This is a genomic window from Segniliparus rugosus ATCC BAA-974 (assembly GCF_000185725.2).
Lineage (GTDB): Bacteria > Actinomycetota > Actinomycetes > Mycobacteriales > Mycobacteriaceae > Segniliparus > Segniliparus rugosus.
In genome coordinates this window covers 503,487-613,084 of sequence record NZ_KI391953.1, presented here as the reverse complement: position 1 = coordinate 613,084, position 109,598 = coordinate 503,487, and the positions used below count along the sequence as shown (strand labels likewise).

Annotated in this window: 110 protein-coding genes and 5 pseudogenes (1 of these 115 only partly in view); 51 read left to right on the top strand and 64 right to left on the bottom strand. The window is 68.5% G+C overall.

The features are described from left to right. Window positions 1-659 carry the 5' portion of a TadA family conjugal transfer-associated ATPase gene (locus HMPREF9336_RS02995; protein ID WP_007471544.1) on the bottom strand. It extends 454 nt beyond the left edge of the window, so the window shows 659 of its 1,113 coding nt (coding positions 1-659); its start codon is at window positions 657-659; its stop codon lies off the left edge, out of view. Next, a complete protein-coding gene (ssd, locus tag HMPREF9336_RS02990; protein WP_051357119.1) occupies window positions 656-1,768 on the bottom strand; it encodes a septum site-determining protein Ssd in 1,113 nt (370 codons plus the stop codon). Before ssd ends, HMPREF9336_RS02995 begins: the two co-directional genes overlap by 4 nt. 364 nt (window positions 1,769-2,132) lie before the next feature. Between ssd and HMPREF9336_RS02985 the strand changes: the two genes are divergently transcribed. From HMPREF9336_RS02985 to HMPREF9336_RS02960, 6 genes are all read left to right on the top strand, one after another. Continuing rightward, complete coding sequence (locus HMPREF9336_RS02985) at window positions 2,133-3,077, top strand: ABC transporter substrate-binding protein (RefSeq protein WP_007471550.1); 945 nt, start codon at window positions 2,133-2,135, stop codon at window positions 3,075-3,077. 37 nt (window positions 3,078-3,114) lie between these two features. Beyond that, window positions 3,115-4,287, top strand: a complete 1,173-nt coding sequence (locus HMPREF9336_RS02980; protein ID WP_007471552.1) for an ABC transporter ATP-binding protein — start codon at window positions 3,115-3,117, stop codon at window positions 4,285-4,287. A gap of 8 nt (window positions 4,288-4,295) precedes the next feature. Next, window positions 4,296-4,937, top strand: coding sequence for an ABC transporter permease (locus HMPREF9336_RS02975; RefSeq protein WP_007471553.1), 642 nt, complete (start codon window positions 4,296-4,298; stop codon window positions 4,935-4,937). 4 nt (window positions 4,938-4,941) lie between these two features. Continuing rightward, window positions 4,942-5,619 (top strand): ABC transporter permease, encoded by a 678-nt coding sequence (locus HMPREF9336_RS02970; RefSeq protein ID WP_007471554.1) that lies wholly within the window; start codon window positions 4,942-4,944, stop codon window positions 5,617-5,619. Between the two features lie 20 nt (window positions 5,620-5,639). After that, window positions 5,640-6,233, top strand: coding sequence for a putative glycolipid-binding domain-containing protein (locus HMPREF9336_RS02965; protein ID WP_007471555.1), 594 nt, complete (start codon window positions 5,640-5,642; stop codon window positions 6,231-6,233). 91 nt (window positions 6,234-6,324) lie between these two features. Further along, window positions 6,325-6,672 (top strand): CD225/dispanin family protein, encoded by a 348-nt coding sequence (locus tag HMPREF9336_RS02960; protein ID WP_007471556.1) that lies wholly within the window; start codon window positions 6,325-6,327, stop codon window positions 6,670-6,672. 171 nt (window positions 6,673-6,843) lie between these two features. Here HMPREF9336_RS02960 and HMPREF9336_RS02955 read toward each other — a convergent pair whose 3' ends face one another. Further along, on the bottom strand, window positions 6,844-8,037 hold the full coding sequence (locus HMPREF9336_RS02955) for a hypothetical protein (protein ID WP_021029999.1): 1,194 nt from the start codon (window positions 8,035-8,037) through the stop codon (window positions 6,844-6,846). 60 nt (window positions 8,038-8,097) lie between these two features. Here HMPREF9336_RS02955 and HMPREF9336_RS02950 point away from each other — a divergent pair, with 60 nt between their 5' ends. The 4 genes from HMPREF9336_RS02950 to HMPREF9336_RS02935 all read left to right on the top strand — a co-directional run bounded on the left by HMPREF9336_RS02950 (window position 8,098) and on the right by HMPREF9336_RS02935 (window position 12,536). Then, window positions 8,098-9,363: an aspartate kinase gene (locus HMPREF9336_RS02950; RefSeq protein ID WP_007471558.1), complete on the top strand. Its 1,266-nt coding sequence runs from the start codon at window positions 8,098-8,100 to the stop codon at window positions 9,361-9,363. 190 nt (window positions 9,364-9,553) lie between these two features. After that, on the top strand, window positions 9,554-10,585 hold the full coding sequence (locus HMPREF9336_RS02945) for a calpain family cysteine peptidase (RefSeq protein WP_007471559.1): 1,032 nt from the start codon (window positions 9,554-9,556) through the stop codon (window positions 10,583-10,585). A 79-nt stretch (window positions 10,586-10,664) separates the two neighbouring features. Next, the gene (locus HMPREF9336_RS02940; RefSeq protein ID WP_007471560.1) at window positions 10,665-12,011 is read left to right on the top strand and encodes a C2 family cysteine protease; all 1,347 of its coding nucleotides are present in this window, start codon (window positions 10,665-10,667) and stop codon (window positions 12,009-12,011) included. A gap of 39 nt (window positions 12,012-12,050) precedes the next feature. Then, window positions 12,051-12,536, top strand: coding sequence for a hypothetical protein (locus tag HMPREF9336_RS02935; protein WP_007471561.1), 486 nt, complete (start codon window positions 12,051-12,053; stop codon window positions 12,534-12,536). 21 nt (window positions 12,537-12,557) lie between these two features. Here HMPREF9336_RS02935 and HMPREF9336_RS02930 read toward each other — a convergent pair whose 3' ends face one another. Together HMPREF9336_RS02930 and HMPREF9336_RS02925 are read right to left on the bottom strand one after the other, a co-directional pair. Further along, window positions 12,558-13,019: a limonene-1,2-epoxide hydrolase family protein gene (locus HMPREF9336_RS02930; RefSeq protein WP_007471562.1), complete on the bottom strand. Its 462-nt coding sequence runs from the start codon at window positions 13,017-13,019 to the stop codon at window positions 12,558-12,560. Window positions 13,020-13,098: 79 nt separating this feature from the next. Further along, on the bottom strand, window positions 13,099-13,578 hold the full coding sequence (locus tag HMPREF9336_RS02925; RefSeq protein ID WP_007471564.1) for a limonene-1,2-epoxide hydrolase family protein: 480 nt from the start codon (window positions 13,576-13,578) through the stop codon (window positions 13,099-13,101). Window positions 13,579-13,659: 81 nt separating this feature from the next. On the opposite strand from HMPREF9336_RS02925, the gene HMPREF9336_RS02920 reads away from it, so the two are divergent. Continuing rightward, window positions 13,660-14,694 (top strand): aspartate-semialdehyde dehydrogenase, encoded by a 1,035-nt coding sequence (locus tag HMPREF9336_RS02920; protein ID WP_007471566.1) that lies wholly within the window; start codon window positions 13,660-13,662, stop codon window positions 14,692-14,694. 8 nt (window positions 14,695-14,702) lie between these two features. On the opposite strand, the gene HMPREF9336_RS02915 is transcribed toward HMPREF9336_RS02920, so the two are convergent. Together HMPREF9336_RS02915 and HMPREF9336_RS02910 are read right to left on the bottom strand one after the other, a co-directional pair. Next, window positions 14,703-15,041, bottom strand: a complete 339-nt coding sequence (locus HMPREF9336_RS02915; RefSeq protein ID WP_021029997.1) for a DUF5313 family protein — start codon at window positions 15,039-15,041, stop codon at window positions 14,703-14,705. 42 nt (window positions 15,042-15,083) lie between these two features. After that, window positions 15,084-15,848 carry a DUF2127 domain-containing protein gene (locus HMPREF9336_RS02910; RefSeq protein WP_007471569.1) on the bottom strand — a complete coding sequence of 255 codons (765 nt, stop codon included), beginning with the start codon at window positions 15,846-15,848 and terminating at the stop codon, window positions 15,084-15,086. Between the two features lie 111 nt (window positions 15,849-15,959). Between HMPREF9336_RS02910 and HMPREF9336_RS02905 the strand changes: the two genes are divergently transcribed. Beyond that, complete coding sequence (locus tag HMPREF9336_RS02905; RefSeq protein WP_007471570.1) at window positions 15,960-16,409, top strand: Fur family transcriptional regulator; 450 nt, start codon at window positions 15,960-15,962, stop codon at window positions 16,407-16,409. A gap of 32 nt (window positions 16,410-16,441) precedes the next feature. Beyond that, a complete protein-coding gene (locus HMPREF9336_RS02900) occupies window positions 16,442-17,932 on the top strand; it encodes a catalase (protein WP_007471571.1) in 1,491 nt (496 codons plus the stop codon). A 51-nt stretch (window positions 17,933-17,983) separates the two neighbouring features. On the opposite strand, the gene HMPREF9336_RS02895 is transcribed toward HMPREF9336_RS02900, so the two are convergent. From HMPREF9336_RS02895 to HMPREF9336_RS02880, 4 genes are all read right to left on the bottom strand, one after another. Then, window positions 17,984-18,322, bottom strand: coding sequence for a hypothetical protein (locus HMPREF9336_RS02895; protein WP_007471572.1), 339 nt, complete (start codon window positions 18,320-18,322; stop codon window positions 17,984-17,986). A gap of 18 nt (window positions 18,323-18,340) precedes the next feature. Beyond that, complete coding sequence (locus HMPREF9336_RS17345; RefSeq protein ID WP_007471573.1) at window positions 18,341-19,321, bottom strand: WXG100 family type VII secretion target; 981 nt, start codon at window positions 19,319-19,321, stop codon at window positions 18,341-18,343. A 43-nt stretch (window positions 19,322-19,364) separates the two neighbouring features. After that, window positions 19,365-20,204, bottom strand: a complete 840-nt coding sequence (locus tag HMPREF9336_RS17340) for a transglycosylase SLT domain-containing protein (RefSeq protein WP_021029996.1) — start codon at window positions 20,202-20,204, stop codon at window positions 19,365-19,367. A gap of 104 nt (window positions 20,205-20,308) precedes the next feature. Beyond that, window positions 20,309-21,298 (bottom strand): hypothetical protein, encoded by a 990-nt coding sequence (locus HMPREF9336_RS02880; protein ID WP_007471576.1) that lies wholly within the window; start codon window positions 21,296-21,298, stop codon window positions 20,309-20,311. Between the two features lie 285 nt (window positions 21,299-21,583). Between HMPREF9336_RS02880 and HMPREF9336_RS02875 the strand changes: the two genes are divergently transcribed. The 4 genes from HMPREF9336_RS02875 to HMPREF9336_RS02860 all read left to right on the top strand — a co-directional run bounded on the left by HMPREF9336_RS02875 (window position 21,584) and on the right by HMPREF9336_RS02860 (window position 23,840). Next, window positions 21,584-22,060 carry an SRPBCC family protein gene (locus tag HMPREF9336_RS02875; RefSeq protein ID WP_007471577.1) on the top strand — a complete coding sequence of 159 codons (477 nt, stop codon included), beginning with the start codon at window positions 21,584-21,586 and terminating at the stop codon, window positions 22,058-22,060. A gap of 54 nt (window positions 22,061-22,114) precedes the next feature. Further along, on the top strand, window positions 22,115-22,864 hold the full coding sequence (locus HMPREF9336_RS02870) for an SDR family oxidoreductase (RefSeq protein WP_007471578.1): 750 nt from the start codon (window positions 22,115-22,117) through the stop codon (window positions 22,862-22,864). 39 nt (window positions 22,865-22,903) lie between these two features. Then, window positions 22,904-23,200, top strand: a complete 297-nt coding sequence (locus HMPREF9336_RS02865) for a hypothetical protein (RefSeq protein WP_007471579.1) — start codon at window positions 22,904-22,906, stop codon at window positions 23,198-23,200. Between the two features lie 157 nt (window positions 23,201-23,357). Further along, window positions 23,358-23,840, top strand: a complete 483-nt coding sequence (locus tag HMPREF9336_RS02860; protein WP_007471580.1) for an Hsp20/alpha crystallin family protein — start codon at window positions 23,358-23,360, stop codon at window positions 23,838-23,840. 73 nt (window positions 23,841-23,913) lie between these two features. Here HMPREF9336_RS02860 and HMPREF9336_RS02855 read toward each other — a convergent pair whose 3' ends face one another. The 4 genes from HMPREF9336_RS02855 to HMPREF9336_RS02840 all read right to left on the bottom strand — a co-directional run bounded on the left by HMPREF9336_RS02855 (window position 23,914) and on the right by HMPREF9336_RS02840 (window position 29,246). Beyond that, on the bottom strand, window positions 23,914-24,801 hold the full coding sequence (locus tag HMPREF9336_RS02855; protein WP_007471581.1) for an SGNH/GDSL hydrolase family protein: 888 nt from the start codon (window positions 24,799-24,801) through the stop codon (window positions 23,914-23,916). A gap of 101 nt (window positions 24,802-24,902) precedes the next feature. Continuing rightward, window positions 24,903-26,603: a purine-cytosine permease family protein gene (locus HMPREF9336_RS02850; RefSeq protein ID WP_007471582.1), complete on the bottom strand. Its 1,701-nt coding sequence runs from the start codon at window positions 26,601-26,603 to the stop codon at window positions 24,903-24,905. A 223-nt stretch (window positions 26,604-26,826) separates the two neighbouring features. Next, window positions 26,827-28,293 (bottom strand): DHA2 family efflux MFS transporter permease subunit, encoded by a 1,467-nt coding sequence (locus tag HMPREF9336_RS02845; RefSeq protein ID WP_007471584.1) that lies wholly within the window; start codon window positions 28,291-28,293, stop codon window positions 26,827-26,829. Continuing rightward, window positions 28,293-29,246 (bottom strand): 2-hydroxyacid dehydrogenase, encoded by a 954-nt coding sequence (locus HMPREF9336_RS02840; protein ID WP_007471586.1) that lies wholly within the window; start codon window positions 29,244-29,246, stop codon window positions 28,293-28,295. The genes HMPREF9336_RS02845 and HMPREF9336_RS02840 overlap by 1 nt, the downstream gene beginning before the upstream one ends. Before the next feature lie 36 nt (window positions 29,247-29,282). Between HMPREF9336_RS02840 and HMPREF9336_RS02835 the strand changes: the two genes are divergently transcribed. Beyond that, a complete protein-coding gene (locus HMPREF9336_RS02835; protein WP_156920275.1) occupies window positions 29,283-30,038 on the top strand; it encodes a hypothetical protein in 756 nt (251 codons plus the stop codon). Between the two features lie 9 nt (window positions 30,039-30,047). On the opposite strand, the gene HMPREF9336_RS02830 is transcribed toward HMPREF9336_RS02835, so the two are convergent. Further along, window positions 30,048-31,928 carry an ABC transporter ATP-binding protein/permease gene (locus HMPREF9336_RS02830; RefSeq protein WP_007471588.1) on the bottom strand — a complete coding sequence of 627 codons (1,881 nt, stop codon included), beginning with the start codon at window positions 31,926-31,928 and terminating at the stop codon, window positions 30,048-30,050. A gap of 57 nt (window positions 31,929-31,985) precedes the next feature. On the opposite strand from HMPREF9336_RS02830, the gene HMPREF9336_RS02825 reads away from it, so the two are divergent. Further along, a complete protein-coding gene (locus HMPREF9336_RS02825) occupies window positions 31,986-32,267 on the top strand; it encodes a chorismate mutase (RefSeq protein ID WP_007471589.1) in 282 nt (93 codons plus the stop codon). A gap of 13 nt (window positions 32,268-32,280) precedes the next feature. Further along, window positions 32,281-35,634 (top strand): glucose-6-phosphate isomerase, encoded by a 3,354-nt coding sequence (gene pgi / locus HMPREF9336_RS19280; protein ID WP_021029995.1) that lies wholly within the window; start codon window positions 32,281-32,283, stop codon window positions 35,632-35,634. Here the strand turns inward: pgi and HMPREF9336_RS02815 are convergent. Then, window positions 35,627-36,475, bottom strand: coding sequence for a DNA-formamidopyrimidine glycosylase family protein (locus tag HMPREF9336_RS02815; RefSeq protein WP_007471592.1), 849 nt, complete (start codon window positions 36,473-36,475; stop codon window positions 35,627-35,629). The genes pgi and HMPREF9336_RS02815 overlap by 8 nt on opposite strands. A gap of 32 nt (window positions 36,476-36,507) precedes the next feature. On the opposite strand from HMPREF9336_RS02815, the gene HMPREF9336_RS02810 reads away from it, so the two are divergent. Beyond that, window positions 36,508-37,245, top strand: coding sequence for a 3'(2'),5'-bisphosphate nucleotidase CysQ (locus tag HMPREF9336_RS02810; protein ID WP_007471593.1), 738 nt, complete (start codon window positions 36,508-36,510; stop codon window positions 37,243-37,245). 12 nt (window positions 37,246-37,257) lie between these two features. Here HMPREF9336_RS02810 and HMPREF9336_RS02805 read toward each other — a convergent pair whose 3' ends face one another. Beyond that, a complete protein-coding gene (locus tag HMPREF9336_RS02805) occupies window positions 37,258-37,896 on the bottom strand; it encodes a class I SAM-dependent methyltransferase (RefSeq protein ID WP_007471594.1) in 639 nt (212 codons plus the stop codon). Between the two features lie 37 nt (window positions 37,897-37,933). Between HMPREF9336_RS02805 and HMPREF9336_RS02800 the strand changes: the two genes are divergently transcribed. Then, the gene (locus tag HMPREF9336_RS02800; RefSeq protein WP_007471595.1) at window positions 37,934-38,866 is read left to right on the top strand and encodes a cytochrome c oxidase assembly protein; all 933 of its coding nucleotides are present in this window, start codon (window positions 37,934-37,936) and stop codon (window positions 38,864-38,866) included. Here the strand turns inward: HMPREF9336_RS02800 and HMPREF9336_RS02795 are convergent. Then, on the bottom strand, window positions 38,863-39,765 hold the full coding sequence (locus tag HMPREF9336_RS02795; RefSeq protein WP_021029993.1) for a universal stress protein: 903 nt from the start codon (window positions 39,763-39,765) through the stop codon (window positions 38,863-38,865). The two genes, HMPREF9336_RS02800 and HMPREF9336_RS02795, sit on opposite strands and share 4 nt — an antisense overlap. A 170-nt stretch (window positions 39,766-39,935) precedes the next feature. Here HMPREF9336_RS02795 and HMPREF9336_RS02790 point away from each other — a divergent pair, with 170 nt between their 5' ends. Continuing rightward, window positions 39,936-40,523, top strand: a complete 588-nt coding sequence (locus HMPREF9336_RS02790) for a DUF937 domain-containing protein (protein ID WP_007471598.1) — start codon at window positions 39,936-39,938, stop codon at window positions 40,521-40,523. 98 nt (window positions 40,524-40,621) lie between these two features. Further along, window positions 40,622-41,656 carry a DUF8017 domain-containing protein gene (locus HMPREF9336_RS02785; RefSeq protein ID WP_007471599.1) on the top strand — a complete coding sequence of 345 codons (1,035 nt, stop codon included), beginning with the start codon at window positions 40,622-40,624 and terminating at the stop codon, window positions 41,654-41,656. Window positions 41,657-41,880: 224 nt separating this feature from the next. On the opposite strand, the gene HMPREF9336_RS02780 is transcribed toward HMPREF9336_RS02785, so the two are convergent. From HMPREF9336_RS02780 to HMPREF9336_RS02760, 5 genes are all read right to left on the bottom strand, one after another. After that, window positions 41,881-42,621, bottom strand: a complete 741-nt coding sequence (locus tag HMPREF9336_RS02780; protein WP_021029992.1) for a type 1 glutamine amidotransferase — start codon at window positions 42,619-42,621, stop codon at window positions 41,881-41,883. Next, entirely contained in the window at window positions 42,614-43,897 is a 1,284-nt protein-coding gene (locus HMPREF9336_RS02775; protein ID WP_021029991.1) for a MurT ligase domain-containing protein, read from the bottom strand. Before HMPREF9336_RS02775 ends, HMPREF9336_RS02780 begins: the two co-directional genes overlap by 8 nt. 78 nt (window positions 43,898-43,975) lie before the next feature. Continuing rightward, complete coding sequence (locus tag HMPREF9336_RS02770; RefSeq protein ID WP_007471603.1) at window positions 43,976-44,374, bottom strand: PLD nuclease N-terminal domain-containing protein; 399 nt, start codon at window positions 44,372-44,374, stop codon at window positions 43,976-43,978. Between the two features lie 60 nt (window positions 44,375-44,434). Further along, window positions 44,435-45,367 carry a TauD/TfdA dioxygenase family protein gene (locus HMPREF9336_RS02765; protein ID WP_007471604.1) on the bottom strand — a complete coding sequence of 311 codons (933 nt, stop codon included), beginning with the start codon at window positions 45,365-45,367 and terminating at the stop codon, window positions 44,435-44,437. Further along, window positions 45,364-45,975, bottom strand: coding sequence for a TetR/AcrR family transcriptional regulator (locus HMPREF9336_RS02760; RefSeq protein WP_007471605.1), 612 nt, complete (start codon window positions 45,973-45,975; stop codon window positions 45,364-45,366). The genes HMPREF9336_RS02765 and HMPREF9336_RS02760 overlap by 4 nt, the downstream gene beginning before the upstream one ends. 82 nt (window positions 45,976-46,057) lie before the next feature. Between HMPREF9336_RS02760 and HMPREF9336_RS18775 the strand changes: the two genes are divergently transcribed. Further along, a complete protein-coding gene (locus HMPREF9336_RS18775) occupies window positions 46,058-46,222 on the top strand; it encodes a ribbon-helix-helix protein, CopG family (RefSeq protein ID WP_007471606.1) in 165 nt (54 codons plus the stop codon). Here the strand turns inward: HMPREF9336_RS18775 and leuA are convergent. Then, window positions 46,219-48,027 carry a 2-isopropylmalate synthase gene (leuA, locus tag HMPREF9336_RS02755; protein ID WP_007471607.1) on the bottom strand — a complete coding sequence of 603 codons (1,809 nt, stop codon included), beginning with the start codon at window positions 48,025-48,027 and terminating at the stop codon, window positions 46,219-46,221. The genes HMPREF9336_RS18775 and leuA overlap by 4 nt on opposite strands. A gap of 373 nt (window positions 48,028-48,400) precedes the next feature. On the opposite strand from leuA, the gene HMPREF9336_RS02750 reads away from it, so the two are divergent. The 4 genes from HMPREF9336_RS02750 (at window position 48,401) to HMPREF9336_RS02735 (ending at window position 51,849) form a co-directional block, all read left to right on the top strand. Continuing rightward, the gene (locus HMPREF9336_RS02750) at window positions 48,401-49,543 is read left to right on the top strand and encodes an alpha/beta hydrolase (protein WP_021029989.1); all 1,143 of its coding nucleotides are present in this window, start codon (window positions 48,401-48,403) and stop codon (window positions 49,541-49,543) included. Between the two features lie 63 nt (window positions 49,544-49,606). Beyond that, window positions 49,607-50,617: an alpha/beta hydrolase gene (locus tag HMPREF9336_RS02745; RefSeq protein ID WP_007471609.1), complete on the top strand. Its 1,011-nt coding sequence runs from the start codon at window positions 49,607-49,609 to the stop codon at window positions 50,615-50,617. Next, entirely contained in the window at window positions 50,610-51,590 is a 981-nt protein-coding gene (locus HMPREF9336_RS02740; protein WP_007471610.1) for an alpha/beta hydrolase, read from the top strand. Before HMPREF9336_RS02745 ends, HMPREF9336_RS02740 begins: the two co-directional genes overlap by 8 nt. A 109-nt stretch (window positions 51,591-51,699) precedes the next feature. After that, window positions 51,700-51,849: a hypothetical protein gene (locus HMPREF9336_RS02735; protein ID WP_021029988.1), complete on the top strand. Its 150-nt coding sequence runs from the start codon at window positions 51,700-51,702 to the stop codon at window positions 51,847-51,849. A 19-nt stretch (window positions 51,850-51,868) separates the two neighbouring features. Here the strand turns inward: HMPREF9336_RS02735 and HMPREF9336_RS02730 are convergent, their stop codons facing one another. From HMPREF9336_RS02730 to HMPREF9336_RS18235, 7 genes and pseudogenes are all read right to left on the bottom strand, one after another. Beyond that, window positions 51,869-52,462: a nitroreductase family protein gene (locus tag HMPREF9336_RS02730; protein ID WP_007471612.1), complete on the bottom strand. Its 594-nt coding sequence runs from the start codon at window positions 52,460-52,462 to the stop codon at window positions 51,869-51,871. A gap of 10 nt (window positions 52,463-52,472) precedes the next feature. After that, window positions 52,473-52,925, bottom strand: a complete 453-nt coding sequence (locus HMPREF9336_RS02725) for a PH domain-containing protein (protein WP_007471613.1) — start codon at window positions 52,923-52,925, stop codon at window positions 52,473-52,475. Beyond that, on the bottom strand, window positions 52,922-53,401 hold the full coding sequence (gene ribH, locus HMPREF9336_RS02720) for a 6,7-dimethyl-8-ribityllumazine synthase (protein WP_007471614.1): 480 nt from the start codon (window positions 53,399-53,401) through the stop codon (window positions 52,922-52,924). The genes HMPREF9336_RS02725 and ribH overlap by 4 nt, the downstream gene beginning before the upstream one ends. Then, window positions 53,398-54,642, bottom strand: coding sequence for a bifunctional 3,4-dihydroxy-2-butanone-4-phosphate synthase/GTP cyclohydrolase II (locus HMPREF9336_RS02715; RefSeq protein ID WP_007471616.1), 1,245 nt, complete (start codon window positions 54,640-54,642; stop codon window positions 53,398-53,400). Before HMPREF9336_RS02715 ends, ribH begins: the two co-directional genes overlap by 4 nt. Further along, complete coding sequence (locus HMPREF9336_RS02710; protein WP_021029987.1) at window positions 54,639-55,283, bottom strand: riboflavin synthase; 645 nt, start codon at window positions 55,281-55,283, stop codon at window positions 54,639-54,641. Before HMPREF9336_RS02710 ends, HMPREF9336_RS02715 begins: the two co-directional genes overlap by 4 nt. A gap of 192 nt (window positions 55,284-55,475) precedes the next feature. Further along, window positions 55,476-56,527 (bottom strand): annotated as a pseudogene (gene ribD, locus HMPREF9336_RS02705) (bifunctional diaminohydroxyphosphoribosylaminopyrimidine deaminase/5-amino-6-(5-phosphoribosylamino)uracil reductase RibD). 147 nt (window positions 56,528-56,674) lie between these two features. Then, window positions 56,675-56,848, bottom strand: coding sequence for a hypothetical protein (locus HMPREF9336_RS18235; protein WP_021029985.1), 174 nt, complete (start codon window positions 56,846-56,848; stop codon window positions 56,675-56,677). 260 nt (window positions 56,849-57,108) lie between these two features. Here HMPREF9336_RS18235 and HMPREF9336_RS02700 point away from each other — a divergent pair, with 260 nt between their 5' ends. Next, window positions 57,109-57,471, top strand: coding sequence for a DUF952 domain-containing protein (locus HMPREF9336_RS02700; protein ID WP_007471619.1), 363 nt, complete (start codon window positions 57,109-57,111; stop codon window positions 57,469-57,471). Here HMPREF9336_RS02700 and rpe read toward each other — a convergent pair. After that, entirely contained in the window at window positions 57,461-58,108 is a 648-nt protein-coding gene (gene rpe, locus HMPREF9336_RS02695; protein ID WP_021029983.1) for a ribulose-phosphate 3-epimerase, read from the bottom strand. The two genes, HMPREF9336_RS02700 and rpe, sit on opposite strands and share 11 nt — an antisense overlap. 259 nt (window positions 58,109-58,367) lie before the next feature. Here rpe and HMPREF9336_RS02690 point away from each other — a divergent pair, with 259 nt between their 5' ends. The 5 genes from HMPREF9336_RS02690 (at window position 58,368) to HMPREF9336_RS02670 (ending at window position 62,111) form a co-directional block, all read left to right on the top strand. Next, entirely contained in the window at window positions 58,368-58,829 is a 462-nt protein-coding gene (locus HMPREF9336_RS02690) for a hypothetical protein (protein WP_007471622.1), read from the top strand. A 102-nt stretch (window positions 58,830-58,931) separates the two neighbouring features. Continuing rightward, entirely contained in the window at window positions 58,932-59,381 is a 450-nt protein-coding gene (locus HMPREF9336_RS02685; protein ID WP_007471623.1) for a hypothetical protein, read from the top strand. A gap of 61 nt (window positions 59,382-59,442) precedes the next feature. Then, complete coding sequence (locus tag HMPREF9336_RS17335; RefSeq protein ID WP_007471625.1) at window positions 59,443-60,039, top strand: DUF6891 domain-containing protein; 597 nt, start codon at window positions 59,443-59,445, stop codon at window positions 60,037-60,039. Between the two features lie 72 nt (window positions 60,040-60,111). Then, a complete protein-coding gene (locus HMPREF9336_RS02675; RefSeq protein WP_007471627.1) occupies window positions 60,112-61,599 on the top strand; it encodes a cytochrome P450 in 1,488 nt (495 codons plus the stop codon). A gap of 47 nt (window positions 61,600-61,646) precedes the next feature. Beyond that, the gene (locus HMPREF9336_RS02670) at window positions 61,647-62,111 is read left to right on the top strand and encodes a hypothetical protein (RefSeq protein WP_021029982.1); all 465 of its coding nucleotides are present in this window, start codon (window positions 61,647-61,649) and stop codon (window positions 62,109-62,111) included. Here HMPREF9336_RS02670 and HMPREF9336_RS02665 read toward each other — a convergent pair. Further along, window positions 62,108-62,731, bottom strand: coding sequence for a rhomboid family intramembrane serine protease (locus HMPREF9336_RS02665; RefSeq protein WP_007471630.1), 624 nt, complete (start codon window positions 62,729-62,731; stop codon window positions 62,108-62,110). The two genes, HMPREF9336_RS02670 and HMPREF9336_RS02665, sit on opposite strands and share 4 nt — an antisense overlap. Before the next feature lie 162 nt (window positions 62,732-62,893). Here HMPREF9336_RS02665 and HMPREF9336_RS02660 point away from each other — a divergent pair, with 162 nt between their 5' ends. From HMPREF9336_RS02660 to HMPREF9336_RS02645, 4 genes are all read left to right on the top strand, one after another. Next, a complete protein-coding gene (locus HMPREF9336_RS02660) occupies window positions 62,894-63,349 on the top strand; it encodes a hypothetical protein (RefSeq protein ID WP_021029980.1) in 456 nt (151 codons plus the stop codon). 87 nt (window positions 63,350-63,436) lie between these two features. Next, window positions 63,437-63,958, top strand: coding sequence for a hypothetical protein (locus HMPREF9336_RS02655; RefSeq protein ID WP_021029979.1), 522 nt, complete (start codon window positions 63,437-63,439; stop codon window positions 63,956-63,958). Between the two features lie 158 nt (window positions 63,959-64,116). Then, window positions 64,117-64,566, top strand: coding sequence for a hypothetical protein (locus HMPREF9336_RS02650; RefSeq protein ID WP_021029978.1), 450 nt, complete (start codon window positions 64,117-64,119; stop codon window positions 64,564-64,566). Then, window positions 64,563-65,081: a hypothetical protein gene (locus HMPREF9336_RS02645; protein WP_156920272.1), complete on the top strand. Its 519-nt coding sequence runs from the start codon at window positions 64,563-64,565 to the stop codon at window positions 65,079-65,081. The genes HMPREF9336_RS02650 and HMPREF9336_RS02645 overlap by 4 nt, the downstream gene beginning before the upstream one ends. A gap of 5 nt (window positions 65,082-65,086) precedes the next feature. Here HMPREF9336_RS02645 and HMPREF9336_RS02640 read toward each other — a convergent pair whose 3' ends face one another. From HMPREF9336_RS02640 to rpsB, 5 genes are all read right to left on the bottom strand, one after another. Then, window positions 65,087-65,959 (bottom strand): phosphatidate cytidylyltransferase, encoded by an 873-nt coding sequence (locus tag HMPREF9336_RS02640; RefSeq protein WP_007471635.1) that lies wholly within the window; start codon window positions 65,957-65,959, stop codon window positions 65,087-65,089. 38 nt (window positions 65,960-65,997) lie between these two features. Beyond that, complete coding sequence (gene frr, locus HMPREF9336_RS02635; RefSeq protein WP_007471636.1) at window positions 65,998-66,555, bottom strand: ribosome recycling factor; 558 nt, start codon at window positions 66,553-66,555, stop codon at window positions 65,998-66,000. 4 nt (window positions 66,556-66,559) lie between these two features. Then, window positions 66,560-67,306, bottom strand: coding sequence for a UMP kinase (pyrH, locus tag HMPREF9336_RS02630; protein WP_007471637.1), 747 nt, complete (start codon window positions 67,304-67,306; stop codon window positions 66,560-66,562). A gap of 9 nt (window positions 67,307-67,315) precedes the next feature. Further along, a complete protein-coding gene (tsf, locus tag HMPREF9336_RS02625) occupies window positions 67,316-68,140 on the bottom strand; it encodes a translation elongation factor Ts (RefSeq protein WP_007471639.1) in 825 nt (274 codons plus the stop codon). 64 nt (window positions 68,141-68,204) lie between these two features. Beyond that, window positions 68,205-69,044, bottom strand: coding sequence for a 30S ribosomal protein S2 (gene rpsB / locus HMPREF9336_RS02620; protein WP_007471640.1), 840 nt, complete (start codon window positions 69,042-69,044; stop codon window positions 68,205-68,207). Window positions 69,045-69,394: 350 nt separating this feature from the next. Between rpsB and HMPREF9336_RS02615 the strand changes: the two genes are divergently transcribed. After that, window positions 69,395-69,631 carry a hypothetical protein gene (locus HMPREF9336_RS02615; protein ID WP_007471641.1) on the top strand — a complete coding sequence of 79 codons (237 nt, stop codon included), beginning with the start codon at window positions 69,395-69,397 and terminating at the stop codon, window positions 69,629-69,631. Window positions 69,632-69,685: 54 nt separating this feature from the next. Here the strand turns inward: HMPREF9336_RS02615 and HMPREF9336_RS02610 are convergent, their stop codons facing one another. From HMPREF9336_RS02610 to HMPREF9336_RS02585, 6 genes are all read right to left on the bottom strand, one after another. Beyond that, complete coding sequence (locus tag HMPREF9336_RS02610) at window positions 69,686-70,507, bottom strand: hypothetical protein (RefSeq protein WP_007471642.1); 822 nt, start codon at window positions 70,505-70,507, stop codon at window positions 69,686-69,688. Window positions 70,508-70,605: 98 nt separating this feature from the next. Beyond that, window positions 70,606-71,238 (bottom strand): hypothetical protein, encoded by a 633-nt coding sequence (locus tag HMPREF9336_RS02605; RefSeq protein ID WP_021029974.1) that lies wholly within the window; start codon window positions 71,236-71,238, stop codon window positions 70,606-70,608. A 179-nt stretch (window positions 71,239-71,417) separates the two neighbouring features. Next, window positions 71,418-73,208: a WXG100 family type VII secretion target gene (locus tag HMPREF9336_RS02600; protein ID WP_007471644.1), complete on the bottom strand. Its 1,791-nt coding sequence runs from the start codon at window positions 73,206-73,208 to the stop codon at window positions 71,418-71,420. A 4-nt stretch (window positions 73,209-73,212) separates the two neighbouring features. After that, a complete protein-coding gene (locus HMPREF9336_RS02595; protein ID WP_007471645.1) occupies window positions 73,213-73,494 on the bottom strand; it encodes a WXG100 family type VII secretion target in 282 nt (93 codons plus the stop codon). Window positions 73,495-73,598: 104 nt separating this feature from the next. After that, window positions 73,599-75,284 (bottom strand): phospho-sugar mutase, encoded by a 1,686-nt coding sequence (locus HMPREF9336_RS02590; RefSeq protein ID WP_007471646.1) that lies wholly within the window; start codon window positions 75,282-75,284, stop codon window positions 73,599-73,601. Beyond that, complete coding sequence (locus HMPREF9336_RS02585; protein WP_007471647.1) at window positions 75,281-76,099, bottom strand: purine-nucleoside phosphorylase; 819 nt, start codon at window positions 76,097-76,099, stop codon at window positions 75,281-75,283. Before HMPREF9336_RS02585 ends, HMPREF9336_RS02590 begins: the two co-directional genes overlap by 4 nt. 150 nt (window positions 76,100-76,249) lie before the next feature. Here HMPREF9336_RS02585 and HMPREF9336_RS02580 point away from each other — a divergent pair, with 150 nt between their 5' ends. From HMPREF9336_RS02580 to HMPREF9336_RS17330, 4 genes are read left to right on the top strand one after another with little or no spacing between them, the layout of a single operon-like run. After that, the gene (locus HMPREF9336_RS02580; RefSeq protein WP_007471648.1) at window positions 76,250-77,452 is read left to right on the top strand and encodes a M20 family metallopeptidase; all 1,203 of its coding nucleotides are present in this window, start codon (window positions 76,250-76,252) and stop codon (window positions 77,450-77,452) included. Continuing rightward, entirely contained in the window at window positions 77,449-78,423 is a 975-nt protein-coding gene (gene cofD, locus HMPREF9336_RS02575) for a 2-phospho-L-lactate transferase (protein ID WP_007471650.1), read from the top strand. Before HMPREF9336_RS02580 ends, cofD begins: the two co-directional genes overlap by 4 nt. Further along, a complete protein-coding gene (locus HMPREF9336_RS02570; RefSeq protein WP_007471652.1) occupies window positions 78,420-79,772 on the top strand; it encodes a coenzyme F420-0:L-glutamate ligase in 1,353 nt (450 codons plus the stop codon). The genes cofD and HMPREF9336_RS02570 overlap by 4 nt, the downstream gene beginning before the upstream one ends. Beyond that, on the top strand, window positions 79,769-81,046 hold the full coding sequence (locus HMPREF9336_RS17330) for a DUF3885 domain-containing protein (protein WP_007471653.1): 1,278 nt from the start codon (window positions 79,769-79,771) through the stop codon (window positions 81,044-81,046). Before HMPREF9336_RS02570 ends, HMPREF9336_RS17330 begins: the two co-directional genes overlap by 4 nt. A 45-nt stretch (window positions 81,047-81,091) precedes the next feature. On the opposite strand, the gene HMPREF9336_RS19160 is transcribed toward HMPREF9336_RS17330, so the two are convergent. The 5 genes and pseudogenes from HMPREF9336_RS19160 to rfbD all read right to left on the bottom strand — a co-directional run bounded on the left by HMPREF9336_RS19160 (window position 81,092) and on the right by rfbD (window position 84,739). Beyond that, complete coding sequence (locus HMPREF9336_RS19160) at window positions 81,092-81,226, bottom strand: hypothetical protein (protein WP_021029973.1); 135 nt, start codon at window positions 81,224-81,226, stop codon at window positions 81,092-81,094. Between the two features lie 173 nt (window positions 81,227-81,399). Then, on the bottom strand, window positions 81,400-81,579 hold the full coding sequence (locus HMPREF9336_RS02560; protein WP_007471654.1) for a hypothetical protein: 180 nt from the start codon (window positions 81,577-81,579) through the stop codon (window positions 81,400-81,402). A 292-nt stretch (window positions 81,580-81,871) separates the two neighbouring features. Further along, a pseudogene (gene manB / locus HMPREF9336_RS02555) lies at window positions 81,872-82,956 on the bottom strand (mannose-1-phosphate guanylyltransferase). Between the two features lie 32 nt (window positions 82,957-82,988). After that, on the bottom strand, window positions 82,989-83,858 hold the full coding sequence (locus HMPREF9336_RS02550; RefSeq protein ID WP_021029972.1) for a glycosyltransferase family 2 protein: 870 nt from the start codon (window positions 83,856-83,858) through the stop codon (window positions 82,989-82,991). Beyond that, the gene (rfbD, locus tag HMPREF9336_RS02545) at window positions 83,855-84,739 is read right to left on the bottom strand and encodes a dTDP-4-dehydrorhamnose reductase (protein WP_040584573.1); all 885 of its coding nucleotides are present in this window, start codon (window positions 84,737-84,739) and stop codon (window positions 83,855-83,857) included. The genes HMPREF9336_RS02550 and rfbD overlap by 4 nt, the downstream gene beginning before the upstream one ends. 185 nt (window positions 84,740-84,924) lie before the next feature. Here rfbD and HMPREF9336_RS02540 point away from each other — a divergent pair, with 185 nt between their 5' ends. From HMPREF9336_RS02540 to HMPREF9336_RS02530, 3 genes are all read left to right on the top strand, one after another. Further along, window positions 84,925-86,346, top strand: a complete 1,422-nt coding sequence (locus HMPREF9336_RS02540) for an LCP family protein (RefSeq protein ID WP_021029971.1) — start codon at window positions 84,925-84,927, stop codon at window positions 86,344-86,346. 96 nt (window positions 86,347-86,442) lie between these two features. Further along, the gene (locus HMPREF9336_RS02535; protein ID WP_007471660.1) at window positions 86,443-87,234 is read left to right on the top strand and encodes a hypothetical protein; all 792 of its coding nucleotides are present in this window, start codon (window positions 86,443-86,445) and stop codon (window positions 87,232-87,234) included. 377 nt (window positions 87,235-87,611) lie between these two features. Beyond that, window positions 87,612-88,343, top strand: a complete 732-nt coding sequence (locus HMPREF9336_RS02530; protein WP_007471661.1) for a 3-oxoacyl-ACP reductase family protein — start codon at window positions 87,612-87,614, stop codon at window positions 88,341-88,343. Between the two features lie 65 nt (window positions 88,344-88,408). Here the strand turns inward: HMPREF9336_RS02530 and HMPREF9336_RS02525 are convergent, their stop codons facing one another. The 3 genes from HMPREF9336_RS02525 to HMPREF9336_RS02515 all read right to left on the bottom strand — a co-directional run bounded on the left by HMPREF9336_RS02525 (window position 88,409) and on the right by HMPREF9336_RS02515 (window position 91,346). Continuing rightward, window positions 88,409-89,488, bottom strand: a complete 1,080-nt coding sequence (locus HMPREF9336_RS02525; RefSeq protein ID WP_007471662.1) for an alkene reductase — start codon at window positions 89,486-89,488, stop codon at window positions 88,409-88,411. Window positions 89,489-89,520: 32 nt separating this feature from the next. Continuing rightward, window positions 89,521-90,057 carry a hypothetical protein gene (locus HMPREF9336_RS02520; RefSeq protein WP_007471663.1) on the bottom strand — a complete coding sequence of 179 codons (537 nt, stop codon included), beginning with the start codon at window positions 90,055-90,057 and terminating at the stop codon, window positions 89,521-89,523. Between the two features lie 392 nt (window positions 90,058-90,449). Next, window positions 90,450-91,346, bottom strand: coding sequence for a TIGR01777 family oxidoreductase (locus tag HMPREF9336_RS02515; RefSeq protein ID WP_007471664.1), 897 nt, complete (start codon window positions 91,344-91,346; stop codon window positions 90,450-90,452). A 78-nt stretch (window positions 91,347-91,424) separates the two neighbouring features. Here HMPREF9336_RS02515 and HMPREF9336_RS17780 point away from each other — a divergent pair. Next, a pseudogene (locus tag HMPREF9336_RS17780) lies at window positions 91,425-92,217 on the top strand (glutamate synthase central domain-containing protein); the annotation flags it as partial. Window positions 92,218-92,323: 106 nt separating this feature from the next. Here the strand turns inward: HMPREF9336_RS17780 and HMPREF9336_RS02505 are convergent. The 9 genes from HMPREF9336_RS02505 to HMPREF9336_RS02465 form a co-directional block, all read right to left on the bottom strand. Beyond that, window positions 92,324-93,322 carry an arsenic resistance protein gene (locus tag HMPREF9336_RS02505; protein WP_007471666.1) on the bottom strand — a complete coding sequence of 333 codons (999 nt, stop codon included), beginning with the start codon at window positions 93,320-93,322 and terminating at the stop codon, window positions 92,324-92,326. Next, a complete protein-coding gene (locus HMPREF9336_RS02500) occupies window positions 93,310-94,461 on the bottom strand; it encodes an NAD(P)/FAD-dependent oxidoreductase (RefSeq protein WP_007471667.1) in 1,152 nt (383 codons plus the stop codon). Before HMPREF9336_RS02500 ends, HMPREF9336_RS02505 begins: the two co-directional genes overlap by 13 nt. Window positions 94,462-94,523: 62 nt before the next feature. Further along, complete coding sequence (locus HMPREF9336_RS02495) at window positions 94,524-96,137, bottom strand: sulfate adenylyltransferase subunit 1 (protein WP_040584570.1); 1,614 nt, start codon at window positions 96,135-96,137, stop codon at window positions 94,524-94,526. 356 nt (window positions 96,138-96,493) lie between these two features. Continuing rightward, window positions 96,494-97,429, bottom strand: a complete 936-nt coding sequence (cysD, locus tag HMPREF9336_RS02490) for a sulfate adenylyltransferase subunit CysD (RefSeq protein ID WP_021029967.1) — start codon at window positions 97,427-97,429, stop codon at window positions 96,494-96,496. After that, a complete protein-coding gene (locus tag HMPREF9336_RS02485) occupies window positions 97,392-98,336 on the bottom strand; it encodes a ribose-phosphate diphosphokinase (RefSeq protein ID WP_051357236.1) in 945 nt (314 codons plus the stop codon). The genes cysD and HMPREF9336_RS02485 overlap by 38 nt, the downstream gene beginning before the upstream one ends. A 32-nt stretch (window positions 98,337-98,368) precedes the next feature. Beyond that, a complete protein-coding gene (gene glmU / locus HMPREF9336_RS02480; protein ID WP_007471671.1) occupies window positions 98,369-99,850 on the bottom strand; it encodes a bifunctional UDP-N-acetylglucosamine diphosphorylase/glucosamine-1-phosphate N-acetyltransferase GlmU in 1,482 nt (493 codons plus the stop codon). Between the two features lie 78 nt (window positions 99,851-99,928). Continuing rightward, window positions 99,929-101,287 carry a phthiocerol/phthiodiolone dimycocerosyl transferase family protein gene (locus HMPREF9336_RS02475; RefSeq protein ID WP_244431582.1) on the bottom strand — a complete coding sequence of 453 codons (1,359 nt, stop codon included), beginning with the start codon at window positions 101,285-101,287 and terminating at the stop codon, window positions 99,929-99,931. 148 nt (window positions 101,288-101,435) lie between these two features. Next, entirely contained in the window at window positions 101,436-101,909 is a 474-nt protein-coding gene (locus HMPREF9336_RS02470) for a hypothetical protein (RefSeq protein WP_007471673.1), read from the bottom strand. Between the two features lie 188 nt (window positions 101,910-102,097). Beyond that, the gene (locus tag HMPREF9336_RS02465) at window positions 102,098-103,048 is read right to left on the bottom strand and encodes an SDR family oxidoreductase (RefSeq protein WP_007471674.1); all 951 of its coding nucleotides are present in this window, start codon (window positions 103,046-103,048) and stop codon (window positions 102,098-102,100) included. Window positions 103,049-103,168: 120 nt separating this feature from the next. Between HMPREF9336_RS02465 and HMPREF9336_RS17775 the strand changes: the two are divergent. Further along, a pseudogene (locus tag HMPREF9336_RS17775) lies at window positions 103,169-103,783 on the top strand (TetR/AcrR family transcriptional regulator); the annotation flags it as partial. A 114-nt stretch (window positions 103,784-103,897) separates the two neighbouring features. Here HMPREF9336_RS17775 and HMPREF9336_RS02455 read toward each other — a convergent pair. After that, the gene (locus HMPREF9336_RS02455; protein WP_021029963.1) at window positions 103,898-105,775 is read right to left on the bottom strand and encodes a YhgE/Pip domain-containing protein; all 1,878 of its coding nucleotides are present in this window, start codon (window positions 105,773-105,775) and stop codon (window positions 103,898-103,900) included. Between the two features lie 10 nt (window positions 105,776-105,785). Then, a complete protein-coding gene (locus HMPREF9336_RS02450) occupies window positions 105,786-106,532 on the bottom strand; it encodes a hypothetical protein (protein WP_021029962.1) in 747 nt (248 codons plus the stop codon). A gap of 79 nt (window positions 106,533-106,611) precedes the next feature. Between HMPREF9336_RS02450 and HMPREF9336_RS02445 the strand changes: the two genes are divergently transcribed. Further along, a complete protein-coding gene (locus HMPREF9336_RS02445; protein WP_007471678.1) occupies window positions 106,612-107,625 on the top strand; it encodes an enoyl-CoA hydratase/isomerase family protein in 1,014 nt (337 codons plus the stop codon). Between the two features lie 108 nt (window positions 107,626-107,733). Next, window positions 107,734-109,370: pseudogene (locus tag HMPREF9336_RS02440) on the top strand (fatty acyl-AMP ligase). Window positions 109,371-109,598 lie beyond the last annotated feature (228 nt).

The following is a 109,598-nucleotide window of genomic DNA, read 5'->3' as shown; positions in this document are numbered from 1 at the left end:
CGCTCCTGCGGGCTCACCTCGGCCAAGAGCGCGGAGAGCAGCGTGGTCTTGCCCGACCCGGTGCTTCCGGTCACCAAGAACGAATGCCGCTCGGCGACCGCGCGACGCGCGAGCTCCGCCGCCTCCGCTCGCACAGAGCCCCGCGCGACAAGCTCGTCGAGGCGCTGCGTGGCGGGGCGGAGCACCCGCAGCGCGATTGCCGTGCCACGAACCGCGAGCGGCGGCAGCACCGCGTGCAATCGCACGTCGCAACCCCGATGCCCGAAACCGGGCAGCCTGCCGTCGACGAACGGCTGCGCCTCGTCGAGGCGTCTGCCCGCGGAAAGCGCCAATCGGCAGGCCAACCGGCGCACCGCCGCCTCGTCGGCGAAGGAGAGCGAGGAGCGGACCAGGCCTTGGCCTCGGTCGGCCCAGACTTGGTCCGGCCCGTTGACCAGGATGTCGCACAGATCCGGCTCCGCGAGCAGCTCCTCAAGCGGCCCCGCGCCGAGGAACTCGACCCGCAACGCCCGCAAGGCTTCGAGGACGTCGGTGTCGCCGAGCAAACCGCCCGCTTCCGCCCGGACCGCCTGGGCGAGCACTTCGTGGGTGACCACGCCGCCGCGCCTGGCGAGGCGCTCGCGCACCCGCTCGATCACCGGGGCGGTCATCGTCCTCATCGCCTCGCCGCCTTCGCGCGGCGGCAACCGAGCACCGCCTCCGCGGCCCGCAGCACGCTCGACCGGCTCCGCAGGACCAGCCCGCCCCGTTCCACGCCGACCGCGATCGAATGCTCGTGATGCATCGACGCGAGCAGCGGGACCCCGGCTTCCGCCGCGACCCGCGCGGCTCGCAGCCCCCCAGGAGACGGGCCGCGCACCACTGCGCCCAGCGTCGCGCAAAGCTCGGCTGCCATCGCTGCGAGCGAGCGCCCCGCCGTGATCGCCCGCAGCTCGGCGGGTATGACCAGAACCGCCGAATCCGCCGTCTCCAGCACCGCTTGCTGCAGCTCCCCCCAGTGCCGGGGGAGGTCGACGACGACCGTGTCGCCCGCCGAGCGCGCGCTGTCGAGCACCGCGAGCGTCGCCTCCGCCCCCACCCGGCACGGGTTGTCTCCCCCCGCGCCGAGCACGGAGAGCCTGCCCGCGCGGCTCGGCAACGCCTCGTGCAGGGCCGCCGCCGACACCCTCCCCCCAGAGAGGGAAAGATCTCCCCAGCGCAAGCCCGGTTCTCGCTCCATGCCGAGGACCACGTCGAGCCCGCCGCCGAGCGGATCGAGGTCGACGGCGAGCGAGCGGTTCCCCGCGCGGGCCGCGACCAGGGCGACCGAGGCGACCAAGGTGGAAACCCCCGCGCCGCCCCTCGCCCCGATGATCGCGACGATCCGTCCCGCGCCGACCCGGCGCTCGACCGCCTCGCCGACCACCCGCACCAACTCGCGCTCCTGCTCGGGCAGGGCGAGGACATGGCCCGCCCGCGCGTGGACGGCCAACTGCCAGCCCGATTGCGGCGCGACTCCCGCGAAAACGAGCGCGGTGGCCCCGTCCCGCGCGAGATGCTCCGCCGCGCACCACCGCGCCGCGTGCTCGTCCATCACCACCAAGCCCGCCGTGCGCCAAAGCCGCCGGTCGAACGGGGGCGAGTCCTCCACGAGGCCGCGGCCGGACGCGGCGACCACCTGCCGCACATGTTCGGCGAGCACAGGGTCGGCGACCGCGACGAGGACTTCTGGAGCCGAGGCGCGCTGACCGCGCCTGTCTCGGACGCCTGCTTCTCGGAACAATCTCATGGGTTCCATGCTTGCGCCCGCGCAGGAGCGCCGAGGTCCGTTTCGGGGATTTGTGGATAAGTGTTCTCGTTCTCCACAGGAGGATGGCTCGCGCGCCGCTCGGTCGGAAAAGCGCGCGCCGCGCGCGAAACCGCCCAAGGGGACGAGCGGAGATGGGCCAACCGGGAGAAGACATAGGACGGCCCCAGCGTGTTCGTGGGGGAGGGATACTAGGGCCGTCGCGCTCAGCCCCGGGGGGTCAGGCTGAGCGCCCCCGGAATCGAGTCCGGGGTGCTTATATACTACACATTCACTCGCGAATCCCGCAAACTGTTGAGGTGTATCGTTCATGCAGCCTCGGCGGCAGACCAGGAAGGACACCGCCATGCGATCGTGGATCCGCCTGACGGCGCTCTCCGCCGCGCTGGGAATCCTCAGCGCCTCATGCGGCTCGTCCGATCCGTTCTCGACCGACACCGGCGCGGATCCGGACCCGAACACCGTCGTCGTCGGGTCGGCGGCCATCCCGGAGTCGGAGGCCGTCGCCGACATCTACATCTTGGCGTTGCGCGCCAACGGCTTCCACGCGGGCGGCAAACAAGGCGTCGGGCAGCGCGAGGGCTACATCCCCGCCTTGAGCGCGGGCCAGATCAGCGTGGTCCCCGAGTACACCGGCAACCTCCTGCACTATTTGAGCCAGAACACCAAGGCCGCCACGGCGGAGCAAATCAAAGCCGAGCTGGACCAGGCGCTCGCCGCCGTCAAGCTCGTCGCGTACGCCCCGGCCCCCGCGTCCAACACGGACAGCATCACCGTCACGAAAAAACTCGCGCAGAGCTGGGGCCTGGCCTCCATCGCGGACCTGGCTCCGCACGCCTCGGAGTTCAAAGTGGCGGGCAACGCGGAATTCCGCCAGCGCTCGCAGGGCCTCGCGGGCCTGCAGGAGATCTACGGCATCAGCGTCCCTGCGGATCATTTCGTCCCGATCAACGACTCCAGCGGGCCTGCCACGATCAAAGCCCTGCGCGAAGGCCAGGTCCAAGGGGCCGACGTCTACACCACCACTCCGGCGCTCGCCGAGGGCGACCTCGTGGCGCTCGCCGACCCCAAGGGGCTCTTCCCGCCGAACAATGTCGTGCCGATCGTGAGCGCGCGCAAGGACACGCCCAAGCTGCGCCGCGTGCTCGACGCGGTGTCCGCTCAGCTCACCACCGAGGATTTGGCCCAGATCAACCGGGCGATCTCCGGGGACGGGGGGCAAGAGCCCGAGGAGGCCGCCGCAGGATGGCTCAAAGCGCACGGACTGGACCGCCCGCTCGTCGGCAACTGAAAGCCCGGAAAAACGCACAGTGAGGAACAGCACGGATATGCCCGAGGCGGACACGCCGAAACAAAGCGCCATCGAGTTCGAGTCCGTTTCCGTCCGCTTCCCCGACGGCACGCAAGCCGTGCAGGACCTCGACCTCGCCATCCCCGAAGGCTCCTTCACCGTGTTCGTCGGCCCGTCCGGGTGCGGGAAGACCACGTCGATGCGGATGATCAACCGCCTGGTGGAGCCCACCGACGGCAACGTGCAGGTCGGCGGGAAGGACGTGCGCGAGCTGGACCCGGTGAAGCTGCGCCGAGGCATCGGCTACGTGCTCCAGCACGCGGGCCTTTTGCCGCACCGGACCGTGGCGGACAACATCGCGACCGTCCCCATCCTCAACGGAACCCCGAAACGCGACGCGCGCTCTGCCGCACTGGAGCTGTTGGACCGGGTCGGGCTCGACCAGAGCCTCGCGACCCGCTATCCCGGCCAGCTCTCGGGCGGCCAGGCGCAACGGGTCGGCGTGGCCCGCGCGCTCGCGGCGGACCCGCCGGTCATGCTGATGGACGAGCCGTTCTCCGCCGTGGACCCCATGGTCCGGGACAGCTTGCAGGCGCAGATGAAGACGCTGCAGGCGGAGTTGAAGAAGACCATCGTCTTCGTCACCCACGACATCGACGAGGCGCTGCTGCTCGGCGACCGGATCGCGGTGTTCGGGCCCGGCGGCAAGCTCCGCCAGTACGCCGCCCCCGACCTGCTGCTGACCTCGCCCGCGGACGAGTTCGTCGAGTCGTTCATCGGACGCGACCGAGGCTACCGCGCGTTGGGCTTCGACCCGGCGCGCGGCGTGGAGCTGATCCCGCTCGACACCGTGGCGGAGGAGGATCTCGCCCGGCTGCGCCTTGAGCCCGAAGCGTGGCGGTTGGTGGTGCGCCAGTCCGGGGAGCCGCTCGGCTGGATCAACGACCACGGTCTGCGCGCGTTCGCCAACGGCGCGAGCCTGGAGGAGAGCCTCACCGCCGGCGGATCGCTGTTCCGCCCGCAGGACAGTCTGCGCCAAGCGCTCGACGCCGCGCTGTCCTCCCCCTCCGGCCTCGGCGTGGCCGTGGACGAGGCGGGCTCGTTCATCGGCGGCGTGGACCCGCGCCAAGTGCTCGACCTCGCTGGGGCCGGACGGCAGGAGTACGAGGACCACCGCTGGGCGGAGAGCCCGGGCGGCTCTAAGGCGTAGGGGCTGCGATGAACTGGCTCGTGCACCATTGGGGGAAGGCGTGGCCGATGGCGTGGGAGCACGCATGGCTCTCCCTGCTGCCGCTGGTCATCGGCGTCGTGGTCGCGCTGCCGGTCGGCGTCGCGGTCGCCCGCAGGCCGTGGCTCAGACGGACGTCGGACGCGCTCAGCAACATCGTCTACACCATCCCGTCGCTCGCGCTCTTCGCGGTCTTGCCCGGCGTGCTCGGCTTCGGCTTCCTCAGCCCGCTCAACGTCGTCGTCGCGCTCACCCTCTACACGGTCGCCATGCAGGTCAAGGCGATCCCCGAAGCCTTGGCCGCGGTGGACAGGCACGTGCTCGAAGCCGCGGACGCGATCGGCTGGGCCCCGGCGGCGAGACTGGTGAGAGTCGACCTTCCGCTCGCGGCCCCGGTGCTCGTCGCGAACCTCAGAGTGGTCGCCGCCGCGAACATCTCCATGGTGGCGGTCGGCTCGGTCATCGGGGTCGGCGGGCTCGGGCAGCTCTTCCTCAGCGGCTACCAGCGCAACTACCCCGATGTGATCGTGGCGGGGATCGTCCTGGTCCTCGTCCTCGCGCTGGCCGTGGACCTCGCCCTCGTCCTGATCGGCAGAGCGCTCACCCCCTGGGCCCGTCCGGGACGGAGGTAAGCACGTGGCGCATTGGATCCTCCTCGCCTGGCGTTATCTCGCCGAGCCGAAACGCTGGCAAATCCCGCAGGATTGGTGGAGCGGGGCCAGCATTCCCGCGCTGCTCTTCCAGCACCTCGCGTACACCGTGCTCGCCGTGGGGCTCGCCGCACTGGTCGCGGTGCCGCTGGGCTTGGTGGTGGGGCACACAGGGAAGGGCGGAGCGCTGGTGGTCGGAGCCGTGAACACCCTGCGCTCCATCCCGACGCTCGGGGTGCTGCTTCTCGCGCTGCTCGTCCTCGGCATCGGCTACACGCCGCCGATCCTGGCGCTGACCCTCCTCGCCGCCGCCCCGGTGCTGGCCGGGACGTACGCGGGAATCTCGAACGTCGAAGCCAAGGTCGTGGACGCGGCCCACGCCATCGGCATGCCCCGGCGGGACGTGCTTTTGCGCGTGCAGCTCCCGTTGGCGCTCCCGCTCGTCCTCGACGGGCTGCGCGGCGCGACCATGCAGGTCGTGGCGACTGCCACCGTGGCGGCGTACGCCGGACTTGGCGGCTTGGGCACCATCCTCATCGAAGGCGTGCAGTTGCGCCGATACGACCAGGTCTTAGCCGGAGCGGCCCTCGTGACAGCGCTCACGCTCCTGTTGGACGCGGCGCTCTCGTGGGCGGTGCGGGCCAGCGCTGCTCGGAGACGGTAGCCACGCTAAAGTCAGGGGATATGAGCGTCCCCGACCCGACCTCCGGCCCGAAATCGTGGCCGACGATGCTGACCTGGAACGGCCACACGGCCACGCAGCTGGAGTCCGCCCGCGTGAATCTCGCGGGCAACCGCATCCGCGCGTACGGGCGGATCATCTCCGCGGCGACCGCCGACCACGAAGCCTTCTCCGCTTCGTACGACCTGGTCACCGACGAGGAAGGGGGAGCCCAGCGCCTCTCCGTGAGCGTGCTGCGCGCGGGCGGCGACCGGCAGGTGTCGGTCACCAGGGACACGGAGGGCAATTGGCTCGTGCACACGCTCGGCAGCGTGGTCAAGTCCGGGTTCAACGGCGCGCTGGACGTGGACATGGAGCGCTCGTCCTTCTTCAACACCCTGCTGCTGCGCCGCCTCGGACTGCACCTGCAGGCGCGGGACATCGACGTGCCGGTGATGTACCTGCGGCTCCCCGAGCTCGAGGTCTCCGAGGTCACGCTGCAATACCGCGCAGACCCCGTCGGCATCCGCGTCGTCTCGCCGGTCTCCGAGAGCGTGATCACCATCGACTCGGACGGCTTCATCCTCGACTACCCAGGGCTCGCCCGCCGGGTTTGATCATCGCGCGGCGTTTGATCATCGCGCGGCGGCGCGGTGATCACGCGGTAAGCTGGGCCGAAACAGCAGGACGAAAGGCAAAACACCCACGATGACGTACCCATCGAGCGAACAGTTCCCGACCATCGACCCGAACCGGCCCGCCACGCCGTCGCACGCGTCCGCCTCCCCTCCGAACACCCCGCCGCCGAACAACCTCGGCTGGGCGATCGCAGGCGCGTTCTTCCTGCTCCCGCTCGCGCTCGCCGCGTTCTTCTCCTCCTCCAAGGTCGAAGTCCTCTGGCGCTTGGGCGACTACGCCGGAGCGGAGAAAGCCTCCGCCGACGCGAAGAAGTACGGCAGCCTGGCGCTGTGGATCGGACTGGGGCTGCTCGTGCTCGGCTGCGTCAGCTACGTCGGCGTGATCGCGGCGGCGGTCTCCTCCATCCCCTCCCACTAAAGCGCGCAGCCCCGTATTCGATCGGCCCGCTCTCGTCCTCTGGCGCGGCTCGGTCGAATGCGGGACAGGAGCGCAGGCCGAGGCACGAGGCCGGAGCGACCAAAACAACACAGCTCGCCAGCCTCTGCCCGTATTCGATCACTCCCGCCGCTGAGCGCGGGCCTGGCGCGGCTAGATCGAATGCGGGTAGATCGCGACCATATACGCGCCGAACCAGGCGGACAGCAGGACCGCCGCCGCGCCGACCAGCCATTGCGTCCGAGGACGCGTCTGCGTCAGCGCTTTGGCGAGCGGCAAGGCAAGCACGAAGACCGGAAGCAGCAGTCTCGGCCTGCAATGCATCAGCCCCGCCGAGGTCGCGGTGGAGGCGAACATGAGCACGCCGTAGAGCTTGAGTTCCCACGGCCAGCGCTGCGCCACGAGCACGACCAGCAGCACGAAGGCCGCGATCAAGATCAAAGCCGTGCCCGCGTCCACGATCTCCCTGCCTTCGACCAGCACCGCGTTGAGGTAGACCAGCGTGGCTTTTCCGAAGTCGGTCGTGGTCCCCCAGCCTCTGCGCTGCACTTCGAACCACCCGGCCACATCGTGAGTGCGCACGCTCACCCACGCGATGTAGCCGGCCATGCCCAACGGGGCCACGACGGCTGCGAACCAGGCGCGCGCCCCATCGCGCCGCCCGTTGACGAGCACCGCGACGATCAGCACGGCGGACACCGCAAGGGCGGTCGGGCGCACCAGGCCGGCCCCGAACGCGCAGACGCCTGCGAGCAGCCACCGCCGCTCGAGCACCCCGACCAACGTCCAGGCCGCCAACGCGCAGAACAACGCTTCGGAGTACGCCATCCAGAGCACCACGCCCATCGGCGCGGCGGCGAAAAGCACGACGAGCAAAAGTCCCGTCCGCCGCCCGCCGCACGCCTCGCCGAGACGCGCGACCGCGACCGCCGCGAACAGGCTCGCCACCACGCTGATCCCCACCGCAGCCGCAGCCGGAGTCACCCACGGGAGCTGGGAGAACAGGCTGATGAGCGCGGGATAGCCGGGGAAGAACGCGTACCCGGTGAACGCGTCCCGATGGTAGTGCGCGTCATACAGGCCCGCGGGCAGGTTCTCATAGCCGTACTGCGCGAGCGAGACGAACCAACGCCCGTCCCACTCCGTCAGCCTGCTCACAAGCGTCCACCCCCGCAGCGAGGCGATCCGCGCCATGAGCAACATGCCGACCGCCCTGGCCACGAGGAACAGCAGCACCGGCACGACCCAGCCAGGAAGCCTGCGCCTGCGCACGGCCTTCGCGCCCGGTTCGGCGACGACCTCGTCGACGGGAGCCGGAGCATCCAGTGTTAGTGTCACGCACTGCATGGTAAACAACGACAACCAACGGGCAGGACCAGCGCGCGCCCGGACAAGCGGAAACGGAACATGGCACTCGTAGTCCAGAAATACGGCGGCTCCTCGGTGGCGACCGCCGAACATATCCGCCGTGTCGCCGAGCGGATCGTTGCGACCAAACGAGCGGGCAACGACGTGGTGGTCGTCGTCTCCGCCATGGGCGACACGACCGACGAGCTCCTCGACCTCGCCAAGCAGGTCTGCCCCGCGCCGCCCCCGCGCGAGCTTGACATGCTCCTCACCGCGGGCGAGCGGATCTCCAACTCGCTCGTCGCCATGGCGATCCACTCCCTCGGAGCCGACGCGCGTTCCTTCTCCGGCTCGCAGGCCGGGGTGATCACGACCAGCTCCCACGGCAACGCCAAGATCATCGACGTCACCCCCGGCAGGGTGCAGGCGGCGCTCGCCGAGGGCAGCATCGTCATCGTCGCGGGGTTCCAGGGCGTGAGCCAGGACAGCAAAGACGTCACCACGCTCGGCCGGGGCGGCTCGGACACCACGGCGGTGGCGCTCGCCGCCGCGCTCGGAGCGGACGTCTGCGAGATCTACACCGACGTGGAAGGCGTGTTCACGGCGGACCCGCGCATCGTGCGCGACGCGAAGCGCCTCGAGTCGCTTTCCTTCGAGGAAATGCTCGAACTCGCCGCGTGCGGCGCGAAAGTGCTCATGCTGCGGTGCGTGGAATACGCCCGCCGTTACAACGTGCCCATCCGGGTCCGTTCCTCGTTCTCCCATCACGAGGGCACCATCATTCAAGGATCGATGGAGGACATTCCTGTGGAAGAAGCCCTGCTCACCGGCGTCGCCCATGACCGAAGCGAAGCGAAAGTGACCGTGGTCGGCCTGTCCGACGAGCCCGGCTACGCCGCTCGGGTCTTCCGGGCCGTCGCGGACGCCGAGATCAACATCGACATGGTGTTGCAGAACGTCTCGAAAGTCGAGACCGGCAAAACCGACATCACGTTCACGCTGCCGCGCGAGCTCGGACCGACCGCTGTGGAGAAGCTTTCCAGCCTGCAGCAGGAGATCGGCTTCAGCCAGCTGCTCTACGACGACCACATCGGCAAAGTCTCGCTCGTCGGCGCGGGGATGCGCAGCCATCCCGGCGTGACCGCGACGTTCTGCGAGGCGCTCGCCCAGGCCGGGGTCAACATCGAGCTGATCTCCACGTCCGAGATCAGGATCTCGGTCCTGTGCCGGGATTGGGAGCTCGACACCGCGGTCCGCGCGCTGCACGAGGCGTTCGACCTCGGCGGCGACGAGGAGGCCATCGTCTACGGCGGCACCGGCCGCTAGGAGCCTGCTCGTCTGCGCCTCTCTCGGCGAGGGGCGCAGACGCGGCCCGGGTTTGGGCTGCGGTGAGCGAAATAACCTCCCCTCGCGTCCCCGACCAGGTCTCCGATCATCCCGCCGCGAGTTCGGTAATGAAAAATTAACGTTGCTCGACGCGCGCTGCAAACGATTTGCGTCTAGGCTCACATCCACCATGATTGCGCTTAGAAAATCGACGCTCGCCTGCGTCGTAGCGACAGGCCTCGCCACCGCCTTCCTCGTCGCAGCCGACAAGCTGCCGGCGGACGCGGCGATCAGAAACGTGCCCGCGCCGCACGACGCCCTCGTGGTGAGCGTGCCCGCCACCGCCGGCCAGGACCATTTCAGCGAGGCCAACCTCTGGTCCAGCTCCGGCCCCGGAGCCGAGGACGTCCGCCAGAGCAGCGTCGGCGACTGCTATTTCGACGCCGCGATGGCCGCCGTGGCCCATACGCAGCCCGAGCGGATCATGAACGCCATCAACTTCGACCAAGCCACCGGCAATTTCATCGTCCGCCTCTATAACTACGCCGAGGGCCGCGATTATATTCCCGGCACGCACGGCGACGGGAACCCCTGGCCCGCCGGGGTCGCGGCAGTCCCCGTCTCGGTCACCGTCACCCAGAACGACATCAAGGACGACATCCGGGCGGGCGGCGCGAGCAGCCTCGACGACGGCATCCCCGGCTACATCTGGCCCGCCGTCATGGAGGCCGCGTACGCGAAGATCCTCTTCGGGAACTACCCGACCCATCCGAACGCCCAAGGAGCCTCGGGCGCGGTCGAAGCGGGCTTGAAAGTCGCCGAGGCGGCGAGCCCGGTGAATCCGCTCTGGTCCGGAGGCGACGTCGATCAGGGCATGGCCACCATCACCGGGCAGACCGGCACCTACACGCCCGCCGCGCTGTCGAGCTACGACGTGCTCGCCTCGGCGCTGGCCGAGCGTCGTCCGGTCACGATGGGGACGACGCCCTCGCGGCGGCTGTCTCAGGACCGGCTTGTGCTCAACCATCAGTACACGGTCATGGCCATCTCGAAAGACGCAAGCGGCGCGATCCAGCTCACCGTGCGCAATCCGTGGGGGGTGAACGACGGCGTCCCAGGCGTGCAGGACCCTTCGTCCGGCATCGTCGTGGTGGACTTCCAGCAGGCGCTCGCGGACAAAGTCATCGGCAGTTTCGACATCGGCCCCGCGCCGGGGGCGTAAGCCAGCCCGTCAAGCACAGGCCCGAGGCTCGCGCAACAGCAGCCCCGGTTTGTATTCGTTCATATGGAGGAGGAGAACGATGACCGCACCCCAGCTGCAGGTCGACTTGGAGCAACTCGCGGTCGGCGCGCAGAAGCTCGAGCAAGCCCAGGCGGAGGCGCAGTCCCTCCTCGACGGCACGTCCCAAACCGCAGCGGCGGTGGCCTCCTCGCTCCGAGGCGAGGCGGCGGCCGCCTGGGCAGACCTGCTCCAGCAGTGGCAGGACCAAGCGGCCAAGCATCGGACGCGAGGCGAACGCCTCGTGAACGGTATCGATAGCGCGGCCCGGACCTACGCCGCCACCGACAACTTGCAGGCCGACCAGCTCGCCGAGGCGAAGCCGCCGCAGGTCTTGCCCCAGCCAAGCCTCCCGTCCGACGAGGACGTCCGCGCGACCGAAACCTCGCGGAACCCCGACATCCGGGTCGGGACCGCCACCACGACCGGCTCGGACATCCTGGGCGGCGCAGTGGCCACAGCGGGCCAAGACGTCTTCACCGGCGACAACCTCTGGGCCACCACCGGCCCGAACGCCAACGACGTGCATCAGTCCGGCATCGGGGACTGCTACTTCGACGCGTCGATGGCCGCCGTCGCCTACGCGCAACCCGACCTGATCAAGAAGAACATCAGCTACGACCCGAAGACCGGGAACTTCACCGTCCAGGTCTACGACTACCCCGACGGGCGGAACTGGACCGGCGCGCAGCACGGGGACGACAACCCGTGGCCGACGACCAACCAGCACATCACCCCGAAAGTCGTCACCGTCACCCAGGACGACATCAGGCAGAACCTCGCCACCACCGGCGCGAGCGGCCTCGACGACAGCAACACCGGCCGCAAGGGGTACATCTGGCCCGCCGTGCTGGAGAGCGCGGTCGCCAAGATGAACGAGGACGACTACGGCTCCCGCGCCGACCCGCATCACCCCGGCCACACCTACGACTCGTGGTACCGCGCCACGAACCCCGTGGACGCGGGCATGCACATCATGCAGGACGGCTCGTCGGACCAGGGCATGGCGGTCGTCACCGGGCACACCGGCACGTACACGGCCCCATCGCTGAGCAGCTACGACGCGATCGCAGCCGCCCTCGCCAACCACCAACCGGTCACTATGGGAACCACGGCGGCTCCGGGCGGGGACCGGGAGTTCCAGGACAAGCTGGCGCACGACCACGAGTACACCGTCGAGGGCATCGCGAAGGACGCGAACGGCAATGTCGCGCTCACCGTCCGCAACCCGTGGGGCACCAACTCCGGCATCCCCGGCACGCAGGGCACCACGAACGGCGTCGTCACCATCGACATGGCGACGGTGTTGGCCGACGGCGTCATCGGCAATTTCGACATCGGCCCCGCCGGAGACCAGACCCAGGCATAGCCGCATTCGAGACAGGACGAAGGGAGGACCGGAGCCACCATGAGCTTCACGGACATCTTGCATTGGGACCTCGGGCCAGCGGAGGCGGGAGCTGAGGCGTTGAGCAGACGGGCGGACGGGCTCGCCCAGTACGCCGACGCGGTGTTGAGGGCTCCCGGCCTCGCGGACTGGACCGGTTCCGCCTCGGGCCAAGCCCGCGCGCTCGCGAGCGCGCACGCCCACGACTCCGAACAGATCGCCGAGCAGGCGAGGCGCCTCGTCGCGCCGCTGAGCGCCTATGTCGCCTCGGGCCAGGCGCTCAAGGCCGAAGCGCACAGCCTCGTCGCCGAGGCCGCCGCGCATGGCTTCGAGGTCCAGCCGGACGGCTCAGTCCGAGAGACCCGCCAGCAGCATGGCCTGTACGCCAAGGCTGTGGCGCGGCAGCTCGCGGGCAAAGCCGCGCAGATCCTCGCGAAGGACGACCAGCTCCAACGCTCTTTCGCAGCCGCCGTGCGGTCTGCGTGCGACGAGGGAGCCTCAGCCTAGGCCCCCGCGTAGCGCACAGGCTCAGCGTCCTAGCTGGTGCGTCTGCTTCGGGCGCAGGGCGGGGATCAACGCGCCGAGGAAGGCCCGCGCCGTGCCGACTGCGACGTTGAAAAGGTCGAAGGAGTCTCGCCAGACCGTGATCCTGCCGTTTTTGACCTCGAACCTGCCGAACACCCAGAATTTCGTCCACAACGGGCCGAGCTTGAGCGTGTCGAAGCGCTCGATCAACACGATGTCGCCGTTCTGCGCGATATTGACCAGGAGCACGTCGAATCCCCCCAGCACGCGGGAGCTGGCTTCGAGCCCTTTCGCCAGCCGCCGCTTGCCCCGCGTCCGCGAGACGGAGACATTGACGTACTCGATCTGCTCGTCGACCAAATCGAGAGCGGTTTGGAGGTCGTCGTTGTGCAAAGCCTCGAGGAAGTCCAACACGACATCCTTGAGCTGGGCGCGGGTTTCAGCCCGTCCGGAAGAGAGAGCCATAGCACATGATATGGCAAAATCGGAGCCACGTCACGTTTTCTCGGGATTCGGATCCCCCCGAGCGGAAGAACCGCTCCGCCTAATGCGACAGTTGAGGGATCTGGTGCGTCTGTTTGGGCCGCAAAGCCGGGACCGCCACGCCGAGGACGCCTCGCAGCAGGCCGACGAAGCCGTTCAGGTAGTCGAAGTAATCGCGCCAGACCGTGATCCTCCCGTTTTTGACCTCGAACCTGCCGATCACCCAGAACTGCGCTACGAACGGCCCGATCCGCAGCGCGTCCAAACGCTCGGTCAACACCACGTCGCCGTCCTGCGCGACGTTGATCAGCGCGATGTCGAACCCGAGCCATCGCCGCCGCGCGCCGAACGCGAGGAACGCCGACACCCCTCGCTTCGCGAGCGCGCCGCGCACCTTCGAGGCGGAGACGTTGACGTACTCGATCTGATCGTCGAGCAGATCGACCGCGGCCTGGTCGAAGTCGTGGAGGGCTTGGAGCAGATCGAGCACGACGTCTTTCGGCTCGGCGCGCGATTCGGTCGGAACAGAGGAGAGAGTCATATCACAATGCTATACCGAGATCTATAATCCGTATAGCGTTCACGCGGCCTTCACGCCGAATCCATCGCGTAAACTGGAACGATGAGCGCACGAGTCGGAGTTGTCGGAGCCACTGGCCAGGTTGGCGAATTGATGCGGGCGATCCTCGCCGAGCGCGCTTTTCCGATCAAGGAGCTGCGCTTCTTCGCCTCGGCCCGCTCCGCAGGGAAGAAGCTCGACTTCGACGGCCAGTCGATCGTCGTGGAGGATGTGGCCGACGCGGACGTGAGCGGTTTGGACATCGCGCTCTTCTCCGCCGGGGCGAGCACGTCGCGCGCCCAAGCGCCGCGCTTCGCCGAGGCTGGGGCCGTCGTGGTCGACAACTCCTCCGCGTGGCGCTCGCACCCCCAGGTGCCGCTCGTGGTGAGCGAGGTGAACCCGGGGGCCATCGCGGCGCGTCCGCTCGGGATCATCGCGAACCCGAACTGCACCACCATGGCGGCGATGCCGGTGCTGGGGCCGCTGCACGACGCGGCAGGGCTCACGAAGCTCACGATCTCCACGTATCAAGCGGTCTCCGGAGCCGGGGTCGCCGGGGTCGCGGAGCTGGCCGCGCAGCTGCGGGCGGCGGCGGACAATCTCGAGGCGCTCGTGCGCGACGGGGACGCGGTCGACTTCCCGCCGCACTCGGTCTTCCCCGCCACCATCGCGCTCAACGTCGTCCCCGAGGCGGGATCCTACCTGGACGACGGATCGGGAGACACGGTCGAGGACCGCAAGCTGCGCGACGAGAGCCGCAAGATCCTCGGCATCCCCGAACTCAAAGTCGCGGGCACCTGCGTGCGAGTGCCCGTCTTCACCGGGCACTCCCTGTCGATCAACGCCCAGTTCGAGCGGCCCATCGCGCCCGACCGGGCCCGCGAGATCCTCGCCGCCGCGCCCGGCGTCGCCCTCTCGGACCTGCCGACCCCCCTCGCGGCGGCGGGCTCTGACCCGTCGCTCGTCGGCCGTCTCCGCCAAGATCCGACCGTGGCGGACGGACGGGGCCTCTCGCTCTTCGTCGTCGGCGACAACCTGCGCAAGGGCGCAGCCCTCAACACGGTGCAGATCGCCGAGCTCATCGCGGCCGAGCGCTAGGCCGACCGCTACCAGAAACCCTGGTCCATAGCCTCGTCATACGGCAAGCCGTGCTGCGCCAGCTTGCCCCGGCGGCTCATCGGCATCAGGTAGAACGCGAACTGCAACGCCAGACCGAAGATGAGCGCGCTCACGGCGGCTCCGATCCACCACTCCCCCGGCAAGAACCAAGCCCCGACGATGAACGGCAGCCACGGCACCAACGACCGGAGGACATGCCGGGGCACCGCGCCTTTGCCAGTCAGATCGCCCTGCACCCACAGGCGCATGGAGTCAGGGAGCCGAAGCCCGAAGCAGTAGCCGAGCCATTGCCACGGGGTAGGCCGCCGCCGCGCAGACTTCACCATCGACACGCTCCTCGGGCTCCGGTCACACAATGCCCCTGCTGTTCACGATACCTCTGCCCCGACTGCGGCGCGCTCCACCGTCAACAGGCTCTCCGCGCTGTGCTCGGCGTGGTAGGCGGCCCCGCCGCCGCGCACGCCGAAGAGCCGTTTGCTCCAGATCAGCCACACCACCGCGACGACGTTGACGAGCAAGGCGGTGATTTTCAGCGGGGTGACATGTTCGGTGAGCTCGTATATCTCAAGCGGCAGGAACATACTGGTCGCGACCACCGCGAAATACTCGCCCCAGCGTTTGACCAGCCACAGCCCGACAGCCTCGATGATCTGCAGCGTCGCGTAGACGACCACCGCGAGGCCGATCCAGCGCATGGTGGCGCTCGAAAGGCCGAGCACTGTGCCGATGCCGTGCAAAATTTTCGACTTGTCCATATTCCAGCCGAGCTGGTCGGCGAGCGGGCGCAGGAGCGGGAGGTCGCTCTCGAACTCGTGCTGGGCGCGCTCTCTTGCGAAGCTCAAGCGGAAGACGGCGTAGGCGACGCCGAGGAGCACGAGCGCGCGGAGCGCGCGCTCGACGGCGAGCGCGCGCATGATCCACCGGTCCCGCAGCAATCGGCCGTGCGGAATCTCGGGGGCGTGGTCGGCGGGGCCCGACCGGCGCGGCTCGCCGGGGACGAAGTCGCCGCACCGCAGACAGCGCCACGCCTCGCCCACCGCCGTTGCCGTCACAAGACGCTCGCGCAGCCCGGTCTCGTCCGGGGCATACGTCGCATGGCCATGCCAACTGCAGTACCGCAACGCCCAATCCATGCCGGAAGAATACGCGAGGGCGCAAGCCCGCGCCCCTCGTCTCGGACACCCGACTAAAATTGATCTATCCATTTTCTTGACTTATTCCAGAATTGGCTGCATACTCGAAGCATGAGCACGACCCACCCACCGGCCCGGCAGCTCCTCGTGGACGCCGGCCTGCGGGTGACCGCGCCGCGCGTGGCCGTGCTCGAAACCCTCGCCGCAGCCCCCCACGCCACCGCCGACCAAGTCGCCTCAGAAGTCCGCGTCCGCCTCGGGACGGTTTCCACCCAAGCCATCTACGACGCGCTGCGCACCTTCGAGGAGAACGGGCTCGTCCGGCGGATCGAGCCCGCAGGCTCCCCCGCCAGGTACGAGACCAGGGCCGGGGACAACCACCACCACCTCGTGTGCCGCTCCTGCGGGAAAGTCACCGATGTGGACTGCGTCGTGGGACACGCGCCCTGCCTCGAGCCCGCGCACAACGCGGGCTACACGCTCGACGAGGCCGAGGTAGTCTTCTGGGGCTTGTGCCCGGACTGCCAGAAGAGCACGGCGCGACAGACCTCTCTCATCTAACCCCAACCCACCGAGAGATCAAGGATCAAATCATGGCAGAACAGCCCTCAGCCGCCAACAACAAGGCCACGACGAACGACTTCGGCATTCCCATTGCCAGCGATAACGAGTCGCTCAGCGCGGGCGTGCAAGGACCGCTCTTGCTGCACGACCACTACTTGCTCGAAAAGCTCGCGCACTTCAACCGCGAGCGCGTCCCCGAGCGCGTGGTGCACGCCAAGGGCGGCGGCGCGTTCGGCGAGCTGGTGGTCACCAACCCCGACATCGCGAACTACACCAAGGCGGCGCTCTTCCAGCCGGGCAAGCGCACCGAATCCCTTGCGCGGTTCTCCACCGTCGCGGGCGAGCAGGGCAGCCCCGACACCTGGCGCGACCCGCGCGGCTTCGCGGTGAAGTTCTACACCGAAGAGGGCAACTACGACCTTGTCGGCAATAACACCCCGATCTTCTTCATCCGCGACACCATCAAGTTCCCCGACTTCATCCACTCCCAAAAGCGCCTGCCCGGATCGGGCCTTCGCGACCACAACATGCAGTGGGACTTCTGGACGCTGCGTCCGGAGACTGCGCACCAAGTCGCCTGGCTCATGGGCGACCGGGGCATCCCGAAGACCTGGCGGCACATGGACGGCTTCGGCTCGCACACTTTCCAGTGGATCAACAAAGCGGGCGAGCGGTTCTGGGTGAAGTACCACTTCAAGACCAACCAGGGCATCGAGTTCCTCACCCAGGCCGAAGCCGACCACCTCGCCGGGGCAGCTCCGGACTTTCACCGCGCCGACCTGTACGCGGCCATCGAGCGCGGCGAATACCCGAGCTGGACGCTCAAGGTGCAGATCATGCCGTACGACGACGCGGAGAGCTACCGCTTCAACCCGTTCGACCTCACCAAGACGTGGTCCCAGAAGGACTACCCGCTCGTCGAGGTCGGCACATGGACGCTGAACCGCAACCCGGACAACTTCTTCGCCCAGATCGAGCAGGCTTCCTTCGACGTCTCCAACGTCGTCCCCGGCATCGGCTTCTCTCCGGACAAGATGCTGCTCGGCAGGGTGTTCGCCTACGCGGACGCGCACCGTTACCGGATCGGGGCCAACTACGCCCAGTTGCCGGTGAACGCGCCGAAGTGCCCGGTGCACAGCTACTCCCAAGACGGCGCGGCGACCTACACGTTCAAAGACCCGCAGGCCGCGGTGTACGCGCCGAACTCGTTCGGCGGGCCGCACGCGGACACCGAGAAATACGGCCAGGAAGGCGGGACGTGGGAAGGGTTCGAGGACCGCTTCGTGCGGGCCGGGTACGTCCAACACGCCGAGGACGACGACTTCGGCCAGGCCGGGACGTTGGTCCGCGAAGTCCTCGACGACGCCGCGCGCGAGCGCTTGGCGAGCAACATCGTCGGCCACGTCCTCGACGGCGTGAAGGAGCCGGTGCTCTCCCGCGTCTTCGAGTACTGGCGCAACGTGGACCCCGACCTCGGCAAGAAGGTCGAAGAAGGCGTGCGCGCGGGCCTGGGAGCCTGAGCGCTCGTGGTCCCCGCCGAGCCTGTTCGGCTCGGCGGGGACCACGAAGCCTCACAGCTGGAAGATCTCCGAGGGGGCTCCGTAGCGGCTGCTCCAGTCCTGCCAGGCGAGGCCGGTCGGGCCGATGGCGCTGTCGACCAGGGTCCAGCTGTTCCCGACTTTCTGCAGCAGCACGGCGTATCGCTGGGATTTCCCCCCGTTCGCGGCAGCCTCGGCGAACCTGGTCCCCGCGTAGTCGATCGGGCGGCCGTCCGGCTCTTTGATGTCGCCGTAGACGAACGCCCAGTCGTCCGACACGTGCAGGCCTTTCAGGGCGAGCTTCGCCAGCTTGCCGAGTCCTTCGACCAGAACGCTCGAGCCGACCGCCAGCGGGTTCGTTGTTTCAGGCATGGTTTTCCTCCTGACGAGTTATGCGGGCGGCTGCAAGTAGACGATGTTGCCGTACGGGTTGCCGTAGCTGATCTTCTGCGAGCCGTCCGCGTTGACGTTGTTCGAGCCGATCAGGCCGATCTTGCCGCCCGAGTTGCTGGCGACGAGCTCGGTGTGCTCGCTCCCGTTGATGATCGCCACCGCGCCGGGCGACGGGTTGCTCGTCACCGTCCAGCCCTTCGCCACCAGCCTGTCGTGCAGGTCGGCGACCGAGTTGGTGTGGAAGTCGATCAGACCGGCCTTCTGCAACGAGGCGGACACGAAGTTCGCGCAGCAGATGTCGCTGGGAATGCTCGAATCCATCGGCAGCTTGCCGCTTCGTTTGAGGTCCTCGGCGTTCTCCCCGAGGAACTGCTTGGCCACGTCGGCCCCATTGCCCTTGCCGTCCGTGCTCGTCTTGCCGTCGGTCGGGTTCTCCGAGCCGGCCCCCTGGTCCTTGCCGTCCTTGTCTTTGCCCTCGTCCTTGCTCTTGGGCGCTTCGCCGCCGTTCACTTGTTTGAGCTTGTTGGCCGACTCTTCGTCTTTTTCGCTGTAGTCCGAGACCGCCTTGGTCAGCTGCTCCTGGATTTGCTGCTGCGAGGAGGCGCGGGACATCGTGGGGCGCCCGGTGCTCTGCAGCTGCCAGTTGTCGTTCACCGTGTAGCCGTTTTGCACTGCTTGTTGCAGCTGCGTGTTCACCGCGTTCTTGGCCTGGCTCATCGTGTCGGCCACCGAGGCGAGGGTCGTCTGCAGCTTGGTCGCGGCTTCGAGCGATTTGTCGAATTGGGCGAGCCCGGTTTTCATCGCCGCAAGCTCCGCCTCAGCCGCCTTGCCTTGGAACTGGTTCGTCACGGTGTTCTGCGCGGAGACGATATTGTCGCGGTCTTTCTGCATCGTCCCGACGATGCTGGTGAACGCCTCCGCCTGTTGGAGGAGCACACCGGTGTTCTGCGCCTCGAATTGAGATTTCGTCAGTGTCATGAGCCTGTCGCCGCCCTTCCGTCTCGTTCTTGTTCCGTCATGCTCAGTAGCCTTGTGGGCCGTTGCTCGGGTTGGCCTGCGCGACCTGCGTCGCGAGGTTGCTGCCGTCCGCCGAGACCCCGTACTGGCTCTGGACGTAGTTCATCGAGGCGGCGATGTTCGCGACCGGGTCGTAGATGTTGCTGGACGTGCCCGCTTGGTGGTAGGCCGCGAACGTGGACGGGATGCACTGGGCGAGGCCCCGCGAGCAGTTCGCGGGATTGCCGTCGCCGACCGTGGCCCCGTGCGCGTTGCTGTCGGAGGTGTTGACGGCGTTCGCGTTGTAGGAGGACTCGCGTTGCATCAGCGTCAGATAGCCGTCCGTCCACCGCTTCCGTGCGGCGGGGTCGGTGATCCCCTTCTTGTCGAGCGCTTGGCTGATGTAATTGCGCATGTCCGCTTCGGAGGTTCCCGCGTTGGCCTTGTCGTAGGTGACCTTGCCGACGTCGATCTTGCCCTCGGCGGTCTCGCCGGAGGTCGTCGTCTTGCCGGGGTCTTTCTCCCCGCTCTGGTCCGTCGTGCTCTCGTCCTGCTTGAGCCCCGCCGCGGCGCGCTCGTCCTGGCCCGTGACTTTCGAGACCGCGTCGAGCAGCTTCCCGCCCACGTCGGTCGGCCATTTCGAGGTCGCGTCGAGGGTCGCTTTGAACGCGTCCGCCGCTGTGGGCGAGGCGGTGGCGATGGCGGAGTTCGGCATGCCCTGCGCCACATCCTCGCCCAGCTTCACCTGCTGCTTGATGTTCGAGACGTCCGTCCCGATCGAGACGAGCTGCTTCCCCGCAGTCCGCAACCCCTCGATGTCGTTGATCTGCAGGCCCGTGTCGCCCTGCGTCGTCGTGCTGCCCACAACGCTCCCTTCCTAAATGCGAGTGATGATTTTGTTGCGCCGTCCATGAATACGATCGTCTTGGCCATGTGCGGAAGAATTCGCCGCCGAGGGCCAGGATCTCCTCATGGGTCCCCCGCGTCGAAGAATCCCCGCAACAGTCCGCCGGTCGCCTCGGGGTCTTCGGCGACGCAGAAATGCTCGTAGGCGATCTCGCCGACCTGCTCTTTCGACAGGTACGCGTCGTCGGCCCGGACCCTGAGCAAGATCGCGAGCATGGTCGCGATCCGCGCGCGCCAGAACGGACCCGCGTAGGCGAACGGCTCGCCGACGGTGGCGACGTCGGCCCACGTGCCCAGCCCCGCCGATGGGTCCACCGGGTCGAGCCGTTGGTCCGGAACCCGCTTGGCTTGCGCGCGCGCGGCGAATTCGTCCCTCGCCGCCTCGACGCGCTCCAGGATCGCGGCGATCTCCCTGCCCGTCCGCAGCGCCGCGAAGCCCGCGTCGAGCTCGGGCTCGGACCGGGAAGCCTCGGGGTCGTGCCGAAGGGCGAGCCGCAGCGCGTCTTCGGCGAGCGCGAGCGCGACCGGCCACCGGCGCTGCACCGGGAGCTGCGAGACGACCTGCTGGTACAGGGCCTGGTCCACCGTCTCCAGCCGGGCCAGCGAAGGCTCCGAAGGCCCGACTGGCGCGAAGTCCGCGTCCTCCGACGGCCGCACCGCCCCGAACTGCGCCGCGGCCCGGTCGACCGCCTCGCCCCGAGGCGCGGTGCTCACCAACGAGACCAGGCGCAGCTCCGGGAGGCTCTTGCGCAGGAGCAGGAAGTGGTCGAGGACGATCCGCGCCGGGTTCGCGAGCCCGCGCCACGGCAGCCACCCCGCCTCGGGGGCGGCGGGGTCGAAGACGAGCAGCACCTGCGGGTCCCAACGCACTCCGAGCGGCAGAAAGCTCATGCCCTCGTTGCTCGTCGCGTAGAACCATTTCTGGCCGCCCGAGTCATAGGCCCCCACGGCCCAGGCCACGCCGGGGCACGAACGGCTCTGGCCCGCCAAATCGCGCAAGACCGCAGTCGCGCGCCGTGCCGCCTCGGCGTCGGTCAGCGCAGCGCCGCTCATAGCCCGAGCACCGCCCATGCGCCCCGATCATGGCGCTGACATGCTCGGATCCTCGTGTGCCGTGTTCGCATGAGCGCCTCCTCAGCGGATTGCCGTCCGTCGTCGTCAAAGGTATCACATATTGGATTACTCGTAGGTATCTAAATACATGCAGGCGCCCGGAAGGACCGAGGCGCCGTTTTGGCGTTGGCCCCGAAGCCGAGCGCGGACCACGGCGGGAAGCCGCCCGGCGCAATAGCGAAGTCACGCCCGCCGCCTGCGTGTGACGGCTGCTATATTCGCGGCATGCCAAAAGGGAAAGAAGTCGACGAGAGTTTTCTGCGCAGCGGAGTCGAGCTCGTCCGTTTGAACGTGCGGCTCGGCTCCTCCGCCGACGAGGTCTGGTCGGATCTGACCTCGCCGGAGGGCTTCGACTATGTGCCAGGGCTGAAGATCCGGTGGACTTCGCCCCAGCCGTTCGGCGTCGGCGCGACCCGGACGGCCACCATTGGCGGCAGCGCGAAAGCCGACGAGCGCTACTTCATCTGGGACAACCAAGCGCGCCGCAAGGCGTTCTACGTCGAGCGTTTCAACGCCCCTGGGCTCAACGCGCTCGCCGAGGACTACCGAGTCGCCCCGGACGGCTCCGGATCGGTGTTCAGCTGGACGATCGTCGTCGAGCCGAAGCTGCATTTCAAGCTGCTCGGCCTGATCTCCCGCCCGCTCGCAGGGGCCGCGCTCAAGCGGGTCTTCGTCAAGCGCTTCGGAGCCCCCGCGCGCTGAGCCGAAGGCGGAGCGCCGGCGCGGGCCACGCCAGCGCCAGGGTAGCCTGAGGCCATGACCGCTCCGAAAGTCGCCGTTGCCGGAGCAACCGGCCTGATTGGAAAACTGCTGCTCGCCGAACTCGGGGCCCGGCAGGTTCCCGCCGTCCCCATCGCCCGCTCGCTCGGGGTGGACCTGCTGACCGGAGCCGGGCTGGCCAAAGCCCTCGAAGGCGTGAGCGCGGTCATCGACGCGAGCAATATTCTCACCCGGAAGAAAACCGAAGCCGAGGCTTTCTTCTCCACCACGACCGCCAACCTCGTGGCCGCCGAGCAGCACGCGGGAGTCCAGCACCACGTGCTGCTCTCGATCGGCGGGATCCACGACCCCAAACTCGGCTGGCTCGGCTACTACGCGGGCAAGCGCGCGCAGGAAGAACTGGTCTGCGCGAACGACGTGCCGTATTCGATCCTGCCCTCCGCGCAGTGGTTCGAGTTCGCCGACAACGTCCTCTCCGGATTCTCCCGAGGCCCCTTCGTCCTCGTCCCGACCTGGCAAGTGCGCCCCGTCGCGGCCAAGACCGTCGCGCAGCGCCTCGTGGCGCTCGCGCTCGGCGAGCCGCGCGGACTCGTGCCGCACCTCGTCGGCCCCGAGGCGATGCCGCTGAAAGCCCTCGTCCGCGCCACCCTTGAGCACAGGGGGCAGAAGAAAACCCTGCTCCCGCTGCCCGTCCCGAAGACTGAAGCCCTCCTCGGCGGCGACCGCCCCGACGTGGCGGGCCCGACGCTCGCCCAGTGGCTCGAGGAGCAGCCGGCGCAGGCATGAAGCCGAGCGCGCGATGAGCCACGCCACTATGCTCCAAGCATGAGAACTGTGATCATCACTGTCATCGGCGTGGTTTTGGCCATCGGGGTCGTCGCGTTGAGCTTGGCCAGCAGCAAGGTCTCCGCGAAACAGCTCGCCGCCCTCTTCGCCGCGCTGTGGCTCGCCTTCGACGCCGGGGACACCGCGTTCGGCGCGTTCTTCGCAGAGCGGCCGGACGGCGGGAAGGGCTACGGGCTCATCGGCGAGATCCCTTTCTTCCTGGTCAAGCTTCTGCCTATCGCCGCAGCCTTCCTCGCGGCGCGCCAATTGGGCAAGCCCGCCGCGCCGGCCGAATAAGCGTTCCGCCCCTCTTCGCGCGCTCCCGACCGAGGCGGCGCGCCTGTGTTCGCCGACAGCTGAACATGAGACATGAGCGCAATCGACTCAAGTTGTATATAGTTGAGTCTGCAACGCTCAACGAGAGTGTGGCTCGCGAACACAGAGGAGAACAACGATGAACAATCTGAACGTATGGACTCGCCGTAGCCCCTTCGCCGAGTTCGACACGCTGGTCAAGAGCGCTTTCGGCCCAGCGGAGAGCTGGCCCGAGGCCACCGCTTTCTCGCCGGCGGCCGAGATCGCCCGCGACGGCGACGACGCGCTGGTCCGAATCGACCTTCCGGGCGTGGACGTGGAGAACGATGTGACTGTCGAAGTGCAGAACGGCCAGCTGGTCGTTCGCGGCGAGCGCAAGGCTCCGGCGCACGAGGGGCCCAAGGGGCAGGTTGTGCGCGAGGTGCGCTACGGGTCCTTCCGCCGGGTCTTCAAGCTGCCCGCCCAGGTCGCGCCGGAGGCCATCAGCGCCAACTACGACGCGGGCGTGCTCACGGTCCGAGTGGCCGGGGTGCATAAGAGCGCCGAGCCGCAGCGCATCTCGGTGACCAAGGGCGCAACCCCCGCCCCGGTCGTGGACGAGGCGGCCGCCGAAGCGGAGTGATCCGTTTGCGGAGCAGTTGGGGCCGCAAGCCTTCGGGCTTGCGGCCCCAACTGCTCCGGGGCGGAGCCGAGGGTCAGGACGCTTTGCCCAAAGAGGCGAGGACGATCTGCCCCACGCCCTCCGATCCTGCGGGCAACGGATGGTACGAGAGCGCTTGGCCGGGTGCGGGCAGAATGCCCGCGATCCACGCCTGCGAGCCCGCGCAGATGCCGTTGCCGAGCGATTGGGAGTACACGTCCACCAACTGCGCGCCGCCCTTCGCCGAGGCGGCGGCGAGCTGCGCGTTGAGCCTGCGCTCGATGGAGTCGAGCCAGGTGGAGTCTCCGCCGGTGACCGCGCCGAGCTCGCCGCATTTCACGCCGGAGGTGAACAGCCGAGGGTAGTTGACCACGAGCACTTTCGCTTTCGGCGCGCGCCGCTGGATCGCTTGGAGGATCTGGTCGAGGCCGTGCCGCACCGTTTCGAGGTCGTCTTGGAGCCCTTGCGCCGAGAGCACCGGGCGCTGCTCGCCGCCGTGGTCCTGGCAAGGGGTGCCGATGCCGAGCATGTCGGTCAGGCCCAGCGTGTTGCAGACCAGCACGGCGTCGATGAACAGGCCGCCGTCGTCCCCGCCGACGGTGAGCGTGACCAGATCGGTGTCGGGGGTGACCGCGTCGACCTGCGTCGCGAGCACGTCCGCCGTGGTCGCGCCCGAGCAGGAGACGTCGACGAACGAATCGTCGTCCCGGCTGAGCCCCAATCCCTCCGCGACGACGGCGGGATAGTTATGCGCGGAGCGGTTGCACGGCCCGGTGTCCACGAACGGGCCCTGCCCCGCCGCAGACGCGTACGAGTCGCCGAGGGCCACGTATTTGTGGATGCTCGGGGCCGCGTGCGCGACGCTGGGCGACAACGACGAGGCGGCCAGCGCCGCGCACGCGACGACGGGCAGAGAGCGTCGGATCTTCGACAGGAAACGCATAGCAGTTGAGCCTAGCTAACGATCCTGTCAACGCTCTTCTGCGCCGCAGTGTGATTGATCTCTCCTGCGCTTCGTCCGTCGCGGCCTCCGTCGCCGCCGGATCAGGCTGGCGGGTCGGCGGGGAGGACGTGGTGGCCGACCTTATCGCAGGACAAGGCCAACGAACTGATGTAGCGCACTTCCCCGTCCGGGCCGGGCAGGGCCGAGGCGATCATGTCGGGGCGCTCGAACTCCATCTCCGTGACGTGGCAGTAGAGCAGCTCCCCGGAGGGGTTGCCGTGCTCGTCGAACAAGGGCAGGTCGATGCCGTCGTCCTTGCGCCGCAGATAGTGGCGGCCGCCCGTGGCGAGGGCGATGACCGGCGGGAGCACCAGCGCGAGGGCGGCGGCGACCAGCGGCGAGTACGGCTGGATCGCCGACCCGAGCGCGCCGAAGTACGCGAGGATCGAGACGCCAGCGGCGACGACCATGGACCCGAAGCCGACCGGGCAGAAGTCGTAGAGCATGCCACGGCGGAACTCTGGGACTTTCGGGGAGATCTTGAGCAGGTACTTGTTTATCGCGATGTCCGAGGCCACAGTCACGATCCAGGCGATGCCGCAGTTGGCGTAGAAGCTCAAGATGCTGTTGAGGAAGTCGAACATGTTCGCCTCCATGAGCACCAGCGCGATGCCGACGTTGAGCACGACGAAGAGCAAGCGCCCAGGATAATGCTTGGTGACCCTGGTGAACGAGTTCGTCCACGCCAGCGAGCCCGAGTAGGCGTTGGTCACGTTGATCTTGATCTGGCTGATCACCACGAGCACGACGGCGAGGGTCATCGCGGCCCAGGGCGGCATCATGTTCTGGTAGATCGCGAGGAACTGGTGCACCGGCTGGTTGGCGACGCCGGGGTCGACGGCGCTGCCGATCAGGTACACCGCGAGGAAAAGCCCGACGATCTGCTTGATCGCGCCGAAAATGACCCAGCCCGGTCCGGCGAGAAGCACCGCGGACCACCATTTGCGGCTGTTCTCCGGAGTCTTGGGCGGCATGAACCGCAAGTAGTCGACCTGCTCCGCGATCTGGGCGATGAGCGAGAGGCACACGCCAGCGGCGAGCATCGATCCGGCGAAGCTCACCCCCACGTGCGCGGGGCTGCCGTCCTTGGCGGTGCCGCCGTACGCGAAGAACGCGGACACCGACTCCGGGTGTCGCCACAGCAGGTAGCCGAACGGGGCCACCATCAGCACGAGCCACAGCGGCGTCGTCCACACTTGCAACGTCGAAAGCACCTTCATCCCGTAGACCACCAGAGGGATGATCAAGAGCGAGGAGAGCAGGTAGCCGAGCCACAAAGGGATCGAAAGGCCCAGCTTGAGCCCCTGCGCCATGATCGACCCTTCGAGCGCGAAGAAAATGAAGGTGAACGTCGCGAAGATGATGTTGGTGACGACGCTGCCGTAGTAGCCGAAGCCGCTGCCCCTGGTCACCAGGTCCAGGTCGATGTTATACCGGGCGCAGTAATACGCGATCGGGAAACCGGTGAGCATGATGACCGCCGCGAAGATGGCGATGCCGATCAAGGCGTTGCCGGTGCCGTAGCTGATGCCGATATTCGCGCCGATGGCGAAGTCCGCGAGATAGGCGATCCCGCCGAGCGCGGAGATCGAGACCGTCCACACCCCCCACCGCCGATAGCTGCGCGGCGCGAACCTCAGCGTGTAGTCCTCAAGCGTCTCGTGCGCCTTGGACTTCGCCGCAGAGCCGAGCTGCCCCGCCTGAGTCTCCGTCGGACGGGTCACGGGCACCGTTGCTGTCACCTGTCGGCTCCTCTCGGTTCGTCCCCCATCGCCCCAAGTAACCCATTAGCGCATTTCGGAAATGTTTCCGAGCCGTTTGTGGCGGGTGAAACCTCCGGCCACCCGATGTCCGTCGAACCGCCCAGGCTTCAGCCGAACTGCGCGGGCCGCTTCGAATGCCCGCACCAGATGCCGTCCGCAGGCATCCCCCCATCGAACGCACCGAGAAATCGCGACGGGCGGCCTAATGCCCGGAGAAGGCGGGTGTCCGGCCTGTCTCTTCGCCGCGGGCTTCGGCGTGCCCGTAGCTCACCGCGACGAGCACGCCGAAGGCGAGGACCACGACGCAGAGCAGCATCGACTGGCTCATCGCCGAGGCGAACCCCGGGCGCAGAGCCTCCGGCAGCGCCCCGGTCTGCCCGGCAAGGCCGCCCATCGCGCGCGGCGGCAGTTTGTCGGCGGCCAACGCCTGCATGAGCGCCCCGACCGAGGCGGAGCCGAGGACGGCTCCGACCATGCGGGAAGTGTTGTACACCCCGGCGTCCCGACCGGGGAGGTTGCGCGTCGCGGCGGCTCCGATGGGCGCGTATGTGGACGCGGCCCCCATCCCGACCACGGCCATCGGGGCCATGAGCCGCCATTGGTCCGCGTCCGCCGTCGCGACGGCGGCGAACCAGCACGCGCCCACGCCGAGCAGGATGACGCCGATTCCGATCACATTCCTCGGGTGGAAGCGGTCCGCGAGCCTGCCCCCCAGCGGGGACAAGAGGCCCGAGGCCAGCGCCATGGGCGTGGTCGTCAGCGCGGCGTGCACGGCGGAGAACCCGAGAGCGATCTGCAGATAGAGCATGACGGGCAGCATGAATCCGCTCATCATGAACGAGACCGTCGCGATCACGAGGGAGGAGATCGCGAAATTCCGGTCGCGGAACAACGCCAGCGGCATGAGCGGCGCGGCGCGGCTGCGCCCCTCCCACGCCGCGAAGCCCGCCAACAGCAGGACCCCGCCCAAGATCAACAGCCAAGGCCGTGCGTCCCAGTCCCAGCGCTCTCCCTCCAGCAGTCCGAGGACCAACGCGAACAGGCCGAGCCCGGACAGCGTGAAGCCGACGAAGTCGAACGGCAGGCGGCAGATCGGCAGCGGCGGCAGCAGCCGCGTCGCCATCGCGAAAGCCGCAACGCCGACGGGCACATTGATGAAAAAGATCCACTGCCAGCCCAACCGGTCCACGATCACGCCGCCCGCCAGCGGCCCGAAGAGGGTCGCGAAGCCAGCTGTCGCCCCCCACGCGCCGAGCGCGGCCCCGAGCTTCGCGCTCGGGAAGATCCGCGTGATGATCGCCATGGTCTGCGGGGTCATGAACGCGCTGCCGAGCCCTTGGACCGCCCGCGCCGCGATGAGCATGCCCACCGTGGCCGAGCACCCGCACCACGCGGAGGAGGCGGTGAAGACCACCAGACCGGCGAGGTAGACCCGCCCCTGCCCGAACCTGTCCCCGAGCCTGCCCGAGACCAAGAGCGGCACCGACCCGGCGAGCAGGTACGCGCTCGTGACCCAGACCACCGAGCTCAAATCGGCCCGCAAATCCGCCATGATCGCCTTTTGCGCCACCGACACGATGGTGACGTCCACGAGGATCATGAAGAAACCGATGCACAACGCGGCCAGGGCGAGCCACGGATTGTGCTCGCGGCGCTCCGGAGCCGACATCAGATGACCTGGTTCGCGAGCGGCTCGCCGTCGCGCAACCGCCTGCAGTTCTCAATCGCGATGTCGAGCATGCGCTCGTTGGTCTGCTCGGTGAGCCAGGTCAGATGGGGCGTGACCACCACGTTCCGCAGACGGAGCAGCGGGTTCTGCGGATCGACCGGCTCCTGCTCGAAGACGTCGAGGCCTGCGGCGGCGAGCTGGCCGGACTCCAGCGCCGCCAACAACGCCGCCTCGTCGACGATCGACCCGCGCGCGGTGTTGACGAGCACCGAGCCGGGGCGCATCCGGGCGAAGGCCGAGGCGTCGAACAGCTTGCGGGTGGCCGGGGTCCCCGGCAGATGCAGCGAGACCACGTCGGACTCGGCGAGCAGATCGTCGAAGCCGCGCCACTGCGCGGAGCCGTCCGGCTTTGTCGAGGTGTGCAGCACTCTGGCATGCATGGCGACGAGCACCTGCTCGATCCGTTTGGCGATGTCGCCGTAGCCGACCAGGCCGACGGTGAGCCCGGCGACCTCCCGCGAGCGCTCGAGGTAAGCGATGTCCTGCATCCACTGCCCCGCGCGGGTGCGCCGGTCCTGCTCGGGGAGCGCGCGGATCGCGGCGAGGATGAGCATCACCGCGCCCTCCGCCACGGCGGGTGCGTTCACCCCTGGCATGTTCGCCACGGCGATCCCCCGCTCGCGGGCGGCGGCCAGGTCGATGGTGTCCACGCCGACGCCGAACTTCTGCACCAGCCGCAGCCTGGGAGCCGCGTCGAAATCGGCGGGGCCGAGCGGGCGCAGCCCATGCCAGATCACCTCGGCCTGCGCCAGCGCGCGCGCCCGAAGCTCCTCGTCTTTCTCTGAAAAAACCACGTCAAGCCAGGGATGGGAGTTCCCCGCGGCGGCGATCACCGCCGCCGAAGCGGCGAAATCCCCGAGCGCTCTGACGCTTGCTCCTGATGTTCCTGTCATGACATCGCAGCGTAGACTCCGCGAACAATCATGGTTGTGGAAGACTCGTCCGTCCCTTGGACCCAGCGTTGGCAGGTGTGGGTCTGCGTCCTAGCCCTCGCCGCGGCGGCGACGGTGGGCGGCCTCGCTTTGGCCAGCCGGAACGCGCCCGCGCCGCCCGCGCCCGCGCTGCACCTCGGCAATCTCGCCAAACTGCCCGACGGGCAGTTCATGGATTTCCTGCCCACCCGCGCCGACTTCCCGAAATCGCTCACGGGCTTCGTGACGCTGACCGCGGAGCAGTTGCGGGAACAGCCGGAACAGGCGCTCAAGACCGATCCGCCCCAGTGCGACCCCACGTCGCCGTTGCGCGGCTCCGCGATCCTCGGCGAGGTGCGCACCGATATCGTCGCGGCCTCCTCCTCGGCCTACACCTTCGCAGTGGCCCGCGAAAGCTCGGGCCAAAACCTCGTCGCGGCACTCCGCGAGCAGCTGGACGGGTGTTCGGAGGCCACGCTGCCGCCAGCCGTTGGCGGTCGCGAGACCCGGCAGCGCAAACTGCTCGTGCAGCGGCTGCCCGACCCCGATGTCGGGGCGGACCGCTCGATCTCCTACGCGATCAAAATCGTCGACGCGTCCGGCGACGGCGACGACGACGCGGTGCTCTACCCGCCGCAGACGCACATCCTGGCCCTCGCCGTGGTCCGAGGCGTGGCCCTGTACAGCTTGGCGCGGGACACGAGCCTGGTGTTCGGGGCCGACGGGCGCGAGCAGCTGCTCTCCAAGCTGGTGCGGCGCATCCGCATGTACTGAGGCCCCGCCTCACGCCCGCGCCGCGTCAGGCAGCTCCACGACCCGCCATCGTCCGGCTCCAAGCAGCTCCAACGCATGGCCGTGCCATTGGTCGAGCGTGCTGCGGTGGCCGACGCTGACCACCGCGGCCTCAGGCAGCTCTGTCCGGAGCAGCCCGTACAACCTGCGCTCCCACTCCTCGTCCAGCGCGGAAGTCGCCTCGTCCAGGATGACGACGCGCGGGGACTGCAAGAGCGCCCGCGCGAACGAGAGCCGCTGCTGCTCGCCCGGCGAGAGCACCGAGGCCCAGTTCTCCGCGTCGTCCAGGCGCGCGCTGAGCCGTTCCAGCCCTACCGAGGCCAACGCCTGTCCGAGCCGGGAGTCCGCCTCCGCGGCCTCCCTCGGATACGAGAGCACGGAGCGCAGATCGCCCAGCGGCACATACGGGACCTGCGGCAGGAACAACGACCGCTCCGGTTTCGCGTTCGTCCCCGACGCGTAGGGCCACAGCCCGGCCAGCGCCCGCAGCAGCGTCGTCTTGCCGCACCCCGACCTGCCTTTCACCAGCAGCGAGTCGCCAGGAGCCAGACGCAGCTCAAGGTCAGAGACCAACTCTCCGCCAGAGGGGTCGAGCACCGTCATGCGCTCGATCGCCAAACCGGACTCCGCCTCCTTCGCCTCGGCTCTCGGCAGCGAGCGCGAGCGAGCGTCGTTCGCGAGGAGTTCGTCCACCCGCAGGAGCGAGGCGGACATCTGCGTGAACTCCTCGTAGTTCACCCGGAAATACTCCAGCGCGCCGCACAGCTGGCCGAACGCCGTGTGGGTCTGGAACAGCTCGCCGGTGCCGATCTGGCCCGCGAACACACGGGGGCCCTGCACGAGGAAGGTCAGCATCCCGCTGGTCACTCCGCCGAGCGCGGTGTTCCACCCGGTCAGCCGCAACTCACGGCCGATGATCTGCCACTGGTTCGCCACGATCCCGGCGAACCCCGCTCCCAAACGGGACCGCTCCGCCCGCTCTCCCCGGAAAAACGCCACCTGCTCCGCCGAGTCCCGCAGCCGCATCAACGCGTACCGGTACCGCGCGCCCAAGCCCTCGCCCATGAAGTTCAGTTTCACCAGCGGGTAGCCGACCCAAAACGCCACCAGGGAGACCACCAGCGCGAACACATACGCGATGACGACCATGTACGGCACGGAGAAGACGACCCTGTACGGCATGAGGAAGACGGACACCGCGACCCTCGGCGAGAGATCCCAGAGCACTTGGGAGAACGAGAACGCGAGCAGCAGCGACTTCACCGCCCCTATCGTCAGCTTGGTCATCTTCGTGGTGACGGCCTCGACGTCCATCTGGATCCGCTGATCCGGGTTGTCCATCGGATCGGCCAAAAAGCGGTTCCGGTAGAACGCCTCGCCGCAGAACCAGTCCTCCACCGCGCGGTCGTTGAGCCAGATCCGCCAGCGCAACGCGAACACCCGCTGCAGATACAGGTCCGCGACGGCGGTCAGCACGGTGAGCGCGACCAAGATCCCGCTGATCGCGAACGAGAACCAGAACGCGTGCTTGGCCTGGTCCAGCCTCCCCGCGTCGTGCAGGGCCAAAGCCTCCGCCGCCGCCTGCACCGCGTTGAGCAAGTCGCGGAACTGGTACGAGAACACCACCGCAACCCTGACCCCGGCGACGGTCACCAGCAGCATCGCCCCCAGCAGCCACAGCGCGCTCGCGCGCGTCGGGGCCGAGCGGAAAAACCCGCCGCCCACCCGCGCCAGCCGCTTGCCCCATCCCGTGCCGAGCGCCAGCAGCCAGAAGAACCCGAGGAACAGGGCGACGACGACCAGCCACGTCTGGCCGACCCAGGCTGCGGACCGCCCGGCCTCGTGCGACCAGTCAGTTGCGGACAGGGGCATCGTCCGGCTCCTCTCGCTCATGCGCGCGTTGCTGTCCCATGGCACAATAGGGGCATTGTGACCACTCCTCCCGAATCCTCCCCGGCTGAGGAGATCGCGGCGCTGCGCGTCGAGATCGACCAGCTCGACAATCAGATCCTCGAAGCCGTCAAGCGCCGCACCGCGCTCTCCAGGCGGATCGGCCAGCTGCGCATGTCCCAAGGCCAGCCCCGGACGGTGCATTCGCGGGAGATCGCGGTGCTCTCCCGGTTCAACGAGCTCGGCCACGAGGAAGGCCAGCAGCTCGGCATGCTGCTCCTGCAGCTCGGCAGAGGAAAACCCGGAATCCCAGTCCAGTGAGAGCGAGAAAGCAATGACGATCGCGCAGAGCGCCGAATGGTCCCGCCTCGCCGAGCACGCGAAACAGCTCGGCGACACCCATCTTCGGGACATCTTCGCCGACGACCCCAAACGCGGCGAAGAGCTGGCGCTGACCGTCGGCGACCTGCGGATCGACTACAGCAAGCACCGCGCGACGCGGAAGACCCTCGCCCTGCTCCAAGACCTCGCCCTCACGGCGGGCGTTGCCGAGCGGCGCGACGCGATGTTCGCCGGAGAGAAGATCAACACCACCGAGCACCGCTCGGTGCTGCACACCGCGCTGCGCGCCCCGAAGGGGGCCTCGATCACCGTCGACGGCGCCGATGTGGTCGCCCAGGTCCACGAGGTGCTGGACAAGATGGGCGCGTTCACCGACTCGCTGCGCGACGGGACGTGGCGAGGGGCGACAGGGGAGCGCATCACCACGGTCGTCAACATCGGCATCGGCGGCTCTGACCTCGGGCCCGCGATGGTGGACCTCGCGCTGCGCCACTACGCGAACAGCGCGATCTCCGCGCGGTTCGTCTCCAACGTCGACCCCACGGACCTGATCTCGAACCTCGACGGCCTCGACCCCGCCCGCACGCTCTTCATCGTCGCCTCGAAGACCTTCACCACCCTCGAAACGCTGACCAACGCGCAAGCCGCGCGGGGCTGGCTGCTCTCGGAGCTGGGCGTCGGCATGGAGGCCGTTGCGAAGCACTTCGTCGCGCTCTCCACGAACACCAAGGGCGTGACCGAGTTCGGGATCGACCCGCAGAACATGTTCGAGTTCTGGGACTGGGTCGGCGGACGATACTCGGTGTGGTCCGCTATCGGGCTGTCCGTCATGGCCGTCATCGGCAAGGAGCGCTTCGCCGAGTTCCTCGCGGGGGCGAGGACGGTGGACGAGCACTTCCTCAACGCCCCGCCGGAGCAGAACGCGCCGTTCATCCTCGGACTGCTCGGGGTCTGGTACTCGAACTTCCACGACGCGCAGTCCCGCGCCGTCCTGCCGTACTCGCAGGACCTGCGCAGATTCCCCGCGTACTTGCAGCAGCTCACCATGGAGTCCAACGGCAAGTCCACCACGCTCGCGGGCGAGCGGGTCGACTACGACACCGGGGAGATCTTCTGGGGCGAGCCAGGCACGAACGGCCAGCACGCCTTCTACCAGCTGCTGCACCAGGGCACCCGGCTGGTCCCCGCCGATTTCATCGCGTTCGCCAACCCGACCGAGAACCTGCCGAGCACGATCGTCGCGTCCGACGGCACCCAGGCGACCGTCCACGATCTGCTCATCTCGAACTTCCTCGCCCAGTCGAAAGTGCTCGCGTTCGGCAAGACGCTGGACGAGATCCTCGCCGAGGGCGTCGCGCCGGACATCGCGCCACACAAGGTCATGCCCGGCAACCGGCCCAGCACCTCGATCTTCGCGCCGAAGCTCACCCCGAGCGTCCTCGGCCAGCTCATCGCCCTCTACGAGCACCAGGTGTTCGTGGAAGGCGCGATCTGGGGCATCAATTCCTTCGACCAATGGGGCGTCGAGCTGGGCAAGGCCCAGGCCAAAGCGCTCGTCGAACCGCTCGTCGCGAAATCGCCCGCCCCCGTGGACGACTCCTCCACCCAAGCCCTCCTCAACTGGTACCGGACGCAACGAGACGAAGCCATGATCACAACACGATCCGGGACATCACAGCTCCCACACGACCAATGGGGAAGCCGAGCCGAGCAAGGCCCAGGCCAAAGCGCTCGTCGAACCGCTCGTCGCGAAATCGCCCGCCCCCGTGGACGACTCCTCCACCCAAGCCCTCCTCAACTGGTACCGGACGCAACGAGGGTGAGAGCCGACACAGCGCCGGGAAAAGTCAATATCGCGCAAGGGGCCCTTCGCGGCTCCCAGGACGGCGATCTGGTGCGCTTTTACGGCGTGCCGTACGCGCGGCCGCCTGTCGGGGACTTGCGTTTCCGCGCTCCCCAGCCCGCCGACCCCTGGACCGGGGAACTCGACGCGACCACGTTCGGCCTCCCCTGCCCGCAACCCGGCTTCGAGTTCCCGTTCAAAAAACCGCTCCGGTCCGAAGACTGCCTGCGCCTGAACATCGTGGCCCGCGCCGAGCCAGGCTCGGGCAGACCGGTCCTCGTGTTCTTCCACGGCGGCCTCAACCTCTTCGGCAACGGCTCCTGCATCTCCGGCGGCGACTCCCTGCTGCGCCGCGGCGACGTGGTCCTGGTGTCCGTCAATTTCCGGCTCGGCCCGTTCGGCTACACGCATTTCGGCGAGTTCAGCACGCCGAAGCGGCCCTTCGAGACGAACCTCGGCCTGCAAGACCAGATCGCGGCGCTCGCCTGGATCCAGCAGAACATCGCGGCTTTCGGCGGCGACCCCTGCAATGTGACTATCTGGGGCCAGTCCTCCGGGGCGAACGCGGTCCTCTCGCTCATGTCGTCGCCCAAGTCCGCCGGGCTGTTCCACCGGGCTATCGCGCAAAGCCCGCCCGCGGCCACCATCCTGGACAAGGAGGACGGCGAGCTTTACGCGCGCTGGTTCCTCGAAGCGCTCGGGGCCGGGCCGAGCGAGGCTCAGCTCGCCCTGACCAGGGCGACGAGCGACGAGCTCGTCGCCGCAGTGGTCAAACTGGGCAAGCTGGTCGGCAAGCGCAGGCCCGGCGCGCGGTACCTCGCCCCGGTCGTGGACGGGGAGGTGCTGCCCCGGCGGGTCATCGACGCGTTCGCGGGCGGGCACGCGCACCGCGTGCCGCTCCTCATCGGCACGAACAGGGACGACGTCATCGTGCAGCTGAAACGGGGCGGCCTGTCCAGCGAGGCGCGGGATCTGATCGCGGCCGTCACCGCGCAGGACCCGGACCTGGCCGCGCGCATTCCGAGCGTCTTCCCGAACCTGCCCGAAAAACGCGCCGCGATCCCGTTCAACGGCGATTTGCGCTACTGGGTCCCGGCTCTCGCCGTGGCCGAGGGCCACAGCGCCAACGCGCCGACGTACATGTACCGCTACGACTGGTCGAGCCGCGTGTCGCGGCTGCTCGGCTTCGGAGCCACCCACACCATCGAGCTCATCGCCTGCTTCGACAGGCTGAAATCCTTCCGGTCCGTCTTCCTGGCGCTCAGCGGGCCGGCCGAGCGCCAAGGGCTGGCCCAAGCCGCCGAGCACTTGCAGCGGCGCTGGCTCTCCTTCGCCCAGACCGGCACGCCTGGCGAGGCGTGGCCGCAATACCGCCCCCAGGACCGGCAGACGCTGATCCTGAACACCTCGGAGCGGGTGGAGTCCGACCCGTGGCCCGAGCGGCGGACGTTCTGGTCCGGCTTCGACATCTCCGGGTTCAACCACAAGGCCAGCGTCATTTGAGCAGGCGCGACATCCGCCGGTCCGCCAGCACGTGCCCCCCGGTCTGACAGGTCGCGCAATACTGCCAGCTCCGGTCCGCGAACGACACCTCGCGCACGACATCCCCGCACGCCGAGCACGGCTCGCCGGTCCGCCCGTGCACCCGCATGCCTTCGCGCTTCTCCGCCTTCAACAGCGCCGCCTCCTGCCCCACCGCGCGTTCGACAGCTTCGAGGAGCACTCCGCGCAACGCGGGGAACAACTGCCCCGGATCGGTCTTGTCCGAGGGGGAGAACGGGGAGATCTTCGCGGCGAAGAGGATCTCGTCGGAGTACGCGTTCCCGATCCCCGCGATCAGATGCTGATCGACCAGCACGTTCTTGATCCGCGCCGTCGTGCCCGCCAAGATTCCGGCGAGTCCGGCCTCGTCGAGGTCCAGCGCGTCCGGGCCGAGTTTGGCAACGCTCGGCACGTCGGCCTCGTCGCGCACCACCCAGACCGCGAGCCGTTTCTGCGTCCCTGCCTCGGTGAGCTCGAAGCTCTCGCGCTCCCCGCCGCACCGCACCCGCAGCGCCAGCGGGCCCCGGCCAGGCTTCGGCGGGCGCTCCGGGGTCTCGCGGATCCAGCGCAGCCAGCCCGCGCGGGACAGATGGATCACCAAGCGCAGCTCGCCGCACCGTATGATGAGATGTTTACCGGCCCGACCAACTTGTTCGACCTTTTGGCCGACCAGTTCGCTTATCGGCGGCGCTGCCGTTTTGAGCACCGAGAAGGCGCAGACGTCCACGCCACGGACTGCTGTCCCGACCGCTCGGTCGGCGAGGAAATTCGCGAGGGCTTGCACCTCGGGAAGCTCAGGCACGACATCAGTATGCCGAACGGATATGAGAGAGGTTGCACGTGACTGACGAGGAGTTCGCGGCCAGGCTCGCGCACGACACCGGCCAGCTGCTGCTCGCGGTCAACAACACGAGCCTGCTCTCCAGCCACGACCTCGGCGACGCCGGGGACTCCCTCGCCCAGGATTTCATCGCCCGAACGTTGGAGCTGCACCGCCCGAACGACGCGGTGCTCTCCGAGGAGGCCAGGGACGACGCCGCTCGGCTGACCGCGAAACGCGTGTGGATCGTGGACCCGCTGGACGGGACGAGCGAATACCGCCGCCGGGGCGAGGACTGGGCGGTGCACATCGCCCTGGTCCAGAACGGCGTCCCGACCGCCTCCGCCGTAGCGCTGCCCCCGCGCGGGACAGTGTTCCGCTCCGACACCGTTGGCAAAGCGGACGGCCCTCTCACCAGGTCCATGGTCGTCAGCCGGGGCCGCCCTCCCATGGAGGCGCTGCTCGTCGCGAAAAGGCTCGGAATGCAGCTCGACCCGGTGAACTCCGCGGGAGTCAAAGCGATGGCCGTGGTCGAGGGCCGCGCCGACGCGTACGTGCACGCGGGGGGCCAGCACCAGTGGGACTCCGCCGCGCCGGTCGGAGTCGCGCTCGCGGCGGGCCTCTGGTGCTCGCGGCTGTCCGGCGCGCCGCTCGTCTACAACACGCGCAGCACGTACCTCCCGGACCTGGTGATCTGCCGCCAAGAGGTCAAGGACGACATCCTCTCGGTCCTGCACGCCCTGCGGCGCTGAGCCGGGCTCCCGTCAGGCGGGTTTGACCGCCCGGCCCACCGCCATGCTCCCCGCCGGGTTCGGCAGCCACGCCGGAGTCACCCGGACCAGCCGCGAGCGGTCGACCGCGAAACCGGCCCGCCGTATCGCGCCGACGGTGTCGCGGTGCGTGTGGCAGTTGCCGAAAAGCCGAGGCCAGAACGTCGCGTCCGCCGCCCGTTGCAGCGTCCCCAGCGCGCCCGCCGCCGCCACATGTTCCACAAAGCGCAGCTCGCCGCCCGGCCGGAGCGCGCTGAAGGCCTGGGCGAGGGCGTGCTCGGCCTCCGGCACAGAGCACAGCACGAGCGAGGCGACCACCGCGTCGAACTTCTCCGGAGCCAGGGGCGACAGGTCCTCGAACGCGCCGTCGCGCACCTCGATCTGGACCGGCGCGGCCGCCGCCGCCTGTTCCGCGAGCGCCCGCAGGCTCGGCTCGGGCTCCACGGCCACGACGCGGCGCACCGTCGAGGGGTACAGCGGGAAATTCGTCCCCGTTCCGGCTCCGACTTCGAGCACTGCGCCCGCGAGCCCGGCGAGGTTCTCCACGCGCAGCCGGCGCAGCGCCTTCGGCTCCCGGCGCACGATCGCGGGCCACAGACGGGCGAACAGCGAGGCAGGCGCTTCTCCGGGCATACCCCTCACCTTACTGCGCCCCTCGTAGAGTAGTGCTGTGTCGAGCGCGCATATTGTCACCACCCCGCTCACCACCGCCACAGCGCTGTCCTCGTGGCGGCTCGACGTGCCCGTCCTCGTCGTGGTCGCCGCGCTGGGCCTTGGCTACTGGCGCTGCTCGCGGCACGGGGGCGTGGCCGTGTCGCGGGCCGCGAGCTTTTCCTGCGGCCTCGCCTTGTGGGCCGGCGCGAGGGCCGGCTTCCTCGGGGTCTACGCGGACACCCTGTTCTGGGTCCGCGCGCTGCAGTTCACCGTGCTGTTCTTCGTCGTGCCTTTCCTCTTGGCCCTCGGCAAGCCGCTGACCGCGCTGCGCGGCGCGCTCGGCGAGACCGGGAAAGCGCGGTTCGACGCGGCGCTGTCCTGCGCCCCAGCCCGGTTCCTCACATATCCCCTCGCCACTGCGGCCTCGGTCCTCGTCCTCCCGTGGGTGGTCTACATGACGCCCTTGTACCCGGCGCTGCTCGAACATGAAATCGTCGACCAGGCGGCTCAGTTCGTCGTCGTCCTGGTCGGGTTCGGCTATTTCTATTCGCGGCTCCAATCAGACCCGACCCCGAAGAAGTACCCGCAGCTGATCACCTTGCTGCTCACCGTGGCCGAAGTCATCGGCGACGGCGCGCTCGGGCTCGTGCTCGCGCTCGGGGACGTCCTCTCGCCAGCGCATTACGCGGCCAGAAGCTGGGGGCCGTCGCTCCGCATGGACCAAACCATCGGAGCCGGGATCCTCTGGATCCTCGGGGACGTGCTCGGCGTGCCGTTCATCTTCGCGGTGATGCGCTCGTTGCGCGCCGAGGAGCGCCATATCGAAGAACAGACCGATATCGCCCTCGACCAGCTCGAAAAGGCGCAGTTTGAGCGGGGAGAGCCGCAAACCTCCTCCGGCCTCTGGTGGGAGAGCGACCCGCAACTGCGGGACCGGTTCCGGCGCTAAGGCACCTTGTGGTCTTCTCTCGCGATGATCACCGGGCACGGCGAGTGATAGACCATCGCCTGGCTCGTCGAGCCGAGGAAGGTGGACGCGAGTTCGCTCCGTCCCCTGGTGCCCACGACCATGAGCTGCGCTTCTTTCGCCAATTCGAGCAGCCAGCGCGTCGGCCGCGCGCACGAGACGACTTTGCGCACCCGCACCTCCGGGTACTTCTCGTGCCAGAAGCCGATCTTTTCGGCGAGCACCTTCTCCTCCGCCTCCCCCATCCGGTCCCAATCCATCGGCAACGGATACGCGTAGATGCTCGCCGAAACCGCCACATGTTCGGTCCACGCGTGCGCGGCGATCAATTCCGCCCCGCGCCACGCGGCCTCGTCGAACGCGAGTTCCACCGCGAGATCGCTGCTCGGCGAGGCGTCCACGCCGACCAACACCGGAGCCGAGACCGTCGACGGCTGCCCCGAGCCCCGGATCACGGCGACCGGGCAGTGCGCCCGGTGCAGCACCCCGACCGCGCTCGAGCCGACCAGCGCCCCTCGCAGCGCGCCTTTCCCGCTCGACCCCAGCACGACCATGCGCGCGCCGCGCGAAGCCTCCGCGAGCCCGGCGACCGGGCTCAGGCTCTCCACGCGCAGCTCCACCTGCAGGTCCGGGCACCGCTCCCTGACCCGTTCCCTCGCCTCGGCCAAGAGCCGCTCGCCGTCGGCCTCCACGCTCCACACCAGGGAGCCGTCGAAGTCCACGCCGGCGCTCGACGCGAACGCGGGGAAATCGACGGAGTGGACGAGCAACAGCGGCAATCGCAGCCGCGAAGCCTCGTCCGCCGCCCACATCAGCGCGCGGTTCGCGGCCTGCGAGCCGTCCACGCCGACCACGACGGGGGTTCTCATGGGGTCGTTCATGGTTCCACACTCCTTTGTGCCGATCCGAAAACCGCAGAACGGGGTCACGAGCCATAGGCGAGATACATGATCTGCGTCACATTTCAGTGTAATCCCCATCGCATTCCCCCGCAAGGACGGATTCCGGGCGCGGAAATCCGCGCGCAGACTTTGTGTGCGAGGATAGGCGCATGGCCAGCCTTGAAGACCTGTACGCGAACATCCCCACCGCCAAGATCGCCCAGCAGCTCGGAGTCGACGAGGACACGGCGCGCACCGCCATCCAATCCGTCCTCCCCCAGCTGCTCGGCGGTTTGCACGAGCACGCCCAAGACCCGGAGAAAGAAGCGGCCCTCGCCGCCGCGCTCGACGCGCCAGAATCGGCGGCCCCAGAAGGGAACGCGCTGGTGAGCACGTTCTTCGGCGGCGGAAACGACCAAGCCGCGGCGCTGTCCTCGGACAAAGGCGGCGTGGACAGCGGCCTGGTGCAAAAACTTCTGCCGATCCTGCTGCCGATCGTCATCTCCTACCTCAGCCAGAAGTCGTCGGGCAAAGGCGGATCCGAGCAGTCGGGCTCCGGCGGCGGCGCGCTGGGGGAGCTGATCGGCGGCATCTTGAGCGGAGCCTCGAGCGGACAAGGGGGCGGAGCCCTCGGGAGCGTTTTGGGCAGCGTCCTCGGCGGCGCAAGCTCCCCTGCCCCTCAAGAGCGGTCAAAGTCCGGGAACGACGGCGGCTTGTTCGGCAAGATCTTGGGCGGGTTGCTGAACCGGAAACGGTGACTTCTCGCCCGAGGGCGGAGAGTTGAGCGCACTATGCTCTGAACCAGTTCCGCTCCGCCACCTCGCCCGCCCTGGGCGAAAAGCTGAAAAGGAGGCCCATGACGAACCCCTACCCCGGCGGGCCAGAGGGTTGGCAGCAGCCTGGACCGTCCTACCCGCCGCCGTCGCCGTACGCGCAGCCATCGGCCTACCCGCAACCCGAGCAGTACCCCGGCGCGTACCAGCAGCCCGGCTCGTACCAGCAGCATGATCCGTATTCCCAAGGCTCCCCCTATCAGCAGCCCTTCCCGTACCAGCAGCCCCCGCACGCCCCCGCCCCGGCCAAGCGCTCCCGCGTCTGGATCTACGTCTCGCTCGTCGCGGTGCTCGTCGTCGTGCTCAGCGCGGGCGCGTTCTTCTTGATCCGCGCTGGACGAAGCGGGCCAGCGGAGACGACCGCCGCGAGTTCCCCGAACCCGCAGGCACCGAAGTCCACGCCGCTGCCGCCGCTCGAGCCCGGGCGGGGCAGGCCGGGGCCGAACACCCCGCCGGGCTGGCAGTCGGTCGCATCGCCGAGCGGCTTCGTCTACGACGTGCCCGCCGACTGGGCCGTCCACAAGCCGACCTCGATCATCTACTGGGAGCGGCCCTGCCCGGACGGCCCCTTCGGCTTTTGCCCGATCCGGTCGCTCCGCAACGCCGCCTCCCGGCCCCACCCCCCGCAAGACGGCTGCAAAGACAGCAGCACTTCCGCGCTCGCCGGGTTCCTCGCGCCGAACCCGAACGAGATCCCCCTCGCCGAGCGCTCGACGATCTCCGACGCGATCGAGGCGGAGGCGAAACGCGTCCCCGACATCTACACCGACTGGGGCAAAGACGCGCCCCTCGGGCCGCCGCCGCCGATCGCCCGGTCCGAACCGCGCCAATTCAAAATCAACGGCGCGGACGCGCTGCAGGTCAGCTTCACCGTCACCGACATCAACACCAGCGTGGGCTGCAACCCGCCGAGCAGCGTCTACACCGTCGTCGCCACCACGAACGCGGCGGGCACGGTCGTGGAGTTCGCGGTCCAAACCGACCAGGGCTACCCCCAGGCGCTCGACCAGGCGACCGCGCAGAAAATCATCGACTCGCTCCGCCCAGCCGAGAAATAAGCCGAGCGGCTCCGCAGATCGCCGCGCAGATATTTCGGGGAACCCCGCGCGGATGAGATGCAAGGCGCACCGCGACGTTGCGTACGGGTAAGAGCGAGGAACGAGCGGGTGCACGCGAGGAGCGGTGGGGGTACCTCCCACGAGCCCTGCGAGTGGGGGGCAACGCCGCAGATCGCCGCGCGGACCTGGGGCGCCTCCCACGAGCGCAGCGAGTGGGGGAGAAATCAGCCTCGGCGGGGGGCGGCGAGCCTCTCCGTCCGTAAAAGCCGGACGCTCGGCAAATCCAGCGGCCCGAGTTCTTCCTTCGGCACGCCAAGCGCGCGGGCCAGCAGGAGGTCGGCGAGTTCGGGATTGCGCGCGAGCACCGGGCCGTGCAGGTAGGTGGAGATCACCGAGCCTTGCACCGCTCCCTCGACGGGCTCGCCTGCCGCGTTGCCGTCGCCCGCTTTGACCTTGCCCAACGGCTGCGCCTCTGGTCCGAGCACGGTGGCCCCGCCGTGGTTCTCAAATCCGGTGATCGGCTCGGCGAGCCCGGCGAGGAGAGGTTTCACCACCACTTCGCCGATGCTGCGCACCCCCGACCTGCCGTGCGTGGTGACGTCGAGCAGCCCGACGCCGGCGGCTTTCGTCCCGTCGGCCAACTCGTACCATTCGCCCAGGATCTGCAGCGCCGCGCAGATGGCCAGCACCGGGGCCCCCTTGGCGACCGCCCGCTGCAAACCTTGGTGCGCCAGAAGGTGCTCGGTGGCGAGCCGTTGCGCGACGTCCTCGGCCCCGCCGATGGTGTACAGGTCGAGGCTGTCGGGCACCGGATCGTCCAGGGTGATCGTCACGACCTCGGCCGGGATTCCGCGCATCTGCGCGCGCTGCGCGAGCACGACCGCGTTGCCGCTGTCCCCGTACGTGCCCATCACGTCGGGCAAGACCAGCCCGACCCGCACGACGCCTCGGCGCGGCTCAGGCATGCGCGAGCTCCCGCCCCTCGGCCTCGGCGATCCGCTTCTCGAAACAGCGCTTGAGCTCCATGAAGGCCGTGTAGTTGGCGAGCAGGTCCACGCGCCCTGGCGGCAGCGCTTTGAGCGCGGCGAAGGGATCGCGGCAGAGCTCGTGCGCCACCCCCGCGTAGTCCAAGCGGACCGAGAGGTCCGCCGCCCGCTCGCCGGAGACCAGCACCCGTTTGCCGCGCAGTTGCTCGAACGGCACGTCCCAGAGCCAGGACAGATCGCCGCCGTCGGCCACCCTCCCGTTGACCGCGATCACGACCGAGTCCGCCTCGACCATGCTCAACGACTCCTGCCAGCCCGCAGGGTTCTTCGCGAGCAGCTTGCGCACCGCCCGCCCCGCGACCTCGTGCACCCCGTACCGCCCGCCGACCTCTCGGACCTCCGCGATCGCCCGCAAAGCGGCGAAGGGGTCCGCGCCGAGCGCCGAGGCGGCCGCGACGGCCTCGGCGGCGTTGCCCCGGTTCACCGCGCCCGGCAGGCCAAGACGCATCGGCGCGCGGAAACCGCCGGGGCCGCGCAGCTCGTCGCCGCACAGCAGCCACTGGGGGTCCGGTTTCGTGAAAGCCCCGGTGGCGCTGGACCACCGCTCCCCGACCCTGGCGATCCGGGTTCCGGTCCGAGGACAGCTCACCGAGTCGCCTTGCCAGCTACCGCCCGCGGCCACCCACACCACATGCGGGGCGTCGTACGCGACCGAAGTGACCAGCACGTCGTCGCAGTTCGCGACCACCGCGGTTTCGGGCAGCGCGGCGAGCCCGTCCCGCAGGCTCCGCTCGACTTTGCCGATCTCCCCCACACGGTCGAGCTGGTCCCGGCTCAGGTTCAAGAGCACCACAACGGCGGGCTGGACGGCCTTGGCGACCGAAGCCAGATGCAGTTCGTCGACTTCGAGCACCGCGTAGGGGGCTTTGCGCCCGCTCGCCAACGCAGCGATCAGCCCGGCTTCCATGTTGGAGCCTTGCGAGTTCGTCGCGACCGCGCCGACCTCCGCGAGCGCGGAGACGATCATCCGGGTGGTGGTGGATTTCCCGTTCGTGCCGGTGACCAGCACCGTCCGCTTGCCCGAAGCGAGCTGGGAGAGGATCGAAGGGGCGATACGCCCGGTCACCCTTCCGCCGATCACCGATCCTTCGCCGCGTCCGGCCTTCCGCGAGGCCCATGCGGCGACGGAGCCGAGGGCGAGGGCGGCGCGACCTCGGACGGTAAGGCCTTTGCAGGGCTGCTGACCTACAGTCACGGCAGTGACTCTACCAGCAATTCGCTCGCGCTCCGGCCAGTTCTGCGCAATCTGGATCTCACGCCCTGTTCAACATGATCAGGCTCCGTCTTGTTCCTGTCTCTTGCGCTCCTGCGCCCGCTCCTCCTCGGCGCGCTGCGCCTTGAGGATCTCTTTCCCGATCCGGCGCTGCTCCTCGGCCCGCTCTCGGCACCGGCGAAGGAACTCCTCGTCCGAGGCAGGGTCTTGCGGAACGAACCTACCCGGCCGCTCGTACTCGGAGTACCGGGACTGCGGCCGCTGGCGCGCGTCCCACCGCAGGGGCGGACGGCCGATGGCGAGCCACAGGATCGAGCCGACCAACGGCATGCACAGGATGATCAAGATCCAAAGCAGTTTCGGCAGGTGGCGGACCTCGGCCTCGTCCCTGGTGATCGCGTCCGCCAAGCAGAACACCAACAGCCCAAGCGTCACAAGACTCAACAACCCGTACGGCATATCGCCCCCTCGCTCTCCGGCCTCAGCACGAAACTTCCTCTGGCCGGAGATCTTAGCCGCTCAGCCGGAGACTCCGACGGGGCGGTCGCCGACGATGGAGATCCGCTCCACCACGCGGCGCTTCGGGAAGTAGTCGCTGACCGCGTAGTGCTGGCAGGTCCGGTTGTCCCACATCGCGACGGTGTTCGGCTGCCAGCGCAGCCGGACCTGGAACTCCGGGCGGTTCATCCGCAGGTACAGGTCCTCGAGCAGCTCCCGCGACTGGGCTTCGTCCATGCCGACGATCCGGGTGGTGAACACGCGGTTGACGAACAGCACGCGCCGGCCGGTCTCCGGGATCACCCTGACGACGGGATGCGTCACCGGGGGGAAGTCCGGCCGCAGACGCTCGATCTCCTGCTCCGGCATCATCCGTCCGAAGCTCTGGATCCAGTCGTGCTCGGCCTCCAGATGGTCGATCCGCTCCTTGAGCCCGTCCGGCAGCAGGTCGTATGCGACGGCGGTGTCGGACCACATGGTGTCGCCGCCGAGGTCGGGGACTTCCACGGCGCGCAGCACAGCCGCGAACGAGGGGTCCGGGCGCCACGTGACGTCGTTGTGCCAGACGTTCTCCGTCCCAGCGGCCATATCGTTCTTCGCGAGGCTCACCACGTCGACGTCGTCCTGCTTGCCGTGGTAGCGCATGAACGGGTGCTGTTCCAGGCCGCCCCACAGCGCCGCGAACTCGCGATGCTCCTGACGGGCGATGTCCTGGTCGCGGAAGAAGAGCACCTTCCATTCCAAAAGCGCCCGGCGCAGCTCGGCGAGCACCTCCGGGGCGAGCCCGCCCGAGAGCCGGACCCCGCTGATCTCGGCCCCGATGGTCGGCGACGCGGGGACGAGCCCGAACAACCCGTACGGGCGGGAGTCGAAGCCCTCCGGCGCGCGGCGGCCGACGAGCGGGCCGGGCGGGACGCTCCGCAGCGTGCGTTCCAGGCTGAGCAGATCGGTCATGATTTCTTTCCTTCCATCACGGGGGCGGCGAACGCCGCCAATGCGGTGCCCACAAGGTCTGCGATGAACTCGTCCGCCGAGCCGAACGCGTCTCGGCGGGCCTCCCAGCCGGCCAGGGAGACCACGACCATCGAAAGCATGAAGAAGGCGCGGCGGGCCGCCTGCTGCTGCGCGAGCCCGCTGCTGGCGGCGAGCCCGTCCTGCGCCGCGCGGTAGCTGCCGGCGCGGATGTGGCCCGAGATCATGGAGCCGAGCTGCGGGTCGAGGAACGCTTGCGCCAAAAACCGGGCGTACCGGCTGTCCGGATTGTCCCTGACCGCGTGCGCCAACGGCAGGACGAGGGCTTCGAGCCACTGCCGGGGCGAAGCCCCGGCAGGGTCGAGGGCTTCGATCATCCGCCACCGTCGCTCGTTGATCGGACCCATCCGCGCCTCGACGACCGAGGCGATAAGGCCGTCCCGGTTCCCGAAGTGGTACTGGGCGGCGTTCTTGTTGAGCTGGCCCGACGCGGCCTGCACTTCGCGGAGCGACATCGCCCCGAGCCCGCGCTCGGCCACGATGGCCTCGGCCGCGTCGATCATGGCCGCCCGTGCGTCTGTCTTTGCCATGCCTCCAATTTAAGGCGCATTCCTTAAAAAATCAAGGAATGCGCCTTAAATTTGGCTGTGAAGCTGGGCTAGGATGCGCCTCATGAAGAGCCTGTACCTGACGATCCCCATGAGCGTTTTTGGCGAGGTCGAAAAGCGGAGGAAAGAGCTTCGCATGAGCCGCTCCGAGTTCTTCGCGCGAGCAGCCCAGCAGTACATCGCGGAAATGGACGCGAAAGCGCGCCGGGCGGCGCGCTCGGCGACCTAGCGCACGGCCCGGTTCACGGCGGACACCACCGCGCGCAGCGAGGCCGTGGTGATCGACGTGGCGACTCCGACCCCCCACACCGTCGCGCCGTCCACCTGGCATTCGACGTACGCGACAGCCTGGGCGTCGGTGCCCGAGGTCAGGGCGTGCTCGGAGTAGTCCAGCACCGAGACCTCGACCCCGAGCCCGGCCAAAGCGTTCGCGAAGGCGTCCAGCGGGCCGTTGCCCGAGCCTTTGATCTCCCGCTCGGAGCCGTGGAATTTCACGACCGCCGTGAGCTGGTCCACGCCGTCGTCGACCTGGGCCGCCTGGATCTCCTGGCTCATCCGCTCCAACGGGCGCTCGAACCGGAAGTACTCCTCAACGAACAAATCCCACAGCTCTTTCGAGGTCAGCTCGCCGCCCTCGGAGTCCGCGACGGCCTGCACCGCGCGGGAGAACTCGATCTGCAGCCGCCTCGGCAGCTCCATGCCGTGGTCGTGCTTGAGGATGTACGCCACCCCGCCCTTGCCGGACTGGGAGTTCACCCGGATGACCGCCTCGTAGTTGCGGCCGACGTCCTTCGGGTCGATCGGCAGGTAGGGCACCTCCCACAGGGCGTCCTCCACGGCGACGCCCTGCGCCGCCGCCGAGGCGGCCAGCGCGTCCATGCCCTTGTTGATCGCGTCCTGGTGGCTGCCGGAGAACGCCGTGTAGACCAAGTCTCCGCCGTAAGGGTGCCGCTCGGGCACCGGCATCTGGTTGCAATACTCCACGGTGCGGCGGATCGAGTCGATGTTCGAGAAGTCGATCTGCGGGTCGACGCCCTGGGTGAGGAGGTTCAGCCCCAGCGTCACCAGGCACACGTTGCCGGTGCGCTCGCCGTTGCCGAACAGACAGCCCTCGATCCGGTCGCCCCCGGCCAAATAGCCCAGCTCGGCGGCGGCCACGCCCTCGCCCCGGTCGTTGTGCGGGTGCAGGGAGAGGATGATCGAGTCTCGACGGGCCAGGTTGCGGTGCATCCACTCGATGGAGTCCGCGTACACGTTCGGGGTGGTCATCTCCACGGTCGCGGGCAGGTTCAGGATGATCGGGTTCTGCGGGGTCGGGTCGATCACCTCGACCACCGCGTCGCAGATCTCCTTCGCGAAAGACAGCTCGGTGCCGGTGTAAGACTCCGGGGAGTACTGGAAGCGCCAGTTGGTGTCCGGGTACTTCTTCGACTCCGCCTGCACCATCCGCGCCGCGTCGGTGGCGATCTTCACGATGGCGGGCTTGTCCGCCTTGAACACGACCCTGCGCTGCAGGATCGAGGTGGAGTTGTAGAAGTGGACGATGACGTTGCGCGCGCCGCCGCACGCCTCGAACGTGCGCGGGATCAGGTCGGCGCGGCATTGGACGAGCACTTGGATCGTCACGTCCTCGGGGATCGCGCCGTCCTCGATGATCTCGCGAACGAAGTCGTAGTCGGTCTGGCTCGCCGCGGGGAAGCCGACCTCGATCTCCTTGTACCCCATCGCCACCAGCAAGTCGAACATGCGGCGCTTGCGGGCGGGGCTCATCGGGTCCACCAGCGCCTGGTTCCCGTCGCGCAGGTCCACCGCGCACCACAAGGGGGCCCGCTCGAAGCTCTTGTCCGGCCAGGTGCGGTCGGGCAGGCCGATCCGCTCGACCTCGTCGGCGAAGCCACGGTAGCGGTGCGCCGGCATGGCCGATCCGCGCTGCGGGTTGAAGGCGGGCTGCCCCGGCGAGCGGGGTCCGTCCGGGGTGGTCGTGGCGCGGGGCGAATGCGCGGCTTCCGTCGAAGGCACGGGGATGGTCGTCATAGTGGGCTCTCCAAATAGCTGTTCTGAAGCAGAATCTTCAAAGTGTGATCGTTCGCAAGGTGTGGTCGTTCGCGAGAGCGAAACAAGTTCGGCGACCAGCGCAGCACCCCCGTGCCAGGCAGCTGGTCAGCTAGAACCCGGCACGGCGGAGAAGGAGGAGCATGCGCGACATCTCGCCAAGTATATCGGACCTCCCCGTCCGGCCCTAATCCGGCCCGAGCCCGAACGGCTTCGGGTAAGACCGTGACGATGTGACGTCGCTCTCATAACGGAGTCCGCGTCTAGGAATTTCAGCCGAGTAAACCGTGTTTACACTAAGTGACTTCCCGGTGAACAGCGCCGGGGGAATGGTTACGGCGAAGGAGCGAGGGCCATGACGATCGCGGTCCCTGAAAGGCAACGAGGACAGCAGGAACGCCCCCTTGCGGCGCCCGCGCGGGACTTCGGCGACGCTCCGGGCTCCGCCGAAGTCCCGTCGCTGGAGCGGTTCGGCCCGCCCACCCTGCCAGCCGCCGCGGTCGCGGGGGCCGCGCGCCTCACGGTCAAGCCGGTGCTGAGCATCGCCGCCGGACTCGCCGAGCTGACCTGGGGCCACTCGCAGCGGCTCGCGAAACTCGGCTGGCCGCTGTGGCTGATCGACCAGGCCGCGGGCCTGGTGCTGCCGCCGCCGAGAGGCGTGCGCCGCACGAGCCTGCGGCTGCGCGGGGTCCCGGTCGAGCTTGAGACCGCCCCTCGGCGCAACCGGACCAACAACAAAATGGGGCCCGCTGGTCCCGACATCCTGTTCTTCCACGGCGGCGGGTTCATCCTCGGCGGATTCGGCACGCACCGACGACTGGGCGGCGAGCTGGCCAAAGCGGTCGGCGGCGACTGCTACCTGGTCAAATACCGCAAACTCCCCCAAGTCAGCTTCTCCGAGCTGCGCGCCGACGCGCTCGCCGCCTACCAAGGCCTCCTCGACCGGGGCGCGGACCCTTCGCGGGTGGTCGTCGCGGGCGACTCGGCGGGCGGCTATCTGGCCCTCGCGACGGCGCAGGCCGCCAGAGAGGCGGGGCTGCCCCTGCCCGCAGGCCTCGTGCTGCTCTCGCCGTGGCTGGACTTCGACGACGCCGGCCGGTCCTCGCGCGGCGGCAAGCGCGATCCGTTCATCCCCAGCCAATGGCCCGCACTGATCGCCAAGACGCTCGTCCTCCCCGGCGAGCCGCATCAGGCGCAAAGCCCGACCGACCACAAGCTGGAAGAGCTCCCGCCCACGCTCATCCAGGTCGGCTCGTCCGAATTCCTCTACCCCGACTCCGCCCGATTGGCGGACGCGCTCGCGAAAGCGGGGGTCGACACCAGGCTGCAGGTCTGGGAGGGGCAGATCCACGACTTCCAGATGACCGCCGACGTGAACCCCGACGCCCGCGCCGCCATCGAGCACATCGCGGCCTTCGCCAAAGAGGTCGCGACGGCCAAGGAGCGGCCAGAGGACGCCCCGAAAGCCTCCGGCGACAGCCTGCGCGGCATCGCATAACATGCATATTGATCGTTCGACGCGCCTCCCGCCGGGGAGCCTCTAGCCCGAAAGGCCGATATCGTGAGCAGCGAGCACCTTGTCACCGAACGCTTCGGCCCGGCGAGCTGGCAGGCCAAAACCGAGAACGCCATCGGCCTGTTCGTCGTCAAACCGTTCATCTGGGCTTCGGCCTTCGCGGCGGATCTGCTGCACGAGTGGGCTCCCTCGCCGCTGAACCGGCTCTCCCCGCACCCCGCCTGGCGGCGCGCGGGCAACGCCGTGACGCGCCTGCTGTTCTCCGCCCCCGAAGACGTCGCCTACAGCCGGGAGAAAATCCGGGGCGTGGTCGCCGAGCGCTTCACGCCGAAACAGCCGACCGGCGCTGTCGTCCTCTACTTCCACGGCGGCGGCTTCGTCATCGGCGGACCGTCCTCGCACCGGCTGCTCACGGCGGGCCTCGCCCGCGAGTCGGGCGCGACCGTCCTCGTCCCCGACTACCGGATGCCGCCGCAGATCCCGTTCACCCAGATCGTGGACGACTGCCTCGCCGTCTACCGCCAACTGCTCCTCGACGGGACCAGCCCGAAGCAGATCGTCTTCGCCGGCGACTCCGCGGGCGGCTACCTCACCATCGCCGCCGCGCTCGCCGCCCGAGACGCGGGGCTCCCCCTCCCCGCAGGGCTCGTCCCGCTCGCCCCGTGGCTCGACCTGCGCAAGGCGATCGGAGCCTCCCGTCCGTCCCCGACGGAGTACCTCGTCCCGCTGCGTTGGGCGAGGAGCATCGTGACCCAGCTCGTCGCGCCCCACGGACCGGAAGCGCTCGCCAGCCCGACCGACCGCGACCTCGCCGGGCTCCCTCCGACGCTCGTCCAAGTCAGCGCCTCGGAGACCCTGTACCCCGAGGCGGTCCGGCTCGCCGAAGCCCTCGCGGCGGCGGACGTCCCGGCCAAGCTCCAGGTGTGGGACGGGGTGATGCACGTCTTCCAGCTCGCCGGGGCCCTCGTGCCGGAGTCCCGGCAGGCTATCGCCAGCATCGCCGAGTTCGTCGCGGCGACGACCTCCGAGGCGGCCAAGCCGGTCGCCCATGCCTGAAACCGGCCTTCGTGTCGAACGCTTCGGCCCGCCGAGCCCGCGAGCGGTCCGAATCAACGCCGCGCTGCGGTTGGCGCTCAGACCCCTCCTCAGCGCGACGTTGCTGCTCCTGACCTTCCTCGAGGACTGGACCCCGGTCGGGGGACGGGCGCAGCTGTGGCACGCGCCCCTGCGCCGCCTGCTCAATCTGGCCGTCTCGCCGGTCCCATCGGTCAAGGGCGTGCTCCGGTCGCGGCTGGTCCTGCGCGGCGTCCCGGTGGAGCAGAGCGTCCCGAACCCCTCGGGCGGCGCGACGGTGCTGTATCTGCACGGCGGCGTGTTCGCCATCGCCGGCCCCGGCACGCATCGCAGGCTCGCAGGCCGGCTCGCGTTGGACTCCGGCGCGACCGTCCTCGCCGCCGACTACCGGATGCTGCCGCAGATCCCGTTCACCCAGATCGTGGACGACTGCCTCGCCGTCTACCGCCAGCTGCTCGACGACAGCTTCGACCCTCGGCGCATCGTCATCGCGGGCGACTCCGCGGGCGGCTACCTCGCCATCGCCACCGCGCTCGCCGCCCGAGACGCGGGGCTCCCCCTCCCCGCAGGGATCATCGCCATCGCCCCGTGGCTCGACCTGCGCCGGTCGCTGCGCGGCGAGGACAGCAAGGGCGAAGTCCTCATCCCGTGGCGGCAGCTGCAATTGATCGTCCAGAAGTTCGTCGCCCCGCACGGGCCCGATGCGCTCGCCAGCCCGACCGACCGCGACCTCGCCGGGCTCCCTCCGGTCTTGATCCAGGCGAGTTCGACGGAGCTGCTCTTCCCCGACGCCCAGCGCCTCGCCGAGCGGCTCGCCGAGGCGGGCGTGCCGACCAGGTTCGAGGTGTGGGAGGGTCAGATGCACGTCTTCCAAGCGCTGGTCGACGCGAACCCCGACGCCCGCGGGGCGGTCCGCAACCTCGCTGAATTCGTACGTCACACAACCGAAGCCTAACCGCCCCCGCCGTCACAGAAACGACTTTTTCCCGCAGGCTTGCCTGTCATATATGCACATGCTAATTTATGCATGTAATTGTTTCGACGCGACCAGAAAGGGTGCGACCATGAGCGCTCCGCACGACACACACACCAATCACGATCACGTCCACGGCCCGGACTGCGGCCACGAGGCCGTCCCCCACGGCGACCACGTCGACTACCTGCACGACGGACACCGGCACGCCGAGCACGACGGCCATTATGACGAGCACTAAGAGGCGCTGAACCTCGGGGCTAGAAGCGTTCGCCCCATGTGCCGGCGAACGCCACCTCCGACAGGGGCAGGCGCTTGCGCGGCGCGTTCTCCTTGGCCACCAGGCCCGGATCCGCGTCCGCAAGCCCTGTCCCCGCCACGCCGACGGCGACCACCGCCCACGGCTCGAACTCCGAGGGGATGTCGAACGCCGCTTTCGCACCGACCTTGTCGAACCCCGCCATCGGATGCGCGACGAACCCGTCCGCGACCGCCTGGAGGACGAGCTGGCCAAGCGCGAGGCCGAGGTCCACCGGAGCATAGGCCACTTCGTCCGGCTCGCCCGCCGCGGCCGCGACGAGCAGCACCAGCGCTCCTGCGGCGGGAGCCCACGACTGATTGCCCCGGCTCAACAACCCATGGAGCTTCGCGAACGTGCCGTCCGGGCCGTCCTCGCCGCGCAATCCGACCAGAAATCGGACCGGCTGGCGTTTGCCCCAGGTCGGGGCCCACCTCGCCGCCTCAAGCAAAACCGCCACCTGCTCGCGCCCCACATGGCCGTTGGCGTCGAACAGCCGCCCGGAGCGCCGCGCCGCGATGATCGGATGCAGCGCCGCCGTGAGATCCTCATCCATAAAGCCGAGCCTACTGGCTCGGCGAACCGATGCGCTCGTCCACCTGCGCCCGCAACGCGCGGATCGAGTCGACCGCGTGCTGGCCGTCCATCGCGGAAATCGCCATGATCGGCACGAACTCGTCGTCGGGGATATCCACCCTCGCCCATGGCGAGGACTCGGGGAACGAGATCGAAACCACTTGGTCCCAGGGAACCAGCTTCTCCGCGAAAAGATTGCGCACCCCGAGCCCTTCGCCCAGCACGCGGACCCTCGGACGGGTGAACAGCAGAGCGAGCCCGGCGAAGATCAAGCCGAGCAAAATCATCGCGACCTGGTCGGAGATCCGGAAATACACGCCGGTCTCCGCGATCCGCAACAGCACCCCGACCGTGGTGTGGATCGCCAAGAGCGCAACGGCGGCCCCCCACGCGTACCACCGCATTTTCCTCGGCCGAATGACCAACGGGGAAACCTCGCTCATGAGGACCGCAGCTGCCGCAACGCGAGCGCCGTGTTGATCGCCGCCGCAGCGGCCTCTCCGCCCTTGTCTTCCGCGGAGCCCGGCAGACCGGCCCGGTCCACCGCCTGCTCGCGGTTCTCGGTGTTGAGGACCCCGTGGGTGATCGGCGTGCGCGAGTCCAGGCTCGCGCGCAAAAGCCCTTGGGCGACGGTCTGCCACACGTAGTCGAAATGGGCCGTCTCGCCCCGCACCACGACGCCGAGCGCGACGACCGCGTCGTGGATCTCGGCGAGCGCCTGGGCGAGGATCGGCAGCTCCAAGGCGCCTGGCGCGCGCAGCACCTCGGTTTTCACCCCGGCCCGCTCTGCCACCCGCAACGCGCCTTCGAGCAGCGCGTCCACGATGTCCGCGTGCCAGCCCGACGCGACGATCCCGACCGACAGCCCCGTCGCGTCGCCGTCCAGCTCCAGCCCTGGGGCGAACTCGCCCGCGCTCACGCCAGCCCCTCGTTCAGCACGGCCTCCTCCAAGCCGTCGAGCTCGTGGCCCATCCGGTCGCGCTTGGTCTGCAAATAACGCAGATTCTCCGCGTTCGCCCGCATCGGCATCGGCACCCGGTCGTGGATCGTCAGGCCGTAGCCGTCCAAACCGACCCGCTTGGCCGGGTTGTTCGTCAACAGGCGCATCGACCGGATGCCCAGATCGCACAGGATCTGCGCCCCGACACCGTAGTCGCGGGCGTCGGCGGGCAGCCCGAGCTGAAGGTTCGCGTCCACCGTGTCCGCGCCCCCGTCCTGCAGCTCGTACGCCCTGAGCTTCGCGAGCAGCCCGATGCCTCGGCCCTCGTGGCCGCGCATGTACAAGACCACGCCCCGGCCCTCCTCGGCGACGATCTCCATGGCCGCGTCCAACTGCGGACCGCAGTCGCAGCGCAGACTGCCGAACACATCGCCGGTCAAACACTCCGAATGGACTCGGACCAGCACGTCCTCGCCGTTGCTGATGTCGCCGAAGACCATGGCCATATGCTCCGCGTCCTCGTACGCGCAGGAGTAGCCGATCGCCCGGAACACCCCGTGGCGCGTGGGGAGGCGCGCCTCCGCCTCACGGCGCACATGCTTCTCATAGCGCCGCCGGTAGCGGATCAGGTCCGCGATCGAAATCCGGGCCAGATTGTGCTCCTCGGCGAAGACCCGCAGCTCGTCGCCCTTGGCCATGTGCTCTTCGTCTTTCGTGCTCACGATCTCGCAGATCACCCCCGCAGGGCGCAGTCCGGCGAGCCGAGCCAGATCCACGGCGGCCTCGGTGTGCCCCGGCCTGCGCAGCACCCCGCCCGGTTTCGCGCGCAGCGGCACCATGTGCCCCGGACGGGTCAGATCGGAAGCCTTCGTCTCGGCGTTCGCGAGAAGCTGGATCGTGTGGGCGCGGTCCCGAGCCGAGATGCCGGTCCCCACGCCTTCCCTGGCGTCGACGGTCACCGTGTACGCCGTGCCGCGACGATCCTGGTTCACCGCGTACATCGGCGGAAGGTCCAGCCGGTCGCAGTCCTCTTCCTCCATCGGCACGCAGAGATACCCTGACGTGTGCCGGATCATGAAGGCGACCAGCTCGGGAGTGGCTTTCTCCGCCGCGAACGTGAGGTCGCCCTCGTTCTCCCGGTCCTCGTCGTCCACCACCACGATGGCTTTGCCCTCGGCGATGTCTTTGATCGCCCGTTCGATGCTGTCGAACTCGCTCATCGCCCCGCCCCCAAAGTCAGCCTCTCCACGTACTTCGCGATCACATCAACCTCCAGGTTCACCACGTCGCCGACTGCATGGCGACCGAGCGTGGTCGCCCGACGCGTTTCCGGGATGAGCGACACTTCGAACCATGTTATGCCTCCCCCGCCCCCAGACGAACCCTCAGCGCCGTTCTCCGCCCCCCCGACAGCGCTCACAGTGAGGGAAACCCCGTCCACCGTGATCGAGCCTTTATGGGCGACGTACCTCTGAATCTCTTCGGGCAAGCTGATCCGGACCACGTCCCACGCCTCGCCCTCGGTGTGGCTGAGCACGCGACCGACGCCGTCCACATGGCCCTGGACCAGGTGCCCGCCGAGCCGGTCGCCGAGCGCGAGCGCGCGCTCCAGATGCACGAGCGAGCCCGGGGCGAGCGAGCCGACGCTGGTGTGCCGCAGGGTCTCGCCCATCGCGTCCACCACGAACACACCTGGCTCAGGCTGGTCGACCACGGTCAAGCACACGCCGTTCACGGCGATGGAGTCGCCGTGGCGAACCCCCTCCACCACGACTCGCGCTTTGATGGCGAGCTGCGCGGAGTCGCCTATTGGTTTCAGCCACACCACCTCGCCGAGCTCCTCAACGAGACCGGTAAACATGCCTCCACGATACCCTTCTTCCGTGCAGCGGAAATAGCCGGACGCCACGCGCGAAGCGAAGCCGCGCGCATGCCTTCCGCGCCAGAGCGCGACACCGCCCGAAGGCCCGGACCACGCCAGCCGAACCGGCTCCCGCCCATACATTCGATTCCATCGGGCGGAACCGCGCGCCACAAGGAGGGAATCGAGAAACTACCGCTCAGACCGCGGCGGCGAAAGCCCCGCGTCCGGGACCAAACGCACGGCGATGTCGCCGCCCACTTGCCGCACATCTTCGACGCTGAACCGCAACGCGTCCGCAAGAGTCCCCACCCCCAGATCCCCGACAGCCAACGGCCCAGCCCCGAGCAGCGCCGGGGCCAGATGCGCGTGCACAAGGTCCACCAGCCCCGCTTTCAGGAACGCCGCCGCAAGCTTCGGCCCCCCTTCGAGCAACACGTGGACCTTGTCGCCGAGCATCGCGAGCGCTTCCGCAGGGTCATGGGTCTTCGCGAGGACCGTCGGAGCGGCGTCGTCGAGCACCCGAGCCGCCTCGGGAAGCTCCCGCGTCCCCATCACGACCCTGGTCGGCTGATGCGGCGCGAGCGAACCGTCCGGAAGCCGAGCCGTGAGCCACGGATCATCGGCCAGCGCCGTGCCGGTGCCCACGATGATCGCGTCAAGCTCGCCTCGGGTGGCGTGCACAGACTCCCGGATCTGCGGCCCGGTGATCCATTGGCTGGTCCCGTCCTTCGCCGCCGCTCTGCCATCGAGCGTCGCCGCGAACTTCCACGTCACATGCGGCCGCCCGGTCCGCTGCACATGCAGCCACTCGCGCAAGGGGCCCTTGCGCACCTCGTCGGCCAAAACCCCGGAGCGCACCCGGACGCCGGCCGCCTCAAGCGTGCGAGCGCCGCCCGACGAGCGGGGGTTCGGGTCCGGCACCGCGTACACAACCTCGGCGATCCCCGCGGCGATCAACGCCCGCGAGCAAGGCCCCGTCCGCCCCACATGGTCGCAAGGCTCCAAAGTGACGTACGCCGTCGCGCCTCTCGCGCGCTCCCCCGCCTCGGCAATCGCCATCACCTCGGCGTGCGCCTGCCCCGGCGGTTGCGTCACGCCCCGCCCGACGATCTGCCCGCCCGGGCTCACCAAGACAGCGCCGACCGGGGGTTCGGGCTCGTGCGGCCGCGCGCCCCCCAAGAGATGGCGACGGCATGGCGCATGAAGCCTGCCGCCGCCTCGGAAGCCTCGTGATCGAGCATGGTGGCAGTGTAACGGCGGGCAGAGACGGCGAGCCGACATGCGAAGCGGCCCCGCCGCCGCGCGTCGGGCGCGTTATAGATTTTCTCGATAACGCGCAGAAGCGGGCAAAACGCGCCATACCCTGAGAAGCGAGATCGATCGTCATCTCACCGCTGAGCGGCGGTTGCGGCAACGACAGCCGCCGCGTAGTCCCTCCGCTGGAAGTCGCCCCACGACCGAGACGGCGGCGGATAGTCCCGCTCGACCGCCTTGGCGTCTCTGGCGAAAAAACTCACCTTCAGCTGTTCCGAGCGCAAGCACTCCTCCACCAGGAACCCCATCGCCTCGGCCCCTCGCGGGCGCGGGCGAGCTCCAAGAGGCGCGTCGACTCGTCCAGCGAACCGTAGGCCCCCTGCGCGTCGCCCGTTTGAGCCTGGAGCAGCGCGAGGACTTTCTGCGCGAACACGCGCGCCACTGCCGCAGCACCGCGCCCATATCCTCGTCCAAGCACGCCTGCACCACCGCGGTCTGGCGCCAGAACGAGGCGCCCGCCTTCGGCATGGGGTCGGGCGCCGTGCCCCGATGCGAGTACGCTGATCAGGTGCGACCTCGGACCATTGCGCCCCTCGTCCATATCTGCGGCGAAGCCGAATGGCTCGCCGCGAAAGAAGGCGAGGTGTACACCGCTCCGTCGCTGGACGAGATCGGCTTCATCCATTTGTCCTCCCCCGAGCAAGTTCACATCCCGGCGAACTTGTTCTACGCCGGGCGCGAGGACCTCCTGCTGCTCCGCGTGGACCCCGGCCTGGTCAATGCCCCGATCCGCTGGGAAGAAGGCGTGCCGCCCGCCGCCGACGGATCGACGTTCCCCCATCTGTACGGCCCGCTGCCGGTCGCCGCGGTGACAGCGGCCGAGCCCTACCGCCCTGGGCCGGACGGCGCATTCGAACGGCTCACGCGATGAGCGCCGCTTGGCGCAGCGCCTCGACCGCTTGCGCCGGATCGGCCGCCCCGTAGACGGCGGATCCCGCCACGAAACAGTCCACTCCCGCCTCGGCGGCGGCTTCGATGGTGTCCATGTTGATCCCGCCGTCGATCTCGATGAGCACGGTCAGCTCGCCCCGGTCTTTGACCGCGCGCAGCGTGCGCACCTTGTCGAGCACCTCGGGGATGAACTTCTGGCCGCCGAAGCCCGGCTCCACGCTCATGACAAGCACCGTGTCGAATCCGCGGAGCACTTCGAGATACGGCTCCAGCGGCGTGCCCGGCTTGATCGCGAGCCCAGCGCCCGCGCCGGCGGCGCGGATGTCCCTGGCGACGGCGAGCGGATCGTCCGAGGCCTCGGCGTGGAAGGTGACGTTTTTCGCCCCGATCTCCGCGTACTCCGGGGCCCAGCGCGCCGGATCCTCGATCATGAGATGGCAGTCCAACGGGATGTCGGTGGCTTTCTTGATGCTCGCCACCACAGGCGCGCCGAGGGTGAGGTTCGGAACGAAATGATTGTCCATCACATCGACGTGCAGCCAATCCGCGCCGCGCACAGCGGCCACATCACGAGCGAGATTCGCGAAGTCAGCGGACAAGATCGAAGGTGCGATCATCGGAACTCTCAGCTGCGGCACCCGACAAGTTTAACCAAGCGCGAGGTTCGGGGCACCGAGCCGACCCCGCCCATCACATCCACGCGCAGCCAATCCGCGCCGCGCACCGCGGCCACATCACCAGCGAGACTCGCGAAACCAACGGACAAGACCGAAGGTGCGATCATCGGAACTCTCAGCTGCGGCGCCCGACGATACCGTCGGCCTTTTCCGTATTGCAGAATGAGAGCGTCTCGCCCTCGTTTCGGAAGGATCGCCGATGCCTCGCCTTTCTCGGCACGCCGCGCTCACAGCCCTGGCCGCGCTCGCGCCCGCCTTGCTGTCCCCCATCGCCCCCCAGGCCGTCGCGGAGCCGAACCCGGACTGCGTCGTGTTGCGGCAGGCGGCCGGCCAGTACTCCAAACTCGCCGACCACTTCGCCTCGCTGCGCAAGGTCGCAGGCCGACAGGGAAGCAACCCTGACCAGCACGCCGAAGTCAAGCGTCAGCTCGTGCAGCAGGCCAGGACCATGGCCGACATGTTGCGCGATCTCTCCGAGAAACTGACGAGCCAGGACCTCAAGAACCTGTACTGGGAAGACGCCCAGTCTTTCGACGAATACGCCGACTCGGTCGACACCAGCTTGGGGACGGGCAACGAGAACACGATGTACGAGTCGTACAACCGCAACGTCAAAGCCGTCAAAGCCGCGAACAAGGCGTTCCACGAACAGTGCAAGTAGCGCCGCGCGGCGCACACAGTCTGGCGGCAGTTCGATAAAGAAAACGTCGCTCTGCAGCTCAGGGCCTTTTCGGCTCCGCGCGACCGACGTAGGCTGCGTCTCATGCAGATTTCCCGCGCCCTCGTCCTCAGCTTGCCGCTGCTCGCCGCGCAGGCTCCCGCCGCCTTCGCCGCGCCGAGCACCGACTGCGCCGTGTTCAAGGGCGCGGACGCCGATCTGACCACCCTCGCGGGCGCGCTGCGCACCATCAGCAACGTGGTCGCCGACAACGCGTCGGCCCAGGACAAGCACGAGGCCTCCCAGACGACCGGCGAGACCCTGGTCAAGACGGGCGACATCCTCGCGAACGTTGCCGCGAGCGTGTCCGACTCCGGCTACCGCAAGACGGTCTCCGACTACTCCGACTCGATCAAACAGCTCGGCCAGGTCATCGAGTCGATCGACGGAACCCCGGACGAGGCCACCACGCACAAGGCGCAGGATCTCGCCAAACGGGTGGACAGCCTGTCGGGCGACTACGACAAGGCGCACGAAGCCGCCTGCGCGGGCTGACCGGCCCAGCCCGATCCTCGGCGCTTTCCCGTCGAGCCGACCAGACGGAGGAAGGGGAATCATGGCGGAAACCGTCTCGCCCGAACGGGTCGCCGAGCTGCGCGAGCAGGCTCGCGAGCTGATCAAGTCCGGATTCGCAGAACTCGACGACCTCTACGGCTACGTGGCCGACGAGACCCTCTCCGAGCAACAGGTCCGCGAGATCGTCGGCCAGGAGTGGCAGGCGCGGCTCGAAGAGCAGCGGAGCTGGTCTTCGCCGAGCGACTACGACCGGCTCTGCGCCGTGTTCGCCGAGCTTGAGCGCGGGGGGATCGTCGCGCGGATGAATTTCACCTGCTGCGGCACCTGCGGCCATTCGGAAATCGAGATGGAGCGGGACGACTTCTTGCCGGACGCGACCGGCTACGTCTTCTTCCACGGCCAGGACGCCGACGGCCTCGGAGCCGCTCCGACCACGCTCTACCTCCGGTACGGCACGTTCGAAGAGCCGGAGGCCGACGGGGACTACGGCCCTCTCGAGCTCAAGGTGGCGCGGACCATCGAAGCGCTGCTGGTCGAGCACGGTTTCGAGATCGAGCCCGTCCCAAACTCCTGGACCTGCGTCACCGTCCCGATCAACGACTGGCGCAAGCCGCTGCCCGCGCCCGACGCGGGCTAAACCTTGTTATGAGAGGCGTTCGGCGCTAACATTGTGGCGCAGGCCATATTCGCACGCGTCCAGGAGGCCACCATGCCGGTCCGACTGCCACCACTGCCGAAGCCGAGAATCAGCACCCTGCCGGGCCTGGCCGCCGTCGAGCGCAAGTTGCTCGCGCAGCCCTACCGCCCGACCGCCGTCCTCGCCGAGCCCCCGCCGGGCAGCGGCTTGAAACCTGTGCGCGGCGACAACGGCCTGCCCCTGCTCGGGCACGCGGTCGAGTTCATGCGCGGCGGCTCGGCGTACATGGAGCACCTGTACCGCACCAGGGGCCCGGTGAGCTTCCAGACCAACTTCGGCATCACGATGGTCGCCGCGCTCGGCCCGGACGCGACGCAGGCATTGTTCACCAATCGCGAGAAGCAATTCGCCCAGCAAGGCTGGGTCACCATCATCGGGCCGTTCTTCCGCCGAGGGCTCATGCTGCTGGACTTCCCCGAGCATCTCGCGCACCGGCACATCATGCAAGAGGCGTTCACCCGCGCCGCGCTCGCCGGCTATGTCGAGCATATCGATGCGGTGGCCACCGACGTGGTGCGGAACTGGCCGAAAGACGGGCGGGCCTTCCGCGTCCACGACGCCACGAAAGAGCTCACCCTCGACATCGCCTCGGTCGTGTTCATGGGAGCCCGGCACGGCGAGATCGGCCACGCCGAACTCGCCGAGGTGAACACCGCCTTCCTCAACACCACCCGCGCGGGCGGAGCCTTCTTCCGCCGCCCGGCTCCCGGCATGCCGTGGCTGAAGTGGAACAAAGGGCTCGCGGGCCGCAAACTCCTCGAACGCTTCTTCGCCGAGCGCATCCCCGCCCATCGCGGGGCCGAGGGCAAAGACATGCTCACCGTGCTCTGCAACACCGTGACCGAGGACGGCATGAGCTTCGCCGACGACGACATCGTGAGCCACATGATCTTCCTCATGATGGCCGCGCACGACACCTCGACCTCCACCTTGACCACCATGGCGTACTACCTCGCCGCGAATCCCGAGTGGCAGGACCGCGCGCGGGACGAGTCCGCGCGCCTCGGCGACGGGCCGCTGGACATCGACGCGCTCGAAAAGCTCGAAACCCTCGACCTCGTGATGCACGAGTCGCTGCGCCTGGTCACCCCGCTTCCCTTCAACTTCCGCAACACGGTCCGGGACGTCGACCTGCTCGGCCACCATGTGCCCGAAGGCACGACCATCCTCACCCACCCCGCTATGAACCACCGCTTGCCGGAGATCTGGACCGAGCCGGAGAAGTTCGACCCTGACCGTTTCGCGGAGCCGCGCAACGAGCACAAACGCCACCGCTACGCGTTCGCCCCGTTCGGCGGCGGCGCCCACAAATGCATCGGGATGACCTTCGGCCAACTGGAGATCAAAGCCATCATGCATCGCGTCCTGCGCGAATACCGGATCGGGCTGACAAGCCCCGACTACCAGCCGAAATGGGACTACGCAGGCATGCCGCTGCCGGTGGACGGCATGCCGCTGGCCCTACGCCCGCTGCGCCGCCAGGCCCGCGCCATGTCGTAGACTGCCCGGAACATCGTCCGCGCTCCAATCCGCAAAGGAGATCATCTGTGTTTTCTCGCACGTCCCGTGTGGCTGTTTCTGGGATGGCAGCGCTCGTCGCGGCGCTCGGTCTGCCCGGAGCCGCCGCGGAGCCAGCCGCGTCGGACTGCGAGGCGCTGGAGCGGGTCGAAACCGAATTGCAGGCGGAGCTGGACGACCTGAACACTTACGCGGGGTCGCTGAGTTCGGTCCTCACCCTCGCCTCGGACGATCCCGACCGCCAGTCCGTGGGCGAAGTCCTGCGTTCCATGGCAGACACCCTGCAAACAGGAGCCGACGCCGTCACGACTCCGTCGTACCGAGGCCCGCTGGAGAGGTTCTCCGCGCTCTTCGACCGAAGCGCGCAGCTCGTCCTGAACGGCGAGGAGGCCTCCCCCGAGGACATCAAGCAGATCAAGGAGCAAGGCGAGGATCTGGGCAGCGCGGTCGACACCGCGTACGCCCAGGCCTGCCACAAGACCGTCCGCGTCTAACCCGCCGCTCGTCCGGGCCTGCCCCTGCCCGACAGCGCAAAGGCCGCAAGCACGCCCGAAAGCGCGCCGCAGAGGTGCCCCTGCCACGAGACGCCCTGCTGGCCGGGCAGCACGCCCCACAGCACCGCCCCGTAGCAGAAGAACACGGCGAGCCCGATCAAGATCTGGCCGGGCTTACGGCTGAAGAGCCCCTGCACGAGGAGGAACGCCAGCCAGCCGAAGACCAGCCCGGAAGCGCCGATATGGATGGTGGGCCATCGCGAACCGACGTCGCCGATGAGCCACGTGCCCAAGCCGCCGACTGTCCAAATGATCGCCGTGGCGACGAGGAAACGCCCGAGCCCCGCGACGACGCCGACGAGCCCGAGCACGAGGATCGCCCCCGCATTGGCGTTCAAGTGCTGCCATCCCGCGTGCAGGAACGGCGCGAACAGGATCCCCCACAATCCTTCCGGCTCCAGCGGCCGGATCCCGTACCGGTCCAACCGGTGCCGGTCCAGCCCATCGACGAACTCGACGACGTACAGCAGCGCGAGATAGCCGAGGACCAACGTCGCGCCGATCTTCCATTGATCGCCGCGCGATGGACGCGCGGGCACGTTCGGCGGAGTCATGCTCATCGTTCCAGCGTGGCATAACAACTCGCGACGGGGCCAGCGGAGCCCGGCAAAGCCGTGAGCGCCGGCCTTGTTGCGTCCCCCACACCGATAGCGCATACTGAGGCACATCAGCACCAAGACCGCGCAGCAGTTGCGGTTTCGCGGAAGCCAAGGGAGAAGACCATGACCATGCGCGCCGCCCTCGTCATCGCGCTCGGCGCGGCAGCCTCGGCCGTCGCGCCGGCGACCGCCCGCGCCGACGACCAGCACGACTGCGAGCTGTTCCAGAAAAACTCCGGCGAGATCCTCACCAACGCCCAAACCGCCGTCGACCACATGCAGCAGGCATCGCAGGACCAAGGCCGGGACGCGGCGCAGGACGCGGCCAGCGCCATTGTGTACTTCCGCCAGGCGGGCGATGCGGCCAAGCTGCTCGCGGTCAGCCTGCAAACCCCCTCGGGCCAATCCGCCGCCACAAAACTCGACGAGGCGCTGTACGCGCAGGCGGACGCCTTCGACGGCACGATCAAGGGGCAGGGCAGCCAAGCTTCGCTCGACAAGTTCAAAGAAACGACCGCCCGTCTCAAAGCCGCGATCACCGGCTTCAAGCAGGCCGTCGAAGGAGCGTGCGGGACATAACTCCCTCCCCGCGCCCTTGCCGTCCAAAGCGGCCTTACTATGGTTACATAGTTTGGTCTAGCGAATCTTTCTGGAAGGTTGACCCATATGTCTCTTCGTCTTGCCGCCGCGCTCGCCGCGCTCGCCTGTGGAGTCGGCCCGTTCGTCGCCGTCCCCTCCGCCCTCGCCGCGCCCGCGGGCCGGAACAACGACCACGACTGCGAAGCGTTCGAGGCGAACGATGACGCGATCCAGGGCGATCTGGACGCCATCAACGACGTGGTGGCCGGTTACTACACCTCCTGGGTCGGCAACAGCTTCTTCGGCGATGAGCAGTACGGCGACTTCGACGCGGACGACATGAACACCATCCTCTCCGCGACCAGCTCGCTGTCCGCGCGCGCGGACAGCGTGAAGAAGGGCATGCAGACCCGAGGAGCCATCCTCGCCCTGGACCGGCTCGCCAACGACTCCCGCGCGGTCAACGACACCGCGCGGAAGATCGCGGACGGCACGTACCGGCCCCGCCAGCTCGGCCTGGTCAAAGACATGTTGTTCCGCTCGATGAACAACTACCACAACGCGCATTCCCTCGCCTGCAACGGCGACATCGTCGAACCCCAGCACTGACCCGCGCGGTCGGCGGCCGCGGCGGGTTCCGCTGCGGCTGGCGCTCCGGCTTCTGCGGATTCCAAGCGGAATAAGCCACCCTTGGCTCCCGGGCAAGAAACCATGCCGCATACTGATCGCGGATATTCGTGTTCAGTTCATGGGAAAGGGAAACCTTTATGTCCGTCCGTGCCGTTTTCGCCGCCGCGCTCGCCGTCGCAGCTCTGCCCCTCGCCGCTCCAACCAACACCGCGTCCGCTTCGGGCGACGAATGCGCCGAGTTCCTGCGCGGCTGGAACGCGGGTCAGGCGGTCACCAACCGCAGACAAGTAGTCCTCGACCGGAACAAGGCAGGGGAAAGCGAAGCGGCCCATCAGGCTGCTCTGCGCCAAATCAGTGGCTACTTCCGCCAAGAGGCGCAGATCTGGCATGACACAGCTGACCGCGTGAGCACCCCGGAGCTGCGGGACTCGATCGAGGGAGTGGCCGAAGAGTTCGACGCAGGCGCGGAAGACCCCACCCTTGTTGACGAAAAGCTCGGCGGAGACAGTTTCTGGAACGCTATGCGCCCGCTGCTCGACGCTGTGCGCGACACGTGCCCTATCGCGTACAACCAGATCACGCATTGATCAAGCAAATGCTCTGCCGAACGAAAACAAAGGCGCTTCATGTTTCTCGTGCTGCCTTGTCTGTCGTATTCGCTCTGACAGCGCTGCCTGCAACGGCGGCGGCCTCGGGCACCGCTCTGTGCGAGACATTGAGCCAAGCGGGCTCCGCGTACGACGCGTTGAACCTCCATACCCGCTCGATCAATAACCGGCTCGATCAAACGCGGGACCATGACGTGCGGATCCAGCTACATTTCGAGCAGGCGGACGTGATCGGCGAAATCGCAGAACTGTTGCGGGACACTGCGGCGAAAATGCCCGCCACCGCAGAAGGCGATCAGCTGCGAGACGTGTTCGCCGCAGAGGCGCAAGCCCGTGAGGACGGGGCAGATTCCATTCGAGAATCGGCCCAGAGGGGTGTGAACCCAGAAGAGGATCCGGACGCGGAACAGCAGTGGCTCGAAATGTATCGAGCTATTTCTGCCACAGTCAAGGAGCGCGCTGGCACAGTGCTCAGGTCCTGCCCGAATATCTGAAACGCTCAGCTGAGCACGTCGAGCACGATCCACGCGGCGACAGCGGACGGCAGCAGGGAGTCCAGCCGGTCCATGATGCCGCCGTGGCCGGGCAGGAGCGTGCCCATGTCTTTGATGCCGAGGTCGCGTTTGACCTGCGACTCGACCAAGTCGCCGCCAGTGGCGGTGAGGACCATGAGCGCGCCGAGCGCGACGCCGACCCAGTATGGCTGGTCGAGCAGCTGGCGCACGACGAGGATCGAACCGATCTGGGTGAAGAGGACGGCTCCAGCGAAGCCTTCCCAGGATTTCCCCGGGCTGATCGCGGGGGCCATGGGATGCTTGCCGAAGAACACGCCGGTGGCGTAGCCGCCCACATCGGAGCAAGCCACGACGACGAACAGGCACACGAGCTGTTTCCAGCCCCCTGGCCCGCTTTGCAGGAGAAGGACGGTGAACGAGGCGAAAAACGGAATCCATGTCACCACGAAGACGGTGTGCGTCACCTCTGCGACATATTGGTCCGGCTTGCCGTTCAGACCTTTGCGCAGCAGGCACCACACGAGACAAACGACGACCGTCGCCGCGTACGCGGCGAGCATCCCGTTCGCGCCTTTGAAGAAACTGGCCCAAATCACCGCCTGGCCGCCGAGGACCGCCGGAGCGTACAGGGTCGCGACCCCGTGCTCGTTGAACCGTTTCGCGACTTCGATAGTGGCGATGGCCATGGAGACGGCGATCACCACAACCCAGAGCTTCGGCGCGAAGAGGAGCACTGCGACGATCATCGCCCCCAGAGAGACCCCGACGCCGATCGCGGCGGCGAGGTTCCGCCCCGCCTTGGCCCTTTTTTTAGGTTGGCCCGGCTCCTTCGGCCTATGACGCGTGTCTGCCGCCATTGCGCGCATTGCTCCCTCGCCTCACAGCGGCAGCTCGATCAGACCTCGAGCAGCTCTGCTTCCTTTTTCTTCACGAGCTCGTCGATGGTCCCGACGAATTTCGCGGTCAGCTTGTCCAGCTCTTTCTCGGCGCGGACGACGTCGTCCTCGCCCGCCTGGCCTTCCTTCGCGAGCTTGCCGAGCTGGTCGTTCGCCTTGCGGCGCACGTTGCGCACGGTCACGCGGGCTTCTTCGGCCTTGCCTCGGGCCTGCTTGGCGAACTCCTTGCGGCGCTCCTCGGTGAGCGCGGGAATCGCCACGCGCACGACTTGGCCGTCGTTGGAGGGGTTCAAGCCAAGGTCGCTCTTCTGGATGGCCTCTTCGATCGCGCGCAGCTGGCTCGCCTCGTAAGGCTTGATGACCACCAGCCGGGGGTCGGGGGTCTGCACGCTGGAGACCTGCGGGATCGGGGTCGGCGTGCCGTAATAGTCCACGACGACCTTGGCGAAGAGGGAGGCCGTCGCCCTGCCGGTGCGGATGGCGGCGAACTCGTCCTTCGCCACCTCGACGGCAAGCTCCATCCGCTCCTCGGCCTCGAAGAGAATCTCATCGATCATCGCGTTACCACCTCACTAGTGTGCCGATGCGCTCGCCGGAGACCGCGCGCGCGATATTCCCCGGAACGAGCAGGTTGAACACCAGCATCGGCATCTTGTTGTCCCGGCACACCGCGAACGCCGCCGCGTCGGCCACCTTCAGCCCGCGCTCGAGCGCCTCTTGGAAGGTGAGCTCGTCGTATTTGACCGCGTCGGGGTTGTGCTTCGGGTCGTCGGAGTACACCCCGTCCACCGCCTTGGCGAGCAGCACCGCCTCTGCCCCGACTTCCAGCGCGCGCTGCGCGGCGGTGGTGTCGGTGGAGAAGTACGGCAGGCCCATGCCCGCGCCGAAGATGACGACCCGGCCCTTTTCCAGGTGCCTCCTGGCCCGCAGCGGAATGTACGGCTCGGCGACCTGGCCCATCGTGATGGCCGTCTGCACACGGGTGTCCACCCCGCGCTTTTGCAGGAAGTCCTGCAGCGCCAGGCAGTTCATCACCGTGCCGAGCATGCCCATGTAGTCCGCTCGGGAGCGCTCCAAGCCGCGCTGCTGCAGCTCCGCGCCCCGGAAGAAGTTCCCGCCGCCGATCACCACGGCGACCTGGACCCCAGAGGCGACCACGTCGGCGATCTGCTCGGCGACGGTGTCGACCACGTCCGGGTCCACGCCGACGCTCCCGCCGCCGAACATTTCGCCGCCGAGCTTGAGCAGCACTCGGCTATACCCCTGACGGGGCGGTTTGGCGGATCCGGCGGCGGGAGCTTCGGTCATGGCTGTGCCTTAGTTCTGGCCGACCTCGAACCGGACGAACCGGACGATTCCAGCGCCTGCGGACTTGAGCTGGTTCGCGACCGTCTGCTTCGGGTCGGCGAGGCTGGCCTGCTCCAGAAGGACCACGTCCTTGTAGAAGGCTCCGACGCGGCCCTCGACGATCTTCGGGATAGCCTGCTCGGGCTTGCCCTCGGAACGGGTGATCTCCTCGGCGACGCGGCGCTCCTGCGCCACGACTTCCTCGGGGACGTCGTCACGGCTGAGGTACTTCGCCTTGAGCGCGGCGATCTGCTTCGCGGCCCAGTCCGCGGCCTCGGCGGCCTTGTCGCCCTCGCCGGTGTACTCCACGAGCACGCCGATGGCGGGCGGCAGGTCCGAGCTGCGCTGGTGCAGGTAGGTCGCGACCTTGCCGTCGAAGGAGGCGACGCGGCCGAGGGCCAGCTTCTCGCCGATCTTCGCGGAAAGCTCGTCCACCGTCTCCTTCACGGTCTTGCCGTCGAGGTCGGCCGCTTCGAGGTCGGCGGTGGACTGCGGGCGGGCAGCCGCCGCGGCCTTCACGACCCGCTCCGCGAGGGACTGGAAGTCCCCGCCCTTGGCGACGAAGTCCGTCTCGCAGTTCAGCTCGACGAGCACGCCGTCGAGGGTGGCGACCAGGCCTTCGCCCGTGGTCCGCTCCGCGCGCTTGCCCACGTCCTTGGCGCCTTTGACCCGGAGGGTCTCCACCGCCTTGTCGAAGTCGCCGTCGTTCTCGGCGAGCGCGTTCTTGCAGTCCATCATGCCCGAGCCGGTGAGCTCGCGCAGGCGTTTCACGTCAGCGGCGGTGTAGTTCGCCATCGTGGTTCTCCCTTTGATCGTTGTTATGCCAATAACTGCTCTGCGCAGGCGAAGCGCGTCGGGCTTAGGAAGCCTCGGCCCCCTCGGCGGGAGCCTCGGCTGCCGGAGCCTCCGCCTCGGCGGCGGGCTGCGCCTCCGCGTCGCCGCCCTGGGCGAGGAGTTCCTGCTCCCACTCGGCCAGCGGCTCGGCCTCGCCGCCCTGGCTGCCGCGCTGGCTCGAGCGCTGCTGCAGGCCGTCGGCGACCGCCGTGGCGACCACGCGGGTCAGCAGGGCCGCCGAGCGGATCGCGTCGTCGTTCGCCGGGATCGGGTAGTCCACCAGGTCCGGGTCGCAGTTGGTGTCGAGGATCGCGACGACCGGGATGCCCAGTTTGCGCGCCTCGCCGACTGCGATGTGCTCCTTGTTGGTGTCCACAACCCACAGCGCGGACGGCAGCTTGGCCATGTCGCGCAGGCCGCCGAGGCTGCGGTCGAGCTTGTTCATCTCGCGGGTCAGGCCCAGGATCTCCTTCTTGGTGCGCCCGGCGAAGCCGCCGGTCTGCTCCATGGACTCGAGTTCCTTCAGGCGTTGCAGCCGCTTGTGGACGGTCTGGAAGTTGGTGAGCATGCCGCCGAGCCAACGCTGGTTGACGTAGGGCATGCCGACGCGGAGCGCCTCGGTCGCGATGGGCTCCTGCGCCTGCTTCTTGGTGCCGACGAAGAGGATCGTGCCGCCGTGCGCCACCGTCTCCTTGACGAATTCGTACGCGCGGTCGATCGAGGTCAGCGTCTGCTGCAAGTCGATGATGTAAATGCCGTTGCGGTCCGTGAAGATGAACCGCTTCATCTTCGGGTTCCAACGGCGGGTCTGATGCCCGAAATGTGCGCCGCTGTCGAGCAGCTGCCGCATAGTCACCACAGCCATGGCGAATACACCCCTTAATTCTTTGGCGAGAAACGCAGAGTTCCTCTGATCGGTTCTGCCTGGACCGGTCGGCCGCAAGCCCTGGTGCCAGGCTCAGCGGCACGCCCGTCGTTCTTTTGGTCCGACGGGACCGTCCTGCCGTGAGCGCCTTCCCCCGCGAGGGGGATTCCTGGCACGCGAAGTCACCGCCGAAGCGATGCGGTCAGAAGCTTACCAGTGCGCGCGCCCATTCGGCTAATCGCTCGACGCCCCGCTCCGAGCCCTCGCGTTAGACTTGGGCAGGTCGTCAGCGCGCCTTGGCCCGGGCAATGCCTGGGCGTGCGCCTATCCGCTAGAGACGGGGTGAGACATTGAGTATCGCGGACAAATTTTACGCGTTGCAGGCGGAGATCGACAGCGCCGTGGAGGAGCGGGAACGCGAGCACGCGAGGCAGCTCGAAGCGAAACGCCGCGCGGAGCGGGACGCAGAAGAGCGGGAACAGGCTTGGCAGGACAGCAGGGAGGGCCGTGACGAGCAAGCGGCCAAGGACCTCTGGGAGTCGAGCACCCTGCGCCTCGGCCACTACGAGGACGACGAAGAAGACTGAGCAACACGCTCGCCCGTTGCGGATGAGGGCGTTCGGCTTCGCTCCCCGGCCGTATCAGGTCGAGGGGGTTGCCGGTGTGGTCGAGGTCGGCTTACGAAGCCGCCACAGGGAGAACCTGTTCTGATCGTCCCACTTCGCGAACGGCTTGCCCGCCTGGTCGAGAGGCCCATCAAGGCTGTCTTCCTTTGGCGGCGGAGGATTCGTCTTCGGTACCGCCTCTTCTTTCGTGGGCAAGCGGGGATGATGCGGGTCGGCGATACAGGTGTCCGACAACTCCACCGGGACGTACTTCGGCCACCCCCGATCCGCATGATGCGGCGCGACACCAACGACCATGACCGCCCCTTTCGGCACAGACTTGGACAAGGAGGGGTCGAACTTGCTGTGAAACTCTTCGAAAAGATATGCGGCGGCGGCATGGTCGAGATCGTCCGAAGGCTTGGCGAAACCGACAATGATCCGGTCGACCGAGTACCACGAATCTAGATCGACCGCCTCTGCAGAGCGGTCGGAGCCGTCACTGTTATGCCCATCGCGATTCGCGCAATACACGCCCATGACGAACCAGCCCGCCTGCCGCGCCGCGCCGATCTCCGCCACAAGCGCATCGTACGGATCACCAGGCAACGGATCCTCAGACCAACGCTTGATATTCGGGCGCACCAGCCCCGGAAAACTCCCACCTGGAGGCGTATTCAGATCCCTGCCTCCTGGCGTGGATTCCTCTGGCCTCAGCCAAGGATCTGCGACCAATCGTTCCAGCCTGGCCCGATCAACCTCATTGGCCTCCCAATCGAGCATCGCGTACTTCGGTTGTGTCTCACATGCATTCGCGAGGAGGAGCGGCAGCACGAGGACCACCAAAAAACGCTTCATTGCGGTGTCACCGCACTCAACGCCCAGGGGCGATCAGCTGGCATTCCTTGCCTTCCATCAGAAGTATCAAAAAGCGGGGCCGAACCACCCTGGTCGTATCAGGTCGAGGGGGTTGCCGGTGTGCTCGAGACCGGCTTACGAAGCCGCCACAGGGAGAACCTGTTCGAGTCGTCCCACTTCGCGAAGGGTTTGCCCGCCTGGTCGAGAGGCCCGTGAGAGCTTTCTTCCTCCGGCGGCGGGGGGTTCGTCTTCGGAGGCTCCTCATCGCTTGTGGGCAGGCGGGGATGGTGCGGGTCGGCGATGCAGGTGTCCGACAACTCGACCGGGACGTACTTCGGCCACCCCTGGTCCGCATGATGCGGCGCGACACCGCTGACCACGATCCTTCCCTTCGGCACATAGCCGGACGAGGAGGGGTCGAACTTGCTATGAAGCTCCTCGAAAAGAAACCCGGCCTGGGCATGGTCGAGATCGCCCGAGGGCTTGGCGAAACCGACCATAATCCGGTCGACCGAGAACGACGGGTCCGGGTCGGACGTCTCGGAAGCTCGGCCATAGCCGTGAAATCCAGAGCTGTTCCAGCAGTACGCGCCCGTGACGAACCAACCCGTCTCACGCGCCGCGCCGATCTCCGCCACGAGCGCGTCATACGGATCACCGGGCAACGGATCCTCAGACCAACGCACAGTGTTCGGGCGCAAGAGCAACGGCCCGCCTCCTCCGGGACTCATGAAGTTCCTCGTGCCCCCTGGCGTGGATTCCTCTGGCCTTAACCATGGGTCTGCAGTCAAATGTTCCGACCTCGCCCGATCAACCTCATTGGCCTCCCAATCGGGTCTCGGGGACAACACTCTCCCCTCGCACGCGTTCGCGAGGAGGAACGGCAGCGCAAGAATCACACAGAAACGCTTCATTGCGGTGTCACCGTACCCCAAACGCGTGCATTTTGGTCGTTGAAAACCGCCGTCGACAGCGGCTTCTGTCCCGTGAACTCCTCACGGCTCACGGAGTAAGTGTTTCCGCTCCCCGGCTCGTAGACAGTCAGATTGTCTCCCTGACAACCGGTGACAAGGACGACGTGTTGCGGATAGCCCGACCCGCCCACGTAGAGCGGCAGCACCTCGCCGTGCTGCGCCGCAGCGGCCACCGCCTGGAACTGCTCGTCCTGGTTGTATTGGTTCACCGGGTGCCAGTCGTAACTGTGGCCTGGGATGCCCGCCCCGCCCGGAGCGCCCATCTCATGCGCGGCTCCCCACGGAGCCGTGCCCAAGCCTTCCATCCACGGGAACTGCAGATTGCCGCCCCGATCATGGGTGTCGGTGGTGACATCGTGCATCCGCTGCGCGGCCTCCGCGAAACGCTGCTCCGCAGGAGTGAAATCAGCCGTCCGTGTATAAGTGCCGTCGGGAGTGCCGTCTGGTTTAGTAAGACGGCCTCCTCCGAGATCCTTATGGAAAGGCCCCTGCCGAGCGTCTTGAGCGCCGGCCTTCGCGTCGTACCCAGTCATGATCTGCATCGCGAACACAGGATCGTTCATCATCTTCGCCATGACTAGCGAGGATGAGCCACAGGTCGTGCCATCCGGTTGAATAAACGCACCATCGCGTTTACCTCTGGCATCCACCTCAGGGTACGGCGTTCTGCCTCCGTCTGGGTTGATTTGCACATTCGCCGGATGCGCGTCCGAGTACTCCCTCGGGTCGAGCTGTGTGATCTCCTCCGTGCTCATTTGCTTGAGGCGGTTGGCGTAGTTGGTCAACGTGGGCACATCATGCCCTGCGGCAGCCGCGGCGAGAATCCAGGCCCGCTCCTCGTCGCTGCGCGCGTTGGCAAGCAGCGCTTTGACCTTCGCCTGATCCTCTGCGCTCATCTTCTCGATCGCCTGGTCCGCCCGCGCCTGCACGCCTTCGCGCAGCGGCCCCGACCCGTTGGCGCTGGACTGGCCGATCGAGGCGAACACGTCCATGTTCGGGCTCGTGTGGTCGGGGAGATGCACATCCCCCTGCGCTTTGCGGATCTGGCCCTGCGCGTCCAGCCCAGCGGCGCGGGCCTCCTTATGCGCGGCGAGCATGCCCTGGATGGAGTGCTGGAGAGTGTGGAACACGTCGCCGAAATACCTGGGCCAGTGCCATGGCAGGGCCGGGGCTTTGTCGATGATCCTGTCGAGCGTGGACACCGGCTCGTACTCTTCCCTCGCCGCACGGTACTTCTCGCGGGCCGTGGCCATTTGGTCCGCGAAAGCATCGAGCGTCTTCGCGACGTCTTTGGCAGCCGGGCCCATCTGCCCCGCCCGTGCGGCGAGGGCATCGAGCGAGCCGCGCGCCGCCTCGGCGGGCTTCTCCTTCGAGCCCACGTCGTCCCAGATCTGCTCGGTGAGGCTCCCTTTGGCTTGCCTGAGGTCCTCGTCGTGGTGCTCTAGCTCGGCCGCGTAGCCGGTGAACGCGCTCGCGAGATCCCGGACTTTCGCCGGGTCGGGCTCCGGCTCGCGCAAGCTCTCCAGGAACCGGCGCAGATCGCCGCCGAGGAAGTCCCCGAGGCCGTGGAGGATCTCCCGCAAGGCGGTGAACACGTCGCCGAAGAAAGTGAGCGGGTTGAATTTTTGGACGAATTCCTTCAGGATCGGGAGGATTTTCTCGCCGATTTCCTCGAGGCCGTGGAGGACGCTCTCCCCCAGCTCGAGTTTTTCCTCGTACGAAGTCATCCCGTCACCCCTTGGCGAGCTGCGGGAACGTGCCCGCGATCTGGTGGTCGGTGTGCTCGTAGGTGTCCACGCAGGAGCGCAGCTTCTGCGCGAATTCGCCGTCGGCGGCTTCGGCGGTCTTGGCGACGTTCTGGAAGAACATGACGGCGTCGTGCGCCGCGCCGCCGAGGTAGCCCCAGTCTCCCGCGTCGTGTCCGTCAAGCTTCGCCCGCGCGCCCGGCAGCGTCTGCGCGGCGCTGTCGAGCTGCGCTGCGACGGCCCTGACCGATTCTGGGTTCAAAAACACAGCCGCTCCTCCACGTGTGGGTATGTCTCTATCAGAAGGTTAGACGCAGCGCGGCCCCCGGTCGGTTCCCAGTCGGACGAGGGAGTTCCAGCCGGGGAGAGGGCTCATCCAAGAGAGCCGGCCCAGCTCGCCAACCGTCCCAACCGCTCCTGCGCTGCAGCCCTCGCCCCGGCCAGCGCGTCCCGCGCCGGCGCTGGTTCGGTCGCTTCGAGATAGACCTTGAGCTTGGGCTCGGTGCCGGAGGGGCGGACCACGACGCGCAGGCTGTCGCCGGTCAGGACCACTGCATCGGTGCGCGGCCCTTCGATGGCCTGCGCCAAGTCCTCGAACGCGACGGGCTCCCCGTCGAGTTCGGCTGGGGGTTCCGCGCGCAGCCGGGCCATCGTCCGCGCGATGCCGTCCAGGTGCTCGAACCGCAAGGAGACCTGCCTGGTGGCGTAGACCCCGAGTTCGAGCGCGTAGTCGTCGAAGACCTGCGCGACCGTCCGGCCCTCTGCTTTGAGCGCGGCGGCCAGGTCCGAGGCGAACACCGCCGCGCTGATCCCGTCTTTGTCGCGCACCGCGTCGGGGTCAACGCAATGCCCGATGGCCTCCTCGTACGCGTAGACGAGCCCTTCGCCCGCGCGGACGAGCCATTTGAAGCCGGTCAGCGTGCGCGCGTGCCGGGTCAGCCGCGCCTGGGCGAGGGCTTGGAGCTGGCGGGAGGAGACGATGGTGCTCGCGGTGAGGGGGTCCTCGGTCGGGGAGTTGTCCAGCGCCCAGCCGCCCAGGAGCGTCCCGGTCTCGTCCCCGGTGAGCATCCGCCAGCCCGCGTCCTCGCCCAGGCCGGGGAAGCCGATGGCGCAGCGGTCCGCGTCCGGGTCCAAGGCGATGGCGATATCCGCGCCGACCCGCTCGGCGAGGGCGAGCAGGAGGTCCGTCGCGCCCGGCTCCTCCGGGTTCGGGAAACGCGCCGTCGGGAAGTCCGGGTCCGGCTCGAATTGCTCGGCCACCACGTGGACGTCGGCGAACCCCGCCCTGCGCAGCGCCTCGACGGCGACCTTCCCGCCGACGCCGTGCATCGGGGTGAGCGCGATCCGCAGCGCGCGCGCCTCGCCATGGCCGCGGCGCCTCTGGTCGGCGTAGCCGACGCCGCTCGCCCGGTCCAAGTACGTCTCCAACGCGTCGTCCACGTGCGAGTTCGGGACGAGCGGGCTGCGCGGCACCTGGTCGGCGGGGCCGACCGCCGCGATGGCGGCTTCGATCTCTTTGTCCGATGGCGGCACCAATTGGGCTCCGCCTTCGAGGTAGACCTTATAACCGTTGTCCTGCGGCGGGTTGTGGCTGGCGGTGATCTGCACTCCCGCCGCCGCGTACCACCATTTCACGATGAAGGCGGTGACCGGCGTGGGCAAGCCGTGCGGGAGGGCGAGCACTTTGAAACCCGCCGCTGTGAACACCTCTGCGGCGGCAACGGCGAATTCGGCGGAGCGATGGCGCGCGTCGCAGCCGACGACGACCGTCTCCCCCTCGTAGCCCTGCTCGATCAGCCAGTCGGCGAACCCTTTGCTCGCGCGGACGACCACGGCGAGGTTCATCCCGTTCGGCCCGGCCCGCATCGCGCCGCGCAGTCCCGCGGTGCCGAAGGAGAGCGGGGCGGCGAACCGGTCGAGGAGTTCGGCGGAGGCTCCGATATCGCCCTCGTCCGCGGCGGCGAAGAGCGTGGCGATCTCGGCGCTGTCCTTCGGATCCGGGTCGTGCTCGATCCAGTCCGCCACCTGCTCGCTGAGGCTGGGTTCGGAGCCGCTCATAGCCGGGAGACGACCTCGCGCAACAGGCTGCCCACCCGCCTCGCGGCCAGATGGCCCTCTTCCAGCACCTCGGCGTGGTTCAAGGACTTCCCGGCGAGCCCGGCGGCGATGTTCGTCACCAACGACACCCCGAGCACCTCCACGCCCTCCGCGCGGGCGGCGATGGTCTCGTGCACCGTGGACATGCCCACCAGGTCCGCGCCGAGCGTTTTCAAGGCCCGGACCTCGGCGGGGGTCTCGTAATGCGGGCCGGGAAGGCCCGCGTACACGCCGACGGCGAGGCTCGGGTCGACCTCCCGTGCGAGCGCGATGAGCCGAGGCGAGTAGGCGTCGGTGAGATCCACGAACCTCGGCCCTCGCAGCGGCGAGCGCGCCGTCATATTCAGGTGGTCGTTGATGAGCACCGGCTGTCCCACCCGGTATTCCTGGTTCAAACCGCCCGCCGCGTTCGTGAGGATCAACGTGCCCGCGCCCGAAGCGGCGGCGACGCGGACCCCGTGCACCACATGGGCAAGGTCGTGGCCCTCGTAGGCGTGCGTGCGCCCGAGCAGCACCAGCACGTGCTGGTCGCCGACCGGAACGGACAGGGCGAGCCCTTGATGTCCGGACACCCCCGGCGCGAGGAAGCCTGGCAGTTCGGCCATCGGCACCACCGCGCTGGGCTCGCCGAGCCGGTCCGCCGCAGGAGCCCAGCCGGATCCGAGGACCACCGCCGCCGAATGCTGCGCCACCCCTGTGCGCTTCGCGAGCTCGTCGGCCGCGACCCGCGCCGCCTCTTCGGGATTTCCGACCACGTCCACGACATCGACAGTCATGCGAGGCAGAGTACCCGAACGCGGGACACCGCACCTGGGCAGGAGCAACGAACCCGACCGGCCCGCTCGGCGGGTGCGTCCCCCCTCGGACGGCGGACAACGAAATGGATCGCTCGCCTGAGCAGGCGTGAATTCCAGTACAGTGTCCGGGTGACTTCGACCCGGCCCGTCTCCCAGCTTTCGCAGCGGCTGGACTCGTGGCTGGCCGCACACGGGGACGAGCTGGTCCGTTGGCGGCGGGAGCTGCACGAGCATCCCGAACTCTCCCGGCACGAGCACGCGACCACCGCGTTCCTCGAAGGCCACCTGCGCGCGCTGGGGCTCGAACCGAGGCGGCTGCCCGTCGGCGTGGGGCTGGTGTGTGACATCGGCCCGGAGGCCGGGGGCCGCGTCGCGCTGCGCGCCGACCTCGACGCCCTGCCGGTCGCGGAGGCCACCGGGCTCGACTTCGCCTCCCGCGTCGACGGCGTCAGCCACGCGTGCGGCCACGATCTGCACACCTCGGTCCTGCTCGGAACGGCCTCTTTCCTCGCCCAGCAGCCGGACCTTCCTGTCGGGGTCCGGCTGATCTTCCAGCCCGCAGAGGAAGTCATGCCGGGCGGGGCCCTCGACGTGGTCGCGGCGGGCGAGCTGAACGGGGTGGAGCGCATCTTCGCCGTGCATTGCGACCCGCATCTGGAGGTCGGCAAGGTCGGGGTGAAAGAGGGCGCGATCACCTCCGCCGCGGACACGATCCATCTCACGCTCGAATCCCCCGGCGGCCACACCTCCCGTCCGCATCTGACCGGCGACCTCGTGTACGCCTTGGGCACGGTGGTCACCGGCCTGCCCGGCCTGTTGAGCAGGCGGGTCGATCCGCGCACCGGCACCGTCGTCACGTTCGGCTCGGCGCACGCGGGCTCCGCGCCCAACGCCATCCCGCAGACCGGGGAGCTCAAAGGCACCGCCCGGACCAGCGACTACCGCACTTGGCTGCAGTTGGAGCCGGTGATCGCCGAGCTCGTCCGCGATCTGTTGGCCCCGCTCGGGGTGCGCCACCGGCTGCGGTACCAGCGCGGCGTGCCGCCGGTGGTGAACGACCCGGCCTCCACCGCCCTGTTCGCGTCGGCGGTCGCCCGGCTCGGCGAGCACGCCCTCGCGGAGACCGCGCAGTCCGGCGGCGGCGAGGACTTCTCCTGGTATTTGGAGGAGGCGCCCGGCGCGATGGCCAGGCTCGGGGTCTGGTCGGGCGAGGGGCCGCAGTGCGACATCCACCAGCCCGATTTCATCGCCGACGAGCGCGCGCTCGCGGTCGGGGTCCGGCTGTTCGCCGGACTGGTCTGGGAGACCGCGACAGCACGGGAGCAAGCATGACCCTCAAAGTGACGGTACTGGCTGGCGGCGTCGGCGGGGCCAAATTCCTGCTCGGCCTGCGCCACCTGTTGGAGGCGGCGAGCCAAGGCGCGCAGATCGCCGCCGTGGTCAACGTCGGCGACGACGCGTGGATGCACGGGCTGAAGATCTGCCCCGACCTGGACTCCTGCATGTACACCCTCGGCGACGGCGTGGACGCCGAGCGCGGCTGGGGGCAGAAGAACGAGACCTACAGCGCGTGGGACGAGCTCAAGGCGTACGGCGTGGAGCCGACCTGGTTCACGCTCGGCGACCGCGACATCGGCACGCATTTGGTGCGCACCCAGATGCTCACGGCCGGCTACGCGCTCACCGACGTCACCGAGGCGCTCTGCGCCCGCTGGCAGCCTCGGGTCCGCCTCCTTCCGGTCACCGACGAGCGCAGCGAGACCCACGTCGTGGTGACCGACCCCGCGTCGGGGGAGCGCAAGGCGATCCACTTCCAGGAGTGGTGGGTCAAGCACCGTTCCAAGGTCGCCACGCACGGCTTCGCGTTCGTCGGCGCGGAGAAGGCCAAGCCCACCGCCGCCGCGCTCGCCGCCATCGCGGAGGCGGACGCCGTGCTGATCGCCCCGTCGAACCCGGTGGTCTCTATCGGCGCGATCCTCGCGATCCCAGGGATCCGCGCGGCGCTGCGCGAGACGAAAGCGCCGGTCGTCGGCCTCTCGCCAATCATAGGCGGCAAGCCGCTGCGGGGCATGGCCGACGAATGCCTCGCCGCCATCGGCGTGGAAAGCTCGGCGGAGGCGGTCGGCGCGCTCTACGGCGCGCGTTTGGACACGGGCCTGTTGGACGGCTGGCTCGTCCATGAGACCGACCAGGCGCTCATCCCCGGCGTCCGCTCGCTCGCCGTGCCGCTGCTGATGACCGACGCCGACGCGACCGCCGCGATGGCCCGCCGCGCGCTGGGGCTGGCCGGGGTGACGCTGTGACCAAAGACCATGTGGTCGAGGACCACGCTTCGGCGGAGCTGACGATCTTCCCCGTCCTCGGCCTCCCCGAATTCCAGCAGGGCGACGACCTCGCGGCGGCCATCGCCGCCGCTGTCGCGTTGCGGGACGGCGACATCCTCGTGGTGACCTCGAAGGTCGTCTCGAAGGTCGAGGGCCAGGTCATCCCGGCCCCCGCCGACCCAGAGGAGCGCGACGCGCTGCGCCGCGAACTCGTCATCAAAGAGGCGCGACGCGTGCTCGCCCGGCGCAACCGGACTCTGATCACCGAGAACCGGCTCGGCATTGTCGCCGCCGCCTCGGGGGTGGACGGGTCGAACCTGCGCCAGGATGAACTCGCCCTGCTGCCCCTCGACCCGGACGCCAGCGCGGCCCAGCTGCGCGAGCGGCTGCGCGAGCTCGTCGGCGCGGACGTCGCCGTGATCATCACGGACACGATGGGGCGGGCCTGGCGGATGGGGCAGACCGACAACGCGATCGGCTCCGCGGGCCTCGCGGTCCTGCACCGCTACGGCGGCTCCTTCGACGCGCACGGCAACGAGCTGCAGGTCACCGAGGTCGCCATCGCCGACGAGCTGTCCGGGGCCGCAGACCTAGTCAAAGGCAAAATCGGCGGGACTCCGGTCGCGGTGGTCCGGGGCTTCCGCCCGCAAGACGACGGCTCCACCGCCCGCGACCTGCAGCGGCCCATCGAGGACGACCTCTTCAATCTCGGAGTCGAGGAGGCGATGCAGCTGGGCAGGCTCGACGCGGTCCCGGCGCGGCGCTCCACGCGCCAGTTCTCCGCCGAGCCGGTGGACCCCGAAGACCTGCGCGCCTCGGTCGCGGACGCGCTCACCGCGCCCGCGCCGCACCACACCCACCCAGTGCGTTTCGTGTGGCTGCGCGAACGCGCGCTGCGCGAGCGGCTGCTCGGCAGGATGCGCGAGGCGTGGCAGGCGGATTTGGAGTCCGACCCCTTCACCGCCGACCAGGTGCAACGCCGCCTCGCCAAGGGCGACATCCTCTTCCGCGCGCCGGAGGTGGTGCTGCCGTTCCTCGTCCCCGACGGGGCGCACACCTACCGCGACCAGCGCCGCAACGACTGCGAGCGCACCATGTTCCTCGTCGCGGGCGGCGCGGCGGTCCAAGGCCTGCTCGTCTCGCTCGCCGCCCGGAGCCTCGGCAGCTGCTGGATCGGCTCGACCATCTTCAGCGCAGAGGTGGTGCGGGAGGTCTTGGGCCTGGACGACCGCTGGTCCCCGCTCGGCGCGGTCGCCATCGGCCATCCCGCCGAACCCGCAGGCCCGAGGCCGAAGTGGGACGCGGGGCCGTACCTGGTCGAGCGATGATCGACCCCGCCGAGCTGGCGCGCGCGCAGCGAGCCTGGGAGACGCGCTGGCCTGGCGAACGGCCCATCGGGCACTATATCCCCGGCTCACGGGGCCAGCACGTCCGGTTTTACTCCTTGCCGCACAAGCGCTACGTGGAGACTCCGGAAGACCTCCGTATCCTCTTGGCGCGGCACAACACGCTCTTCGGCGAATTCTTCGCGCCGGGGGAAGACCTGTACTTCGTGTTCCCGACCGTGGAGCCCGCCGACCCGGACTCAGGAATTATCTGCCACGGCAATCCCGTCCCGGACGAGGTCGTTCCGGGCTGCCAGCTGTGGTTCCGCGCGCCGCCACACAAGGACGACGACTTCGAGACCGTCACCGACTTCCATATCGCGAAGGTCCGTTGGCGGCGCGGCGCGTTCGACGACTACCTGCGCGACATCGACCAAGGGTCCCTGTGGGGCGTGCTCATCGCCAACGCGGATTTCACCCGGCTCGCCCACCCCTACGACGGCGGGCTCGACCTGGTGGCCCCGACCGAAGCAGAGGCACGGGCGCTGCGCCAACGCCATCCCACATGGGCCGAACGCAAAGTGTACTGGCGATACGACCACTGGGATTCGATCGACAAGGCATATGGCTGGGCGTTCCTGCTCGTCGCCGAAGCAACCCCGTTGGTTCCGCTTGGCGAGATGCTCGGCCATTGCGCCACGCCCCGCGCGTCGGACGTCGTCGTGCGAGAAGACGCGCACAGCGTGATCGCGGAGGGCAGGGCCGCCATCCGGCCAGGGCTCGTCGGGCACATCTACCGATTGCCCCTCCCCGACCCGAGCTGCTTCGGCCGCCAGCTCGCGGGACTCGGCCCCGAAACGCTGGGATCGTACCCAGAGCTCACCTATCGCGCCGGTTACTCGAAAGCAGCAGTGGAATCCGTCCGCGAGCAGCTTGGCCTGGCGGTGCCCGAGGGGTGGGCGCGCTATCTGCGCGGCCCCTCAGTCCTCCAAGGCGGCTGGATGCAGACCGGCAACTACGTCAGCGTCTTCGACCCGCAAGCCATCATCGACCGCACGCAGGCAAGCGACATCCCTGAAATCAACGAAAACCCTGGTTACCTGCTCATTGGCGAGGGCGATGGAGCCTGGCTCGCGCTCGACACCCGCATCTCCCGCAGCCCGCTGCTCCTGACCTGGGCCGCCGAAGGCTGGCAAAAGACCGAGGAGCGCGCGGCTTCCGTCGAAGAATTCATCGACCTTCTCGAAGCCCGCGTATTCCAGCCTTACCCGCGTTGAGGGAAGAACCCCTGGTCCGACGTCCGAATGTGAGGCCGGTTCGCGTCAGCGGCGGCGGGGCAGCACCGCGAGGGGCGACTGCAACGCCAAAGACATCGCGCGCTCCCTGGGGGTCAGGTGCGCCGCGATCCGAACCCAGCGGCGCATGCGGCTCATGCGAGGGGACCGAACAACAGACATGATGCACTCCTTTGCACACTGCTTTCGCAGCACTTGGCCCTCCATCATGCAAGAACAACGCAAAGTGGTCAAGAGGGAAACGCAAAGTGAACGAAAAGTAAACGAATTCTTGATGTCCTGCTGGCAGCCCAACCGGGCTGAGCTGCCAGCAGGACAAACGCCCTGACGGGGCCTTAACGCCGACGCGTGTTCGCGGGCTTGATCACGGCGAGCGGGGTCTGCATCGCTTGGGCGAGCGTCCGCTCCTCCTCGCTCATGAGCACGGCGGCGCGCAGCCAACGGGCCGCGTGGCGGCAACGGTCGGACAGAGCGCGCTCGAAAACGGAGGGGGTGTGGTGGAGGACGAAAGCCATGGCCTTCTCCTTTCGGAGCGGGCGGCTTGTCTCGCGACAACGGCAAGTGCGCTGAAGACGGCTTCGCCGAACAGGGAGATCAGCGCTGGCCGCGAGCAAACCGAAGACGGATAGACGGGATCAGGGTCGAGGTCTGTCTATGACTAGAACTGCTACTCATCTGTCCACCACCTCCTTCGGTTCGGTCGCATCGCGCGAGGCTTTCTTCCATAGTGGCCTCTGAATCGTGGCCTGTCAAGGCATATGGACGGCACCTGGACGCTCGCGGCGAGGCTCCGCCTGGGCCCTCGGGTCAGACGTCCGAGGAGAAGCGGAGCCCCCGTCCGGGATCGCGACGCCCGGCCAGACGCGCGCCCCGGAGAGCAGTTCGCAGCGGGCCCCGATCTGGGCGCCGTCGCCGATCACCGCGTCCCGGATCAACGCGCGAGGGCCGACGCGCACCCCGAAACCAAGGATCGAACGCTCCACGACCGCACCGGCCTCGACTTTCGCGCCGTCGAAGACGACCGCGCCGTCCAGCCGGGCTCCCGCGCCGATCTCCACGCCGCGCCCGAGCGCGGTGCCGCCGATGACCAGCGCGCCTGGCGCGACGCTGGATCCTTCGGGGATGAGCGCCTCGCCCCGCGCGCCGCCGAGCACCGGGGAGGGCGCGATGCCGCGCACCAAGTCAGCCGAGCCGCGCACGAAGTCCTCGGGCACCCCCATGTCCCGCCAGTAGCCGTTGTCGACGTGGCCGTACACCTTGCCCTTGGCGACCAGTCCGGGGAACACCTCACGTTCGATGGACACCGCGCGCCCGGTGGGGATCGACTCGATCACCTCGCGCTTGAACACGTAGCAGCCCGCGTTGATCTGGTCGGTCGGCGGAGCCTCGGTCTTCTCCAAGAACGCCTTCACCTTGCCGTCGCCGCCGGTGACCACGCAGCCGTACGCCCTCGGGTCGAGCACCCTGGTGAGCAGCAGGGTCGCGTCCGCGTCGGCCTCCTCGTGCCGGGCGACCAGCGCGCCAAGGTCCGCGCCGGAGAGCACGTCCCCGTTGAAGACCAGCACAGTCGGGGCTTCGAGCGATTCGAAGGCGTTGCGCAGGCCGCCGCCGGTGCCCAGCGGCTCGCTCTCGCTCACGTACTGCAGCTCGAGGCCGAGATTGGAGCCGTCGCCGAAATGGTCGTGGAACGCCTCCGCGCGGTAGGAGGTGCCGATGACGACCTTGGTCACGCCGATCTCCGCGATCCGCCCGAGCAGATGGCTCAAGAACGGGACGCCCGCCGTGTGCAGCATCGGCTTGGGCGAGGTGAGGGTGAGCGGGCGCAGCCGGGTGCCCATGCCTCCGGCCAGCACCACTGCTTGCACTGCGTTGTTCTGTGTGCTGTCGTTCATGCGCTCGCCTTCTCTTCTATTCCGCCGCTCCGCTATTCCGCCGCTCCGCGCCGAGCGATCACAATCTTGGCCCGCAACCCTAAACCACATCGCACCGCGAGCCGTAACGGAGCTTGCCACGCCGCCGCGTGCCGGTCGGCGAAGAAACGATACGCGCTGTCGTGGTGCGCGCGCAGCATCCGCGCCGGATGGCGTTTCGTGGAGTGCCCCTGCGCGTGGACCACCCGCGCGCTTGGCACGTACACGTTCGCCCATCCGGCCTTGGCCAGCCGGTCCCCGAGGTCCACGTCCTCTAAGTACATGAAGTACCGCGCGTCGAAGCCGCCGACCTCGTCGAACGCCGTTTTGCGCAGCAGCAAGCAGGCTCCGGACAGCCACCCGGCCTCCCGCTCGGCGGGCTCCTCGTCGCGGCGCAGGTACCGCCTCGTCCACGGGTTGCGCCGCCACACGCCGACGAGCACCGCGTGCATCGCGCCGGTCAGCAGCGTCGGCACGGCCCGCGCCGACGGGTACACCGAGCCGTCCGGCTCGCTGATGAGCGGCCCGAACGCGCCCGCGCCCGGCCAACGCCGCGCCGCTTCCAGCAGCGCGTCGATGCTGCCCTCCGTCCACACCACGTCCGGGTTCGCCACGAGGTAGAACTCCGCGTCCGGGACGAGCTCGCGGACCTTCGCCGCGCCGAGGTTCGCCCCCCGCCCGAAGCCCAGGTTCTCGCCGGCCTGCACCAAGACGGCCCTTGGGTGCTGCGCCGCGGCGGCTTGGGGAGCCCCGTCCACCGAGCCGTTGTCCACCATGACGACCAAAGGGTCGGCAGCAGTCGCGGACGCGACGCTGGTCAAGAACTCCGACAAATGATGGCCCGGCGAGTACGTCACCGTGACGATCGCGAATCGGGGCGTCATCCGTGCGTGAGGGCGTAACGCAGCGCGTCGCGCCAGGCTCGGGGCGGGCGCAGCCCGCGCTGCACCCAAGAGGCGACCGAGAGGACCGAGTACGGCGGACGCGAGGCAGGACGGGAGAGCTCCCAGCTCATACAGGGCCGCACCAGCCCCGGATCGGCCCCCAGCTCCTCGAACACGGCGCGCGCGAGGTCGTAGCGGCTGCATCCCCCGGTGTTGCAGAACTGCAGGAGCGCGCCCTCGTCCCCGCGCCACACCAGCTCCATCAGCCCGTACACGAGGTCGAGCGAATGCGTCGGGGAGCCCACCTGGTCGGTGACCGCGCGCATCACCCCGCCGCTCTCCGCCTGCTCGCGCGCGGTGGAGACGAAGTCGATCCCGTTGCGCTCGCCGCTGAACACCCAGCTGGTGCGCACCACGACGCTGCGCGGATTGCGCTCGAAGGCGAGGCGCTCGCCCGCGAGCTTGCTCTCCCCGTACACCTGGATGGGGCGGGGCTCGTCGTCGGTCTCGTACGGACGGGCGAGGCGGACCGAGAACCAGCCCTCTTCTTGCCCCGCGAAGACGTAGTCGGTGGAGACGTGGATGAACCGCGCGCCGATCCGGTCGCACGCCGCTGCGAGATTGCCAACCGCCTCGGCGTTGATCTGGTGGGCTCGCGCCGAGTCGGACTCCGCGGTGTCCACACTGGTCTCCGCCGCGCAGTTGACCACGACGTCGCCCGGCCGCAGCGTCTCGGCCACCGCGTCCTCGTCGCAGATGTCGAGCTGGGTGCGCGCGAGCGCGAGCACGTTGTACTCGTGCTCCGAGGCCACCTGGGCGAGCCGCGAACCGACCTGCCCCCCGGCTCCGGTGATCACCAAGCGTTCGACTCGCGCGTTCAATGTCTCGTCCCTAGCTCCACAGCACGCTAGCCTAGTCCATGCGATGAGCGAGGTTATGAGGAAGTTGTCCGACGCGCCCCCGGGTTCCGGGGGCGCGTCCGGGCGAGGCGAAGTGGGGGCGGCCCCCGAGCGCGGCGGGCAAGGCCGCTGCGGGCAAGGCCCGTTCGCCGATCACCAGGCCGAGGGTGATCGCGGCCGTCTGCTCCCTCATGGCGCTCACGCTCACCGGCAAGGCGTGGGACTACTACCAGACGAACGACGGGCTGATCTTCAAATTCGACTTGAGCGACAGCATGTCCCAGAGCGACGACGGGGCGGAGGACATCCTCCTCGTCGGCGTGGACAGCCGGACGGACGCGGCGGGCAACGCGCTCACCGGGGACATGCGCGCGAAACTGCACGCGGGCGGGGACGCGGAAGACGGCACGGTCAACACCGACACGATCATCCTGGTCCGCATCCCCAAGTCCGGCAGCTCCGCCACGGCGGTGTCGATCCCCCGCGACGCGTTCGTCAAGGCTCCGGGCCTCGGCCAGGTCAAGATCAACTCGGTGTACGGCTCCACGAAGGAGGCGGCGCGCATCCAGCTGGTGAAGTCCGGGGTGAGCGATGCCGAAGCCGACCGGCAGTCCACGCTGGCGGCCCGCAAGGCGCTCTTCCAGACCGTCCAGGACCTCACCGGGGTCTCGATCGACCATATGGCCGAGGTCGGCCTGCTGGGCTTCGTGGAGCTCACCGACGCGCTCGGCGGCGTGGACGTGTGCTTGAACGACGCTGTGGACGAGCCGCTGTCCGGGGCGAACTTCCCCGCGGGGCGCCAGACCCTCGACGGCGTGCAAGCGCTCTCTTTCGTCCGTCAACGCCACGACCTGCCCCGAGGGGATCTGGACCGGATCGTCCGCCAGCAGGCGTTCATGGCCGCCCTTGCCCGCAAGGCGCTTTCGGGGAAGTTCCTGCGCGACCCGTCGCGGATCAATCAGATCGTCGACGCGGTCAAGACTTCGGTCGCGATTGACGACAAGTGGAACATCCTGGACTTCGCGTCGAAGCTCAGCGACCTGAGCGGCGGCAAAGTGCGCTTCGCGACGGTCCCCGTCGTCGACCCGGACGGGCAGACCCCCGGCGGGCAGAGCGTGGTCGTCGTGGACCCGGCTTCCGTGCAGGCGTACTTCCGCGGCCTGCTCAACGCGCAGAAGCAAGACGACCAGGCTCCGCAGTCCGCGCAGCCGGAGACGACCGTGGACGTGGAGAACGCGAGCAATATCCCCGGCCTCGCGCAGAAGATCGCAGCGGGGCTCGGGGAAGCCGGGCTCAACACCGGCGACGTCGGCGAATACCGGGGGACGAAACCCGAGACCAGCGCCGTGTACGCGCATTCGGCGGACGACGCGGTGGTCTCGCAGCTCTCCGGAGTGGTGGGCCAGCTCCCGGTGGAGGTGGACAGCTCGCTGCCCGCGGGGCATGTGCGGCTGGTCCTCGCGGGCGATTCGGCGACGACGATCACGGTGCAGACCCCGGACCCCGCGCCGCAGCCCGAAGCGGACGGCCCGCCCGACGCGGACCACCCGCTCTCGGCCGCCTCGAGCGACATCCGCTGTGTGAACTGAGGCAAGCGCCGCGCGCCGTGTGAGCTGAGGCGGTCCAGCGCCTCGTCCGCCGATTTCCCCCGGCATTGTGGGGGGAACATCGCTACCCTCGTACCTATGTTGCTGCCTTCCCCGACGATCCCCGACCGTCAACTGGCTCAGACGCTGAGCTGGGTGGTCGTTATCGCCGTCCCGCTGCTCGACCGAATGGCGGAGACCGATCCTTTGCAGCTCAAGCGGCGCGAACCCGGCAGTCACGGCTCCTCGAAGGCCAGCAAGGTGTTCGACCGAGCTGCCGCGTTGACGCAGGCGCGGAACCTGCCGGGGACTGCGGGCTGGGATGCGAAAACGGTCCAAGAGCGCTGTCGCTGGTGGACCAATCGGATCGGCGCGATCGGTTCGGCGGTCGCGAGCGCGCCCGGCGTGTTCGGGGCGCTCTCCGACCGTCTGCCGGTCCAGGACGCGTTCGGGTTCGCCACGCAGGCGACCGTCTTGTGCGCGGTGGCCCGCGAGCACGACGTGACCGACCGGGCCGAGCTGGTCCGCATGCTCGGCGAAGTGCTTTGCGGCCGCAAACTCGGCGATGAGGCGCTCGCCGAGCATGCTCCCGCCCGCGAGAAGAGCGCGGCATCGCCCCTCCCCGCCTGGACGAAGGTGCCGGCCGGGTTGTGGCAGATCGCCAGGATCGCCTGGTCGATCACCGCCGAGCTGGAGAAGCGGCCGCACGGCGCGTCGGGCTACCGGCTCCTTGGCAAACTCCCTGTGGTCGGCGTTGTCGGCGATTTCCTCTACGAGACCGGCGGGGTGCGCCGCGCGGCGGCGGACGGCGAACGTTGGCTGGCCCTGAACACAGCGCAACCGCAGGACCGGCGGCTGGGCCGGGCGAAAGGCATGCGGCGCAGTCGATGAGCCCGCGAAGCCCGGAGCCCCGCGAGGGCTCGCTGGCATAAAAAGACACGTCCGGATTCCCCCACGCCGTCCAGCTTCTTCGAGGGCGGAGGCTCGAGGGCGGAGGCTCGAGGGCGGAGAGCGGATGCGCGGCGCGCCGGGGGGGAACGAGGTCCGCTCCGGGCGGCGCCCCTCTGTAGTTCGCCCCCTCTGTAGTTCCCAGAAGAGCTGCGGAATATTCCAGGCCGCCACGATGTTGCCGCCCACAGTATAGTTGCAGTTGCAATTATACTGTGGGCCGTATACCCGCCCTGACAATCTGTCGGCCCATCGCATCAGCTCCGGGAAGCCCTGCCGCCCGGCACGAACGACACGAACGAATTGAAGGAGCGCTCACCGTGGAATCGCTACAGGGGAAGACGGCACTTGTCACAGGAGGCGCGCGCGGGATCGGCGCAGGCGTCGTCCGGTCTCTCGTCGCCGCAGGGGCCAAAGTGCTCTTCACATATTCGAACTCCGAGGGGCCCGCTTTCCAGCTCGCAGAGTCCCTCGGAGGCGCGGCGGAGGCGTTCCGAGCCGACAGCGCGCTCGAAGCGGACGCAGAACGCGCTGTCGAACGCGCGGCACAGACGTTCGGCGGCTTGGACATTCTCGTCAACAACGCCGGAGTCAGCTCGATCTCCCCCCTTGCCGACCTGACGTCGTCAGAGATCGACGCCATGATCGACGTCAATATCCGAGGAGTCCTCTGGACGACCCGTGCCGCGCTCAAGCATATCCCCGACGGCGGGCGGATCATCAACATCGGCAGTTGCAGCGCGGAGCGGGTCCCGTTCCCCGGCATATCGGTGTACGCGCTCTCGAAAGGGGCGATCGCCAGCTTCACCAAAGGCCTCAGCCGCGAGCTGGGGCCCAGGAACATCACGGTGAACACGATCCAGCCCGGACCGGTCGAAACCGACATGAGCCCGGTCGACAGCCCGCACGCGCAAACGATGCTGGCCGCGATGGCCCTTTCCCGCTACGGGACCGTCCAGGAGATCGGCTCGTTCGCCGTCTACCTCGCCAGCGACAGCGCCTCGTACATCACTGGGGCGAACCTCACCATCGACGGAGGGTTCAGCGCCTAAGACGGTTCCGGGGTGGGCGCGACCAGCTGGTCGCGCCCACCCCGGAACCGTCGCCCGCCCTCGGACTACGCAGAGTATTCCGCGTAGTCCGTGTAGCCCGTGCTGCCGCCTCCGTAGAAGAATTCCGAACGGGGCTCATTGAGCGGCAGGGAGTCCCGAAGCCTGCGGGGCAGGTCCGGATTGGCCAGCGCCAACACGCCGATGGCCTCTATATCCGCGACCCCTCGGGCGATGTCTTGGCCGATAGCCTCGACGGGACGCCCGGCCCTGTTCACGATGACGATCCCCCGGAAAACCTCGCGGACCCGCCGAAGCAGCTCTTCGTCCTCCTCGACGACAGGGCGGAGGAACGCGATATGCAGATAGGCGAGCCCGATCTGCGACAATTTCTCGGCGAGCGCGACATACTCGTCCACGTAGCCGGGGCCTTCTTCGATCTCGCCCTGCGTCCCCCCTGGGCTGAGCCGGATTCCGGTGCGGTCGGCTCCGATCTCCTCAGCCACGCGGCGAGCGACCTCGACGACGAACCTTTGCCGGTTGTCCCGATTGCCGCCATACTCGTCCGAGCGCAGGTTGGTGTTGGGAGACAGGAACTGGTGCAGCAAATAACCGTTCGCCCCATGGAGCTCGACGCCGTCCAAACCTGCCGCGACCGCGCTCCGAGCCGCTGTCGCGAACGCCTCTTTGGTCTCGTCGATGTCGCGGAGGGAGAGCTCGCGCGCCAGCGGTATTTCCCGCATGCCGTCCGCGGTGAACATCTTCAGCTCGCGCAGCGGCACAGCGGAAGGGGCCACCGGAGCCGTGCCGCGCTGCGTGTTCGCCGGATGCCCTATCCGCCCGACGTGCATCAGCTGCACGAAAATATGGCCGCCGGCGGCGTGGACCGCGTCGCTCACTTTTCTCCAGGCCGCGATGTGCTGCGGCGTGTAAATGCCAGGAGTGTTGCTGTAGCCCTGCCCTTCATCCGAGGGCTGCGTGCCTTCCGCGATGAGCAAACCTATGCCGGCCCGCTGCGCGTAGTATTCTGCGGTGATCTCCGCCGGGCTTCCGTCCGCGTTCGCCCGGCTCCGGGTCATCGGAGCCATGGCTATCCGGTTCCGCAGCTCCGCTTTACCCAGCTTGACCGGATCGAAAATGGTGGGCATATGGCCATTCCTTTCAGAAATAATAATTGCGATTACTCGTGGAGATCGTTCGTTGTCTTTCCCTCGGCATTGGCCGAGAGCCGCCATAGCACCAGTGTTAACGCCGTATACACGAACAATTGGAACGGCAGCACGTGCGACGAGCCCCGGTCGCTCTGCGACAACACCCTCTGTCCGAAGGTGAGCGCGGCGAAAGTGATCGAGGCCAGGAAGAAGCCCGATTTCAAAAATATCTTCCTTCTCCCCGGCAAAAATTCACGAGCGGCGAGACTCGCCAGAAAAGCGACCGCGGCCGACACCTCCAGCAGCGCTATCCCATACATCGAAAGGGCGGTGCCGGGGAAGGCGGCGATGAACGTCGACGCGAACTCTCGTTCGTAGAAAGGGATCACCACATCCGAGTGCGCGAATTTGTCGACTCCTGTGACCCCCATCACCGGCACGTAGAGCGCGTACACCGGCAGGAGCCAGAAGGAAGACTCCGCCAGCCTCGCGCGTCTTCCCCGGAGCCTTCCGGCGAAGACGCCCTTCGACGTTCCGGTTTCCTTTTCCTCGGACGCTCCCGGCATGTCGTTGTTCCTCTCGCGATTCGATACTGCCGAATAGAGAAAATCGGCGCGTAAGCAAATATTTACATATGGAAATGTTTCCAATCGTGAAAACAAGCTTGCGCACACAATTGTTGACGAAACAACAGAAACAACCGGACGACGGGAGCGGCTATTCCAAGTCCGTCTCATTTATGGCAGACATCACCAAGGCGGAAGTGATGTATCCGCGCGCACTGGGACTGCGCGTTCCGGGCAGATCGGCAGATCTGGGGCTCCGAGAAGGCGGGGTCGAGGCCCAGCCCCTCTTCGGAGCCGCCCGCCCGCCAGCGAGCGATACGGTTTCCCGCCCGAGCAGCGGCCAGGCTCCTCGCGCGAGACCCCCGCCAAAGGGGCCCGTTCGGGAGTCCGGGCTATCCCAACAGATCCGCGAGCGCCCCGCGCAGCGTGGGGAACTGGAACTGGAACCCCGCCTCCGTCAGGCGTTTCGGGAAGCCGCGCCGACCGGTGAGCGCGAGCGCCGCGTCCGTGCGCAGGATCGGAGCCCCGAGCCGCACGGCGAACGCCGGGGTCGGCGGAGCCCACGGCCTGTGCAACACATGCCGCAGCTCGGCCATGAATTCCTCGTTGCGCACCGGATTCGGCGCGGTGGCGTTGACCGCGCCTTCGATGTTCCCGTCGAGCGCGAAACGCGCGACGGCGAGCCAGTCCGCTATATGGATCCAGCTGAACCACTGCCGCCCGGAGCCGACTTTGCCGCCGAGGCCGAATTTCGCCAGCGTGACCAGCTTGTCCAGCGCGGGCGTGCCAGTCGCCAGCGCGATGCTGGTGCGCAGGACCGCCTTGGAGCCCGCGACGGCCCCCTCGAACGCCTCTTCCCAGGGTTTGGCCACCCCGGTCATCTGCGGCAAGCCTTCACCGACTGGAGAGTCCTCGGTCAGTTCGGCCTCGCCGGCGTCGCCGTAGATAGCGAGCGTCGAGCCCTGCACCCACACCGGGATCTGCTCGTCCACTTGGCCCGAGGCCGCGACGAGCGCCCGCGTGGAGCGCACGCGGGAGTCGGTGAGCAGTTGGATGTTCTGCTTCGTCGGCGGGCGGTCGACGATCTCCCCCGCCAGGTTCACCAGGGCGGCCCCGGAAAGCTCGGCCGCCCACGGGCCGACGTTCTCCCCGTCCCACCGCACGTGGCGGTGCCGGGGACCCGGTTTGGGCGAGCGGGTGAGGACGACGATCTCGTGCCCCCGCGCGGCGAGGTCGTCGGCGAGCCTGGAACCAAGAGCGCCCGCGCCCCCGGCGATCACGATCTTCATGGACTGAGCCTAGCCCCTGGCCCGCACGGGGGCGCGATTAGGCAACCAATATCGAGTTAGGTTAGCTTTGACTAAAGCTATATCGGACGCGCCGAGCGCCGCTCGTACACCACGACCGAGGCATTGGAAATGCTCGCGGCCCGGCACGACTACCCCGCCCTGCTGGCGCGGGCGCGCATCGCCGATTTGCCGCCGATCCCGCCGGAGGAGCAGACTTCGCCCGCGCGCCACAACGGCGACCTGGACCGCCACCAACGCTACGTCGCGTACTCGCTGAACCAGGAGAGCTTCAAGTTCCTAATGGACCCGATGCTCGCCACAGGGCAGGAGAAGATCTCCGCAATGGGCTACGGGGCCGCCATCAACGCGCTCTCCAACCAGGAGGGCGGGGTCGCGAAGCACTTCTCGCAGCGGTTCGCGCAGGCTACCAATCCGCCGCTGGACAGCATCCGCGAGGCGGACAGCATGACGCTGCGCGTCGCGCTCGGCGCGAAGCCGAACAGCGGGGCCGCCGCTGCCCCGCAAATCGTCGTGCCCTCCCCGATCCTCACCCACCTGGACATGCTCAAGACCCGCGAACAGCGCCACACTCCCGTGCGGCGGTTCGGGATGCGGTACCGGGCCGACCTCGCCGACCCCGATGCGAACGCCGAGGCGCTGGTGCGCGCCGTCGACGCGCTCTGCGACGAGTTGGAGGCGTTCGCCCGCGAATCCGGCGGCATCGCAGTGGTCACCGACCGGCACGTCTCGCGCGAGCGGGAAGGTTCTGCCGAGGACCATCGTCGTCTCCGCGCTCAACCAGCGGCTGATCGCGGAGAGCGGCCAGCTGTGCTCCTCGCACCACGTGGCCGCGGCGCTCGGCTTCGGCGCGCTCGGGCTCGCCTCCGCCATCGAGCTCTACGACCACAACCATCGGTGCGTCACCGTCCTGACGCAGACCGGGCCGGCCTGCGGCCACCTCCACCAGGCGTGGGAGGCTATCGCCGCCTCGCTGCCCGACGACGAGCGCTGACGAGCTGGCACACCGCCGTGAGGTGCGGGAACTCCACGAGCATGCCAAGGACGAGCCCCGCGGAGACCAGCGGGCGGGCGGGGAGGACCAGGCTGGTGAGGGTGAGCATGAGCGGCGCGTTGCGCGCCGAGGTCGTCATCGTGAGCAGCACGTGCTCGGCGGGGCTCAGCCTGGCGAGGCGGGCGGCGGCTTCGCCGAGCCAATAGACCACGACGAAGAACACGAACACCGTTCCGAGCACCGCGCCGAACATGGCGGGCCGGGCGAAGATCTCCGAGGCGTTCCCGGCGAACAGGCTGAGGATCACGCCCGAGATCGCCCACGGGATCAGCCGCCCGGCGGACTCGGACAGGCGCGCGGCGGCGCGCTCGGGCAACGCCGCGCCGACCAGGAGCCTCGCGAGCGCGCCGAAGCCCGCGGGCAGCACGAACCAGGTCATAAGCGTCGGGGCGGCTTCGGCGAGGACCGCGCCGACCTTGACCCCGGCGAACAACGCCAGATAGACAGGGAAGAGCGCGAGCTGCGCGATCATGTTGATCGGGATGAGCGCTGCGCCGAGGCGGGTGTCGCCCCCGGCGACGCGGGTGAAGCCGAGGAACCAGTCGGTGCACGGGAACAAGCAGTAGATCAGCACCCCGAGGCGCGCATCGCCCTGGGGCAGGAGCGCCGTGACCAGCCCGGCCGCGAAGAGCGGCACGACGAGGAAATTCATCCCGAGCGCCACGAGGATCGCGCGGCTGCCCCGTGCCGCCGGGAGCCCGTCGAAGCTCAGCTCGAAGAACAGCAGCCCGACCAGCAGCAGGATCGCCGCGTCGGAGGCCCCGCCCAGCGCCGCGCCGAACGAAGGGGCCAGCGTCCCTGCGCAAGAGCCGAGTGCGACCGCGCCGATCATGGGAGCTGCCGCGCGCACGCCGCCGCCCGCCGACCGGACCTGAGCCGGGACCAGCTCGGTCAGCACGCGCACTCGGCCCCGCAGCAGGACAAGTCGTCCGCCAGCATCCCCGCCGCGCGCCAGCCCTCAAGCCCCGAGCAATCCTTGCCCGCGCGTTCCCCGATGACGCGGGCCACATGGGCGAAGCGCTGCCGGAATTTGTAGACGAAGCAGAACTTCAACCCGCTGTGCCGCAGCGCGGGCCCGACCAGGAAGAGCCCCGGCGTGATCGTGGACTGGTCGTCCTCGTCCACCAGCGGCCAGCCGTCCTCGCGGCGCTCGAAGAGCTCCGCGACCGGGCCGAGCCCCGGGCCGAAGCCGACCGCCGAGATCGGCGGCCGGTCCGAGACGATCAGGCTCTCGTCGTCGAGCAGGACGGCGAACCGACCGTCCGGCTCGACGGAGACGGCGAGGGCCGCTGCGGGGACGAGCGTGAGCCGACCGGTGCGCAACACCTCGGCCAGGCGCATATTGGAGCGAGGCGCGAGCCGGAACGAGGGGTCGGACGTGCTCGCCCCCTCCCACGGGGAGGCCGGGTCCACCACGGTCGCCGAAGCTCCCAGCCGCACGTGGTGGCAGGCGATGTCGATCCCCGACTCGTAGCCGCCGATCACGACCACATGGCCGTCGCGGCGCTCCCACGCCTCGGCCGCGCTGGAATGCACGAGGCAGCGCGCACCGGGGAAGTCCAGCGGCGCGGGGTCGGCGAACTCCCCGCCCGCCCAGATCAGCGCGCGGGCGGTCACCGGGCCTCGGCTCGAGGCCACCGTGAACCCGTCTGGTCCGGGCCGGACGCCGGTGACCTCGGCCCCTTCCAGGATCGGGATATCGAAATGCTCCGCCACTCCGTTCAGGTAGCGCGCGTATTGCGGACCGTCCGGGTAGTCAACGCCAAGGCTGAACGCGGGCGAGGTCAGCGGGTGGATCGAGTTCAGATCGGTCGCGCCGAAGCCGTTGCCGGTGAACGAGGGGGTGAGGAAGGTCTGCTGCGCGGGCCAGTCCAAGAAGGTCTGTCCGACTTGGCCGCGCTCAAGGACGCCGAAGAAGAGGTCTTCGACGTCGCCGAGGGCCAGAGCGGCCCCGATCCCTGCGGGCCCGGCCCCGATCACGAGCGCGTCGAGGCTTGGCCGCTCCGCCGAGGACGCGCTGACTTCCTCTCGGTGTTCTTTCACCTAGAGCAGCTTATATGAAATGAAAATCATTTTCATATAAGCTGCTCGCGGGCTCGGCCGGATCACTCCCCGGACAACACGTCCAAACGCTTGCCCGCGAGGTCCGCCAACGCGCGGACCTGCTCGAGGTCGGCCTCCTGCCCGTCCGGGTCGGCCACCACGGCCGCCACGCCCGCGTCCGCGAGGACCAGCGCCACATACGCAACGCGGCGGCGGTGCTCCGCCGCGTCGACGGCGGAGCCCGTCAAATCCGAGGAAAGCCCGTCGAACTGCGCACGCACGTCGAGCGCGTACGCGCCCGACTCGGCAGCGGCCCGCGCGGCGGCCTCCGCCGCCCCCGGCCCGAAGGCCCACCGCACTCCCGCCGACGACAGGCTCGGGGCGGCCGGTTGCGCCCAACGGGCCTCGGCCCGGCGCTCGGACGAGGCCGCCCTGCCCTCGATCACGCATCCCGCGCCAACGGTGTCGTTGCCGAGCTCGTCCACTAGGATGAACGAGCCGGTCTCCCGGTTCTGCTGGTACGGGTCCACCACCACGTCGTTCGCCAGGCGCAGCACGACTTCGCCGATGTCGTTGAGCCCGAGCTGCTCCGGGTTCGGCACCTGCGTGAGCTCTTCCGCGTCCAGGCGGTGGCGGATCTCGGCGACCTGCGCCAGCGCCCATCGGGTGGAATGCTTGAGCAGCAGCCGCGACCCCTCGCGCAGCGGCTCCTCCCCCATCCAGCAGACCACCGCGACCAGCTCGCGGGACGCGGTGGGCAGGCTCGCCCCGCCCGCGATCAGATCGCCCCGCCCGACGTCCAGGTCCTCGGAAAGCTCCACCGCGAGCGAGCGCGGGGCGACGACCTTCTCGCTCGGCTCGCCGAGGACGTCGATGGCCAGCACCGTCGCGGACGCGCCCTCTGGCAGCACCGTCACCACGTCCCCGACGCTCAACGTCCCGCTCGCGAGCTTCCCCGCGTAGCGCCGCCCGCCTCCGGGGAGCCGGATCACTTGCTGCACCGGCAGCCGCACGTCCGGGGAGAGCTCCGCCTCCTCAGACGGCTCGACCGATTCGAGCCGCTCCAACAGGATCGGCCCGTCGTACCACGGCGTGCGGTCCGAGCGGCGGACGATGTTGTCCCCGTCCTTCGCCACCACCGGGATCACCAGCAGGTCCGGGATCCCGATCCGCTCGGCGAGGTCGCGCAGCTGCCCGCGCACCTCTTCGAATCGTCCGGAGTCCAGGCCGACCAGATCCATCTTGTTCACCGCCGCGATGACGTGGCGGACCCCGAGCAAACGCGCGATCATCGCGTGGCGGCGGGTCTGGCGCACCACGCCGACTCGCGCGTCCACCAGGATGATCGAAACGTCCACGGTGGAGGTGCCGGTGAACATGTTCCGGGTGTACCGCTCGTGGCCTGGGGTGTCGGCGAGGATGTAATCGCGGCCCTCGGTGGAGAAATAGCGGTATGCGACGTCGATGGTGATGCCCTGCTCCGCCTCGGCCCGCAGGCCGTCGGTGACCGCCGCCAGGTCGATCTCCCCCGACTCCCCGGTCACCGCCGCGAGCTGGTCCTCGGGCAGGCTGCCGGTGTCGTGGAGGAGTCTGCCGATCAACGTGGACTTGCCGTCGTCCACCGATCCTGCTGTGGCGAGGCGCAAAAGTTGACGGACCGGGGCTGTGGACTGCATGGATTCAGAATACCGGCCTTGCCTGGGAGCTCGGCCAAGCGCATCGCCCAAGCCGCGAGCCCCGACCCCCGGAAAAGACTTCCAGGTATCTTGATCCAGGAAGTACCCACCTGCTACGATCCTGACCACAACAAAGTCCGAGCTGAAGGTGTCGAACGCGCCCGAGCAGCACGCTCGTCCGGGCCGCCGCGCCCGGCCCGGACTCGCCAACAGCCGCCCCGCTCGCGGGCGGCCCCAGACTCGGGTAGTGGCGGCCGCTCCGGGCGGGCGCCACTACCCGACCACGGCTCCCCGAACGGGAGCCGCCTCGCCGTCCCAGCCGTGCGAGCCTCGTCTGCGCCTGCTGTCGGCGAAGATCAGAAATAACCAGCGCGCTTGCGGTCTTCCATGGCGGAAGCGGACACCTTGTCATCGGCGCGGGTCTGCCCGCGCTCGGAGATGTTCGTCGCCTCGATCTCCGCGATCACCTCAGGAATGGTGGCCGCCGTGGAACGCACCGCCCCGGTGATGGTGAGGTCGCCGACGGTCCGGTAGCGCACCGACTCCACCGACGAGGCCTCGCCCGGACCGGGCTGGATCAGATCGGAGACGGCGAGCAGCATCCCGTCGCGCTCGAAGACCTCGCGCTCATGCGCGAAGTAGACGCTCGGCAGGGCCAATTGCTCGGCTTCGATGTAGCGCCAGACGTCGAGCTCGGTCCAGTTCGACAGGGGGAACACGCGGATCGACTCGCCCCGGCGGATCCGGGTGTTGTAGAGCGTCCACGGCTCGGGGCGCTGCGCCCTCGGCTCCCACTGGCCGTGCTCGTCGCGGAAGGAGAGCACCCGCTCTTTGGCCCGCGCGCGCTCCTCGTCGCGCCGCGCGCCGCCGAACGCGGCGTCGAATTTGCCCTCCGCCAGCGCGTCGAGCAATGTGCGGGTCTGCAGCTGGTTGCGGGAAGGGCCGTTCTCCACGACGCGCCCTTTGTCGATGGACTCCTGCACCGAGGCGACGAGCAGCTTGTGCCCCGCCTGCGCGACGCGCCGGTCGCGGAACTCGATGACCTCGGGGAAGTTATGCCCGGTGTCCACGTGCAGCACCGGGAAGGGCAGCGGGTTCGGCGCGAACGCCTTTTCCGCGAGCCGCAACAGCACGATGGAGTCCTTGCCCGCGGAGAAGAGCAGGACGGGACGTTCCAGCTCCGCGACCACCTCGCGGATGATGTGCACAGCCTCGGCTTCCAGCGCGGTCAAGGCGGAGAGCTGGCCGGTCACGCTATGCGATTCCGTCGAAGAGCGAGGTAACGGAGCCATTCTCAAACACCTCTTGGATCGTGCGGGCGAGCAACGGCGCGATGGACAGCACCGTGAGGCCGGGGAAACGCTTGTCCTCGGGGATCGGCAGCGTGTTCGTGACGATGACCTCTTTCACCCCGCAGGACGAGAGCCGCTCGGCGGCGGGATCGGAGAGGATGCCGTGCGTCGCCGCGACGATGACCTCTTTCGCGCCGCTCTCGTGCAGGAGCCGGATGGCCCCCGCGATGGTGCCGCCGGTGTCGATCATGTCGTCGATGATCACGCAGGTGCGGCCCTTGACGTCGCCGACGACGGTGTTCGAAGTCACCTGGTTCGGGACGAGCGGGTCGCGGGTCTTGTGGATGAACGCGAGCGGCTTGCCGCCGAAGCCGTCCGCCCATTTCTCCGCCACCCGGACCCTGCCGGAGTCCGGCGACACGACGACGATGTCGTCGAGGTCGTAGTGCTGCTTGATGTACTCGGTCAGCGTGCCCCTGGCGTGCATGTGGTCCACCGGCCCGTCGAAGAAGCCCTGCACCTGGTCGGCGTGCAGGTCGACGGTGATGATCCGGTCCGCCCCCGCCGTCTTGAGCAGGTCGGCGATCAGGCGCGCGGAGATGGGCTCGCGGCCACGGTGCTTCTTGTCCTGGCGCGCGTAGGGGTAGAACGGCAGGATGGCGGTGATCCGCTTCGCGGAACCGCGCTTGAGGGCGTCGATCATGAGCAGCTGCTCCATGAGCCACTCGTTGAGCGGGGCGGGGAAGCTCTGCAGGACGAAAGCGTCCGAGCCCCGGACGGAGTCCTCGAACCGGACGTAGATCTCGCCGTTGGCGAAGCTTCTGGCAACCTGGGGGCTGATCGGGACTTTCAGCTCCTTGGCCACCTCTTCGGCCAGCTCCGGGTGCGAACGACCGGAGAAAAGCATGAGGCTTTTGCGGTTGTCGATCCACTGCGCGGTCACGTGCTGCTTTCTCCTTCATCCAAGCCGAGCGCTTCGGCCGCCGCTTTCGCGGAGTTCGTTCCGGGCCGTTTCCGAAGCGTCCATTCAGGAATGATGCGCTGCTTTCCTGAGGAAACGGCAAGAGCACCGGGCGGGACGTCCTCGGTGAGGACAGTACCGGCCCCGGTGTACGCCCCGTGCCCAACAGCGAGCGGCGCGACGAACATCGTATCCGACCCGGCGCGGACGTGGTCGCCGACGACGGTGGTGTGCTTGTTCACGCCGTCGTAGTTGACGAACACGCTCGACGCGCCGATGTTGCTGTGCTCCCCGATGACCACGTCCCCCGCGTAGGTCAGATGCGGGATCTTGCTGCCGGCTCCGATCTTCGCGTTCTTGGTCTCCACGAACGTCCCGATCTTGCCCTCGGCCCCAAGGACGGTGCCAGGACGCAGGTACGCGTACGGCCCGACCTGCGCGCGGTCGCCGACCTGCGCGCAGGTCGCGTGCGTTCGGGACACGACCGCGTCCTCGCCGACGGCAGTGTCCTCCAGCGTGGTGTCCGGGCCGATCTGCGCCCCGGCCTTGACCGAGGTCGCCCCCTTGAGCTGCGTGCCGGGCTCGATCCGCACGTCGGGCTCGATCTCGACCCCGACGTCGATCCAGGTGCTCGCCGGGTCCACGACGGTGACGCCCGCGAGCATGTGCCCGCGCAGGATCCGGCGGTTGAACTCGGCGGCCAGATCGGCGAGCTGCACAAGGTCGTTGCAGCCCTCCAACGCCACCGGGTCCGAGGCGACGGACCCGATGACCGAGCGGCCTTGGCCGAGCGCGATCTCGACCACATCGGTGAGATACCGCTCGCCCTGCGAGTTCGCGGATCCGAGGTCCGGCAGCGCCGCGCGCAGGAGCGGGGCCTCGAACGCGTACACCCCGGAGTTCACTTCCAAGACGCGGCGCTGCTCGTCGGTGGCTTCGCGCTCCTCGACGATGCCGACCAGCGCGCCGTCCGACGAACGCAAGATCCTGCCGTAGCCGTAGGGCTCCGCGACGACGCGGGTGAGGACCGAGCCCTCGGCCCCGCTCTCGTGGTGGCTGGCCAAGAACCGGCCGAGCGTCGCGCCGTCAAGCATGGGGAAGTCGCTGTAGATGACCAGCACCGTCCCGCCGAAAGGCTTGCCGTCGGGGTCCGGTGGGATCGCCGCCAACCCCGCTTCGGCCGCCCCGCCGGTGCCGTCCGGGACGGGCTGGATCGCGATGGACGCGGGCACGCCGACGAGCCCGCCGACCCGCGCGGCCTCCTCCGCCACACGCTCCCCCTGCGGGCTGACCACGACCGCCAAATGCGCAGGTTCGAGGGCGGCCGCAGCACGCACGGCGTGCTCCAACATGCTCCGCCCGGCGATCCGGTGCAGCGGCTTGGGGATCTTCGACCGCATCCGGGTCCCGGAGCCCGCGGCCAAGACCAGCACGGCGAGACGAGGTCCAAAAGTCACCACCGCAGAGTACCCTGGTCCCTCGCCGCCTTGAAAAACCCGCGCGGGCGGGAGCCGCAGATCGCCGCGCGGACCCCGGAATCAGGCGAGGAGCGTGTCGAAGGCCTTCTGCAAAGCCCTGATCACCGAAGCGGTGTCCGCGCCCGAGCTGCCGAACTGGAACAGGTCGAGGCTCAGCCTGTCGTCGAAAGTGGACACCAGGTAGGAGTGGTTGCGCGAGGCTCCGAGCGCCTGCTGCGCTTTGACGTCGAACTGCTCGGGGCTCGGGTCCGAGTGGATGACACCGTGCACGTCTTCCAGGACTATGCAGTCGGGCACGACCAGTTCGGGCAGCACGCCGACGTTCGTGATGAACACCGTGTCGGGCATCGGCTTGGACACCGCGACAGAGAGTTCGCGCATGATGTTCGTCAGACCGGACATCTGCAGGAGGCTCTGCGGCATGATGCCGCGCTCGAGGTCCACCGCGATCTGGTCGCGGACCTGCCGAGCCCAGGCGATGGGGTCGTCCCCGCGCTGGGCGAGGACCAGCGTCGTGGAGTTCCCTGAGAAATTGGTCACCGAAGTCGGGTCCTCCACTGAGGGGCTCACCCTGGTCCGCACGTCCACGGCGGAGCGCAACTGCAGGATCAAGAAGTCGGGGGAGCCCTCCAAGAGGAGTTCGGCGAGCACCGACGCGGCGGACACGAGCCCGTGCACGCTGATCTGGGTGCGCTTGCCGAGCGCGATCAACGCGGCGGTCTGCTCCCGGCTCAGGCGCAGCCGGTCATGGGCCACGGCGAACTGGGCGCGCGCGACAGGCTCCTCGACCGGGGCCTCGGCTTCGCGGGGAGCGGCGGACGACATCGCCTGGGTGAAGAACGCGGCGGTCTCCTCGCCGTAGCTCTGGCGGAGGAACTCGTCGAAGGCGAGTTTTTTCACGCCGCGCTCGGACAGCGCCGCCTCCGGCGGCATGGGCAGCGGTCGCGCCGGGCCGACCTCTGCCCGCCCGGTGGTCACCAGGCTCGTGTAGAGCGCGAAGATCTCGGCCAAATACGTGATCATCACTCGGCCGTCCGAGAGCGAATGATGGCAGGAGAACACGAGCCGGAACCGCTCGCCTTGCCTGGTCACCCGCAACGCGAGCGCTTCGCCGCCGCAGAGGAGCAGATCCGAGTCCCGCAGCGGGCGGTCCGGATCGCCCTCCTCGACCGCGCAGACCGGAGCGTCGGCCCGGTCCAGCCGCAACGTGTGCCCCGTGCCGTCCGCCGCGCGCACGACGCGCCCGCCCACCACTGGGTACTTGGCCCGCAGCAAGGCAAGCGCCTGGCGCAGAGCTTCTTCGTCGAGCGGGCCCCGGCCCCGGATGACCGCGTTGATCGTCGCGGACATACCGGCCATGAACGACTCCATCCCGGAGAGTTCCCGGGCGAACGGAGCCTCGATCCGAACACTGGTCACGGGCGCAGTATATAGCGCAAGACCAGCGTCGAACCGAGCCAGGGCGGCGGTCGCAGCGCCTCTCGCACTAGGATTCACCTGCGGTAACACGAAAGTTCACCCTGCCGCAAGCCGGATGTCGGCGGGAGCCCCGACGACGCGGGCGAGGCTACGGGGAGAGCTGCGCGTTGAGCCAGGACGGGAACAGGTTGGCGCGCTTGGAGATCGTCGCGAACGCGAGGAGGAACGGGGCCGAGAGCCCGCCGATCAAATAGGCCGAGACCAAGCAGACCACGCGCAAAGCGTGGACGACTCCGGCGTCCGCCTTGTCCACCAGCAGCACATTGGCGGCGAGAATACCGAACAAGACGGCGAGGAACGCCACTGTGACGATGTCGCTCCCCACCGCCGTCCAACTGAGCCGATGGCCAGGACTGGTGTCCGCCGCGTAGAGCTTGCTGGCGACGAGCGCGTTGCAGTAGATCGTGGCGGGGAAGGACAGGAACGTCAGCCCCATGACCGCCTCGAGGAGGACATTGTCATCGCGCACAAAGGCGACGATGGCAGCGGCCGAGCCTCCGTCGGGGAGTATGAGCAGGCACAACGCGAAAGCCGCCGCGTCGGCGGCATCCGCCAGCGGCATCCGCCAGCACCGACACAGCCCCTTGATCGGCGCAGCCTGTGCCGAACCTCGTATATGAGACCGAAAGTATCATGTGTCATTCGGCTCGCGCAAGAGGTCGCGCGGCCCCGATCAGCGCCACCGGCGGCTGGGGTTCGCGGTCCGAGCGCGGCTCCCACGGCGCCCCTCCTTGCCGTGCGCTGGCCGGGCTAGGAAACTTTGCCGGACAGGTAGCGGACCCCGGTGAGTTGTTCGGAGACCGTCCACAGCCGTCGCGCGGCCGCTTCGTCATTGGCCTGCTTGGGCTCGCGGGCGAGCTTCGCGCCGCCGCCGATCATCCCCATGAAACCAACCGGCCCGTAATAGGCCCCGCCAGTGGCTTCCGGGCTGGTCGCCGCGTACAAGGCAGCCTGAGCCCCTTCGTCGATCTCCTGGAACAGCGGAGTGAGCAGCTGCGACATTCGGCCAAAGAGGTTCGGTTTGTCCGAACCGTAGTTGGGGCCGGCGGTCTGCAGGTTCGTCTTGGTGGCTCCGGGATGCGCCGCGTTGCTCACGATTCCCCAGCCCTCCGCCCGGCTGCGCCGGTCGAGTTCGCGGGCGAAGACGAGGTCGGCGAGCTTCGAGGCTCCGTAGGCGGCGAGCGAGCGGTACCTCCGCTCGCTCTGCAGATCGTCGAAGTCCAGTTTGCCGTAGCGGGCCGCATCGCTGGACATGGTGGTCACACGGGGGTTCTCGGCAGCGCGCAGCAGCGGCAGCAGGTGGCCGGTGAGAGCGAAATGGCCGAGGTAGTTGCTGCCGAATTGCAGCTCGAAGCCGTCTTCGGTGACCTCGCGCCTCGGCGGAGTCATGACCCCGGCGTTATTGACCAGGATATGGATCGGGCGCGCCTCGGCGTTCAGCTGCTCGCCGAGCGCCGCGACAGACGCGAGGCTCGCAAGGTCCAGACGGCGCAAGCCGACCCGCGCCTTCGGATTCTCGGCCTTGATCCTGGCCGCCGCGTCTTCGCCCTTTTGCTGGTTGCGGACGGCGAGCAGGACCTCTGCGCCGGCCTCGGCGAGACGCTTGGCGATGCCGAAGCCGAGGCCGGAATTGGCCCCGGTGACGACGGCCAATCTGCCAGTGAGGTCGGGGACGGCGAGGTTGAGGGATCTGCGGGACATCGGAGTCCTCCTAAAACTCGTGCGGAATTCTCGAACTCGGCCCAATATCAGACCGATGGTCTGATATTAAGAGACCAATGGAACTTTGTCAAGAGACCGCCGGACTGTTAAACTGTGGCGATGAAGCACAAAGACTGCGGGTTCCAGCGCGCTCGCAGCCCCGAACAAGTGGAACAGCGCCGCCGGGCCATTCTCGACACGGCTTCGGACATGCTGCGCACGATGCCGATCGCCGAGATCAGCCTGCGCGAGCTCTCCTCCCGCGTCGGGCTCGCGAAGTCCAACGTGCTGCGCTACTTCGACAGCCGCGAGGCGATTTTCCTGGAGATCCTCGAACGCGAGCAGCGCGCCTGGCTGGACGAGTTGGCGCGCGTCTTCGCCTCGGAGGGCGCGGCGGCGGGCACCGCTGCCGCCACGCCTTTCGCGAGGGAGGCCGCCGTCGCCCACACCATCGTCGAATCCCTCGTCGCGCGGCCCCTGCTGTGCGAGCTGATCTCGGCAATGGCCAGCGTGCTGGAGCGCAATATCTCCATCGAGTTCGCCCGCGACTTCAAACGACGCGCGAACCAGAACATCGCCCGCCTCGCAGATGTCCTCGCCCTCGCGCTCCCCGGGCTCAGCCCGGTTTCCGCCGTTCTCGGAGCCGGGTCCGTCCACGTCCTCGCATCGGGGCTCTGGCCGTACGGCCAGCCCACCGAGGAGATCCGCGCCGTGTTGACCGAGATGGGCATGCCCACCGGCGAAGAGCTATTCCACGAAGGGCTGCGCGAGATGCTCACCGTCCAGCTCATCGGCCTCCGAACGCGCGAGGCGGCCAACGGGGGACGACAACCGCGCTCGCAGAAGCCGTCAGCCGGTTTTGATCTGCGGGATCAACCTCGTGAGCGTCCACATGCGGTCCCGCCGCGCCGCGAGCATGGACACCACCAACGAGCCGATCCCCACCAAGGCGAGCACCGCGATCGACTGCCACAGCCGATACTCGATCCCGCCGGACACCAGCTCGCGCAGGCCGGTCACGCTGTAGGACATCGGGTCGAACGCGTGGAGGACCTGGAAGGGCTTCGCCGTCGTCTCCACTGGGTACAGCCCGCCCGAGCTGACCAGCTGCACCATCAAGAGCATCATCGCCAGCACCTTGCCGATCGTGGCCCCGAAGAACGCGTTGATCGCTTGGACCAGCGCGACGAACACGCAGGATGCGAGCACCATGAACCCGAGCATTCCGGCCGGATGCGCCGGATGGAGCCCCAACGCGAGATTGACCACGAGGAAGACCACCGCCGCCTGGCATGAGGCGAGCGCCGCGACCGGCAAGTAGCTGGAGAGCACCACGCGGATCGGCAACGCCTCGGCCGCTATCGCGCGGTTCGACAGCGCCCGGAACACCATCCACAGCATGAGCGTGCCGAAGAACAGCGAGAGCGAGATGAAGAACGGCGACATCCCCACCCCGAAGTACGGCGCGGCGTTGTGATGCGTCGAGTCGAGCTGCACCGGGGCGCTGATCGTGTCCGCTATCGCCTGCCGCTGCTCGTCCGACCACTGCGGAACGTTGTTCGCGCCCTCTTGCAGCTTGGTCGCCAGCTCGCGGTTGCCCGCCGCCAGCCGCGCCGAGCCGTCGGCGAGCTGGTGCGCGCCGTCGTTGAGCTTCGTGACCCCGCCGCGCACCTCGGCGAGCTTCGCCGCGATCTGCGCCTGCTGCCCCGCCACATGGTCCAGCGCCTGGCCGAGCGGGCTGCCCGGCGCGCCGAAGGCGCTTTGGAACGCGACCGCCGCGTCCTTCGCCGTCCGCGCCTGCGCCCTGATCTCGGGGGTGTACTGGTGCGCGGCGAGCTGGCCTCGCAGCTCCGCGAGCTGCGAGGCGACTTCTCTGGCCTCTGGGTCCGAACTGTCGGACAGCTTCTCGACCGCCGAGCCGAGCCCCTTGGCCACCGCGTCCTGGGCCGCCGCGTCGGCTTCGAGCTTGTCCGCCGCGGCGGCCAGCGCGTCGGCCCCCTGCTGGAACTGCTTCGGGTCGCTGCGCAGCTGGGAAAGCGCGGTCGCGACTTGGAGCAGCGGATCGGTGGCCTGTGTGACTTTGCTTGCCAGCTGCTGCGTGCCCTCGGCCAGCTCGCGATTGCCCGCCGCCAGCTGGTCCGCGCCGTCCGCGAGCAGCGTGGCTCCGTCCGCCGCCTGCCGGACGCCGCCCCCTGCCATGAGCATTTGCGACAGCATCTCGTTCACCGCCTGGCCGGAGATACGGGTCGAGACGGCGGCGACCACTTGGTTCATCGCGCCTTTGCCGACCGTCGAGGAGATGAAGCTGTTGGCGTCGTTGTAGACGACTTTCAGCTGCGCCCGCTCCGGACTCCCGGTGACCGGCGAGGCAATCGCCTCGCTGAAGTTCTCGGGCAGCTCCACCATGAAGTAGTACTTGCCGCTTTGGATCCCCGCCTCGGCGGCGGCCTCGTCGACGACGTGCCAGTCCAGGCTCCGGTCGTCGTCGAGGCTCTTGGTCACCTGCGCGCCGACGTTGACGCGCTGTCCGTTCATCTCGGCTCCCCGGTCGGCGTTGACCAGGGCGACCGGCAGGTGGTTCAACTGCCCGAACGGATTCCAATACGCCCACATGTACAGCGCGCTGTAGCACAGCGGCAAGAGCACCAGCACCACCAGCGCGGCCCTGGTGATCCGGCTCCCGCCGAAACGTTTGATCTCGGATCCGAATGCGAGTCCGGCAATCACAATGAGCTCCTCACAGGTCCAAGCCGCACTGGTGCAGCGTGTGGTCGGGGGCAGTCGGGCCGAGCGGGTTGGTCACGCCGACGAGCACCGTGCGCAGGCGGGAGACCGCGGCCAGCCGGTCCAGCGCGCGCGCCCGCCGCTCCTCGTCGCGGACTTGTTCGAGGTCGCCGACCACCAGGACCGGCCTGCCCCCGAGCAGCGCGAGCGTCACGCGCAAGAGGAACAGGTCCATGTCCGTGAGCTCCCGGATCCGCGCCGACGGCTCCGGAGCCTGGTTCTCCCCGTACACGAGGTCGAATTCGGCGCGGCCCGCGTCGGACGGCACCGACGCGTACCACGGCGCGAACCACCGCCGCTGCTCCGCGAGCACCGTGCGCACGGTCACCGGGTCGTCGAGCTCGTCGACGCCCTCGATCGCCGCGACCGCGCACTGCTTGCGGACGGCGCGGGGGTCCGTCTCGCCGAGGACCGTGACCGTGCCCGCCTTCGGACGCAGCCGCCCCGCCAGCGCGAGCAAGAGCGCCGACTGCCTCGGGCCCGCCGGGATCCGCAGCGCGTGCAGGCCGGGGCCGATGTCGAGGTCAACCCCCCGAAAGAGCGGCCCGTGCTCGGTGGCCACTTCGAGCTGGCGCGCGACGACGACCGGCTCGGAGCCGGCCTCTTCCTGCGCCTCCTGCTCCGCGTCGGGGCTGGACTCCTCTTCGGGCACGAGACCCTGCCTCTCTACTTTGATCGTCAGAACGACGCGTTCCACCATAAACGGCTCCGGTCCGAGCGTCATCCGCCCGCGCGCCGCCGCCTGGGCCGGCCCGTGGCGCTGAGGTAGCGTTGGCCCTATGACCTCACACGTGCGCGCCACAGCAGAGAACGGCGTCGGGCATCTCGTCCTCAGCCGCCCCCAAGCCCTCAACGCACTCGACCTCGCCATGATCCGCGAACTCGCCGGGCCGTTGGCCGCGTGGGCGCACGACGACTCGGTGCGCAGAGTGGTGGTCACCAGCGATTCGCCGAAGGCGTTCTGCGCGGGCGGCGACATCCGGGCGATCCGCGAACTCGCCCTGAAGGGCGAGACCGAGTCGATCCGGCAGTACTTCGCCGAGGAGTACACGCTCAACCGGCTCATCGCCGAGTACCCCAAGGAGTACGTCGCCGTGATCGACGGCTACGCCCTCGGCGGGGGCCTTGGCATCAGCGTCCACGGCGCGGAGCGGATTGTGACCGAACACGCCGTCGCCGCGATGCCCGAGACCGCGATCGGCTTCTTCCCCGACATCGGAGCCTCGTACTTCCTCTCCCGGTTGCAGGGCGAGCTTGGGACCTACCTCGGACTCACCGGAGCGCGCTTGACGGGGTCCGACGTGGTCGCTTCGGGCCTGGCCACCCGGTTCGTCCCCCGCGCGCACCTCGCCGACGCGGTCGCCGCGCTGGTCTCCGGGGTGGACTCGGACAGCGTGTGGGGCGCCTACACCGAGGAAGTCCCCCCGATCGGCCTGCCGTTGGAGCGGATCGACGCGGTCTTCGCCGGCCACAGCGCGGCGGACGTCCTCTCCCGGATCGAAGGCGAGACGGGCGAATGGGCGCAAGCGACGCGAGAAGCACTCGCCGCCGCCTCGCCGACCTCGCTGGCCGTCACGCTCCGCCTGATCCGCGAAGGGGCCGCGAGCGACCTGGCGGCGTGCCTGGCCCGCGAGTTGGACCTCGCCACGACGGTGACCAAGACCGAGGACTTCGCCGAGGGGGTGCGCGCCGCGCTCGTGGACAAGGACCGCTCCCCGACGTGGCGGCCCAATGCCGTCGCCGATGTCGCGCCGGACACGATCGAGGAACTTTTCCGCCCTCACCCCGCGTGAACAAACGGCAATCTCCCGCTGAACCCGCCGCGACATGACACAATTGGTTGCTCTGTGAAGAGTCTAAGAGTACTCTAAGGTCACTGTCCACAACCCGAGGAGCACAGTTTGAGCAGGTTCACGACCGAGATGTTCGCGAACGCCGCAGCCTCCCCCAGAGGCATCGCGACCGGCGATCCGCACGCCCCGCTCTTCCAGACCTGGGGCGAGATCCACGCCGTCGCGCGGCAGATCGCGGGCGGGCTCGCCGAAGTCGGAGTCGAGCCGGGGCACGCGGTCGGCGTCCTCGCGGGCATGCCTGTGGACATCGCCCCGCTCGTGCAGGGCGTCTGGATCCGGGGCGCGTCCATCACCATGCTCCACCAGCCCACCCCCCGCACCGACCTGATCCAGTGGGCCGAAGACACCCTGCGGGTGGTGCGCATGATCAACGCCGACGTGGTCGTGGTCGGCGAGCCGTTCGAGCCCGCCGTCGACGTGCTGCGCCAGCACGGCATCCGCGTCGCGCTCATCAGCGAGCTGCGCAAGGGCCCGAGCATCGCCCCGTCCCGATGGGCGAGCAGGACGTGGCGCTGCAGCAGCTGACCTCCGGCTCCACCGGCATCCCCAAGGCCGTCGTGATCACCCACGAGAACCTGTACTACTGCGCGCACGCCCAGCACGACGGCTTGAGCTTCGACGTCGAGACCGACGTCACGATCTCCTGGCTGCCGCTCTTCCACGACATGGGCATGATCGGCTACCTCGCCACCCCGATGATCCTCGGCGGCCAGTCCGTGCACGTCACGCCGATGGACTTCCTGCGCTCGCCGCTGCTGTGGGCTGAGCTGATCGGCAAATACCGGGGCACGGTCACCGCCGCCCCGAACTTCGCCTACTCCCTGCTGGCCCGCCGCCTGAACCAGGCTCCGGACGGCGCGGTCGACCTCTCCTCCATGAAGTACATGATGAACGGGGCCGAGCCGGTCTCGCCGGAGACCATGGAGGCCATCGTCCAGGCCGGAGCCCGGTTCGGGCTGAGCCCGGAAGCCATCGCGCCGTGCTACGGCATGGCCGAGACCACTCTCGCGGTCTCGCTCCCCGTGCGCGGCACGGGCCTTCGCGAGGAAGTCGTCGACGCGGACCTCTTGGAGCTCATGGGCCGCGCCGTGCCCGCGACGAAGGGGCATGTGCGCCGCCTCGCCACGCTCGGCAAGATCGTCGATCCGCTTGAGATCAAAGTGGTCGACGACGAGGGCCGCGCCATCGAGCCACGCCAAGTCGGCGTGATCCACCTGCGCGGAGACGTGGTCTCCCCCGGCTACATCACCGTTGACGGCCCCGTGCCGATGACCGACGCCGAAGGCTGGCTCGACACCGGCGACGTCGGGTACGTGACCGAGGACGGCGAAGTGGTCGTCTGCGGACGCGTCAAAGACGTGATCATCATGGGCGGGCGCAACATCTACCCCACCGACATCGAGCGCGCCGCGTGCGGCGTGCCCGGAGTCCGCGCGGGCAACGCCGTCGCCGTGCGGCTCGACGCCGGCGAGCTGCGCGAGTCGTTCGCCGTCGTGGTGGAGAGCAAGCTGCACGAGGACGAGGAAGAGTCCGAGCGCATCAGGCACGACATCGTGCACGCCGTGTTCTCCGAGGTCGGCGTCCGGCCGCGCAAGGTCGTGGTGCTCGGCCCCGGCACCCTGCCGAAGACCTCGTCCGGCAAGCTCAAGCGCTCGGGTTCCGCCGCGCTGCTCGCCTCCGTCTAAAAGCCCGCTCCGCGCCGCTTTTCCTCGCGCAAGCCCGCCCGGCGCAAGCCTGCCCGCTCGAGGCGGTTCCGCCGATCCCGACGAACGGGGCGGCCCCGGCTCGGCGGACACCGGGAAGCGCGAACGGAACCCCCCTTCCGAAAACCATGATCTCCGTCACCCCCTGAGTTCGACAGACTGCGAAAAGTGCGCTTGACAAGCACAGACGCCCTGATTACGATCACAAAT

Bases quoted from the DNA above. Each gene is read 5' to 3' on its own strand.
- ssd (WP_051357119.1), bottom strand. From the start codon at position 1,768: ATGAGATTGTTCCGAGAAGCAGGCGTCCGAGACAGGCGCGGTCAGCGC.
- HMPREF9336_RS02985 (WP_007471550.1), top strand. From the start codon at position 2,133: ATGCGATCGTGGATCCGCCTGACGGCGCTCTCCGCCGCGCTGGGAATC.
- HMPREF9336_RS02980 (WP_007471552.1), top strand. From the start codon at position 3,115: ATGCCCGAGGCGGACACGCCGAAACAAAGCGCCATCGAGTTCGAGTCC.
- HMPREF9336_RS02975 (WP_007471553.1), top strand. From the start codon at position 4,296: ATGAACTGGCTCGTGCACCATTGGGGGAAGGCGTGGCCGATGGCGTGG.
- HMPREF9336_RS02965 (WP_007471555.1), top strand. From the start codon at position 5,640: ATGAGCGTCCCCGACCCGACCTCCGGCCCGAAATCGTGGCCGACGATG.
- HMPREF9336_RS02960 (WP_007471556.1), top strand. From the start codon at position 6,325: ATGACGTACCCATCGAGCGAACAGTTCCCGACCATCGACCCGAACCGG.
- HMPREF9336_RS02955 (WP_021029999.1), bottom strand. From the start codon at position 8,037: ATGCAGTGCGTGACACTAACACTGGATGCTCCGGCTCCCGTCGACGAG.
- HMPREF9336_RS02950 (WP_007471558.1), top strand. From the start codon at position 8,098: ATGGCACTCGTAGTCCAGAAATACGGCGGCTCCTCGGTGGCGACCGCC.
- HMPREF9336_RS02945 (WP_007471559.1), top strand. From the start codon at position 9,554: ATGATTGCGCTTAGAAAATCGACGCTCGCCTGCGTCGTAGCGACAGGC.
- HMPREF9336_RS02940 (WP_007471560.1), top strand. From the start codon at position 10,665: ATGACCGCACCCCAGCTGCAGGTCGACTTGGAGCAACTCGCGGTCGGC.
- HMPREF9336_RS02935 (WP_007471561.1), top strand. From the start codon at position 12,051: ATGAGCTTCACGGACATCTTGCATTGGGACCTCGGGCCAGCGGAGGCG.
- HMPREF9336_RS02930 (WP_007471562.1), bottom strand. From the start codon at position 13,019: ATGGCTCTCTCTTCCGGACGGGCTGAAACCCGCGCCCAGCTCAAGGAT.
- HMPREF9336_RS02925 (WP_007471564.1), bottom strand. From the start codon at position 13,578: ATGACTCTCTCCTCTGTTCCGACCGAATCGCGCGCCGAGCCGAAAGAC.
- HMPREF9336_RS02920 (WP_007471566.1), top strand. From the start codon at position 13,660: ATGAGCGCACGAGTCGGAGTTGTCGGAGCCACTGGCCAGGTTGGCGAA.
- HMPREF9336_RS02915 (WP_021029997.1), bottom strand. From the start codon at position 15,041: ATGGTGAAGTCTGCGCGGCGGCGGCCTACCCCGTGGCAATGGCTCGGC.
- HMPREF9336_RS02910 (WP_007471569.1), bottom strand. From the start codon at position 15,848: ATGGATTGGGCGTTGCGGTACTGCAGTTGGCATGGCCATGCGACGTAT.
- HMPREF9336_RS02905 (WP_007471570.1), top strand. From the start codon at position 15,960: ATGAGCACGACCCACCCACCGGCCCGGCAGCTCCTCGTGGACGCCGGC.
- HMPREF9336_RS02900 (WP_007471571.1), top strand. From the start codon at position 16,442: ATGGCAGAACAGCCCTCAGCCGCCAACAACAAGGCCACGACGAACGAC.
- HMPREF9336_RS02895 (WP_007471572.1), bottom strand. From the start codon at position 18,322: ATGCCTGAAACAACGAACCCGCTGGCGGTCGGCTCGAGCGTTCTGGTC.
- HMPREF9336_RS17345 (WP_007471573.1), bottom strand. From the start codon at position 19,321: ATGACACTGACGAAATCTCAATTCGAGGCGCAGAACACCGGTGTGCTC.
- HMPREF9336_RS02880 (WP_007471576.1), bottom strand. From the start codon at position 21,298: ATGAGCGGCGCTGCGCTGACCGACGCCGAGGCGGCACGGCGCGCGACT.
- HMPREF9336_RS02875 (WP_007471577.1), top strand. From the start codon at position 21,584: ATGCCAAAAGGGAAAGAAGTCGACGAGAGTTTTCTGCGCAGCGGAGTC.
- HMPREF9336_RS02870 (WP_007471578.1), top strand. From the start codon at position 22,115: ATGACCGCTCCGAAAGTCGCCGTTGCCGGAGCAACCGGCCTGATTGGA.
- HMPREF9336_RS02865 (WP_007471579.1), top strand. From the start codon at position 22,904: ATGAGAACTGTGATCATCACTGTCATCGGCGTGGTTTTGGCCATCGGG.
- HMPREF9336_RS02860 (WP_007471580.1), top strand. From the start codon at position 23,358: ATGAACAATCTGAACGTATGGACTCGCCGTAGCCCCTTCGCCGAGTTC.
- HMPREF9336_RS02855 (WP_007471581.1), bottom strand. From the start codon at position 24,801: ATGCGTTTCCTGTCGAAGATCCGACGCTCTCTGCCCGTCGTCGCGTGC.
- HMPREF9336_RS02845 (WP_007471584.1), bottom strand. From the start codon at position 28,293: ATGTCGGCTCCGGAGCGCCGCGAGCACAATCCGTGGCTCGCCCTGGCC.
- HMPREF9336_RS02840 (WP_007471586.1), bottom strand. From the start codon at position 29,246: ATGACAGGAACATCAGGAGCAAGCGTCAGAGCGCTCGGGGATTTCGCC.
- HMPREF9336_RS02830 (WP_007471588.1), bottom strand. From the start codon at position 31,928: ATGCCCCTGTCCGCAACTGACTGGTCGCACGAGGCCGGGCGGTCCGCA.
- pgi (WP_021029995.1), top strand. From the start codon at position 32,281: ATGACGATCGCGCAGAGCGCCGAATGGTCCCGCCTCGCCGAGCACGCG.
- HMPREF9336_RS02805 (WP_007471594.1), bottom strand. From the start codon at position 37,896: ATGCCCGGAGAAGCGCCTGCCTCGCTGTTCGCCCGTCTGTGGCCCGCG.
- HMPREF9336_RS02795 (WP_021029993.1), bottom strand. From the start codon at position 39,765: ATGAACGACCCCATGAGAACCCCCGTCGTGGTCGGCGTGGACGGCTCG.
- HMPREF9336_RS02790 (WP_007471598.1), top strand. From the start codon at position 39,936: ATGGCCAGCCTTGAAGACCTGTACGCGAACATCCCCACCGCCAAGATC.
- HMPREF9336_RS02785 (WP_007471599.1), top strand. From the start codon at position 40,622: ATGACGAACCCCTACCCCGGCGGGCCAGAGGGTTGGCAGCAGCCTGGA.
- HMPREF9336_RS02780 (WP_021029992.1), bottom strand. From the start codon at position 42,621: ATGCCTGAGCCGCGCCGAGGCGTCGTGCGGGTCGGGCTGGTCTTGCCC.
- HMPREF9336_RS02770 (WP_007471603.1), bottom strand. From the start codon at position 44,374: ATGCCGTACGGGTTGTTGAGTCTTGTGACGCTTGGGCTGTTGGTGTTC.
- HMPREF9336_RS02765 (WP_007471604.1), bottom strand. From the start codon at position 45,367: ATGACCGATCTGCTCAGCCTGGAACGCACGCTGCGGAGCGTCCCGCCC.
- HMPREF9336_RS02760 (WP_007471605.1), bottom strand. From the start codon at position 45,975: ATGGCAAAGACAGACGCACGGGCGGCCATGATCGACGCGGCCGAGGCC.
- HMPREF9336_RS18775 (WP_007471606.1), top strand. From the start codon at position 46,058: ATGAAGAGCCTGTACCTGACGATCCCCATGAGCGTTTTTGGCGAGGTC.
- leuA (WP_007471607.1), bottom strand. From the start codon at position 48,027: ATGACGACCATCCCCGTGCCTTCGACGGAAGCCGCGCATTCGCCCCGC.
- HMPREF9336_RS02750 (WP_021029989.1), top strand. From the start codon at position 48,401: ATGACGATCGCGGTCCCTGAAAGGCAACGAGGACAGCAGGAACGCCCC.
- HMPREF9336_RS02740 (WP_007471610.1), top strand. From the start codon at position 50,610: ATGCCTGAAACCGGCCTTCGTGTCGAACGCTTCGGCCCGCCGAGCCCG.
- HMPREF9336_RS02735 (WP_021029988.1), top strand. From the start codon at position 51,700: ATGAGCGCTCCGCACGACACACACACCAATCACGATCACGTCCACGGC.
- HMPREF9336_RS02730 (WP_007471612.1), bottom strand. From the start codon at position 52,462: ATGGATGAGGATCTCACGGCGGCGCTGCATCCGATCATCGCGGCGCGG.
- HMPREF9336_RS02725 (WP_007471613.1), bottom strand. From the start codon at position 52,925: ATGAGCGAGGTTTCCCCGTTGGTCATTCGGCCGAGGAAAATGCGGTGG.
- HMPREF9336_RS02715 (WP_007471616.1), bottom strand. From the start codon at position 54,642: ATGAGCGAGTTCGACAGCATCGAACGGGCGATCAAAGACATCGCCGAG.
- HMPREF9336_RS02710 (WP_021029987.1), bottom strand. From the start codon at position 55,283: ATGTTTACCGGTCTCGTTGAGGAGCTCGGCGAGGTGGTGTGGCTGAAA.
- HMPREF9336_RS18235 (WP_021029985.1), bottom strand. From the start codon at position 56,848: ATGGGGTTCCTGGTGGAGGAGTGCTTGCGCTCGGAACAGCTGAAGGTG.
- rpe (WP_021029983.1), bottom strand. From the start codon at position 58,108: ATGATCGCACCTTCGATCTTGTCCGCTGACTTCGCGAATCTCGCTCGT.
- HMPREF9336_RS02690 (WP_007471622.1), top strand. From the start codon at position 58,368: ATGCCTCGCCTTTCTCGGCACGCCGCGCTCACAGCCCTGGCCGCGCTC.
- HMPREF9336_RS02685 (WP_007471623.1), top strand. From the start codon at position 58,932: ATGCAGATTTCCCGCGCCCTCGTCCTCAGCTTGCCGCTGCTCGCCGCG.
- HMPREF9336_RS17335 (WP_007471625.1), top strand. From the start codon at position 59,443: ATGGCGGAAACCGTCTCGCCCGAACGGGTCGCCGAGCTGCGCGAGCAG.
- HMPREF9336_RS02675 (WP_007471627.1), top strand. From the start codon at position 60,112: ATGCCGGTCCGACTGCCACCACTGCCGAAGCCGAGAATCAGCACCCTG.
- HMPREF9336_RS02665 (WP_007471630.1), bottom strand. From the start codon at position 62,731: ATGAGCATGACTCCGCCGAACGTGCCCGCGCGTCCATCGCGCGGCGAT.
- HMPREF9336_RS02660 (WP_021029980.1), top strand. From the start codon at position 62,894: ATGACCATGCGCGCCGCCCTCGTCATCGCGCTCGGCGCGGCAGCCTCG.
- HMPREF9336_RS02655 (WP_021029979.1), top strand. From the start codon at position 63,437: ATGTCTCTTCGTCTTGCCGCCGCGCTCGCCGCGCTCGCCTGTGGAGTC.
- HMPREF9336_RS02650 (WP_021029978.1), top strand. From the start codon at position 64,117: ATGTCCGTCCGTGCCGTTTTCGCCGCCGCGCTCGCCGTCGCAGCTCTG.
- HMPREF9336_RS02640 (WP_007471635.1), bottom strand. From the start codon at position 65,959: ATGGCGGCAGACACGCGTCATAGGCCGAAGGAGCCGGGCCAACCTAAA.
- frr (WP_007471636.1), bottom strand. From the start codon at position 66,555: ATGATCGATGAGATTCTCTTCGAGGCCGAGGAGCGGATGGAGCTTGCC.
- pyrH (WP_007471637.1), bottom strand. From the start codon at position 67,306: ATGACCGAAGCTCCCGCCGCCGGATCCGCCAAACCGCCCCGTCAGGGG.
- tsf (WP_007471639.1), bottom strand. From the start codon at position 68,140: ATGGCGAACTACACCGCCGCTGACGTGAAACGCCTGCGCGAGCTCACC.
- rpsB (WP_007471640.1), bottom strand. From the start codon at position 69,044: ATGGCTGTGGTGACTATGCGGCAGCTGCTCGACAGCGGCGCACATTTC.
- HMPREF9336_RS02610 (WP_007471642.1), bottom strand. From the start codon at position 70,507: ATGAAGCGTTTTTTGGTGGTCCTCGTGCTGCCGCTCCTCCTCGCGAAT.
- HMPREF9336_RS02605 (WP_021029974.1), bottom strand. From the start codon at position 71,238: ATGAGTCCCGGAGGAGGCGGGCCGTTGCTCTTGCGCCCGAACACTGTG.
- HMPREF9336_RS02600 (WP_007471644.1), bottom strand. From the start codon at position 73,208: ATGACTTCGTACGAGGAAAAACTCGAGCTGGGGGAGAGCGTCCTCCAC.
- HMPREF9336_RS02590 (WP_007471646.1), bottom strand. From the start codon at position 75,284: ATGAGCGGCTCCGAACCCAGCCTCAGCGAGCAGGTGGCGGACTGGATC.
- HMPREF9336_RS02585 (WP_007471647.1), bottom strand. From the start codon at position 76,099: ATGACTGTCGATGTCGTGGACGTGGTCGGAAATCCCGAAGAGGCGGCG.
- cofD (WP_007471650.1), top strand. From the start codon at position 77,449: ATGACCCTCAAAGTGACGGTACTGGCTGGCGGCGTCGGCGGGGCCAAA.
- HMPREF9336_RS17330 (WP_007471653.1), top strand. From the start codon at position 79,769: ATGATCGACCCCGCCGAGCTGGCGCGCGCGCAGCGAGCCTGGGAGACG.
- HMPREF9336_RS19160 (WP_021029973.1), bottom strand. From the start codon at position 81,226: ATGTCTGTTGTTCGGTCCCCTCGCATGAGCCGCATGCGCCGCTGGGTT.
- HMPREF9336_RS02560 (WP_007471654.1), bottom strand. From the start codon at position 81,579: ATGGCTTTCGTCCTCCACCACACCCCCTCCGTTTTCGAGCGCGCTCTG.
- HMPREF9336_RS02550 (WP_021029972.1), bottom strand. From the start codon at position 83,858: ATGACGCCCCGATTCGCGATCGTCACGGTGACGTACTCGCCGGGCCAT.
- HMPREF9336_RS02535 (WP_007471660.1), top strand. From the start codon at position 86,443: ATGTTGCTGCCTTCCCCGACGATCCCCGACCGTCAACTGGCTCAGACG.
- HMPREF9336_RS02525 (WP_007471662.1), bottom strand. From the start codon at position 89,488: ATGCCCACCATTTTCGATCCGGTCAAGCTGGGTAAAGCGGAGCTGCGG.
- HMPREF9336_RS02520 (WP_007471663.1), bottom strand. From the start codon at position 90,057: ATGCCGGGAGCGTCCGAGGAAAAGGAAACCGGAACGTCGAAGGGCGTC.
- HMPREF9336_RS02515 (WP_007471664.1), bottom strand. From the start codon at position 91,346: ATGAAGATCGTGATCGCCGGGGGCGCGGGCGCTCTTGGTTCCAGGCTC.
- HMPREF9336_RS02495 (WP_040584570.1), bottom strand. From the start codon at position 96,137: ATGCAGTCCACAGCCCCGGTCCGTCAACTTTTGCGCCTCGCCACAGCA.
- cysD (WP_021029967.1), bottom strand. From the start codon at position 97,429: ATGGCTCCGTTACCTCGCTCTTCGACGGAATCGCATAGCGTGACCGGC.
- HMPREF9336_RS02485 (WP_051357236.1), bottom strand. From the start codon at position 98,336: ATGCTTTTCTCCGGTCGTTCGCACCCGGAGCTGGCCGAAGAGGTGGCC.
- HMPREF9336_RS02470 (WP_007471673.1), bottom strand. From the start codon at position 101,909: ATGCCGCTGGCGGATGCCGCCGACGCGGCGGCTTTCGCGTTGTGCCTG.
- HMPREF9336_RS02465 (WP_007471674.1), bottom strand. From the start codon at position 103,048: ATGTCCCGCAGATCCCTCAACCTCGCCGTCCCCGACCTCACTGGCAGA.
- HMPREF9336_RS02450 (WP_021029962.1), bottom strand. From the start codon at position 106,532: ATGGTGGAACGCGTCGTTCTGACGATCAAAGTAGAGAGGCAGGGTCTC.
- HMPREF9336_RS02445 (WP_007471678.1), top strand. From the start codon at position 106,612: ATGACCTCACACGTGCGCGCCACAGCAGAGAACGGCGTCGGGCATCTC.